112 protein-coding genes and 1 pseudogene (1 of these 113 running past the window's edge) are annotated in these 113065 nt (G+C 60.8%); 51 read left to right on the plus strand and 62 right to left on the minus strand.

The window, feature by feature from the left end:
• Positions 1-48 precede the first annotated feature (48 nt).
• A complete protein-coding gene (locus tag JN524_RS17330) occupies positions 49-513 on the plus strand; it encodes a multidrug transporter (protein ID WP_202370119.1) in 465 nt (154 codons plus the stop codon).
• A gap of 33 nt (positions 514-546) precedes the next feature.
• Positions 547-1371, plus strand: coding sequence for an SDR family oxidoreductase (locus JN524_RS17335; RefSeq protein WP_202370120.1), 825 nt, complete (start codon positions 547-549; stop codon positions 1369-1371).
• 133 nt (positions 1372-1504) lie between these two features.
• Here the strand turns inward: JN524_RS17335 and JN524_RS17340 are convergent, their stop codons facing one another.
• On the minus strand, positions 1505-2386 hold the full coding sequence (locus tag JN524_RS17340; protein WP_183785843.1) for a LysR family transcriptional regulator: 882 nt from the start codon (positions 2384-2386) through the stop codon (positions 1505-1507).
• A gap of 109 nt (positions 2387-2495) precedes the next feature.
• Here JN524_RS17340 and JN524_RS17345 point away from each other — a divergent pair, with 109 nt between their 5' ends.
• Both JN524_RS17345 and JN524_RS17350 read left to right on the plus strand, forming a co-directional pair.
• Positions 2496-3866: an MFS transporter gene (locus tag JN524_RS17345; RefSeq protein WP_202370121.1), complete on the plus strand. Its 1371-nt coding sequence runs from the start codon at positions 2496-2498 to the stop codon at positions 3864-3866.
• The gene (locus JN524_RS17350) at positions 3863-4261 is read left to right on the plus strand and encodes a DUF4440 domain-containing protein (protein ID WP_202370122.1); all 399 of its coding nucleotides are present in this window, start codon (positions 3863-3865) and stop codon (positions 4259-4261) included. Before JN524_RS17345 ends, JN524_RS17350 begins: the two co-directional genes overlap by 4 nt.
• Positions 4262-4392: 131 nt before the next feature.
• Here JN524_RS17350 and JN524_RS17355 read toward each other — a convergent pair whose 3' ends face one another.
• From JN524_RS17355 to JN524_RS17370, 4 genes are all read right to left on the minus strand, one after another.
• Entirely contained in the window at positions 4393-5259 is an 867-nt protein-coding gene (locus JN524_RS17355) for an efflux RND transporter periplasmic adaptor subunit (protein ID WP_202370123.1), read from the minus strand.
• 10 nt (positions 5260-5269) lie between these two features.
• Positions 5270-5470: a DUF1656 domain-containing protein gene (locus JN524_RS17360; RefSeq protein ID WP_003221811.1), complete on the minus strand. Its 201-nt coding sequence runs from the start codon at positions 5468-5470 to the stop codon at positions 5270-5272.
• Positions 5460-7652 (minus strand): FUSC family protein, encoded by a 2193-nt coding sequence (locus JN524_RS17365; protein ID WP_202370124.1) that lies wholly within the window; start codon positions 7650-7652, stop codon positions 5460-5462. Before JN524_RS17365 ends, JN524_RS17360 begins: the two co-directional genes overlap by 11 nt.
• Before the next feature lie 236 nt (positions 7653-7888).
• Entirely contained in the window at positions 7889-9388 is a 1500-nt protein-coding gene (locus tag JN524_RS17370) for an efflux transporter outer membrane subunit (RefSeq protein WP_202370125.1), read from the minus strand.
• Between the two features lie 282 nt (positions 9389-9670).
• Between JN524_RS17370 and JN524_RS17375 the strand changes: the two genes are divergently transcribed.
• The 4 genes from JN524_RS17375 to JN524_RS17390 all read left to right on the plus strand — a co-directional run bounded on the left by JN524_RS17375 (position 9671) and on the right by JN524_RS17390 (position 13657).
• Complete coding sequence (locus JN524_RS17375) at positions 9671-10639, plus strand: LysR family transcriptional regulator (protein ID WP_064586051.1); 969 nt, start codon at positions 9671-9673, stop codon at positions 10637-10639.
• 382 nt (positions 10640-11021) lie between these two features.
• Positions 11022-11396, plus strand: coding sequence for a DUF6124 family protein (locus JN524_RS17380; RefSeq protein ID WP_202370126.1), 375 nt, complete (start codon positions 11022-11024; stop codon positions 11394-11396).
• A 628-nt stretch (positions 11397-12024) separates the two neighbouring features.
• Positions 12025-12999: a 2-hydroxyacid dehydrogenase gene (locus tag JN524_RS17385; RefSeq protein ID WP_202370127.1), complete on the plus strand. Its 975-nt coding sequence runs from the start codon at positions 12025-12027 to the stop codon at positions 12997-12999.
• 148 nt (positions 13000-13147) lie between these two features.
• Positions 13148-13657, plus strand: a complete 510-nt coding sequence (locus JN524_RS17390; protein ID WP_202370128.1) for a DUF2165 family protein — start codon at positions 13148-13150, stop codon at positions 13655-13657.
• A 26-nt stretch (positions 13658-13683) separates the two neighbouring features.
• Here the strand turns inward: JN524_RS17390 and JN524_RS17395 are convergent, their stop codons facing one another.
• Positions 13684-14586, minus strand: coding sequence for a DMT family transporter (locus tag JN524_RS17395; protein WP_202370129.1), 903 nt, complete (start codon positions 14584-14586; stop codon positions 13684-13686).
• Between the two features lie 187 nt (positions 14587-14773).
• Between JN524_RS17395 and JN524_RS17400 the strand changes: the two genes are divergently transcribed.
• Positions 14774-15649: an AraC family transcriptional regulator gene (locus JN524_RS17400; RefSeq protein ID WP_202370130.1), complete on the plus strand. Its 876-nt coding sequence runs from the start codon at positions 14774-14776 to the stop codon at positions 15647-15649.
• 99 nt (positions 15650-15748) lie between these two features.
• Here JN524_RS17400 and JN524_RS17405 read toward each other — a convergent pair whose 3' ends face one another.
• The 6 genes from JN524_RS17405 to JN524_RS17430 all read right to left on the minus strand — a co-directional run bounded on the left by JN524_RS17405 (position 15749) and on the right by JN524_RS17430 (position 22133).
• Entirely contained in the window at positions 15749-18178 is a 2430-nt protein-coding gene (locus tag JN524_RS17405) for a TonB-dependent siderophore receptor (protein WP_202370131.1), read from the minus strand.
• Positions 18179-18376: 198 nt separating this feature from the next.
• Positions 18377-19366: a FecR domain-containing protein gene (locus JN524_RS17410; RefSeq protein ID WP_202370132.1), complete on the minus strand. Its 990-nt coding sequence runs from the start codon at positions 19364-19366 to the stop codon at positions 18377-18379.
• Positions 19363-19929: an RNA polymerase sigma factor gene (locus JN524_RS17415; RefSeq protein ID WP_003221797.1), complete on the minus strand. Its 567-nt coding sequence runs from the start codon at positions 19927-19929 to the stop codon at positions 19363-19365. Before JN524_RS17415 ends, JN524_RS17410 begins: the two co-directional genes overlap by 4 nt.
• Before the next feature lies 1 nt (position 19930).
• Positions 19931-20257: a DUF3325 domain-containing protein gene (locus JN524_RS17420; protein ID WP_202370133.1), complete on the minus strand. Its 327-nt coding sequence runs from the start codon at positions 20255-20257 to the stop codon at positions 19931-19933.
• Positions 20257-21831, minus strand: coding sequence for a PepSY-associated TM helix domain-containing protein (locus JN524_RS17425; protein ID WP_202370134.1), 1575 nt, complete (start codon positions 21829-21831; stop codon positions 20257-20259). The genes JN524_RS17420 and JN524_RS17425 overlap by 1 nt, the downstream gene beginning before the upstream one ends.
• Complete coding sequence (locus JN524_RS17430) at positions 21828-22133, minus strand: DUF3649 domain-containing protein (protein ID WP_007967542.1); 306 nt, start codon at positions 22131-22133, stop codon at positions 21828-21830. The genes JN524_RS17425 and JN524_RS17430 overlap by 4 nt, the downstream gene beginning before the upstream one ends.
• A 178-nt stretch (positions 22134-22311) precedes the next feature.
• Between JN524_RS17430 and JN524_RS17435 the strand changes: the two genes are divergently transcribed.
• The 3 genes from JN524_RS17435 to fecA all read left to right on the plus strand — a co-directional run bounded on the left by JN524_RS17435 (position 22312) and on the right by fecA (position 26236).
• A complete protein-coding gene (locus JN524_RS17435; RefSeq protein WP_202370135.1) occupies positions 22312-22800 on the plus strand; it encodes a sigma-70 family RNA polymerase sigma factor in 489 nt (162 codons plus the stop codon).
• Positions 22797-23729: a DUF4880 domain-containing protein gene (locus JN524_RS17440; protein WP_202370136.1), complete on the plus strand. Its 933-nt coding sequence runs from the start codon at positions 22797-22799 to the stop codon at positions 23727-23729. Before JN524_RS17435 ends, JN524_RS17440 begins: the two co-directional genes overlap by 4 nt.
• A 176-nt stretch (positions 23730-23905) precedes the next feature.
• On the plus strand, positions 23906-26236 hold the full coding sequence (fecA, locus tag JN524_RS17445) for a TonB-dependent Fe(3+) dicitrate receptor FecA (RefSeq protein ID WP_202370137.1): 2331 nt from the start codon (positions 23906-23908) through the stop codon (positions 26234-26236).
• Positions 26237-26518: 282 nt separating this feature from the next.
• Here the strand turns inward: fecA and JN524_RS17450 are convergent, their stop codons facing one another.
• Together JN524_RS17450 and JN524_RS17455 are read right to left on the minus strand one after the other, a co-directional pair.
• Positions 26519-26923 (minus strand): HPF/RaiA family ribosome-associated protein, encoded by a 405-nt coding sequence (locus JN524_RS17450; RefSeq protein ID WP_027610895.1) that lies wholly within the window; start codon positions 26921-26923, stop codon positions 26519-26521.
• A 200-nt stretch (positions 26924-27123) separates the two neighbouring features.
• Positions 27124-28071: a LysR substrate-binding domain-containing protein gene (locus JN524_RS17455; RefSeq protein ID WP_202370138.1), complete on the minus strand. Its 948-nt coding sequence runs from the start codon at positions 28069-28071 to the stop codon at positions 27124-27126.
• Positions 28072-28206: 135 nt separating this feature from the next.
• Between JN524_RS17455 and JN524_RS17460 the strand changes: the two genes are divergently transcribed.
• The 3 genes from JN524_RS17460 to JN524_RS17470 all read left to right on the plus strand — a co-directional run bounded on the left by JN524_RS17460 (position 28207) and on the right by JN524_RS17470 (position 31598).
• Entirely contained in the window at positions 28207-29583 is a 1377-nt protein-coding gene (locus JN524_RS17460) for an L-serine ammonia-lyase (RefSeq protein WP_202370139.1), read from the plus strand.
• An 86-nt stretch (positions 29584-29669) separates the two neighbouring features.
• On the plus strand, positions 29670-30971 hold the full coding sequence (locus JN524_RS17465; RefSeq protein ID WP_202370140.1) for a serine/threonine transporter: 1302 nt from the start codon (positions 29670-29672) through the stop codon (positions 30969-30971).
• 309 nt (positions 30972-31280) lie between these two features.
• Positions 31281-31598 carry a DUF3509 domain-containing protein gene (locus JN524_RS17470; RefSeq protein ID WP_202370141.1) on the plus strand — a complete coding sequence of 106 codons (318 nt, stop codon included), beginning with the start codon at positions 31281-31283 and terminating at the stop codon, positions 31596-31598.
• On the opposite strand, the gene JN524_RS17475 is transcribed toward JN524_RS17470, so the two are convergent.
• Positions 31595-32095, minus strand: a complete 501-nt coding sequence (locus JN524_RS17475) for a phosphate-starvation-inducible protein PsiE (RefSeq protein WP_003221775.1) — start codon at positions 32093-32095, stop codon at positions 31595-31597. The two genes, JN524_RS17470 and JN524_RS17475, sit on opposite strands and share 4 nt — an antisense overlap.
• Positions 32096-32421: 326 nt before the next feature.
• Between JN524_RS17475 and JN524_RS17480 the strand changes: the two are divergent.
• Positions 32422-32676: pseudogene (locus JN524_RS17480) on the plus strand (YebG family protein); the annotation flags it as partial.
• Positions 32677-32854: 178 nt separating this feature from the next.
• Here the strand turns inward: JN524_RS17480 and JN524_RS17485 are convergent.
• Complete coding sequence (locus JN524_RS17485) at positions 32855-33874, minus strand: Glu/Leu/Phe/Val dehydrogenase family protein (RefSeq protein ID WP_202370143.1); 1020 nt, start codon at positions 33872-33874, stop codon at positions 32855-32857.
• A 172-nt stretch (positions 33875-34046) separates the two neighbouring features.
• On the opposite strand from JN524_RS17485, the gene JN524_RS17490 reads away from it, so the two are divergent.
• Positions 34047-34850: a SirB1 family protein gene (locus tag JN524_RS17490; RefSeq protein WP_202370144.1), complete on the plus strand. Its 804-nt coding sequence runs from the start codon at positions 34047-34049 to the stop codon at positions 34848-34850.
• A gap of 185 nt (positions 34851-35035) precedes the next feature.
• Here JN524_RS17490 and JN524_RS17495 read toward each other — a convergent pair whose 3' ends face one another.
• From JN524_RS17495 to hmgA, 4 genes are all read right to left on the minus strand, one after another.
• Positions 35036-36406 (minus strand): MFS transporter, encoded by a 1371-nt coding sequence (locus JN524_RS17495; RefSeq protein ID WP_202370145.1) that lies wholly within the window; start codon positions 36404-36406, stop codon positions 35036-35038.
• Between the two features lie 157 nt (positions 36407-36563).
• A complete protein-coding gene (gene maiA / locus JN524_RS17500) occupies positions 36564-37199 on the minus strand; it encodes a maleylacetoacetate isomerase (protein WP_202370146.1) in 636 nt (211 codons plus the stop codon).
• Between the two features lie 12 nt (positions 37200-37211).
• A complete protein-coding gene (gene fahA / locus JN524_RS17505) occupies positions 37212-38516 on the minus strand; it encodes a fumarylacetoacetase (protein ID WP_202370147.1) in 1305 nt (434 codons plus the stop codon).
• Between the two features lie 3 nt (positions 38517-38519).
• Positions 38520-39824: a homogentisate 1,2-dioxygenase gene (gene hmgA / locus JN524_RS17510; protein WP_202370148.1), complete on the minus strand. Its 1305-nt coding sequence runs from the start codon at positions 39822-39824 to the stop codon at positions 38520-38522.
• Positions 39825-39989: 165 nt separating this feature from the next.
• Between hmgA and JN524_RS17515 the strand changes: the two genes are divergently transcribed.
• Complete coding sequence (locus tag JN524_RS17515; protein ID WP_202370149.1) at positions 39990-40784, plus strand: IclR family transcriptional regulator; 795 nt, start codon at positions 39990-39992, stop codon at positions 40782-40784.
• A gap of 354 nt (positions 40785-41138) precedes the next feature.
• Here the strand turns inward: JN524_RS17515 and JN524_RS17520 are convergent, their stop codons facing one another.
• The 5 genes from JN524_RS17520 to JN524_RS17540 form a co-directional block, all read right to left on the minus strand.
• Positions 41139-42056 carry an SDR family oxidoreductase gene (locus tag JN524_RS17520; protein ID WP_202370150.1) on the minus strand — a complete coding sequence of 306 codons (918 nt, stop codon included), beginning with the start codon at positions 42054-42056 and terminating at the stop codon, positions 41139-41141.
• A 201-nt stretch (positions 42057-42257) separates the two neighbouring features.
• Positions 42258-43160 (minus strand): alpha/beta fold hydrolase, encoded by a 903-nt coding sequence (locus JN524_RS17525; protein WP_202370151.1) that lies wholly within the window; start codon positions 43158-43160, stop codon positions 42258-42260.
• The gene (locus JN524_RS17530; protein ID WP_166496203.1) at positions 43160-43942 is read right to left on the minus strand and encodes a class II aldolase/adducin family protein; all 783 of its coding nucleotides are present in this window, start codon (positions 43940-43942) and stop codon (positions 43160-43162) included. The genes JN524_RS17525 and JN524_RS17530 overlap by 1 nt, the downstream gene beginning before the upstream one ends.
• Positions 43943-44073: 131 nt before the next feature.
• Positions 44074-44760 carry an LrgB family protein gene (locus JN524_RS17535; protein ID WP_027610877.1) on the minus strand — a complete coding sequence of 229 codons (687 nt, stop codon included), beginning with the start codon at positions 44758-44760 and terminating at the stop codon, positions 44074-44076.
• Positions 44750-45136, minus strand: a complete 387-nt coding sequence (locus JN524_RS17540) for a CidA/LrgA family protein (protein WP_202370152.1) — start codon at positions 45134-45136, stop codon at positions 44750-44752. Before JN524_RS17540 ends, JN524_RS17535 begins: the two co-directional genes overlap by 11 nt.
• A 94-nt stretch (positions 45137-45230) precedes the next feature.
• Between JN524_RS17540 and JN524_RS17545 the strand changes: the two genes are divergently transcribed.
• Entirely contained in the window at positions 45231-46118 is an 888-nt protein-coding gene (locus tag JN524_RS17545; RefSeq protein WP_202370153.1) for a LysR family transcriptional regulator, read from the plus strand.
• Here the strand turns inward: JN524_RS17545 and JN524_RS17550 are convergent.
• The gene (locus tag JN524_RS17550; RefSeq protein WP_202370154.1) at positions 46108-46563 is read right to left on the minus strand and encodes a flavodoxin; all 456 of its coding nucleotides are present in this window, start codon (positions 46561-46563) and stop codon (positions 46108-46110) included. The genes JN524_RS17545 and JN524_RS17550 overlap by 11 nt on opposite strands.
• Positions 46564-46715: 152 nt before the next feature.
• On the opposite strand from JN524_RS17550, the gene JN524_RS17555 reads away from it, so the two are divergent.
• Both JN524_RS17555 and JN524_RS17560 read left to right on the plus strand, forming a co-directional pair.
• Complete coding sequence (locus JN524_RS17555; RefSeq protein WP_202370155.1) at positions 46716-47192, plus strand: PAS domain-containing protein; 477 nt, start codon at positions 46716-46718, stop codon at positions 47190-47192.
• 55 nt (positions 47193-47247) lie between these two features.
• On the plus strand, positions 47248-47853 hold the full coding sequence (locus tag JN524_RS17560) for a hypothetical protein (protein WP_025109427.1): 606 nt from the start codon (positions 47248-47250) through the stop codon (positions 47851-47853).
• 3 nt (positions 47854-47856) lie between these two features.
• Here JN524_RS17560 and JN524_RS17565 read toward each other — a convergent pair whose 3' ends face one another.
• Entirely contained in the window at positions 47857-48816 is a 960-nt protein-coding gene (locus JN524_RS17565; RefSeq protein WP_202370156.1) for a MerR family transcriptional regulator, read from the minus strand.
• Positions 48817-49028: 212 nt separating this feature from the next.
• Between JN524_RS17565 and JN524_RS17570 the strand changes: the two genes are divergently transcribed.
• From JN524_RS17570 to JN524_RS17595, 6 genes are all read left to right on the plus strand, one after another.
• Positions 49029-49598, plus strand: a complete 570-nt coding sequence (locus tag JN524_RS17570; protein ID WP_096795374.1) for an antibiotic biosynthesis monooxygenase — start codon at positions 49029-49031, stop codon at positions 49596-49598.
• A 177-nt stretch (positions 49599-49775) separates the two neighbouring features.
• Positions 49776-50486: a dihydromonapterin reductase gene (folM, locus tag JN524_RS17575; RefSeq protein WP_097090402.1), complete on the plus strand. Its 711-nt coding sequence runs from the start codon at positions 49776-49778 to the stop codon at positions 50484-50486.
• A 21-nt stretch (positions 50487-50507) separates the two neighbouring features.
• Complete coding sequence (gene folE, locus JN524_RS17580) at positions 50508-51068, plus strand: GTP cyclohydrolase I FolE (RefSeq protein WP_097090401.1); 561 nt, start codon at positions 50508-50510, stop codon at positions 51066-51068.
• Positions 51069-51440, plus strand: a complete 372-nt coding sequence (gene folX / locus JN524_RS17585) for a dihydroneopterin triphosphate 2'-epimerase (protein ID WP_007968040.1) — start codon at positions 51069-51071, stop codon at positions 51438-51440.
• Between the two features lie 68 nt (positions 51441-51508).
• The gene (locus JN524_RS17590) at positions 51509-51805 is read left to right on the plus strand and encodes a DUF1244 domain-containing protein (RefSeq protein WP_003221730.1); all 297 of its coding nucleotides are present in this window, start codon (positions 51509-51511) and stop codon (positions 51803-51805) included.
• A complete protein-coding gene (locus tag JN524_RS17595; RefSeq protein ID WP_202370157.1) occupies positions 51798-52136 on the plus strand; it encodes a HopJ type III effector protein in 339 nt (112 codons plus the stop codon). Before JN524_RS17590 ends, JN524_RS17595 begins: the two co-directional genes overlap by 8 nt.
• 125 nt (positions 52137-52261) lie before the next feature.
• On the opposite strand, the gene trxB is transcribed toward JN524_RS17595, so the two are convergent.
• A complete protein-coding gene (trxB, locus tag JN524_RS17600) occupies positions 52262-53224 on the minus strand; it encodes a thioredoxin-disulfide reductase (RefSeq protein WP_202370158.1) in 963 nt (320 codons plus the stop codon).
• A 311-nt stretch (positions 53225-53535) separates the two neighbouring features.
• Between trxB and cysZ the strand changes: the two genes are divergently transcribed.
• The 3 genes from cysZ to JN524_RS17615 all read left to right on the plus strand — a co-directional run bounded on the left by cysZ (position 53536) and on the right by JN524_RS17615 (position 57324).
• Entirely contained in the window at positions 53536-54294 is a 759-nt protein-coding gene (gene cysZ, locus JN524_RS17605; RefSeq protein ID WP_202370159.1) for a sulfate transporter CysZ, read from the plus strand.
• A 153-nt stretch (positions 54295-54447) separates the two neighbouring features.
• Complete coding sequence (locus JN524_RS17610; protein WP_237403103.1) at positions 54448-56040, plus strand: family 20 glycosylhydrolase; 1593 nt, start codon at positions 54448-54450, stop codon at positions 56038-56040.
• A gap of 84 nt (positions 56041-56124) precedes the next feature.
• Entirely contained in the window at positions 56125-57324 is a 1200-nt protein-coding gene (locus JN524_RS17615; RefSeq protein WP_202370160.1) for a glycosyltransferase family 4 protein, read from the plus strand.
• A 135-nt stretch (positions 57325-57459) separates the two neighbouring features.
• Here JN524_RS17615 and JN524_RS17620 read toward each other — a convergent pair whose 3' ends face one another.
• The 3 genes from JN524_RS17620 to JN524_RS17630 all read right to left on the minus strand — a co-directional run bounded on the left by JN524_RS17620 (position 57460) and on the right by JN524_RS17630 (position 59794).
• Positions 57460-58563 (minus strand): NADH:flavin oxidoreductase, encoded by a 1104-nt coding sequence (locus tag JN524_RS17620; protein ID WP_202370161.1) that lies wholly within the window; start codon positions 58561-58563, stop codon positions 57460-57462.
• Positions 58564-58703: 140 nt separating this feature from the next.
• Positions 58704-59186, minus strand: a complete 483-nt coding sequence (locus JN524_RS17625; RefSeq protein WP_027610864.1) for a glutathione peroxidase — start codon at positions 59184-59186, stop codon at positions 58704-58706.
• 122 nt (positions 59187-59308) lie between these two features.
• The gene (locus JN524_RS17630; protein ID WP_007968032.1) at positions 59309-59794 is read right to left on the minus strand and encodes an FKBP-type peptidyl-prolyl cis-trans isomerase; all 486 of its coding nucleotides are present in this window, start codon (positions 59792-59794) and stop codon (positions 59309-59311) included.
• Between JN524_RS17630 and JN524_RS17635 the strand changes: the two genes are divergently transcribed.
• Genes JN524_RS17635 through JN524_RS17645 form a run of 3 tightly spaced genes read left to right on the plus strand, consistent with a single transcriptional unit; the run spans position 59763 to position 63155 of the window.
• Positions 59763-60089 carry a DUF3565 domain-containing protein gene (locus JN524_RS17635; protein WP_202370162.1) on the plus strand — a complete coding sequence of 109 codons (327 nt, stop codon included), beginning with the start codon at positions 59763-59765 and terminating at the stop codon, positions 60087-60089. The genes JN524_RS17630 and JN524_RS17635 overlap by 32 nt on opposite strands.
• Before the next feature lie 60 nt (positions 60090-60149).
• A complete protein-coding gene (pta, locus tag JN524_RS17640; RefSeq protein ID WP_202370163.1) occupies positions 60150-62249 on the plus strand; it encodes a phosphate acetyltransferase in 2100 nt (699 codons plus the stop codon).
• Positions 62250-63155 carry an acyltransferase gene (locus JN524_RS17645; RefSeq protein ID WP_003221717.1) on the plus strand — a complete coding sequence of 302 codons (906 nt, stop codon included), beginning with the start codon at positions 62250-62252 and terminating at the stop codon, positions 63153-63155.
• Positions 63156-63909: 754 nt separating this feature from the next.
• Here JN524_RS17645 and cysN read toward each other — a convergent pair.
• The 3 genes from cysN to JN524_RS17660 all read right to left on the minus strand — a co-directional run bounded on the left by cysN (position 63910) and on the right by JN524_RS17660 (position 67750).
• Positions 63910-65808 carry a sulfate adenylyltransferase subunit CysN gene (cysN, locus tag JN524_RS17650; protein ID WP_202370164.1) on the minus strand — a complete coding sequence of 633 codons (1899 nt, stop codon included), beginning with the start codon at positions 65806-65808 and terminating at the stop codon, positions 63910-63912.
• A gap of 9 nt (positions 65809-65817) precedes the next feature.
• A complete protein-coding gene (cysD, locus tag JN524_RS17655; protein ID WP_003221715.1) occupies positions 65818-66735 on the minus strand; it encodes a sulfate adenylyltransferase subunit CysD in 918 nt (305 codons plus the stop codon).
• A 256-nt stretch (positions 66736-66991) separates the two neighbouring features.
• Complete coding sequence (locus tag JN524_RS17660; protein WP_202370165.1) at positions 66992-67750, minus strand: Nif3-like dinuclear metal center hexameric protein; 759 nt, start codon at positions 67748-67750, stop codon at positions 66992-66994.
• A 103-nt stretch (positions 67751-67853) separates the two neighbouring features.
• Here JN524_RS17660 and algW point away from each other — a divergent pair, with 103 nt between their 5' ends.
• Entirely contained in the window at positions 67854-69008 is a 1155-nt protein-coding gene (gene algW / locus JN524_RS17665) for a Do family serine endopeptidase AlgW (protein ID WP_123587243.1), read from the plus strand.
• Positions 69009-69130: 122 nt separating this feature from the next.
• Here algW and hisC read toward each other — a convergent pair whose 3' ends face one another.
• The 10 genes from hisC to JN524_RS17715 all read right to left on the minus strand — a co-directional run bounded on the left by hisC (position 69131) and on the right by JN524_RS17715 (position 77096).
• Complete coding sequence (hisC, locus tag JN524_RS17670; protein ID WP_202370166.1) at positions 69131-70183, minus strand: histidinol-phosphate transaminase; 1053 nt, start codon at positions 70181-70183, stop codon at positions 69131-69133.
• Between the two features lie 2 nt (positions 70184-70185).
• A complete protein-coding gene (gene hisD, locus JN524_RS17675) occupies positions 70186-71523 on the minus strand; it encodes a histidinol dehydrogenase (protein ID WP_007967227.1) in 1338 nt (445 codons plus the stop codon).
• A 125-nt stretch (positions 71524-71648) separates the two neighbouring features.
• On the minus strand, positions 71649-72284 hold the full coding sequence (gene hisG / locus JN524_RS17680; RefSeq protein ID WP_007967226.1) for an ATP phosphoribosyltransferase: 636 nt from the start codon (positions 72282-72284) through the stop codon (positions 71649-71651).
• A gap of 127 nt (positions 72285-72411) precedes the next feature.
• The gene (murA, locus tag JN524_RS17685; RefSeq protein ID WP_047291321.1) at positions 72412-73677 is read right to left on the minus strand and encodes a UDP-N-acetylglucosamine 1-carboxyvinyltransferase; all 1266 of its coding nucleotides are present in this window, start codon (positions 73675-73677) and stop codon (positions 72412-72414) included.
• A gap of 22 nt (positions 73678-73699) precedes the next feature.
• The gene (locus tag JN524_RS17690) at positions 73700-73939 is read right to left on the minus strand and encodes a BolA family protein (protein ID WP_008085051.1); all 240 of its coding nucleotides are present in this window, start codon (positions 73937-73939) and stop codon (positions 73700-73702) included.
• A 116-nt stretch (positions 73940-74055) separates the two neighbouring features.
• Complete coding sequence (locus JN524_RS17695) at positions 74056-74361, minus strand: STAS domain-containing protein (protein WP_202370167.1); 306 nt, start codon at positions 74359-74361, stop codon at positions 74056-74058.
• Entirely contained in the window at positions 74358-75011 is a 654-nt protein-coding gene (locus JN524_RS17700; protein ID WP_202370168.1) for an MlaC/ttg2D family ABC transporter substrate-binding protein, read from the minus strand. Before JN524_RS17700 ends, JN524_RS17695 begins: the two co-directional genes overlap by 4 nt.
• Positions 75012-75022: 11 nt before the next feature.
• The gene (gene mlaD, locus JN524_RS17705) at positions 75023-75490 is read right to left on the minus strand and encodes an outer membrane lipid asymmetry maintenance protein MlaD (RefSeq protein ID WP_007967220.1); all 468 of its coding nucleotides are present in this window, start codon (positions 75488-75490) and stop codon (positions 75023-75025) included.
• Positions 75490-76287 (minus strand): lipid asymmetry maintenance ABC transporter permease subunit MlaE, encoded by a 798-nt coding sequence (gene mlaE, locus JN524_RS17710; protein WP_027610851.1) that lies wholly within the window; start codon positions 76285-76287, stop codon positions 75490-75492. Before mlaE ends, mlaD begins: the two co-directional genes overlap by 1 nt.
• A complete protein-coding gene (locus JN524_RS17715) occupies positions 76287-77096 on the minus strand; it encodes an ATP-binding cassette domain-containing protein (protein WP_003221703.1) in 810 nt (269 codons plus the stop codon). The genes mlaE and JN524_RS17715 overlap by 1 nt, the downstream gene beginning before the upstream one ends.
• A 275-nt stretch (positions 77097-77371) precedes the next feature.
• Here JN524_RS17715 and JN524_RS17720 point away from each other — a divergent pair, with 275 nt between their 5' ends.
• From JN524_RS17720 to JN524_RS17765, 10 genes are all read left to right on the plus strand, one after another.
• Positions 77372-78346, plus strand: a complete 975-nt coding sequence (locus tag JN524_RS17720; protein WP_027610849.1) for a KpsF/GutQ family sugar-phosphate isomerase — start codon at positions 77372-77374, stop codon at positions 78344-78346.
• Positions 78346-78870, plus strand: a complete 525-nt coding sequence (locus JN524_RS17725) for a KdsC family phosphatase (RefSeq protein WP_007967216.1) — start codon at positions 78346-78348, stop codon at positions 78868-78870. Before JN524_RS17720 ends, JN524_RS17725 begins: the two co-directional genes overlap by 1 nt.
• Before the next feature lie 8 nt (positions 78871-78878).
• Complete coding sequence (gene lptC, locus JN524_RS17730) at positions 78879-79451, plus strand: LPS export ABC transporter periplasmic protein LptC (protein ID WP_202370169.1); 573 nt, start codon at positions 78879-78881, stop codon at positions 79449-79451.
• Positions 79438-79983, plus strand: coding sequence for a lipopolysaccharide transport periplasmic protein LptA (lptA, locus tag JN524_RS17735; RefSeq protein ID WP_025109456.1), 546 nt, complete (start codon positions 79438-79440; stop codon positions 79981-79983). The genes lptC and lptA overlap by 14 nt, the downstream gene beginning before the upstream one ends.
• Positions 79983-80708, plus strand: a complete 726-nt coding sequence (gene lptB / locus JN524_RS17740; RefSeq protein ID WP_007967211.1) for an LPS export ABC transporter ATP-binding protein — start codon at positions 79983-79985, stop codon at positions 80706-80708. The genes lptA and lptB overlap by 1 nt, the downstream gene beginning before the upstream one ends.
• Before the next feature lie 277 nt (positions 80709-80985).
• A complete protein-coding gene (locus tag JN524_RS17745) occupies positions 80986-82479 on the plus strand; it encodes an RNA polymerase factor sigma-54 (RefSeq protein ID WP_202370170.1) in 1494 nt (497 codons plus the stop codon).
• Between the two features lie 73 nt (positions 82480-82552).
• Complete coding sequence (gene hpf, locus JN524_RS17750) at positions 82553-82861, plus strand: ribosome hibernation-promoting factor, HPF/YfiA family (protein ID WP_025109458.1); 309 nt, start codon at positions 82553-82555, stop codon at positions 82859-82861.
• A 12-nt stretch (positions 82862-82873) separates the two neighbouring features.
• Positions 82874-83338, plus strand: coding sequence for a PTS IIA-like nitrogen regulatory protein PtsN (ptsN, locus tag JN524_RS17755; protein ID WP_202370171.1), 465 nt, complete (start codon positions 82874-82876; stop codon positions 83336-83338).
• 2 nt (positions 83339-83340) lie between these two features.
• Positions 83341-84198, plus strand: a complete 858-nt coding sequence (gene rapZ / locus JN524_RS17760) for an RNase adapter RapZ (RefSeq protein WP_202370172.1) — start codon at positions 83341-83343, stop codon at positions 84196-84198.
• A gap of 15 nt (positions 84199-84213) precedes the next feature.
• On the plus strand, positions 84214-84489 hold the full coding sequence (locus JN524_RS17765) for an HPr family phosphocarrier protein (protein WP_003221684.1): 276 nt from the start codon (positions 84214-84216) through the stop codon (positions 84487-84489).
• Positions 84490-84582: 93 nt separating this feature from the next.
• On the opposite strand, the gene JN524_RS17770 is transcribed toward JN524_RS17765, so the two are convergent.
• The 6 genes from JN524_RS17770 to pmbA all read right to left on the minus strand — a co-directional run bounded on the left by JN524_RS17770 (position 84583) and on the right by pmbA (position 89947).
• The gene (locus JN524_RS17770; RefSeq protein WP_202370173.1) at positions 84583-85476 is read right to left on the minus strand and encodes a ZIP family metal transporter; all 894 of its coding nucleotides are present in this window, start codon (positions 85474-85476) and stop codon (positions 84583-84585) included.
• Positions 85477-85506: 30 nt separating this feature from the next.
• Positions 85507-86118 (minus strand): superoxide dismutase, encoded by a 612-nt coding sequence (locus JN524_RS17775; protein ID WP_202370174.1) that lies wholly within the window; start codon positions 86116-86118, stop codon positions 85507-85509.
• Between the two features lies 1 nt (position 86119).
• Entirely contained in the window at positions 86120-86560 is a 441-nt protein-coding gene (locus JN524_RS17780; RefSeq protein ID WP_202370175.1) for a hypothetical protein, read from the minus strand.
• A gap of 27 nt (positions 86561-86587) precedes the next feature.
• Positions 86588-87964: a class II fumarate hydratase gene (locus JN524_RS17785; RefSeq protein WP_202370176.1), complete on the minus strand. Its 1377-nt coding sequence runs from the start codon at positions 87962-87964 to the stop codon at positions 86588-86590.
• Complete coding sequence (locus tag JN524_RS17790) at positions 87945-88352, minus strand: FagA protein (protein WP_202370177.1); 408 nt, start codon at positions 88350-88352, stop codon at positions 87945-87947. The genes JN524_RS17785 and JN524_RS17790 overlap by 20 nt, the downstream gene beginning before the upstream one ends.
• Positions 88353-88600: 248 nt before the next feature.
• Positions 88601-89947, minus strand: coding sequence for a metalloprotease PmbA (gene pmbA / locus JN524_RS17795; protein WP_442964281.1), 1347 nt, complete (start codon positions 89945-89947; stop codon positions 88601-88603).
• Positions 89948-90055: 108 nt separating this feature from the next.
• Between pmbA and yjgA the strand changes: the two genes are divergently transcribed.
• Complete coding sequence (gene yjgA, locus JN524_RS17800; RefSeq protein WP_003221672.1) at positions 90056-90580, plus strand: ribosome biogenesis factor YjgA; 525 nt, start codon at positions 90056-90058, stop codon at positions 90578-90580.
• Between the two features lie 105 nt (positions 90581-90685).
• Here the strand turns inward: yjgA and tldD are convergent, their stop codons facing one another.
• The 8 genes from tldD to mreB all read right to left on the minus strand — a co-directional run bounded on the left by tldD (position 90686) and on the right by mreB (position 101946).
• Positions 90686-92128 (minus strand): metalloprotease TldD, encoded by a 1443-nt coding sequence (gene tldD / locus JN524_RS17805; RefSeq protein WP_007961588.1) that lies wholly within the window; start codon positions 92126-92128, stop codon positions 90686-90688.
• 4 nt (positions 92129-92132) lie between these two features.
• Complete coding sequence (locus tag JN524_RS17810; RefSeq protein WP_202370179.1) at positions 92133-92993, minus strand: carbon-nitrogen hydrolase family protein; 861 nt, start codon at positions 92991-92993, stop codon at positions 92133-92135.
• A 134-nt stretch (positions 92994-93127) separates the two neighbouring features.
• The gene (locus JN524_RS17815) at positions 93128-96931 is read right to left on the minus strand and encodes a YhdP family protein (RefSeq protein WP_202370180.1); all 3804 of its coding nucleotides are present in this window, start codon (positions 96929-96931) and stop codon (positions 93128-93130) included.
• Positions 96932-97006: 75 nt separating this feature from the next.
• A complete protein-coding gene (gene rng / locus JN524_RS17820) occupies positions 97007-98464 on the minus strand; it encodes a ribonuclease G (RefSeq protein WP_007961585.1) in 1458 nt (485 codons plus the stop codon).
• 58 nt (positions 98465-98522) lie between these two features.
• Positions 98523-99119 (minus strand): Maf family protein, encoded by a 597-nt coding sequence (locus JN524_RS17825; RefSeq protein WP_007961584.1) that lies wholly within the window; start codon positions 99117-99119, stop codon positions 98523-98525.
• Between the two features lie 44 nt (positions 99120-99163).
• Positions 99164-99655, minus strand: a complete 492-nt coding sequence (gene mreD, locus JN524_RS17830) for a rod shape-determining protein MreD (RefSeq protein WP_007961576.1) — start codon at positions 99653-99655, stop codon at positions 99164-99166.
• Positions 99655-100767 carry a rod shape-determining protein MreC gene (gene mreC / locus JN524_RS17835; RefSeq protein WP_202370275.1) on the minus strand — a complete coding sequence of 371 codons (1113 nt, stop codon included), beginning with the start codon at positions 100765-100767 and terminating at the stop codon, positions 99655-99657. The genes mreD and mreC overlap by 1 nt, the downstream gene beginning before the upstream one ends.
• A gap of 141 nt (positions 100768-100908) precedes the next feature.
• Positions 100909-101946 (minus strand): rod shape-determining protein MreB, encoded by a 1038-nt coding sequence (gene mreB, locus JN524_RS17840; protein WP_002555108.1) that lies wholly within the window; start codon positions 101944-101946, stop codon positions 100909-100911.
• Positions 101947-102157: 211 nt separating this feature from the next.
• Here mreB and gatC point away from each other — a divergent pair, with 211 nt between their 5' ends.
• The 6 genes from gatC (at position 102158) to JN524_RS17870 (ending at position 107455) form a co-directional block, all read left to right on the plus strand.
• Complete coding sequence (gatC, locus tag JN524_RS17845) at positions 102158-102445, plus strand: Asp-tRNA(Asn)/Glu-tRNA(Gln) amidotransferase subunit GatC (protein ID WP_003221657.1); 288 nt, start codon at positions 102158-102160, stop codon at positions 102443-102445.
• A gap of 16 nt (positions 102446-102461) precedes the next feature.
• A complete protein-coding gene (gatA, locus tag JN524_RS17850; RefSeq protein ID WP_202370181.1) occupies positions 102462-103913 on the plus strand; it encodes an Asp-tRNA(Asn)/Glu-tRNA(Gln) amidotransferase subunit GatA in 1452 nt (483 codons plus the stop codon).
• A 10-nt stretch (positions 103914-103923) separates the two neighbouring features.
• Positions 103924-105369, plus strand: coding sequence for an Asp-tRNA(Asn)/Glu-tRNA(Gln) amidotransferase subunit GatB (gatB, locus tag JN524_RS17855; protein WP_003221653.1), 1446 nt, complete (start codon positions 103924-103926; stop codon positions 105367-105369).
• Between the two features lie 229 nt (positions 105370-105598).
• Complete coding sequence (locus JN524_RS17860; RefSeq protein WP_202370182.1) at positions 105599-105973, plus strand: septal ring lytic transglycosylase RlpA family protein; 375 nt, start codon at positions 105599-105601, stop codon at positions 105971-105973.
• 46 nt (positions 105974-106019) lie between these two features.
• Positions 106020-107081, plus strand: a complete 1062-nt coding sequence (locus tag JN524_RS17865; RefSeq protein WP_202370183.1) for a calcium/sodium antiporter — start codon at positions 106020-106022, stop codon at positions 107079-107081.
• Positions 107078-107455 carry a carboxymuconolactone decarboxylase family protein gene (locus JN524_RS17870; RefSeq protein ID WP_007966091.1) on the plus strand — a complete coding sequence of 126 codons (378 nt, stop codon included), beginning with the start codon at positions 107078-107080 and terminating at the stop codon, positions 107453-107455. The genes JN524_RS17865 and JN524_RS17870 overlap by 4 nt, the downstream gene beginning before the upstream one ends.
• A gap of 85 nt (positions 107456-107540) precedes the next feature.
• On the opposite strand, the gene JN524_RS17875 is transcribed toward JN524_RS17870, so the two are convergent.
• The 4 genes from JN524_RS17875 to JN524_RS17890 all read right to left on the minus strand — a co-directional run.
• The gene (locus tag JN524_RS17875) at positions 107541-108482 is read right to left on the minus strand and encodes an AEC family transporter (protein ID WP_134785438.1); all 942 of its coding nucleotides are present in this window, start codon (positions 108480-108482) and stop codon (positions 107541-107543) included.
• 248 nt (positions 108483-108730) lie between these two features.
• Positions 108731-110284, minus strand: a complete 1554-nt coding sequence (garD, locus tag JN524_RS17880) for a galactarate dehydratase (protein WP_027610829.1) — start codon at positions 110282-110284, stop codon at positions 108731-108733.
• A gap of 11 nt (positions 110285-110295) precedes the next feature.
• On the minus strand, positions 110296-111717 hold the full coding sequence (locus tag JN524_RS17885) for an MFS transporter (RefSeq protein WP_337248663.1): 1422 nt from the start codon (positions 111715-111717) through the stop codon (positions 110296-110298).
• Positions 111718-111807: 90 nt separating this feature from the next.
• Positions 111808-113065, minus strand: partial view of an aldehyde dehydrogenase family protein gene (locus tag JN524_RS17890; protein WP_202370185.1) — the 3' portion only. Its footprint extends 188 nt past the window's final position; the window shows 1258 of its 1446 coding nt (coding positions 189-1446); its start codon lies off the right edge, out of view; the stop codon is at positions 111808-111810.

Raw genomic sequence — 113065 nt, forward strand, 5'->3', positions numbered from 1 at the left:
GCGCCCCTTCGGTAGGATGGTGCTCACGAGTTCAAGGAGCGTTCAAACATGTTCATCGGCGTGCTGCTGGTCATTACCTGGCTGATCCTGTTGCTGCGCTATCCGGCCAAGGCCGTGCCGGTGTCGGTCGCGGCCGCCGTGGGGCTGGGATTGGTCGCGGTCTGGGTGGTGTGGCTGGACAACCGCGAGCTCAAGCAACTGGCGCGTCTGGAGATGCGCATTGCCTATGCGCCTGAACAGTGCCCGGCGGATCGCCCGCTGCAACTGAAGATGAAAAACGGCAACGACGTGCCGTTGACCGAACTGCGCTGGCGCATCGCAGCCTACGCGCCGGGTGATACGGTGAATCTGGCCGACAACCAATACACCGCCCCGCGCTATCGCGGCCCCGGCGAACTGCAGGCCGGTGGCGACTGGGAAGATTGCCTGCCAATGCCACCGCTGCGCCCCGGTTATCGTCCGCAAACCCTGGAGTTTCGCGCCGAGCGCCTGCAAGGCAGCTTCTCCGACTGATCCCCTCCCCCACTTTTGCACAAGGAATGCGCCATGCCCGTTGCGTTGATTACCGGTTGCTCCAGCGGCATTGGCCGCGCCCTCGCCGATGCGTTCAAAGCCGCCGGTTACGAAGTCTGGGCCAGTGCGCGCAAGCCTGATGATGTTGCGACCCTCGCCGCTGCCGGGTTCACCGCGATCGCGCTGGACGTCAATGACAGCGTGGCGCTGGAACAACTCGCCGAGCGCATCAACCAGCAACACCGCGGCCTCGACGTGCTGATCAACAACGCCGGTTATGGCGCGATGGGGCCGCTCCTCGACGGTGGCGTGCCGGCCATGCAGCGCCAGTTCGAAACCAACGTGTTCTCGATTGTCGGGGTGACTCGTGCGCTGTTCCCGGTACTGCGCCGGGCCAAGGGGCTGGTGGTGAATATCGGCAGTGTCTCAGGGGTACTGGTCACGCCGTTCGCCGGCGCCTACTGCGCCTCGAAAGCCGCGGTGCATGCGCTGAGCGATGCGCTGCGCATGGAGCTGGCGCCGTTCGGTATCCGCGTGATGGAGGTCCAGCCTGGGGCGATTCAGTCGAGCTTCGCCAAGAATGCCGGGCATGAAGCGGAGCAACTGATCAACGAGCAATCACCGTGGTTTCCGTTGCGTGAGGGGATTCGTGCGCGGGCCAAGGCCTCGCAGGACAAGCCGACCCCGGCCAGTGAGTTTGCGGCTGAGTTGCTCAAGGCTGTGCAGCAGAGCACGCCGCCACGCTTGATCCGCATTGGTAATGGCAGCCGCGCGTTGCCGTTGCTGGCGACGTTGTTGCCCAAAGGGTTGCTGGAGTCGACGTTGATGAAGCGGTTCGGTTTGCGCGGACAACTCTGAGACCGAGGTAACCCCATCGCGGGCAAGCCACGCTCCCACAGGGTTTTGCTGCGTACATAAATATCCAGAACGACACAAAATCTGTGGGAGCGTGGCTTGCCCGCGATGAGGCCGGCACAATCAACCGAGATCTTCAGCCCCAACCCTTCATGAAATCAATAAACGCCCGCACCTTCAGCGGCAAATGCCGGGTATCCGGGTACAACGCGTAAACACCCTGTTGGGCAAAGCGGTAATCGGCGAGCAACCGCACCAATCGCCCCGCCTGCAGATCCTCCTGAATCAGCCACTGCGGCAAAATCGCCACGCCTTGCCCGGTCAGCGCAAACGCCCTGAGCGTCGCCGAGTTGTCGGCGACGATGGCGGTGGTCCCCGGTTTTGGCTGGTAGACGTGCTCGCTGCCGGCCGGGTCGGTCACGGTCATTTCCGGGACACGGCCATGGCCAAGCGTCGGCATCGATTCCAGCGTCGCCAGCGTGGCAACCGGCGCAAAGCGTTCGACCAGCTGCGGCGCGGCCACCGCATACACTTCAAACCTCGACAACTGCACCGCACGCAGATTGGAGTCGTGCATGCGTCCCAGACGAATCGCCATGTCGAAGCGTTCGGAGATCAGATCGGCGTGGGTCGAGGACGTCGACAGGTGAATGTTCAGTTGCGGCTGTTGCTGACGGAACACCTCCAGCGCCGGCACCACTTGGGCCAGGGCAAACTCCACAGTGGTGGTGATGCGCAACGTGCCCTTGAGTTGCGAGTGCTCCGAGCGCGCTTCCTCGATCGCCAGTCGCGCTTCGTCGAGAGTGCGCAGGCAACGCCGATAGAAGCGCTCGCCGGCATCGGTCAAAGCCAGTTGCCGGGTGTTGCGCGTGAGCAAGGTGACGCCCAGTTCTTCTTCCAGGCGCTTGAGATTGAAGCTCACCACCGCGCGCGTCTGGCCCAGGGTATCGGCGGCGGCCGTCAACGACCCGGCCTCGACCACGGCTTTGAAAGTGTCAAAACGGTCCAGGCTGACCATGTCCAGCGCGCTCCCTGTCAAAATTATTTTGACAAACTAGCAGGCAAACCAGCGCTTTCCTAACGCCAAAAGCGCCCTACCCTGCACGTCTCATCACAGGGAAACTGCCATGGCCTATCGCTCGAAAGTTGCGCTGGTGTATCTGTTCGGGTTCGCCCTCGACCTGCTGAACATGTTCGCCGCGAGCATTGCCTACCCGGACATCGCTCGGGAACTGCAAGCCTCGGTAACGCAACTGGCGTGGATCACCAACGCCTACATGCTCGGGCTGACGCTGATCATTCCGCTGAGCGTGTGGCTGGCGGCGCGGGTTGGCGAGCGGCGGCTGATTCTCGGCTCGTTGCTGCTGTTCGGAATCGCTTCCGGTCTGGTGGCCCAGGCCGGGTCGATTGAAAGCCTGATCGGCTGGCGTTTGCTGCAAGGGCTCGGTGGCGGCTTGTTGCTGCCGATCGGTCAGGCCCTGGCTTATCGGCAGTATCCAGCGACGCAACGCGCGCACCTTACCGGCGTAGTGCTGATGGTCGCGCTGATGGTGCCAGCCCTGTCGCCAGCGGCGGGCGGCCTGATCGTCGAGGCGTTGTCATGGCGCTGGATTTTCTACCTGAACATGCCGCTGGCGCTGCTCGCGTTAGGCTTGGGTCTGCTGTGGTTGCAAGCGGATCAACCCGGCACGGAACGCCCGACACTGGATATGCGCGGGTTGCTGTTGGCGGTGGCAGCCCTGAGTCTGTTGCTGATTGCTGTGAGCCTGGCGAGCGCCGCCGCTACCCGACACCTCGCCGCCGGGGTTCTGCTGCTCGGTGTCCTGACCCTATGGCTGTACCTGCGCGATGGCTGGCACAAACCTGACGCGGTGCTCGACCTGCAACTGCTCAAGAGTCCGTCACTGCGTTTGGCAATGCTGATCTACCTGTTCGTGCCCGGGGTGTTTACCGGCACCAACATGATTGCCGTGTTGTACCTGCACGACCTCGGTTTCGGCGCCGCGCAGACCGGTGCGCTGATGCTGTCCTGGGCGGCCGCATCGGGGGTGGCGATCATGCTCGGCAAACGCAGTTTCAACCGCATTGGCCCCAAACCGCTGCTGATCGCCGGGATGCTTTTGCAGTGCCTGGGGATTGTCCTGCTGATGCGCATCGAACAACCCGCCGCCACGCCGCTGATCATTGCCTATGCCTTGATGGGACTGGGCGGCAGCCTGTGCAGCGTCACCGCGCAGAGCCTGGCATTTGTCGGCATCGCGCCGGAAAAAATGGGCCACTCCAGCGCTCTGTGGAACATCAATCGCCAGCTCGGTTTCTGTCTCGGCGCCGCGCTGCTCAGTTCGCTGTTGGGTGCACTGGGCGGCAACGGATTCAAATACTGCTTTGTCGCGGCGGCCTTGCTCACATTGCTGCCAATGGTCGCCGTGCTGCGTTTCGACGCCTCCACAGTGCTCGCCCTGCTGAGCCCACCTCCCCTTCAGGAAAAATCCACATGACTGACTACAACGAATATTTTGATGAAGTGATCCAGGCCCACTTGGTGATCGAACGCTGGTTTGCCGTGGAGCAGGATTCAGCCGAAATGGAGCGCTTGCTGAGCCGGTTCTCGGCGGATTTTTCCATGGTCACGCCGCTGGGCCGGGCGCTGGATATCGAAGCCTTGCGCGCACTGTTTCACGCGGCGGGCGGGAAGAAGCCCGGGTTCAGGATCGAGCTCAGTGAGCTGCGCGGGATTGCGCTGCATGCGCATGGCGCAACGCTGAGTTATCGCGAGCAGCAGAGCGATGCGAGCGGGTTGCGCACGGATCGCCGGTCGACGGTGGTGTTTGAAAAGGCCGAGGCCGGGCGGGTGCTGTGGCGGCATTTGCAGGAGACGTTTTGCGCTGAATGATTGCTCAGCGCTTTTCTGAAGTAACGAGTCGCGTTCATTCGCGAGCAAGCTAGCTCCCACAAGGGATGTTTGTTGCACCCCGGCCCCCCTGTGGGAGCGAGCTTGCTCGCGAATGAACGCGACTCGGTATTTCAGTTATCCACAGCGTCCTGCTGCACCACCACCGTGCAAGTAATCCCCGCCGCCAACAACACACCCTCCGGCACTTCATCGATGTGGATGCGCACCGGCACCCGCTGCGCCAGACGCACCCAGTTGAAGGTCGGGTTCACGTCAGCGATCAGCTCGCGGCTTTCCGGGTTGTCGCGGTCGTAGATGCCGCGGGAAATGCTCTCCACGTGGCCCTTCAACACTTCGCCGCTCATCAGTTGCATGTCGGCCTTGTCGCCTACGCGCACGTGCGGCAGTTTGGTCTCTTCGAAGAAGCCGTAGACCCAGAACGAGTTCATGTCGACCACGGCCATTTTCGCTTCGCCGATGCGCGCGTAGTCGCCGCGATGCACGTTGAGGTTGGTCACGTAGCCGTCGACTGCCGCGCGCACTTCGGTGCGTTTGAGGTTGAGTTCGGCGGCTTCCAGTTGTGCTTGCGCGTGTTGATAGTCGGCCAGCGCGGCGTCGGCGATGTTGCTGGCGTCGTCGCGGTTTTCCTTGGAGATCACCAGATTGTCGAGGTCGGCGCGGCGATGCGCGTTGACCTTGCGCATCTCCCAAGTCGCCTTGCGCGACGCCACCAGCGACTGCGCCTGTTTCACCGCGAGACGGTAATGCTCGGGGTCGATCTGCATCAGCAGGTCGCCCTTCTTCACCAACTGGTTGTCGCGCACCGGTACGTCGACCACTTCCCCGGTGACGTCAGCGGCGACGTTGATGATGTCCGCCCGCACCCGGCCGTCGCGGGTCCACGGCGTGTTCATGTAGTGCTCCCACAGGGTCCGGCCGATCCACAGTGCCAGGGCCAGCACCAGCAGGGTCGCGAGCAGGCTGAAAAACTTTTTCATCAGAACGTTCTCAACGGTAGACAGTCAGCGCCATGGCGCCGAACAGACAGGTAAACAGACTCAGACGCAAAAGCGCCGGGTGCCAGAAAAAGCGGTACAGGTCGAACCCCGAGAGAAAGCGGTCCAGCGCCCAGGCCAGCGCCGCAGCGACAAAAAACATCAGGGTCATGGTCGGCATGTACACGCCGTGGAAGGCGATTTCACGAGGCATGGGCAAGTCCTTCGGGCTTGGCGACGGCATAGGCAGCGAGTGGTGATTGCGGGTCGAGCAACGAGGTGCGGATGAAGTGCAGATAGCTCTTCACCCGGCGTAACGCGGACGTGTCGAAGTGCGGCGCAAACGGCTCGTCGGTCGCGGCGACCCGACTGATCGCGTGATCGACCGCCACCAGTGCGCGCTCCAGATTGCTCGGGTTCGGTTGCAGAAACAGTCGCACCAGCGCCCGGCCCATGACGCGGATCGCCTGACGCCACGGCTGCGATTCGGCATACGCCGGATGCACCGGGAGGATCGCCTGTTCCTTGCGCAATTCGATGATCGCGTGGCCGACTTCGAGCACTACGAACATCCAGCGCAGCAGGTTCTTCTGCACGGTCGGCTGCCCGGCGGCGAGACCATAAGCCTGATGCAGCAAGTCACGAGTACGACTCTCGAAACTCGACGCCAGGCCCTTGAGTTTGCCGCTGATCGCGTACACCACCTGGCCACGCAGATCCTGCTCCAGGCGCTTCCACAACCAGCGGCTGTTGGGCGGCAGAATGATTGCGCCTGCAGCAGCGCAGACCAGCATGCCCATGACCATGGCGATGTAGTCGTTGATGAAGGTGTAAGGGTTGTAAATGGTCAGGTTGTCCGGCACCGAACCGGTGCTGAAGAAGATCAACAGACCGAGACCGACCCCGGCGTATTGCGGTCGCGAAGCGAGGAACGAGCCGAGCACGATCACTGGCGCAAGCATCACGCACAACAGCGGAAATCCGTCGATCCACGGGAAGATGAAAAACATCTCGACGAAGCCGATCACCGCTCCGAGGAAAGTCCCGCAGGCCATCTGGAACGCCATGCGTTTCGGGTTCGGCGTGGCGGCGGACAGGCCCACGGTGGCGGCAGCGATCAGGGTCATGGTCGCGCCGCTCGGCCACGCGGTGGCGACCCAATAGCTGCCCAGCACAATCAGGATGAACGAGGCGCGAATCCCCGAAGCCGCAGCGGCCCACCAGTTGGTTTGCGGGGTGAACGGCTCGTCCCAGCGCTCACGTTCGTGGCGGTGATCGGCCAGCGAGGCGTGGGTCTGTGCATAACTGTGCAAGTCATCGACGAAGCGATAGAGCAGCTCGTATGCAGTATGGAAATCCAGTTGCTCGGCTTCACTCGGACCGGTTTCCTGGAAAATGCCGCGCAAGGTTCGCACGCGCGTCGGCAGGCCTTCCTTGTACGTGGCCAATGCCGTCGCCAAACGTGCCGCGTCCGGGCTGGTCAAGGCGCGGCCACTGAAGCCGTCGAGTACTTCCGCCAGATCCTGCAGGCCCGGCCTGATCGCGGCCACCACGTGTTCTTCGTCATTCACGCGCAAGCGTTCCAGCAACTGATGCAGGGCGTTGAAGCGCGTGGTAATGCCCATGAACTCGCTGTTCAAACGGCTGAGGCGACCGTTGCGCCGACGCATGTGCGGGTCTTCGAACACGGTGACGCTGCGCAGCCCTTCCAGGCCCACCGCTTCGGCGATGAAACGCACGTTGCTCGCTTCGAACGATTCGGCTTTGCTGCGTCCGCGCAAGCCATCGGTGACGAACAACGCGAACACGCCGAAGCGCTGATACAGCGCGTTGCGCATCGCCGCGCTGGCGGTTTGCGGCAGGATCGCGGCGCTGACCACCGTCGAGCAGAGAATCCCCAGCGAGATCTCCAGCACCCGCCAGACGGCGGCCATGAACGCACCGTCCGGATGCGCCAGCGCCGGCAGGCCGACCATCGCGGCGGTGTAGCCCGCAAGGACAAAACCGTAGGCGCGGAAGTTACGGCAACGCGCCGCACCGGCCGAGCAGATGCCGACCCAAATCGCCAGCGAACCGAGAAACAATTCGGTGTTCTGCGCGAACAGCGCGATCAGCGTGACCATCATCGCCGACCCGGCCAGGGTGCCGAGGAAGCGATAGAAACTCTTGGCGAACACCTGGCCGCTCTGCGGCTGCATGACGATGAATACGGTGATCATCGCCGTACGCGGTTGCGGCAACTCCAGGCGCATCGCCAGCCACAGCGTGAGGAACGCGGCGAGCAATACCTTGAAGATATACACCCAGGTCACGCCATCGCTGCGCGCCCAGTCAAACAAACCCCGGCGCCATTCCAGGGAGTAGAGCCAGCGTAGAGGTGCGGGCAAGGGAGTCATTTGGTCTTGCTCAATGATTGAGGACTGAAGAGTCATCTGTGGCAAACATCAATTTTTGTGGTGAACACAAACTCTGTGGTGAGGGGATTTATCCCCGACGGGTTGCACAGCAACCCCAAACAAGGCAATTGAGTTCTCACAGTCAGATTGCACAGGCTCGTATTGGGTCTGCTTCGCAGCCCATCGGGGATAAATCCCCTCACCACAGGTATTAAATTGCCAAAGAGATCGTGTGTTCACCGCAAAAGGGCCGGGGTTTTCGGGGCCTGGGTTTGCTCGGCTGTGGGCACATCATTGCCAGCTCCGAGTCCGCCACCCAGCGCCGTCACCAGCTCGGCATGCGCACTCAAGCGCGCCGCCTGCACCTGCTGCTGCACTTGCTGTTGCTTGAACAACAAGGTCTGCGCATTCAGCACGTTGAGGTAATCGGTGAGGCCACGCTGGTAGGCGATCATCGCGATGTCGTAGGTCTTCTGCGCAATAGCCACCGATTCGGCGGCGAAGGCTTGCTGCTTGTCCATCGACTCGCGGCGGATCAACTGGTCGGAGATGTTCTTCAGCGCATTGACCAGCGTCTGGTTGTAATGCGCCACGGCGATGTCATACCCGGCGGAGGCTTCACCCAGCTCACTGCGCAAACGCCCACCGTCGAAGATCGGCAGCGAGATCGCCGGGCCGACGTTGTAGTTGAGTTTCTTGCCAGTCAAAAACTCCAGCGCCCCACCGCCGGTGGCCATGTAGCCGAGGCTGCCGACCAGATCGACGTTGGGATAAAACCCGGCATGCGCGACATCGATGCCGCGTGCCTGCGCCGCCACTTGCCAGCGACTGGCGACCACGTCCGGGCGCTGACCGAGCAACTCGGCGGGCAATGCCGATGGCAGTTTCAACGCAGCGCCCAGCGCCAGAGTCGGCCGCTGCAACTGCGCCCCGTCGCCCGGGCCTTTGCCCGCCAGCGCGGCGATCTGGTTACGGCTCAGGGCAATTTCTTCGTCGAGCGCATCCAGTTGCCGATGGGTCTCCGGCAACGGCGTTTCGGCCTGACTGACTTCAAAGTGCGTGCCGATGCCGCCGTCCAGACGCTTCTGCGCCAGGTCGAGAATCTGCTGTTGCTGTTTTAGCGTCGCGGCGACGATATCGCGCTGGGCGTAATGCAGCGACAGCTCGATGTAGGCGCGCACGATGTTGTTCTGCAATTCCAGTTGCGCCAGCCGCGCTTCGGCGGCGCTCATGTGCGCCAGATCCACCGCGCGTTCGCTGGCATTGCTTTCCCGGCCCCAGAGGTCGAGGGCGTAGCTGAAGCCAAGCGCGGCGTTGTTGTCCCAAGTGGTGGTGTTGGCCAGCTCGCCCGGGCCGTAGAACTGGTCGGTCGGCCAGTTGTGGCGCTTGAGCGTGGACTCGCCATTGATCTGTAACGACTCGGCCGATTCGGCGACACCGGCCAGCGCCTTGGCCTGACGCACCCGCGCCGCGGCCATGGCCATGCTCGGGCTGCCCTGCACGGCGAGGTCGATCCAGTGATTGAGTTGCGGGTCGCCGTAGGCTTGCCACCATTGTGCGGTGGGCCAGTGTGCGTCACGGGCGGCGTGGGCGATGGCGTCGTCAGTGGCCAGTGCGTCGGCTTCCAATGCCTTGCTATGCGGGGCAATTCCTTGCGTTGAGATGCAGCCGCTGAGACCCAGGGTAAAAGCCAGAACACTGAGCGGCAAAAGCGCTCTGTTGATGCGACGCGGCACAGCTGCGAATTCCTGAAAGAGGATAAGGCGGGGGCGTGTTCCCTTCTGTAGGAGCTGCCGAAGGCTGCGATCTTTGATCCTGATTCCCTTAAAACAGAATCAAAAGATCGCAGCCTTCGGCAGCTCCTACAGGGAACGGCGCAATTCTAGGTGGGCGCCTTGGTGGCGATAAGCTGGGATTCCTGTGAATCTTTGTTACCGTTAACGAGATAATCCGTTGGTCGGGGGTCTCAGCCCCTGAAACTTCGTGTCACAATTTGCCATCTCCCTTGAGAGCACCCCATGGACACATTGCAAAACATGCGCGCCTTCAGTTGTGTGGCCGAAGCCGGCAGCTTCACCGCCGCCGCCGTGCAACTCGACACCACCACGGCCAACGTCTCGCGCGCGGTCTCCAACCTGGAAGCCCACCTGCAAACCCGCCTGCTCAATCGCACGACCCGGCGCATCGCCCTGACCGAGGCCGGCAAGCGCTACCTGCTGCGCTGCGAACAGATCCTGGCCTATGTCGAAGAAGCCGAAGCCGAGGCCAGCCAGGCCCACGCGCGCCCCGCCGGCCAGCTGAAAGTGCACACCATGACCGGTATCGGCCAGCACTTCGTGATCGACGCCATCGCCCGCTACCGCAAGACCCACCCGGACGTGACCTTCGACCTGACCATGGCCAACCGCGTGCCGGACCTGCTCGACGAGGGCTACGACGTGTCCATCGTGCTCGCCAGCGAACTGCCGGACTCGGGCTTCGTCTCGCAACGCCTGGGCATCACCTACAGCATCGTCTGCGCCTCCCCGGCCTACGTGAAAGCCAACGGCTGCGCGCAAAAACCCAGCGACCTGCTGAACCACGCCTGCCTGCGCCTCGTCAGCCCGGTGATCCCCCTGGAAAAATGGGCCTTCAACGGCCCCGACGGCCAGGAAATGGTCACTATCAACAGCTCGCCGTTCCTGGTGAACTCCGCCGACGCGATGAAAGCCGCGATCATCAGCGGCATGGGCGTCGGCGTCCTGCCGGTCTACGCCGCCATCGAAGGCCTGCGCAACGGCACGCTGGTGCGGATGATGCCCAACTACCGCTCGCAGGAACTCAACCTGTACGCGATCTACCCGTCGCGGCAATACCTGGACGCGAAGATCAAGACCTGGGTCGAGTATTTGCGCGGGTCACTGCCGGAGATATTGGCGGCACATCAGGCGGAACTGGCGGCGTATGAGTTGAGTGGGAGCCTCGCCGGAGCCCGCGTCGCCAACTGATTTTCAACACACGGTGTTCACTGTAGGAGCTGCCGCAGGCTGTGATCTTTTGCTCTTGATGTTTAAAAATCAAAAGATCGCAGCCTACGGCAGCTCCTACAGAAGCGGTGATTTGAAGGGAGTTTTCCGACAGGTTTTGACGGTTGTGACTCGGAAGTGGGGTGGATAGGCTCAGGGGGTCGTTGACGAATCAACGACCGGACTTGGTCGTTCGGGTTTAGAATGGCGCACTTTTTAAGCTTGCTTAATGGCGAGCTGTGCGTGGGAGGGCCTTGGCCCTGCCGGGTTTCCATTCCCTGGTCGACCAACCTGCGTACGGTTCGCCACCCTATTGCTTGGTCGCAGTACGTGGCGAACTCCACATCCCGAATGGAGTTCCACCATGATCAAACCCACACCCAATCCGCCCCAAGCCGAAAGCACCTCCCCCTACGAATCCCTCGATTCAAAAAAGCTCCACGACGCCGCCGAGCGTGCACTCGACCATTACCTGAAACCTTCCGCCGCCGCTGTGAGATTCCATAAACCCAGCAGCATGTTCCAGGTCGCCCCCGAGATGGACAACGAAAGCCTGCTGGTTCACGCCTGCGAATCACTGGCCTCGGCAAGCATCATGACCAGCGACATTGCGGCCTATGTCGAAAGCCCGCAGCGGCAGACGATACTGGCGATCCAGCAGATCATCATGCTGGCTGAACTGGCGGTGAATCGGGTGCTGGACAACGTGGAAATCAGCCAACCTGCAGCACACAGCTAAGCCATTGCAGGAGCGGGTTTGCTCGCGCAGGCGTCAACATATCCAACACTTTTGGTGCCTGACATACCGCTTTCGCGAGCAAGCTCGCTCCCACAGTTGGAATAGGTGTGTTCAGTTGGAGATTGGTCGGCTCGTAGGCCGCCATCGCGAGCAGGCTCACTCCTACAGAAAAGCAAAGCAGTCCAGACAGACCGCATGCTCTTCACCACTCAAATGGCCGAGTGTCAGCTCGCCGAAAGCTCTTGATCTTGCCGTGCCGGCCCCATCGGCAGGCTGAGTGGAGGGGTTTATCCGGGGGTAGGCGCGCAGCGCCATGCGGCGAAGCCGCATACATCGAGAGGAGGTGCAGCGAAGCAAACCGGAGGCGATGCCCCCGGATGAACCCCGCAACGAAGGAACCCGAGCCACGGCGAGGGCCGTACGCCGGGGCCCAGCGTTTTGGTTACTTTTTGGCGTCTGAAAAAGTGACTCGCCGTAAGGGCGAAACCGCCAGCCGCAACACCCGAAGCAACGGATAAACACCCAAAACCCCAAAGAGCATGGTCGGCCCAGAGGCCGCCAAGACAAGCCAAACCCCACAAAGAAATGTTAGCGTGCTTGGTAATAAAGACAGCCGAGCCCAAGCCCAATGAAAAAAACAGTCCTGGCCTTCAGCCGCATCACCCCGCCCATGATCGAACGCCTGCAACAAGAGTTCGACGTCATCGTCCCCAACCCGAAGAACGGCGACATCAACGCCCAATTCAACGAAGCCCTGCCCCACGCCCACGGCCTCATCGGCGTCGGCCGCAAACTCGGCAAAGCCCAACTCGAAACCGCCACAAAACTCGAAGTGGTCGCCAGCGTCTCTGTCGGCTACGACAACTACGACCTCGATTACTTCAATGAACGCGGGATCATGCTCACCAACACCCCCGACGTGCTCACCGAAAGCACCGCCGACCTCGCCTTTGCCCTGATCATGAGCAGCGCCCGCCGCGTCGCCGAACTCGACGCCTGGACCAAGGCCGGCCAATGGCAGGCCAGCGTCGGCGCGCCGTTGTTCGGTTGTGACGTCCACGGCAAGACCCTGGGCATCGTCGGCATGGGCAACATCGGCGCCGCCGTCGCCAGCCGGGGCCATTTCGGCTTCAACATGCCGATCATCTACAGCGGCAACAGCCGCAAGACCGAACTGGAACAGCAACTCGGCGCACAATTTCGCAGCCTCGACCAACTGCTGGCCGAAGCCGACTTCGTCTGCCTGGTGGTGCCGCTCAGCGACAAGACCCGTCACCTGATCAGCCACCGAGAATTGGCGCTGATGAAACCGGGCGCGATCCTGGTCAACATTTCCCGCGGCCCGGTGATCGATGAGCCGGCGCTGATCGAAGCCCTGCAGAACAACCGCATCCGCGGCGCCGGTCTGGACGTCTACGAGAAAGAACCGCTGGCCGAATCGCCGCTGTTCCAGTTGAAAAATGCTGTGACATTACCGCACATCGGCTCCGCGACGAATGAAACCCGCGAAGCCATGGCCAATCGCGCAGTGGCCAACCTGCGCAGCGCCTTGCTCGGCGAGCGTCCACGGGATCTGGTGAACCCGCAGGTCTGGCGCGGTTAAACACAATCGGGCAAGTGTCAGAAGACACTTGCCCGTCAAGTTACGCACTTGCACATACTTTGCAATTCAACCCGCCACCAAAACAAAAGACCCCGCTATAAACTCTCCCGACATATCGAATTCTCGACAAATGTTATGGAGAACACACTTGAACGCTCTGACCATGGATAAAACTATCCGCTACAGCAAAGTCATACTGATGAGCTACTTCAGTTTCTTTGGCTTGCTTATGATGTTCAGCAATTTCACCGACTACGGTTCAAATTACCAATATGTCGCGCACGTGCTGAGCATGGACACGACCGAGCACAACGCCAACTTGCGCTACCGCGCCATCACCTCGCCAATACTGCACCACCGCATCTACTGGCTGATCATTACGCTGGAAGTTACTTTCAGCACATTTTGCCTATTGGGCGTGTACCAACTTTTCAAGCACATCAATGCTTCCGGTGAGGAGTTTCACGAGGCCAAGAAGTTCTCCGTCATCGGTCTGATGATTGCCATCTTCATCTACTACGTATGTTTTCAAGTTGTCGGTGTCGAATGGTTCGACATGGACACTTCACAAAACTGGAATGCCAAGGACTGGGCCCGGCATATTGTCGATTTTATCTTGCCGCTGATGATTTACATCGTAATAAAAATCGAGCGCTGAACATCAGCGCCCGAACAGTTTTGAGTTCAAGCCAACTTGCCCTGTACCGGCAATACCGCTGCCCGAGGCCGGCGAAATACCAATACGTTGCCGAACATCACCAGTACCAGCCCGACCAGCGCCGGCGTCGTCCATTGATAGCCTTCGGCAAACGCCGACACGTTCAGCGCCACCACCGGGAACAGCACGGTGCAATAGGCTGCCCGTTCCGGGCCCATGCGTCCGACCAGCGTCAGGTAGGCGGTGAAGCCAATTACCGAGCCTGGGATCACCAGATACAGCAGCGCGCCGACGTAACGTGGCGACCAGTCCATGTCGAACGGAATGCCTTTGACCAGGCACCACACCGACAACATCACCGCCCCGTAGGCCATGCCCCAGGCGTTGGTGGTCAACGGTTTCAGACCGGCCTTCTGCTGCAGGCTCGAGAGCATGTTGCCCGCCGAAAAACATAAGGTGCCACACAATGCCAGGCCAAGACCGAGCAACGTTTCAGGGCTGGCGTGATGGCCGGCCAGTTCCGGCCAGAACAGCATTCCCAGGCCAGACAGGCCGAGCGCTCCGCCCATCAGCACGTTGCGAGCGATGCGCTGACCGAAGAACACCCGGGCATTGAGCGCGTTCCACAATGTGGCCGTGGAAAACACCACCGCGACCAGCCCGCTGGGAATCCACTGGCTGGCGGTCAGAAAGCACATGAAGTTGACGCAGAACAGGCACAAACCCTGCGCCACGCAGATCAGATGCCCGCGCCGGTTCATCGGTTGCAGCCGCCGACTGAGCAGCAACAACACAAACAGCACCAGCGCGGCGAGGCCAAAGCGATAGACGATCGATACCGGAATCGCGACCACGCCCAATTGCCATTTCAGGGCAATCCAGGTGGTGCCCCAGATCAGCACAGTCAGCAGATACAGCGAAAGGTTCATGACGAGACTCCTGAGGACACGGGACACTCTGTGGCAAGCTCCCTCGCCACAGGTTTTGCGTTTAACAGCGATTCAGGGTGCGGCAGCCAGGATCGGGGCGCTTGCAGATTCTTGCGCTTTTGTCGCCCGACAGGCTGGCAGCGCGCAGGCTACGGAGTAGGATGCAAGGCGTTGGAGAGAACCGAACATGGCCGCTATCGATACCCTGCAAGTCTTTCAAGCCCTCAACCGCTCGCCGAACGCACGCCTTGTGCACAGCGCCGAGCTCGGTGACGGCTTGTCTGCGGCCCTGTGGACCAACCACCACGATGCTCAGGAATACGAAGCACCGAGCCATCACACCCTGTCCTGCTACATCGCCGGAGGCACCGGAACTTTTCGTCGCGGCCAACCGGGGCACAAGGGTGGGCCGGACAAGCTGTGCATCCTGCCGGCGGATCATGAATCCGGCTGGGTGATCAACGGCGATATCCGCCTCGCTCATCTGTATTTCAGTGCCGAGCAGTTTGCCTTGGGGTGCGTCACCTTGCTCGATCGCGAGCCGCGAGAGATGCAACTGCGTGAGCAGACCTTCCTGGAAGATCCGCAACAGGCGCGACGCTTTCGGCAGTTACTGACGCTGAATTGGGAAGAACCTGCCGAACGCTTGCTGACCAGCAGCATTGCCCATGAATTGATCAGCCATACCCTGCTCAGCCAAGTCGGCGCCCGTCAGGGTTTGCGCCTCAAGGGCGGACTGGCACCGCATCAGCGACGGCAATTGGTCGAGTTCATCGACTGTCAGTTGGCCGAGCCGATCAGCCTCGGGCAACTGGCCGGGCTGTGTGCATTGTCGGAATACCACTTTGCCCGAATGTTTCGCGTGAGCTTTGGCTTGCCGCCGCATCAGTACGTACTGGCACGGCGCTTGACCCGGGCGCGGGAGTTGTTGCGCGGGACGGCGTTGCCGCTGGGGGAGATTGCGCTGGCGTGCGGGTTTGCCAGTGCCAGTCATTTCACCAACCGGTTTCGGCAGGTATTGGGTGGGACGCCGGGGGATTATCGGCAGGCGTTTTTGCGTTAGAGCCAGATCAAAAGATCGCAGCCTTCGGCAGCTCCTACAGTTGGAATGCGTTTCCCCTGCAGGAGCTGCCGAAGGCTGCGATCTTTTGCTGTTTTCGGATCAGAACTCCAGCGTACTGGAGAGCGAAATCTGCCGTGAATCGCCCATCGACACAAAGAACCGGCTCGCCGCCGAGGTGTAGTAGGTGCGGTCGAACAGGTTCTTCACGTTGAGCTGGAACTTGACCTTCTGCCCTTCAAGCTTCGTGTCGTAAGTGGCAAACGCATCGGCCACGGTGTAGCTCGGCAGGTCGAAATCATTCACCGCATTGCCCGCGCGTTCGCCGACATACCGCGCCCCGGCACCGACCCGCAGTTGGTCGCCACCAATCACGCTGCCGAAGTCATACACCGCCGACAAAGAGCCGCTGTTCTTCGCCACGTTTTGCAGGCGATTGCCTTTGTAGTCCGGGTCTTCGGTGACCTCGGCATCGGTGTAGGCATAGGCGCCGATCAGGCTCCAGCGATCGGTCAACTGCCCAGTCAGATCCAGTTCCAGACCACGGGAACGCACTTCGCCTGCGGCGCTGTAAATGGTGGTCGGGCCTTCAGAATTGGAGACCAGCACGTTGCGCTTCTTGATGTCGAACAGTGCGATATTGCCTGTGATGCGCCCCGGCATATCCAGACGCGCACCCAGTTCCCACGACTTGGCTTCTTCCGGCGCGATGCTGCCGTCGAGCACGGTGCTGCTGCCGCTGAGCGGGGCGATGGTCGAGTTGGGTTTGAACGATTCGGTGTAGCTGCCGTAGAACGACAACTCGTCGGTGTAGCGATACACCAGACCGGCGCGTGGTACGAATTTCTGCCCGTTGCTGTCGGTGTTGGCCTTGAACGGCACGCCTTTGCCGGCGTACTGGTCGTACTCCTGGAAGCGCCCGCCGGCGACCAGAATCCACTGGTCGTTGAGGTGAATCGAGTCCTGCAGAAACACCGAATCGCTGCGCAGCAGATCGGTCTGCGCGCTGTCCGCTGGGCTGACCGTAGTGCCTTCGACTTCGCGGCCGTAGACCGGATTGACGTAGCTGAAGGTGCTCAGGCTTTTCTGGCGGATCAGGTCAGCGCGGTAGATCTTGCGGTACTCATCGTCAACGCCGAACACCAGATCATGCTGCATGCCCAGCAGGTTGACCTTGCCCTCAAGGCTGGCGGTGGTGAAACGGTCAGTGCTGATCGCGCCTTGCGTGCCGTCCATGCTGCGGGTCAGCGTGCCTTTTTTGGTGTCGATGGCGGTCACCCGCACCTGGCTGGCGTCGTAGGTTTCGCGGTTCCAGCTGTAGCCGAAGTGAGCTTTCCAGTCGTCGTTGAGTTCGTGGTCGGCCTCGAAGTGATACAGGTCGGAACGCCCCTCCATGTCGTTGAACGGCTCGTCCAGACGCTCGTTGCGCGAAATGTCCAGCGGATGGTTGGTGCGCGGATCAATCACCGTGCCCCGGTCGAACGGGGTGAGAAACTCGCGGTGCTCATAGCCGAACGACAGCTTGGTGCGCTCGCCGAACCAGGCCAGCGACGGCGCGATCAGCGTCTCGCGGTGGGTGCCGTAGTTGCGCCAGTAATCTTCGTCTTCATGGTCCAGCACCAGCCGGTAGGCCAGCCCGGATTCGCCCAGCGCACCGGTGCTATCGAAGGTGCCGCCGCTACCGTTCTTGCCGTCGCCGTAAGTCGAGCCGCGCAGGGTCAGCGCGTTGTACTGGGTCAGTTCCGGTTTTTTGCTGACTAGGTTGACCACACCGCCCGGATCCTGAATGCCGTAGAGCAACGAGGCCGGGCCCTTGAGCACTTCGACCCGATCGACCGTCGCGTTCATCCCACGGCCCTGCACGATCGGCATGCCGTCGCGCATGATCGAGCCATTGCGGTTGTCGCCGAAGCCACGGGTCATCACCGAGTCCTGGGTGCTGCCCAAGGTGTTGCCCTGGGTGATGCCGCTGACGTTGGCCAGCGCATCGTCGAGATTGCGCGGGGCCTGATCGCGAATCACCTGAGCCGGGATCACGTTGACGGTCTGCGGGATTTCCTGCAGCGAAGCCGAGGAGCGCATCACCGAACTGGTCTGCGGCGGTTGATAGGTCATCGACTCGTCGCGGGTCGAGGTGATGGTGGTGGCGCCGAGGTTGAGCGCACCTGCGGTGGGCTGCGGTTCCAGCGCCAGAGTGTGGCTGTCGGTACGGCGGAAGGTCATGCCCGAACCGCTGAGCAGGCGTTGCAGCGCTTGTTCGGCGCTCATCTGGCCGCTGACGGCCGGGGCGTTAATGCCGTACGGTGCCTCATCGGTGTAGACCACGCTCTGCCCGGTGACGCGGCTGAAGTCGCTCAGGGCCTGGGGCAGCGGTTTGGCGCTCAGGGAGAAATTGAACTGCTTCTGCGTCGGGCTGCTGACGGTTTCAGCGGCGAGCGCCACGCTCATCGGCAGCAGCGCCGATGCGCAAAAACTCAATGCCGAAACACCCAACCACTGTTTGACCGAACCCGATTTTGCCCTGGACTTCATTGCTCAATGACCTGTGTAGAACCGCAACGGATGCGAATGACTCGCAGTTTCAGTCACTACACGGATGGGGCTGCGGTTTACCTCACTACAATTTTGAAAATATTTTGAAGATCAAAAGATCGCAGCCTGCGACAGCTCCTACAGGTATACGCGATCCCCTGTAGGAGCTGCCGCAGGCTGCGATCTTTTGACGTTGATTCAGCGCAGAATAATCAGATGCCCCAGCACCTGATGCTGCTCAAACCCCATCACCCCTTGCAGGGAACTGAGCACGGCCTGCGGATCCTTGCTCGGAAAACTGCCGCTGACCTTGCGCGCAGCCAGCTCATCGTTGAGCACAACTATCCGCCCCGGGTAATAGCGCCGCAGATCCTCCACCACGTCGGCCAGTGACGCCTTGTAGTAAGTCAGCCAGCCCTGACGCCAGGCCAGGCGTGCCTCGCTGTCCACCGCATGCAGTTTGTCTGCCGAGCCGTCAGCGAAAGCCACCTGCTGACCGGCCGTAAGAACCTGCTGCGCGCCATCACGATCCGCCGTAACGCCAACGCGCCCCGACAGTACCGTGACCTGCGCACCGTGTGGTTGCAGTCGCACTTCGAACTGCGTGCCGAGCACCCGCGCCTCGCCCTTCTCCGCCGCGACCACAAACGGATCCCCCGTATGCGTGACACTGAAAAATCCGGCACCGCGACGCAATTGCACATGCCGCTCGCCATGACTGAAATCCACCGCGATGGCACTGTCGGCATCCAGCGTGACTTGCGATTGATCGGCCAGGGTCACGGTGCGGATCTCGCCCGGTGCCGAAACGTAATCGGCACCCAGATCATCGATCCAGCGCTGCGGCTGCCAACCCGTGCCAAGGCTGATCATCAGCATCAGACACGCGGCCATCGCCAGCGCGCCCGACCAGCGCAGCAGCAGTAAACGACGCGGACGATCCATCGCATTGAGGTAGCCCTGCAACGCCAACGCCTCTTCATCGGCCAAGGTACGCGCCGGACTTTCGCTCAACTCCCAGAGCACTTGCGCCTGGGCGTAGGCCTCGGCGTGGGCCGGGTCGGCGCGCAGCCATTGGCTGAAGGTCAGTTGATCGCCGGTGCTCGGGCGGTCGTGCAGCAGGCTCAGCCAGGCGAGCGCGGCCTGCTCCTGAGCAGGCGTCGGGGTGACGCGGTCGGTGACTTTCACGGTGCTTTCCCTGGCAGACGTGGCGCGGGTTCGCGCAGGCTGGCCTTGCAGGCCTCGAGGGCGCGCATCATATGTTTTTCCACGGCGCTTTGGGACAGGCCCATGGCTTTGGCGATGTCTGCGTATTTGCGGCCGTGGATGCGATTGAGCAGGAAGATCTGCCGGGTGCGTTCGGGCAAGGCACGCAACGCCGCCTCGACATGGCGCAGATCATTGCCCGCTTCGAGCGCGGCTTGCGGTTCGCTGCCGTGACTGTCCGGCGCATCCGGTTGCCAACCCTCGTTAACCCGCACCCGCGTGCCTTCGCTGCGCAAGTGATCGATGGCGATGTTGCCGGCGCAGCGCAAAAGATAGGTGCTGAGTTCTTCGACCTGCACCAGCGGCCGCCGCCAGAAACGCAGGAACAGATCCTGCACCAGATCCGCCGCCGTGGCCCGGCAGCCGACGCGCCGGTTCACCAGCGCTTCCATCTGCGAGCGCTGCGACAGGAACACCTGGAGAAAATGCGCACGCGCCCCATGTGGTTCGTCGTCGCGGGATTCCGGGGGGTGACCGATCAGCATGTCAGACCTGCGCCCAGGCAGCGACCGGACTGGCCAGCAGGCTCAACCCGGCCAGTGCGAGGGCCAGACGTGGGCGATACGGCAGCAACAGCACCAACGCCAAGGCGCTGAGCATGAGCACCGCGAACCAGTCGACCAGACCGAAACTCCAGCCGTGTGCAGCGACTGCCGCCCAAAGCGACAGCCCGAGCAACAGCCAACCAGTGAGTTTCAGACCCCGTGCGCGTCGCGCCGAGGGTTTGTTGCCGAGCAGTTCATCATGGTGCCGAGGCATCGACAGACACAGCGCGCTGAACGCGGCATAGCACAGCAACAACGCCAGCAACATCAGCTGACCTCCTGCTCAAGCGCGATCGGTCGCGGCTTTTCGCGGGATGTTTTTTTCACGCTGACGGCGCCGCCGGCACGCTGCATTTTCCATGCGGCCCAGCCGAGGAACAGACCTGCGCCCAGGCAAGTCAGATCGAAACCCGCCAGCGTCCAGTCACCTTGCGCCAGCGTTACCCCGAGATTCCACGGTGTGGTCAAATTGATCAGCGGCGCCGCGATAAACAGCACGGCAGCCAGCGCGAGCTGTTCGACCCAGGCCTTGCGCCCTTTGCGCAGCAACGCATGCACCACACTCAAAGCCCAGGCGATAAAAAACGCATTCACTTCCTGATCGGCGCGCCCGAGCAGATCTGTCGGCAACAGGCGATTGGCCAAAAAGAACACCGCCACCGCCAACACCAGCCCGGCCATGCTGGCGATGTTCAGCACTTCCACCAGACGCAATTCGAACGGCATCACGCCGCTCTTGGCGTGTTTGAGCTGGCGCTTGCCAAGCCAGATCACCAGCCCGGTGCCGATCATCGCGGTACTCGCCAGACCGCAGATGAAATACAGCCAGCGCAACGTCGCCCCGGCGAAGTGGCCCATGTGCAAACCGTAGAACGTGCCGCCGACGGCCATCGCCACGGGCTGCTCCGGGGTGCTGCCGAGGCGCTCGCCGGTGAACGTCACCGCGCGACCGAAATCGTGGACGACGCGGTCGCCACGGCGCGACAGCACCACCGAGGCATTCGCGTCCCCCGGATTGTTCACTGTCAGCCGCGCGGTGCTGCCTCCCGCCCACTGCTCGCTGGCCTTGGCCAGCAGTGGTGCCATCGGACTTAGCGGCGCCGCCCGGTTGGCTGGCTCAGGGGTCTTCGATGCCGGAAAAACTTCGTCGTAAAAGGCGCGCACGTCGCCGTTATAGGACGCCAGAATGCTCGCCGGCATGACCATCGCCATGAAAATCACCAGGCTGCTGTAGGTGATCATCAAGTGAAACGGCAGCACCAGCACGCCGACCGCGTTATGCCCGTCGAGCCATGAACGCTGGCCTTTGCGCGGGCGAAAGGTGAAGAAGTCCTTGAAGATTTTCTTGTGGGTGATGATGCCGGTGATCAGCCCGACGAACATCACCATCGCCGCCATCGTCGCCAGCCAGCGGCCCCATGGATAAGGCATTTGCAGCTGGAAATGGAAGCGGTAGAAGAACTCGCCGCCCAGGCTTTCGCGGGCCTGGACTTCACTGCCGGTCTGCGCGTCGAGTGTTCTGGATTCGAACTTGCCGCGCTCGCCCGGTGTGTTCGGCGCCTGCTGCCAGCGCACCGTCAGGCCCGGGTCACGGGCGTCGGGCAAGTCGATCAGCCAGCGCGAGGCGCCGGCGGCGTGTTGCTGCAGGTAACTTTGCGCCAGGGTCAGGCTCGCTTCGGCATTGATGGGCCGCGAGGGAATTTCCGGCTGCATCCAGTGGCTGATCTCATCCTTGAAATAGGCCAGCGTTCCGGTGAGGAAAATCGCAAACAGCAGCCAGCCGAACACCAGCCCCGTCCACGTGTGCAGCCAGGCCATCGACTGACGAAAGCCCTCTTTCATGCGTAACCCAAGCCCCGCGCGGCACCCGACACCGTCGCCAGAATCACGCTCGGCACCAGCAAACCGACCCACGCCGACCACGCCGTGCGGCAAGCGAAGCACCACAGCACCGCGACCAGATAGACCAGAAAGGAAATGGTCATACCGGTCACCACCGCTTCGGCGCGGCTCAACGGCAGCCACATCGTCAACGCGACACTGGCCAGCGCCGCGACCAGATAGCCGCCGAACACCGCCGCCAGCACCCGCGAGGTGACGGCCAGACGATAGGACATGGGAAGTGAGGCGAGTTTGCCTTTCATGTTTCGACCCTGAAACGAAAAAACGTCCGGCCGACAAGCCGAACCAACAGGCGAGCAATATTAATGATAAATATTCTCATACGCAAAAGCATCTGATTGCCGGGCACCCTCGCACGCCCCTACAATGCGAACAGTTCTTGTTCTCTAACGCATCGATCATGCGCCCGGAGTAATACCCTTGTCGTCCGCCCATCCCGTCGAATCGCTCTACCACGACCACCACAGCTGGCTCACCGGCTGGTTGCGGCGCAGGCTCGGCTGCCCGGACAGCGCGGCGGATCTGGCGCAAGACACGTTCATTCGCGTGCTCAGCGCCCGCGAACCCGCGGTGATCATCGAACCGCGCGCCTTCCTGACCACACTCGCCAAACGCGTGCTGTTCAATCATTACCGCCGTCAGGACCTGGAACGCGCCTACCTCGACACCCTGGCGCAGATGCCGGAAATGGTTGCGCCATCGGAAGAAGACAAAGCGATCATCCTGCAAACCCTGATCGAACTGGATCAGTTGCTCGATGGCTTGCCGCGTCTGGTCAAGCGCGCCTTTTTGCTGGCGCAGGTCGATGGCCTGACTTATCCGCAAATCGCCGCCGAACTGGGCATTTCGGTGGCCACGGTCAAACGTCATCTGCACAAAGCCGCCCTGCGCTGCTATTTCGCCCTATGAACCGCGTCCCGGATTTCTCTGCGCAAGTGGCCGAACAGGCCGTGCACTGGCTGATGGAAATGCAGCAAGGGTCGCTCTCCCCCCGTCAGCAACAAGCCTGGCAACAATGGCTGGACGCCCACAGCGAACATCGTCGCGCGTGGGAGCACATGCAGCGGGTCAACCAGCGCTTGCGCGGCGTGGCGTCGCCATTGGCGCATGCCGCGTTGAACGGGCCGAAGTCTTCCAACCGCCGTCAGGCACTCAAGTTGCTGCTGCTTCTAGGTGCCGGTTCCGCCGTCACCTGGGGCATGCGCGAGCACAATCCGCTGCCGACGATGCTCGCCGATTACCGCAGCCCGCTGGGTGAGCGACGCAAGGTGACGCTGGGTGCGGGCAGCCAGTTGCAGCTCAACACCGCGAGCGCAGCGGACGTGGATGGTGCGCAGCGGCTGATCCGTTTGCTGGAGGGCGAGATCCTTTTGAGCACCGCCCAAGCGTTCGAAGTACACACGGCACAAGGGCTATTGAAAACCGCTGCTGCCCGACTCAACGTACGGCAATTTGCCGATCGCACGCAGGTGGCGCTGTTCGAAGGCCAAGTCGAATTGAATGTCCACGGGCGCGCGCCGGTGTGGCTGCCCGTTGCCCGTCAGCTAAGTTTCAGCGCCACCTCGATCAGCGCCGCCCAGTCACTGGACGCCAACAGCGGCGCCTGGGCCGACGGCATGTTGATCGCCGCGCACATGCGCCTGGGCGATTTTCTTGAAGAACTCGGGCGTTACCGTCGCGGCCAGTTGCATTGCGATGCGAAGGTGGCCGACTTGCTGATCTCCGGGACTTATCCACTGGACGACAGCGAGCGGATTCTTGATCTGCTGCAAATCAGTCTGCCGGTGAAAGTTCGGCGGTTTACCCGTTATTGGGTCAGTGTCGAGGCGCGGGTTTAGCAGCAAGATCAAAAGATCGCGGCCTGCGGTAGCTCCTACATTGGCTCGGTGTACATCCTGTAGGAGCTGCCGCAGGCTGCGATCTTTTGCTTTAGAAAATAAATGAGCCGTTTTTCAGATCTGGCGTGACAGAGAAGGAAAGCCCCCTTGATTCAACCTTCTCAGGATCAACCTTCATGCACCCCACTTGCCTCACGCCGCTGGCCCGCAGCCTGCGCAACTTCGTACTGGGCGCCAGCCTGAGCTTCAGCGCTCTGCCGGCCATGGCCGCCGAAACCAAGGTTTACCATATTGCCCCGGCATCGCTGGAAAACGCCCTCAACCAGTTTGGTCGTGAAGCCGGCGTGCTGATTTCCTTTGGCTCGCAAGTCACCAGCGGTGTGCAAAGCCGTGGCCTCGAAGGCAGCTACAGCGCTGCACAAGGTCTCGATGCGCTGCTCGAAGGCACCGGCCTGCAAGCTCGCGCCGAGGGCGACAATGCCTTCAGTCTGCAACCGACCGGCGACACCGCATTGGAGCTGGACACCTCGAAAGTCGTCGGTGACTGGCTCGGTGATGCAGCGCAGGTCAACGTCTTCGAACATCCGGGTGCCCGTGATGTGATCCGTCGCGAAGACTTCGAACGTCAGGGTGCGACTCAGGCACGCGATGTGCTCAACCGCATCCCCGGGGTCAATGCTCCGGAAAACAATGGCACCGGCAGCCACGACATGGCGCTGAACTTCGGCATTCGCGGTCTCAATCCGCGCCTGGCCGCGCGCTCGACCGTACTGATGGACGGCATTCCCGTGCCCTTCGCACCGTACGGCCAGCCGCAGTTGTCGTTCGCGCCGATCAGCATGGGCAACATGGACGCCGTGGACGTGGTGCGTGGCGGTGGCGCCGTGCGTTACGGCCCGCAGAACGTCGGTGGCGTGGTCAACTTCGTCACCCGCGCCATTCCCGATGCGCCGACGGTCAAGGGTGGTTTCCAGACCGAAACCAGTCCGTCGTCGAGCCATGACGGCTTCAAGACCAGCGCCAATCTGCTGGCCGGCGGCACCAACGAAAATGGTCTGGGCGGCGCGCTGCTGTACTCCGGCACCCGTGGCGGCGACTGGCGTGAACACAGCGACAGCGAAATCGACGACCTGATCCTCAAGGGCAAATACCAGCTCGACGAGGCCAACAGCTTCAACGCCATGGCCCAGTATTACGAAGGCAAGGCCGACATGCCCGGCGGCCTCAGCGTTGCCGATTACGACGCTGACCCGTACCAGTCGACGCGCCTGAAAGACCAGTTCTGGGGCCGGCGGACGATGTTCAACTTCGGCTATCGCTATCAGGAGGATCGCCGCGAATTCACCGCCAACACCTTCTTCACCAAGACCCTGCGCAGCGGTTATCTGGATCAGGGCAACTTCCTCTCGCTGTCACCGCGCGAGTATTGGGTGCGCGGTTTCGAAACGCGTTTCGCCCAAGGCTTCGACCTCGGCCCGACCAGCCATGAAGTCGGCGTCGGTTACCGCTACATCAACGAGGCCGGCCACGAGTTGCGCTATCGCACGCCGATCAGCAGCAACCAGTACCCGACCACCGACAGCCGCAACGACCGCGACACCCGCGGTGGCACCGAAGCCAATGCGTTGTTCGTCGACGATCGCATCGACATCGGCAAATGGACCATCACTCCGGGCGTGCGCTACGAGATGATCGAGTCGCAGCAGACCAACAACCTGACCGACGTCAAATACAAGGGCGACTACAACACCGCACTGCCAGCGCTGAATGTGCTTTATCACCTGAGCGACAGCTGGAATCTTTATGCCAACACCGAAGGTTCGTTCGGCAGCGTGCAATACAGTCAGATGCCCAACCGTGTGAGCAGCGGCGAAGTGAAACCGGAGAAAGCCCGCACCTGGGAACTCGGTACCCGTTATGACAACGGCGCCCTGCGCGCAGAGATCGGCGCGTTCCTGATCAACTTCGACAACCAGTACGAAAGCAACCAGACCAACGATTCGGTGATCGCCCGGGGCGAAACCCGCCATCAAGGCATCGAGACCAGCGTCAATTACGCGCTGGATGACTTGAGCCCGGCACTCGCCGGTTTCGATGTGTACGCCACTTATGCCTATGTTGACGCGAGCATCCGCGAAGACGGGCCGAACAAGGGCAATCGCGTGCCGTTCTCGTCGAAACACAAAGGCACGATTGGCGTCGGTTATACCGAGGGCCCGTGGAAACTCAACGTCGACAGCAGCTTCCAGAGCGACCAGTTCGCCGACAATGCCAACACCTCCAGGGAAAGCGCCGACGGCAGCACCGGTAAGATCCCCGGTTACATGCTGTTCAGCAGCCGCGCCGGTTACGACTTCGGCCCGCAACTGTCGGACCTGAATGTGGCGGTGGGGGTGAAGAACATCTTCAACACCCAGTATTTCACCCGCTCGTTCGATGACAACAACAAGGGCAAGTACGTGGGTGAACCGCGCACGGTGTACGTGCAAACCTCCCTCGCGTTCTGAGATTGAAAAAACCCTCACCCTAACCCTCTCCCAAGGGAGAGGGGACTGATTGCGGGATGCTTGCGAAGTACGCCGACCTGATTCTGCTTTGCCGAATCCATAGTCGAGTCGGACTTTCAGGTCGATGTTTCACGTCAGACACCTCGGTCGGCCCCCTCTCCCGGAGGGAGAGGGCTGGGGTGAGGGGCCGCTTTCTGATGCCCTGCGCAAAAAACGCCACAAACAAAAACGGGCCTGCTTGCGCAGGCCCGTGCTCATGGGGTGGCTTGAAAAATCAGCGCATCAACTGTTGATCGCTGCCTGCTCATTCTCCAGAAACTCTTCTTCCAGCAGTGCGTCATTCGCTTTGCTGAATGGCACGATGGCGGCGCGGGGCTTGCCTCGCAGTTTGCCAAACAGGTGCTCCAGCGCGTGCTCCAGTTTTTCGGCTGCACCGTCGATCGCCTGTTCCAGCGAATCGGCTTTATGGGTGACGGAAATCGGTTGATGGCCTTTTGGCCGCGCTTCCAGTTGGCAGCGCAAGTCATGGGGACCTGGTTTGTCGCCGTTCTCGTCGCTCAGGTGGACTTCGACACGGGTCAGGTCTTCTTCATAACGTTCGAGCGTGCTCTCAATAGTTGTACGTACCCACTCCTCCAGTCGCTTACTGCTTTGAATATGGTTATCGCTGTTGACTTGGATTTGCATAGTTCATCCCTTATTTCAGCTAGCTCGCCAGAGGCCTTGAATTGGATTTCCTGACCTCCTGGTTACAACAATCGGCCCGACTGACGAACATTTCAACCCCTGAAAAAAGATAAATATTCATTCGCAAAAAAAGCCGGACAACCGAGCAAGTCACTGGTAAGGTCGGGAGTTGGGTCGCCTCGCAACCCTGCAAAATCTGCTCACAATTGCCCGTCGTTCAACGGGTGCAAGCTGCGGAAAATCCCCGCTTCCTCCACCAGCCAGTCATGCACGGCGCGCACGCCCGGATGGCTCAACGTCCCCGGCGCATACAGCAAAACGTAACGTTTGTGGTTGGGCACCGACAATCCGAACGGCACGATCAACGTCCCGCGCTCCAGCTCATCGTTGAGCAATGTGCGTCGGGCAATCGCCACGCCCATGCCGGCAATTGCCGCTTCGATGGTCAGGTGATTGCGATTGAACGTGTGCCCACGCCGAACGTCGGCACCCTCAAAACCGATCGCGTTCAGATAAAACTCCCATTCCGCATATTCATAACTGCCACGCCAGGCGGTGATGTCGTGCAACAACGGGAAATGCACCAGATCCGCCGGCCCGTGCAGCGGAGGGCGTCCGCGCAACAAATTCGGCGCACACACCGGGAAAATCTGCTCATCGAGCAAGGCTGTGGATAACAGTCCCGGATAGCTGCCGTCGTTCAGGTCAATCGCCAGATCGAAATCGCCCTCGTGCAACGGCACGCTGCTGTCCTCGGCCACCAGGCGCAACTGGATGTCCGGATAGCGCTGCTGCAGACGCGGCAAACGCGGGGTCAGCCATTTGCTGAGGAACGACGGGATCGAGCGCACCCGCAGAATCCCGCTGATCATCCCCGCATCCAGTCGACGCAATTCAGCATCGATACTGCCATAGGCCTCATTGACCGTGATGGCCAGTCGCTGGCCTTCCGCACTCAACTCGACACCCCGCGCCCGGCGATGGAACAGGCGAAAACCGAGACGCTCTTCCAACTGGCGAATCTGCTGACTGACCGCCCCCGGGGTGATATGCAGCTCTTGCGCACAACGGGTGAAGGACAGGTGCCGCGCGGCACAGGAAAACACCTGCAGCCAGACGTAGGTCTGGGCATGCAATTGACGACTCATTGTTTAGTCCTGCTAAAGGCTTTCTTAGGAAGTTTCGTTGGTCACGTAGGACCGAGGTAGGCAGTATCGCCGACATTGCGCTTGTCCTACAAAAAATGGCAGCGATTCCTACTCCATTGCTTGTAAGGGTTTAGCATGGCTATCAGTGTTTTCGATCTATTCAAAGTCGGCATCGGTCCGTCCAGTTCCCACACCGTCGGCCCGATGCGCGCCGCTGCAACCTTTGCCCAGGCGCTGATAGACCAGCGCTTGCTCAACGATGTGCGCCGCGTGGAAATCCGTTTGTACGGTTCGCTGTCGGCCACCGGCGTCGGCCACGCCACCGACCGCGCCACGGTCATGGGCCTGATGGGCGAATGGCCGGATAGCATTGATCCGGCGACCATCGACCCTCGCATCCAGCAACTGCGCGAAAGTGGCCTGTTGCTGCTGGCCGGGCAGAGAGAAATTTCCTTCAACTGGCAGCACGATCTCCTGCTGCTGGACGAAAGCCTGGCCTACCACCCCAACGCCATGTCGTTGACGGCCTTTAGCGAAAGCGCCGAGCTCTTTACCCAGACGTACTACTCGATCGGCGGCGGTTTCATCATCGAAGCCGCGGAAGCCGAGTCCGGTGTGGCGCCGGCCGGCGACGTGGTGCTGCCGTACGATTTTTCCAGCGCCGCCGAACTGCTGAACCTGTGCAGGCAGCACAACCTGCGCGTGTCGGAACTGATGATGGCCAACGAGCGGGCCTGGCGCAGCGACGCTGAAATCCGTAACGGTTTGCTGCACATCTGGTCGGTGATGCGTGAGTGTGTCGAGCAAGGCCTGCGCCACGAAGGCGTGCTGCCCGGCGGGCTGAACGTGCCGCGCCGGGCGGCGAAATTGCACCGCAGCCTGCTGGAAATCGGCAAGCCGAATGTCATCAGTTCGACGCTGTCGGCGATGGAGTGGGTCAACCTGTTCGCCCTCGCCGTCAACGAAGAGAACGCTGCCGGGGGGCGCATGGTCACCGCGCCGACCAATGGCGCGGCCGGGATCATTCCGGCGGTGCTGCACTACTACATGAAATTCAATCCGGACGCGTCTGACGATGACGTGGTCGCGTTCTTCATGGGCGCCGCCGCGGTCGGCATTTTGTGTAAGAAAAATGCCTCGATCTCCGGCGCTGAAGTCGGCTGCCAGGGCGAGGTCGGTTCGGCCTGCGCCATGGCCGCCGCGGGCCTCGCTGAAGTGCTCGGTGCGACCCCGGAGCAACTGGAAAACGCCGCCGAAATCGGCCTGGAACACAACCTAGGCCTGACCTGCGACCCGGTCGGCGGCCTGGTGCAGGTGCCGTGTATCGAACGCAACGCCATCGCCGCCGTGAAAGCGATCAACGCCACGCAAATGGCCCTGCGCGGCGACGGCAAACACTTCATTTCCCTCGACCGGGTAATCCGCACCATGCGTGATACCGGCGCCGACATGCACGACAAATACAAAGAGACTTCACGGGGCGGCCTGGCTGTGAACTGGGTGGAATGCTGACGCGCATTGCCTGACCGTCCCGGCGGGCCGCAACTTGCGGCCCGCCAACCGTGAGCCCGAGCAAAAATAATAACGAGGCAAAAACGATGACCGATGTACGTACACCTGCTGCCGAAAATCCCGCTGTAGATCGCACACGCAACACCGAAATTGCCCACAAGGGCTGGAGCAAATCCGACACCACCTGGATGCTCGGTCTGTATGGCACCGCCATCGGCGCCGGCACTTTGTTTCTGCCGATCAACGCCGGCGTCGGCGGTTTCTGGCCGTTGCTGATTCTGGCACTGCTGGCGTTCCCGATGACCTTCTTCGCCCACCGGGGACTGACTCGCTTCGTGCTGTCCGGGCGTTCCGGAGACATCACCGAAGTCGTCGAAGAACACTTCGGTATCGGTGCCGGCAAGCTGATCACCCTGCTGTATTTCTTCGCGATCTTCCCGATTCTGCTGGTGTACAGCGTCGCGCTGACCAACACCTTGAGCAGCTTTCTCGAACACCAATTGCACATCGCCCCGCCACCTCGGGCAATCCTGTCGCTGGTGCTGATCCTTGGCCTGATGGCCATCGTGCGTTGCGGGCAAAACGTGATCGTCAAAGCCATGAGCGTGCTGGTCTATCCGTTCGTCGCCGCGCTGCTGTTGCTCGGCCTCAGCCTGATCCCGAACTGGAACGGTGCGTTCTTCGCCAGTGCCAAGGAGGCGATGCCGCTGTCGACGTTCCTCAAGACGATGTGGCTGGCGATCCCGGTAATGGTGTTCTCGTTCAACCACTCGCCAATCATCTCTGCGTTCGCGGTTGACCAGAAGCAACGCTACGGCGCCGAGGCCGAACGCAAGAGCAGCGGCATCCTCGCCATGGCCCACGGGATGATGGTGGTGACGGTGATGTTCTTCTGCTTCAGCTGTGTGCTGGCGCTGTCGCCGGCCGATCTGGCCGCGGCCAAGGCGCAGAACATTTCGATCCTGTCGTACCTGGCCAACCACTTCCAGACCCCGGTCATCGCCTACGCCGCACCGCTGATCGCGCTGGTGGCGATCACCAAATCCTTTCTCGGCCACTACATCGGCGCCAGCGAAGGCTTTCAGGGCATGATCGTCAAGAGCCTGCGCGGTCGTGGCAAGGTGATGTCGGCCAGCTGGCTGAACCGCTTGACCGCACTGTTCATGATCCTCAGCTGCTGGGCCGTGGCCACCTTCAACCCGAGCATCCTCGGCATGATCGAAACCCTCGGCGGGCCGGTGATTGCCTGCCTGTTGTTCCTGATGCCGATGTACGCCATCCGCCGTGTGCCAGCCTTGCGCCAGTACTCGGGACAGGCGTCGAACGTGTTCGTGGTGCTGATCGGCCTGATTGCACTGTCGGCGATCATCTACTCGGTTCTGCCCTGAAACGGGCCACAAATGACAAAGGCGAGCCATGGGCTCGCCTTTTTTATGCCGTATCCATTGTCCAACAATTTTCCCGGCACAGCCCTTGCAATTCCTATGTAGGAGCTGCCGCAGGTTCGGGCCGCGTTCGGACGATCTTTTGATCTTCATGACCGAAGTCAAAACAGCGCAGATCAAAAGATCGCAGCCTTCGGCAGCTCCTACAAAACGCAACAACACAGGCCACGGAATCGCCGATGATCAGGTATTGCGAACCAACCCGATCACGGCCGGTCAACAACTGCACGTTCAATCAGGCGGTGACGCATCATGGACAACCCTTTTCAGATCATTACCGATGCCTTCGCGCCGGACTATCAGATCAACCTGAGCATCCAGGGGCTGGACGGCAGCATCATGCTGACCCTGTCCAACAGTGGCCGGATCGTCGCCAAACGGATGATCAGCGCCGAACAGCGCAACGATCCGGTACGGCTCAAACGGCTGGTGCAAAGCATTCAGTTCGGCATCGCCATCGAACAGGGCCACAGCGCGATGGCGATCCTTGAAGCGATGACCGGCGGCGACGGTCTGCCACCGCCACCGCAGCCAATTGACGGCCGCTCTCGACCGTCAGCCGGGATTTAGAGTTCGCCCTTCTCGATCTCGGGGTGCTCACCGGAGCCGGCGCCGAGTTTGCGTTGCGGTTTTTCGATCTTCACCGACGGAAATTGCGACGAGGCGTAACGCACCACCAGGATCGAGAACGCCAGCAGCAGAATGCCACCGCACAGGTAGATGATGCCCATGTCCGGCGGGTTGTGGTGCGAGACATTGGAGATCAGCAGGCGAGTCAGCGCAGTGATCGCCACGTAGATCAGGAAGCGCACCGGCATGTGGTTGGTCTTGAAGTAAATCCCGACCATCGCCCCCAGTTCCAGATAGATGAACAGCAACAGAATGTCATCGATCTTGATGTGGCCTTCTTCGAGCATGCCGAGAAATTCCATCACCGCCGCCCACGCGGTCACCGCACCAATGGCGAACAGCGCCAGATAGTGGAAGGTCTCGACGAACAGGTTGCCCAGGGACTCGGCCAGTTGATGCACGTTTTGCCGCAGTTTCTCGGCCCAGTTGATTTTCACGATGATGTTCCTTAGCCCGACTCGGGCGGATGATGCGCGTTGGACGTGACGGTTTTCTGCACGTCTTGAGTTTCATGCAGAAAAGAGGCCACGCCATCATGGCGAGCCGGCACCAAACCCGCGCCGTGGCGTTTGGTCGCAGCCCTGCGCAATGGTTAGAGCGAGCCTGCTCGCGAATAGCCGCACCGCGATCCCACTGACAAATCCCGAATCCGGTCTACATTGAAAAGCCACTACCCAAAGCGCAGGGATTCGCTTATCCTTTCGCTGTATATAAATACAGTAGTCGCTAAGACAACTAAATGTGAAGGCATGTGAGGTGGTGAATGGCCGTCGAAGTGGTATACCGCAGCAGCCGAGATCTGGAGCGCTTGTTCATGGATAAAGCCGAAGCTGACCGTCATGACAAAATGCTCGAACTGGCCGAGATGCTGTCCGAAGTGTTGCAGAAAGCCGTGCCGTCGCTGAACGAGCAACAGGTTGAAGAAGTCGGGATCTACATGGCGAAGAACCGCGATGTGTTCGCCAAGGCTTTCAAGAGCCAGCCTGATGCGCTGTCGGAGCTGATCAATGCACCGGCAGAAGTCGTTGAAAAAGCCGAAACGGCCGAGCCGGAAGAGGCTCCAGTGAAGCCGGTCAAAGCGGCAAAAGCTGCCAAGTAACAACGTTTGAATCGAAAAGATCGCAGCCTGCGGCAGCTCCTACAGGGAATACGCATTCCATATGTAGGAGCTGCCGCAGGCTGCGATCTTTTGCTTTTCAGCGATACAAGACTTTCTCCGCCAACTCATCCGCCACCCGCGCCGGCGAACGCTTCTCGGCCTGCGCATGGGCAAACACTTCGGTCAGTCGCGAACTGATCTTCGACAGGTGCGCGGTTATCGTCCCCAGCTCTTCGCCGCGATGCTTGAGCGAGACATAAATCAACCCGCCCGCGTTAATCACATAGTCCGGCGCATAAAGAATCCCGCGCCGCTCCAGCTGATCGGCCACGTCCAGATGCGTCAGTTGATTGTTCGCCGAACCGGCCACCGCCGAGCAGCGCAGTTGCGTCACCGTATGACTGTTGAGCACCCCGCCGAGGCCGCACGGCGCAAGGATGTCGCACGGTGTGCTGAGCAAGGCGTCGTTGGCGATCGGGTGCGCGTTGAGTTGCTCCATCGCCAGTTGCACCTTGCCGTGGTCGATGTCGCTGACCAGCAACTCTGCGCCCGCCGCGTGCAACTGCTCGGCCAATGCATAACCGACGTTGCCCAAGCCCTGAATCGCCACGCGCAAGCCTTCAAGATTGTCGCTGCCCAGCCGCGCCATGGCGGTGGCGCGAATTCCGGTGAACACGCCCATCGCCGCATGCGGTGCCGGGTCGCCGGCCGAGGTGGTGCTGGTGACATGCTGGGTCTGCTGTGCGATGCAATCCATGTCCGCCACCGAAGTGCCGCTGTCGATGGCGGTGATGTAGCGACCGTCGAGTTGTTCGATGCAACGGCCAAACGCTTCGAACAATGCCGCGCGATTTTCCACATGCACCGGGCGTACGATCACCGCCACCCCGCCGCCCTGATCGAGCCCGGCCAGGGCCGCCTTGTAGCTCATGCCCTGCGCCAGGCGTATGGCATCCTCGACTGCGGATTCGTCGTTGGGATAGGCAAGATAACGGCAACCGCCCAGAGCAGGCCCGAGGCGACTGTTATGAATGGCAATGACCGCCTTCAACCCGGTGACCGGGTCAACGCTGAGGTGCAGCGATTCCAGGCGAGTGCTTTGCATGAGAGCGAACATCGGCAGGCTCCCGAATCACTTCTGGTAGACGCCAGTATAGGCTTGCGCCCAAAAATTGCTGAAGCGCGCCGGAATAAGCGCAGGCGTCGATGGTGACTTTGCGGCATAACCTGCCCGGTACTGGACGAATGGCGCGGACGGGGCTAAAACGAGGCATTCCCCGGAGATTTCGATGAGCCCGCGCCAACGTTTTTTCGAATGCCTGCACCGTTCACCGCCCGCGCTGTTCGAAGCGGCGTTGTGGATGGCTGCCGAACACGAAAAAGGCCTCGATGTCGAAGCGCTGCAACAGGACTTCAAGGAGCTGCAGCAGCGCGTCAGCTACGGCTTGCCGATGCTGCCGGTCAGCGAATTGGCGCAGCCGTTGCTGCGGCGGATGAATGATCTGGGGTTCGCCCAGGATGATTTTTTGCCGCTACGCCCGCAGGTCGCGTTGTTGGACAAAGTGTTGCAGACCCGTCGCGGCCAGCCGCTGAGCCTGTCCTTGATTGCTCTGGAATTGGCCCGTGGTCTGGAGATTCCGCTGGTTGGGGTGAACTTCCCCGGGCATTTCCTGCTGCGGGTGCCCGGCGCTGATCACCTGCTGGATCCCTGCGGTGGTCGGCGGCTGTACCCCAATGATTGTCGCGAGTTGTTGCAGCGTCAGTACGGCGCGCACCTCAAACTCAACGCCGACCATCTGGCCACCGCCAGCCCGGAGCAGGTGCTCCAGCGCCTGTCACGCAACCTGCGACAGTTGCATCTGGCGCATGAGGATTACATTGCCGCGCTGATCGATGCCGAGCGCGTGCTGGAACTGGGCGGAGCCAGCGCCGCCGATTATCTGGCCCGCGCCAGCCTGTACCAACGCCTCGACTGCCCGAACGCCGAGCGCTTCGATCTGGAGCATGCGCTGCTGCTCAGTGACGATCCGATCCAGCGCCTGCGCCTGACTGAACGCCTCGGCCACCTGCCACCCAATTCCGTTGTGCACTAAACGCTTTTTGTAGGAGTGAGCCTGCTCGCGAAGCGTCGTGTCAGCGATGAATGCATCGAAACCTGGATCGCCTTCGCGAGCAAGCCCGCTCCCACAGGGTTCAGCGTGGCCCCATCCTTCTGCCTCACAACGATCCCTTGTGGGAGCGTGGCTTGCCCGCGAAGCAGGCGCCACCGTTGTTCCTGTCAGACTGCGTTATCGTTCTTCGCGAGCAAGCTCGCTCCCACAGGGGATTGCGGGATATCTGAGGGCGAGCGCACCTGAATGATCAGTAGCGCCGCAACAACCGCCGGAATCGCGCAGAAGAAGAAAATTTGCGCCACCGGAATGTGCATCGCCAGCAGCATGCTGCCGAACAGCGGCCCGAGGATCGAACCGAAGCGCCCGACCCCCAACGCCCAGCCGGTGCCCGTGGCCCGCACGTGGGCCGGGTAGAAATTACTGGCGAAGGCGTTCAACGTCAGTTGCCCACCGATGATACAGAAGCCGGCGGCAAACACGCAGGCCACCAGATAGCGTGGATTGTCGTGGTTCAAACCCAGCAGAATCGTGCACAGCGCCGCCCCTGCCAGCACCGCGCAGAGCAGCCGCACCTTGCGTTTCAAACGGTCGGCGAACCACGCCATGCACACCGCGCCCAAGGTACCGGCGAACAGGAACATCGAGGTCACCAGATTCGCTTCATTGAGTTTCAGACCGCTTTCCAGCAACAGCGTCGGCAGCCAGCTGATCATGAAATACAACAGAATCAGGCTGACAAAAAATGTCGCCCAGATCAGCAGGGTCGGTCGTGCATAACCGTTGCGGAACAGCTCGACCACGGTCAGCTTGCTGCCCTGCTCGCGCTCGTTCTGTTCAACGGTCGCGGCCGGCGGTTGCCAGTCCGGCAGCATTCGCGCGGTGACTTTGCGCAGGCGCACATAGGGCGGTGCATCGCGCAGCAGACGCGGCAGCGATTCTGGCAGCATCCACCACAGGAACGGGAACAGCAGCAACGGCGTGACACCACCGGCAAGGAACACCGCTTGCCAGCCAAAGCGGTCGATGAAGCCAGCGGCGACAAAACCACCCGCCGCACCGCCAAACGAAAACCCACAAGCGGCCAGCGTCACCATCAAGGTGCGCAGACGAGGCGGTGAATATTCTGACATCAAGGCCATGGCACTGGGCATCGCACCGCCCATGCCGATACCGCAGATGAAGCGCGCGATCATCAAGGTGTTCAGAGAATCGGCGAACACCATCAGCACCGTCAGGCTGGCGTAGATCAGCACGCAGGCAAGCAGGATTCGCCGCACGCCGAAGCGATCGGCCAGCGGCGTCACCGCGAGCGAGCCGAGCGTGAGGCCCAACAGGTTGGCGCTGAAAACCGGCCCGAACGCGGCTTTCTCCAGCCCCCAGTCCTGGGCCAGGGCCGGCACCACGTAACCGAGCACCTGGGCGTCATAACCGTCGGTGACCAGCAACAAGGCGAGCAGGATCAGGAGCAACCACTGATAGCGGGACACAGGACGGGCGTCGAGTGCCGCGCGGAAGCTGGCAATCTGGTTATGCATCGCAAGGTACCTGTTTTGTTTTTATGATTTTTGTGTGCGGCGCTGATCCCTTTTAGGAGTGAGCCTGCTCGCGAAAGCGGTGTGTCAGTCAACATCCTCGTATCTGACACTCCGCTATCGCGAGCAGGCTCACTCCTACATTGGGCAGTGTGGCGCTTTAAGGGGTATCGGGCTGATTGGCCGGATGCGCCTTGATGAACGCCGGATGCTCAGCCGCCAACGCCGCCACCCGCCGGATCCGCGGGTAAGCCTCCAGCGAAACACCGAAGCGCTCGGCCGCATACAACTGCGGAATCAGATAGACATCCGCCACACACGGCCACTCGCCAAAGCAGAAACCGCTGTCACCGATCAATTGCTCGACGGTCGCCAGCCCCTGACTGATCCAGTGCGCGATCCACTCCACCACCTGCGGCTCTTCATGGCCCAACTGGCGCAGGCGATTGAGCACGCTGACGTTGTGCAGCGGATGCACGTCGCAACCGATCACCGCCGCCACACCGCGCACATGAGCACGGGCGGCGAGGTCTTCGGGTAGCAATGGCAGCTGTGGATAACGCTCTTCCAGGTACTCGATGATCGCCGGGGACTGAATCAGCAACTCGCCGTCATCGGTGCGCAAGGCCGGCACCCGGCCCTGCGGATTGATCGCCAGATACGCCGGCTGGCGATGCTCGCCTCCCGACGGCGCAATCAGGTTGACCGGCAACGCGGTGTAGTCGAGCCCTTTCAGCGCCAACGCGATACGCACCCGATACGACGAGGTCGAGCGGTAATAGGTGTAGAGATCCATGATCCGCTCCTGTCAGCGCGCCGCCAGCACTTTGCCGCGGCATTCGCCGAAGCCGATCGAGGCAAAACCGTCACGGGCGCAGCGCGCACGCAGAATGATTTCGTCGCCGTCTTCGAGGAATTTGCGCACTTCGCCGGACGCCAGTTCGATCGGCTTTTTACCGCCCTCGGTGATTTCCAGCAGGCTGCCGAACTGACCGCTTTGCGGGCCGGACAAAGTCCCCGAACCGAACAGGTCGCCGGCCTGCAACTGGCAACCGTTGACGCTGTGGTGCGCGACCATTTGTGCGACGGTCCAGTACATGTAGCGAGTGTTGCTCAGGGTCAGGCGATGGGCTGGCAGATTCTGTTCGCGCATGGCTTCGGTGAGCAGCAGCACTTCCAGTTCGATGTCAAAGGCGCCGCCATCTTGATCACGTTTGTCGAACAGGTATGGCAGCGGCTGCGGATCACCTTCCGGGCGCGCAGGTTGCGCCGTGCGGAATGGCTCCAGCGCTTCGGCGGTCACCACCCAAGGCGAGACACTGGTGATGAAGCTCTTGGAGAGGAACGGGCCGAGCGGCTGGTATTCCCAAGCCTGGATGTCGCGGGCCGACCAGTCGTTGAGCAGGCAGAAACCGGCAATGTGTTCGGCGGCGTCACCGATGGCTATCGGCTCGCCCATTTCGTTGCCCTGACCGATCCAGATGCCCAGTTCCAGTTCGTAATCCAGTCGGGCGCAAGGGCCGAAGGTCGGCTCGCTGGCACCAGCCGGCAGGGTCTGACCTTTCGGGCGGCGCACGTCGGTGCCGGAGGCGCGCACCGTGGAGGCGCGACCGTGATAACCGATCGGCACGTGTTTGTAGTTTGGCAGCAGCGGGTTGTCCGGACGAAACAGTTTGCCAACGTTCTGCGCGTGCTCGATGCCCACGTAGAAGTCGGTGTAATCGCTGATGCGCGCCGGCAGGTGCATCTGGCAATCGGCAGCCAGTGGCAGCAGTTTGGCGCCCTGGGCTTCGATCGCGCAACGATGAGTGCTGCCCTCGCTGAACAATTCCAGCAAGCGGCTGCGCAAGGCTACGCGGGCTTCACGACCGAGGTCGAAGAACGCATTCAGCACGCCGCCGTGCGTGGCTTCGACCGCGCTGCGTGCCGGGCCGTCGAACAGGCCGGCTTCAAGCGCCACCTGCAGATCGAAAATATGTTCACCGATCGCCACGCCCGCGCGCGGCGCCGAGCCGCCAGTGCTGAACACGCCCAGCGGCAGGTTCTGCAGCGGGAAATCCGCGTGGCCGTTGGCCGAAGCAACCCAACTGCGGGTGATGGAAGTTTGAGTCATGGGTTATCTCCGGGTCGGGTCGAACGTGGCGGGCAGCGTGGCCCAGCAGGCGTCGTAAGTGGATTGCAGTTGCGGGCAGTCGAGGGCGAAGCGGCTTGGGCGCAGCACCTGACTGGTCTCGAACATGAAGGCCATGGTGTTGTCGATCTTCGCAGGCTTGAGTTCGGCGTTGATCGCTTTGGTGCAGGTTTCGCCATCCGGGCCGTGGGCGCTCATGCAGCTGTGCAGCGAGGCACCGCCGGGCACGAACCCTTCAGCCTTGGCGTCGTATTCGCCCTGGATCAGGCCCATGAATTCGTTCATCAGGTTGCGATGGAACCACGGTGGACGGAAGGTGTTCTCGGCGACCATCCAGCGTGGCGGGAAGATCACGAAGTCGAGGTTGGCCAGTCCGTGCACGCTGGTCGGCGAGGTCAGCACGGTGAAGATCGACGGATCCGGGTGATCGAAGCTCACCGTACCGATGGTGTTGAAACGGCGCAGATCGTATTTGTACGGCACGTTGTTGCCGTGCCAGGCGACCACGTTCAGCGGCGAATGATCGAGCTCGGTACCCCACAACTGGCCGAGGAATTTCTGCACCAGCGTGGTTGGCTGCTGCAGGTTTTCGTAAGCGGCGACCGGCGCCAGGAAGTCCCGTGGATTGGCCAGACCGTTGCTGCCGATCGGCCCCAGGTCCGGCAGACGCAACGGCGCGCCGTGGTTCTCGGCAACGTAACCGCGCGCCTGCGCATCAAGCAGTTCGACGCGGAATTTCAGACCGCGCGGCAGCACGGCGATTTCCAGCGGCGCGACTTCGAGCACACCGAGTTCGGTGGCAATGCGCAGCCGCCCCAGTTGCGGCACCAGTAGCAACTCGCCGTCGGCGTTGTAGAACACCCGCTCCATCGAGCGGTTCGCGCAATAGTTATAGATGCTGATACCGGCCGGTTTTTCCGCTGCCGAGTTGGCCACCATGCCGACCAGACCGTCGATGAAATCGGTCGGCTCGGCCGGGATATCCAGAGGATTCCAGCGCAGGCGATTGGGCGTCACTTCACCCAACGGGCCGCCGGCCAGTTGCCGCTCCAGTTTGACGAACGCCGGGTGATTGGCCGACGGCTGAATCCGGTACATCCAGGTTCGCCGCGCTTCACTGCGGGTCATGGTGAACGCAGTGCCGGAGAGCAATTCGGTATAGAGGCCGTAGGGGGCTTTTTGCGGGGAGTTCTGGCCGATGGGCAAGGCGCCGGGCAACGCTTCACTGCTGAATTCGTTGCCGAAACCGGACTGGTACGCCAGCTCCGACGCGTTTGAATCGAGGTTCATGGAGCCTCCTGAACAGGGAGTCGGCAGTGGCCCATCGCTCTGGCTCAGAGCTTTGCGCACGCCGGGGTTGTTATTATCGTAATTCGATTACGCATAACGTAATTTGCTCGCTATCCAGCGTCAAGCTATAAAGACGCCCATTCGTTTTCGGATCCCGGCCGCACCATGGAAAAAACCAGCGACAGCAACGGCAAACAGAAAGTCCGCTCCGCCGAGGTCGGCACCGACATCCTCAAGGCGTTGGCCGAGTTGTCGCCCTCCACCTCACTATCGCGTCTGGCCGAACATGTGCAGATGCCGGCGAGCAAGGTGCACCGCTATCTCCAGGCACTGATCGCCAGTGGTTTCGCCGAGCAGAATGCCGCCACCAACCACTACGGTCTCGGCCGTGAGGCGTTGCGCGTGGGCCTCGCAGCCCTGAACAGTATGGACGTGCTGAAAGTCGCCGCCCTGCCCCTGTCCGAGTTGCGCGACGAACTGAATGAAACCTGCTTTCTGGCGGTGTGGGGCAATCAGGGCGCGACCGTGGTGCACATCGAGCCGGCGGTGCGCGCGGTGACAGTGGTGACCCAATTGGGCTCGGTGTTGCCGCTGCTCAGTTCATCCACCGGGCTGGTGTTCAGTGCCTTTCTGCCACATCGGGAAACCGATGAGTTACGCGAGCAGGAAATCGCCGTCGCCGGTCATCCACTGGCTGATGAAAACGCCTACAGCGGTTTGTGCGATCAGATCCGCGAGCGCGGTCTGCATCATGTGCATGGCTTGTTGATGCCTGGGGTGGACGCGTTGTCGGCGCCGGTGTTCAACGCTGTCGGGCAGATCGCCGCGGTGCTGACCATCGTCGGCCCGACCTCACTGTTCCACGCCGATGAAAACGGCCCGGCAGCCCGGCGACTGCTGGCTGCGGCACGCGCCGTGAGTTGGCGCATGGGCTATCAGGCCGACGACCTGCGCCCTTGAAGCAACGGCCACAATCCCTTCAGTGACCCGATGGCGTGGCCGGTCCCGACTGTTACATGCCCCGTAACAGTGCATGTCCGGAATCGCTATTTTTCCTTCTGCCTCAAGTGCTTATTCTGAGCGGGCTTTCACGGCACACGTCGCAAAGCACCCAGCCCTGGCTGCTGAGCAACTCGCGCCATCGCTGACCGATTTCAGATGAGTCGATGCTTCGATTGATCGCCCCGGTGTTCACTGACGTTGATTTGTAGCTCCTTGATCCAACGTCTTACCTTGGCCGCTGCGTTTGCAGCGGCCTTTTTTATGGGCGAAGGTTTTACCGATGAGTTGCTCATTAGCCGGGCATGACACACGTCACAGCGAATACTTCTGCAGGTTCGCCATCATTTCCTTCAGCGCTTCGATGTTGTCCTGCGGATGCGCCGCGCCTTCGAAGTCGCAGATCTGCTGCCAGTGCGCCGCGACATCTTCAGGGGAGAAACCGTTGCGTGGATCGAACCCGGCGCCGAGGCTGCGTTCCCAGCGCACCTTGCCCATCCAGCCACCACCGACTTCAAACAGGCCGGAGGTTTCCTGGCACTGTTCACTGGCCAGGTACACCACCAGCGGGCTGACCAGCTCCGGTTTGAGCTGTTCGAACACTTGCGGCGGGATCAGGCCTTCGGTCATGCGCGTGCCGCCGGTAGGGGCGATGGCGTTGACTAGGATGTTGTTTTTGCGACCTTCGATGGCCAGGGTCCGGGTCAGGCCGTAGAGGCCAAGTTTGGCCATGCCGTAGTTGGACTGGCCGAAGTTGCCGTAGATGCCCGAGGTCGATGCCGTGAAGATCACCCGGCCATAGTTTTGCTCACGCAAGTGCGGCCACGCGGCGCGGGTCACTTTGTAGGCGCCTTCGACGTGGACGCGATAGACCAGATCCCAGTCGGCGTCGTCCATCTTGTGAAAAGTCTTGTCGCGCAGAATCCCGGCGTTGTTCACCACCACGTCGACACGGCCAAAGGCGTCGAGGGCGTTCTGTACCAGTTTGTCGCCGTCGGTGACCGAGTCATGGTTGGCCTCGGCGATGCCGCCGGCTTCGCGAATCTCCGCCACCACCCGGTCGGCGGCGGAGGCGTTGGCGCCTTCGCCCTGGGTCGAGCCGCCGAGGTCGTTGACCAGCACTTTGGCGCCGTGCCGGGCGAACAGCAACGCGTGCGCCCGACCCAGACCACCACCGGCACCGGCACCGGTGACGATCACGACTTTATCTTCGAAACGTACGGATTCATTCATCGCAGGAACTCCAGCAGGCCAGTATTGAGTCCGAGTGTCAGGCACAGGGCTTTGGGTCACAACGAATACGGCTGAGGCTGAATGGTGCGCGATAAGGGTGAGGGATGATGAGGGCGTCAAAAGACCAAAAGATCGCAGCCTGCGGCAGCTCCTACAGAAGATCGGTGTAGGAGCTGCCGCAGGCTGCGATCTTTTGACCTCTCAGGAGCATGCGACCTTGCGCGGCGGCAACTCCAGGCGCTCACGAAACGCCAGGTAATGCTTGAGCACCTGCACTGGCGCTTCAATTTGTGGGTAATGGCCGATGCCCGGCAACAGCACCGTATCGGCGTCGGCAATCAGCTCGCGGTAACGCTCAACCATGTGCGCACCGGAAATCGGATCGACTTCGCCATCGATCACCCGCAGCGGCACGTCATTACGCTGCATGGCCGCCACCCAGCGATCACGTTGCACCCGCCGCTCAGGGATGTAGCCGATCAGTTTGTGCAGAATGCGTGGGCCACGATGGGTCTCGATCAGGCTCCAGAAATCATCCAGTTCACTTTCACTGGGGCCGGTCTGCGGGCCGAAAATCTGTCGGAAGCTTTTCACCAGCGCATCACGGGTAAATGCACGGCCGATCATCCAGCCCAAGGGGCTGAGCAGCAGCTTTTGCATCAAGACCGGGCGATGGGTTTCCGGAAACAGGCCGCCATTGAGAAAGACACAACTGGCCACCTCGATCCGGTTTTCGTAATGCCGGGCGAGCAGTTCCTGGGCAACGCTGTCACCGTAATCGTGAGCCAGCACATGCACCGGCTGTTCGATCTGAAGATCCGCCAATAGCGCCTGCTGCAGGTCGGCCTGTTCCAGCAGGCTGTAGCGGTGATTCAACGGTTTGGCCGAATCCCCAAAACCCAGCATGTCACAGGCGATCACCCGGTAGCGCTGGGCCAGAGGCTGCCACAGGTAGTGCCAGTCCCAACTGGCCGTCGGGAAACCGTGGATCAGCAGCAGCGGCTCACCCTGCCCCGCCGTCCAGTAACGGATCGACTGGCCGCGGAAGACAAACGTCCGGCTGCGTTTGCGCCAGACACACAGAGGAATCTCGGCAAGAGGCATCAGAGTTTATATCCGGGGTCTTGTTTATCGAGTTTGCGCAGCAACGCCGGCCAGGCCAGCGCGCCACCCATGCCTTGAGCACTTTTGGTCACGCCGGCGATCATCGCTTTGGCTCCGGCGAGGATCTGCGGTTCGATGGCGATCAGTTCAGCACCACCGGTTTGCGCCATGACCTGAATATCGCAGGCGCGCTGGAAGGTGAACATCATCAGAAAAGTGTCGGCGATGGTGCCGCCACAGGTCAGCAACCCGTGGTTGTGCAGCATCAGGAAATTGTTCTCGCCAAGGTCGGCCTGCAAGCGCGCCTTCTCTTCGTGATTCAGCGCCACACCTTCGTAGCCGTGATAGGCCAGGCTCGACAACACGAACAGCGACTGCTGACTGATCGGCAACACGCCCTGCTTTTGCGCCGACACCGCGACACCGGATGCGGTGTGGGTGTGCAGCACGCAAACCACATCGTGCCGCACTTCGTGCACGGCGCTATGGATCGTGTAACCGGCGGGATTGATTTCGTAGGGACTGTCCATGAGCTTGTTGCCGGCCTGATCGACTTTGACCAGGCTGGACGCGGTGATCTCATGGAACATCAACCCGAACGGGTTGATCAGAAAATCTTCGGTGCCCGGGACCTTGGCCGAGATGTGGGTGAAGATCAGGTCATCCCAGCCATGCAACGCCACCAGTCGATAGCAGGCGGCGAGATCGACCCGGGTCTGCCATTCCGCGGCACTGACCTGGTCTTTGACATCAAGGGACGATTGGACGGGGGCTACGCTCACTGTATGCACCTCTGCGTTCTTATTGTTCTGCACGTACGAGCAGTCTAGTCAGGCGCAAAGGATCGCGGAGTTGCATTGCCAGCCAGCTTGATGACTGAGCGGGTCAGCCATGCAAACACCTTGGATCCATGTCAAAGCAACGACGCCAACAAAGGCGCGGCGAACAGATTGAGCAGCCCGGTCAGCACCATCACCAGTCCCGCCACCGAGCCCTCCTCACCGCCCACTTCATGCGCCCGGCTCACCCCTGCGCCGTGCGCGCCAACCCCGAACAACGCACCGCGCGCCAACGCACTGCGCAACGGCAACCACTTGAGCAATACGCCGCCAAGCATCGCGCCGAACACGCCAGTGAACATCACAAACACGGCGGTCAGTTCCGGCACACCACCGAGATCCTGCGCCAGCGGCATGGCGAACGGCGTGGTGATCGAACGCGGCACCAGCGACATCGTCACCGAGCTATCCAGCGCCAGCGCCTTGGCCAGGCCGAACGACGTAGCGATCGACGCCGCGCTGCCGGCGAGCATACCCAACAGCAGCGCCGACCAGTGCCGCACCAGCAGACGCCGCTGCTGCCAGATCGGTACGGCGAAGGCCACCGTCACCGGCCCGAGCACCAGCATCAGCCAATGCGTGTTGCTGGCGTATTCGGCATAGGCGGTGTGCAACGGCACGGCGAGCGCCAGCAGCAGCGCCGGCACCAGAATCAGCGGCGACAGCAAGTAACGCCCGGTGCGCCGGTAAATCCAGCGACTGAACAGGTACGCCAACAGGGTGAAGGCGAGCCAGAACATCGGCATCCATTCAAGCTTCATGGGACCGCCTCAGGCGCACGGCCAACTCTACGGTGAAGGCTGTCACCAGCATCACCATCAGGGTACTGACGCCGATCACCAGCAATATCCGCCAGCCGTCATCGCGCAACAGCGCGCCGTAGTCGAGCAGACTCATCAGCGCCGGAATAAAGAACAGCAGCATCTCGGCCATCAGCAATCCGGCACCCAGTTGCAGTGCCGCCGGCTTGACCCAGCCAAACGCGAACGCCAGCAGCAACAGGGCCATGCCGATGACTCCACCGGGAATCGGCCAGGTCAGCCACGCGGCGATCTGACAGCCGAGCAGATAGAGACCGAGCAACACGGACAGTTCGACGCAGAGACGGGAAAGATACTTGAGGGATGCAGCGTTCATGATGGGCTCCTTACAGGGGCTTATTTTACGAAGCGGCCTGTCATCCCAGAAGCGAATTGTTAGACTCGGCGCTATTCCAAAACGGAATCGAATTATGGAATTCAAACAGCTGCGCAGTTTTGTCGAAGTCATGCATCAGGGCGGCTTCACTCAGGCGGCGAAAACCCTGCACATCAGCCAGTCGGCGGTGAGCAAGCAAGTCGCGCAACTGGAGCAGAGCCTCGGCACGCCGCTGCTCGAACGACTCGGCTCGCAATTGCGCCTGACCGCCGCGGGCAGCGTGGTGCTGCAGCGCGCCGAGGGCATGTTGCGCCTGCGCAATGAATTGCTCAGCGAACTGGATGATCTGAGCCAACTGGCGCGAGGCGAATTGCGCCTCGGTCTGCCGCTGTTGGGTAGTGATGCGCTGTTCGCCGGGTTGTTCGCCGAGTATCGCCGGCGCTATCCGAACATCAGCATTCAATTGCTCGAGGGTGGCAGCCGCAATGTCGAGCAAGCGGTGCTCAGCGGCGAACTGGAGTTAGGCGGGAGCCTGCTGCCGAAAGATCCGCAGTTCGATTTCCAGCCGTTCTGCGATGAAAAACTCGATGCGCTGCTGCCGGTGGATCACCCGTTGGCAGCACGCGGCGAGATTGGTCTTGAGGAATTGGCCGACACGCCGTTCCTGCTGTATCAGCGCAGCTTTGTGCTCAATGACCGTTTACTGCAGGCCTGCCAGCAACTGGGCTTTACCCCGAAAGAAGGCGGGCGCAGTGGCCAGGCGGATTTTCTCGTGGCACTGGTGGCCGCCGGGCAAGGCGTGGTGCTGCTGCCCAGCGTGGTGGCCCGGGCTCTTGAGCGTTCGGGCGTGGTGCGCCTGACCTTGCGCGCGCCAGATTATTTGCGCTGGGACATCGCCTTCATCTGGCGCCGGGGCGCCTATCTGTCGAAAGCCGCGCAGGCCTGGCTGGCTCTGCTGCGTGAGCGCGCGATCAGCCCTTGAGCGTGGCGATCAATTGCGCCAGCCATGGCTCGGCGTCGGTTTCCGGGGTCACGCTTTCGCTGGCGTCCAGACGCAGCATCTCTTGCACCTCGCGCACACCCAGCTCGGCGAACAATTCACGCATCAGTTCGCCGCCACCGCAGAAGGTATCGCCGTAACTGGCATCGCCCAAGCCGATCACCGCACCCGGCAAACCGCGCCAGGCCATTGGCAACTGATCGCGAAGGCTGAAATACAGCGGTTGCAGGTTATCCGGCAATTCGCCCATGCCGGTGGTCGAGGTCACCGCGAGGAACGCTTCAGGGCCAAACGCCTGAATGTCCGCCAGGCTGGTGCGCGAGTTGTAGAAGGTTTCAAAACCGGCGTCTTTCAGCAGGTTCTGCGCGTGACGGGCGACTTCTTCGGCCGTGCCGTAAACCGAGCCGGAGAGGATGGCGACTTTCATCAATCTGATCCTGAAGCTGAAAAAAAGAGCGGCGATAGTAGCAGTCCTACCTAAAAGCCGCGATCAAGGCCCGATTAGCCGTGATGGCCAGTAGACAGGCCCGCTGGAACTTCTAGAATGCCAGCCAATATCGACACTGAAAGGATTCATTGATGATCAATGCCAGTCTGCTGCAAATGGTGATCAACGCGTCGAACGATGGAATCGTGGTGGCCGAAAAGGAAGGCGAGCAGGACAATATCCTGATTTACGTGAACCCGGCCTTCGAACGCCTGACCGGTTACACCAGCGAGGAAATTCTCTATCAGGACTGCCGTTTTCTGCAGTCAGGAGACCGCGATCAGGCCAGTCTGACGCTGATTCGCGACACCTTGCGCAATGGCGGGGCGTGCCGAGAAATCCTGCGCAACTACCGCAAGGATGGCACCCCGTTCTGGAACGAACTGTCGCTTTCGACGGTGAAAAATGCTGATGACGGCCAGACTTATTTCGTCGGTGTGCAGAAAGATGTCACGGTTCAGGTCAAGGCGCAGCAACGCGTAATTCAGCTCGAGGCTGAGGTCGCAGCGCTGAAAGCGGAACTGGCAGCGTTGAAAGCGACGAACGGCGTAAACAAAACTGCGAACTAAGTGTCAGTAACTACAATCACCAATGACTTTGTAACTATTTCTTTCGAGCCAGGCCATGCAACGCGACGCACTCCTGACCCAGGATGAGCTGGATTTCATCCAGACCATGCAGCACAACCCGCAGCTCAATGTGCGGGATGCGACGTCGAGCCTGTTGGTCAATGGAGGTTCGCAGATCCGTGATCTGCTCACGCGCCTGGCTGCTCATGAGCAAGTAACCATCCAGGCCAACTTCGAAAATCAGCAGATGACCTTCCCGCTGCACCTGGTGGAAGACGAATTCCACGCCTTGCACCTGCGTCTGGGCGTACCGAGCATTTATGAAGACGGGCCGATGGTTCGCCCATGGCGTCTGACCCTCGAAGAGCCGGTAGCGCTGGAAAATGCCAAGGGCCAACCGGGCATGATGTGGGTGCACGAGGTGTCGCACAAAGGCGTACTGCTGGAAATGCGCAACAAGACCAAACCGCCCAAGCATTTCGCCCTGTGGTTCAGCCCTTCAGGTTACGAGCGGATTTCCCTGCGCGGCAACTTCGAGCGCGAAACCGAGCACGGCTTCTACGCCTACGAGCTGAGCCAGACCGACGCCGATGAAACCGAACGGCTGCGCCAGTTCATCCTGCAACAACATCGCCTGACCCATCCCGCCCTGCACACCTGATATTCAGGTATCCAGCGTACCTGCGAGAAATTGCGTCATGCGCTGACGCATCGTCGCTCCTTCATTGCCCAGACAACCGATCGACGACCCGGCCAGGCTGTCCTGTGCCAGATCAGCAGTATCACCGGCCAGCATGACCTGACAATCCAGACTTAACGCCAGACGGTTCAACCGTCGCGGCAAATCGGCTGTCGGGGCGTGATTGGAAAACAGCACCAGCGCCTGCGGCTTGATCCGCTCGCACACCAGCGCCAACTCATCGAATGGTTGACCGGTGGTCAATACCCGAACCCCGGCGTCATTGCCACTGAGAAACAACGCGGCGACCAACAGCTCCAGCTCACGACACTGACCGGCCAGTGCGCTGACGACCACCTTGCGCGGTTGTGTGCCGCGCAGCGCGACAATCCGCTGCAACACCCGCGCCCGCAGGAACCCGTCGAAAAACAGCCACTCGCTGGTCTGCCCGAAGGCATCCTGGCGCTGCAGCATCTGCAGCCACAAAGGCATGAGGATGTCCTGGAACACCACCGGCAGCGAGTACGAAGAGAAAATCTGGTTGTAGACCTGATCCAGCGCGCGGTCATCGAACGCGCTGATCGCAGCCTGCACCTGTTGCTGCCACTGCGCGTAATCGGTCTGAACCAGATCATCAGGGATGATATGGGCCAGCACTTTCAGCGGCTCGGTCTTGGCGAGGATCTTGCCGACCTTGCTCACGGCCACGCCGCGATCAATCCAGTCGACGATGCTGCGCACGCGCTCGATTTCGGTCATCGAATACAACCGGTGCCCGCTTTCGGTGCGCGTCGGCTGGATCAAACCGTAGCGGCGCTCCCATGCACGCAGCGTTACCGGGTTGACGCCGGTCAGCCGCGACACCTCCCGAATAGGGAACAACTCTTCGCGCTCAAGTGCGACAGAGGCCTGCGAGGCAGGGTTAGCGTCCGTGATAACAGCCATGGTGCTGATGTGTCCGCTCGGTAAATTTGGATCCCATTCTACATCCGATGCCCTCTGTCGGTTCAACCCAATAAACAGAGACGAAAGTCTCTGAAACTGTCATCAAAATCGGGAATAATCCTTGCTTGTTGAAAAGCGCAGACCCCTACCCCGGTTTGCGCAATGCGAAACCTCCTACCCGGAGCGCCGCACTCGAAATATGGAGATACACAATGTCTACTTCCCCCGTCACGCTGATGGTTGCGCGTCGCGTCGCCGACGGCCGCTATCAGGACCTGATTGCCTGGCTGCGCGAAGGCGAACAACTGGCCACTGACTTTCCCGGTTACCTGGGTTCCGGCGTGCTCGCTCCGCCACCCGGCGACAACGAATTCCAGATCATTTTCCGCTTCGTCGACGAGCAGACCCTGCACGCCTGGGAGCACTCGGTCTCGCGTACCGCGTGGCTGGCGCGGGGCAGCGATCTGTTCGAGCATCCCAAGGAGCATCGGGTCAGCGGCATCGAAGGCTGGTTCGGCGCTGCCGGTCAACGGCCACCACGCTGGAAACAGGCCGTGGCGATCTGGCTGGCGTTCTTCCCGGTGTCGCTGCTGTTCAACTTTGTCCTCGGACCGCTGCTCGGCGAGATGAGCCTGCTGCCACGGGTATTGGTCAGTACGGCGTGCCTGACGCCCTTGATGGTGTATTTCTTTATTCCACTGTCGACGCGGTTGCTGGCCAACTGGTTGAACGCTGTGCCTGCGCGACCTTTGCCTGCAACACCCTCTACGCAGAATCGATGATCTCTGTGTGGGAGCGAGCCTGCTCGTGAATACGGACTGCCATTCAACATTGATATGTCGACTGAGACACCGCATTCGCGAGCAGGCTCGCTCCCACAGGTATTGGTAAGGCCGACGATAGGTGCATGGCTCATGTCGCTGTTATAGTTTTTGCTCCAACCGCGACGCGAGCCGTTCATGTCCATATCCTCCGCCCCGATCCTCATCACCGGTGCCGGCCAGCGTGTCGGTCTGCACTGCGCACAGCGTTTGCTTGAAGACGGCCATCGGGTCATCTTCACCTACCGCAGCGAACGTCCGGGCGTACAAGCCCTGCGTGATCTGGGCGCTGTCGCGGTGTTCGCGGACTTCTCCAGCGAAGCCGCCATCCTCGCCTTCATCGATGAACTGAAAACCCACACCGACTGCCTGCGCGCCATCGTCCACAACGCCTCCGAATGGCTGGCGGAAACCCCGGGCAGTGAAGCCGAGGCCTTCTCGCGCATGCTCAACGTGCACATGCTCGCGCCGTATCTGATCAACCTGCACTGCGCCGACCTGCTCAAAGGCTCGACCCCGGCCGACATCATCCACATCAGCGACGACGTCACGCGCAAGGGCAGCAGCAAACACATCGGTTATTGCGCCAGCAAAGCCGGGCTCGACAGCCTGACCCTGTCCTTCGCCGCACGCTATGCGCCGGCAATCAAGGTCAACGGCATCGCGCCGGCCCTGCTATTGTTCAATCCCGACGACGACGCGGCGTACCGCGCCAGGGCGCTGGCCAAATCCGCACTGGGCATCGAACCCGGCAGCGAAGTGATCTACCAGAGCCTGCGCTATCTGCTCGACAACCCCTATGTCACCGGCACAACCCTGACCGTCAACGGCGGACGGCACGTCAAATAAGCTGCTGCGCGAGGATCTCCCATGACCCGTTCCCTGCCCGAGAATTACCGCGAGATCCTCATCGGCCTCGGCGAAGACCCCGACCGCGAAGGTCTGCTCGATACCCCGGTGCGCGCGGCCAAGGCCATGCAATACCTGTGTCACGGCTATGAACAGAGTGTGGATCAGATCGTCAACGGCGCGCTGTTTGCCTCCGACAGCGACGAGATGATCATCGTCGCCGACATCGAGCTCTACTCGTTGTGCGAACATCACCTGCTGCCCTTCATCGGCAAGGCCCATGTGGCTTATATTCCGACAGGCAAGGTGCTGGGGCTGTCGAAGATCGCGCGGCTGGTGGACATGTTCGCCCGGCGCCTGCAGATTCAGGAAAACCTCACCCGGCAGATTGCCGATGCGGTGCAACAGGTCACCGATGCCGCCGGCGTCGCGGTGGTCATCGAGGCCCGGCACATGTGCATGATGATGCGCGGTGTCGAGAAACAGAATTCGACCATGAACACCTCGGTCATGCTCGGCGCCTTTCGCGACTCGAGCAACACCCGCCAGGAGTTCCTGCAATTGATTGGACGGAGCAAGTAAATGTCACAACTTCAACCGGGAATGGCGCGCATCCGGGTCAAGGATCTGCGCCTGCGCACCTTTATCGGGATCAACGAGGACGAGATCCTCAACAAGCAGGATGTGCTGATCAATCTCACGATCCTGTACGCGGCGCAGGAAGCGGTGCGCGACAACGACATCGATCACGCGCTGAACTATCGCACCATCACCAAGGCGATTATCGCCCACGTCGAGGGCAATCGTTTTGCGCTGCTCGAACGCCTGACCCAGGAACTGCTGGATCTGGTGATGACCCATGCTGCGGTGCTGTACGCCGAAGTCGAAGTCGACAAGCCGCATGCACTGCGTTTTGCCGAGTCGGTGTCGATCACCCTCGCCGCCAGCCGCTGAGCGTGTCTGGCGCATCGCGCACCAGACTTTTATCATCCGCGCCACGAATAGACTGCACAGAGCCCATCATGACCGAGCAACAACGCCTCGAACTCGAAGCCGCCGCCTTCCGCCGGCTGGTCGCCCACCTGGACAGCCGCAAGGACGTGCAGAACATCGACCTGATGAACCTTGCCGGGTTCTGCCGCAACTGCCTGTCCAAGTGGTACAAGGCTGCCGCCGATGAACAGCAGATCGAGGTCAGCCTCGACGACGCCCGTGAAGTGGTTTACGGCATGCCTTATGCCGAATGGAAAGCCCAATACCAGCAAGAAGCCAGCGCCGAACAACAGGCGGCGTTCGCCAAAGGAAAACCCAATGAGTGATCTGAACACCCTGCGCGCCAGCCTCAAAAGCGGCGAACACTTTTTCGCCGACACCCTGGCTTTCATCGCCGCCGGTTACGACTATCAGCCTCAAGCGTTCAACAACGGTGGCGTGGAAAATGCTGCCGGGCAGAACGAAGGTTCGTGCAAGACTTTGGGTCTGGCACTGCTGGAAGGCTTGAGTGATGAAGAAGCGCTGCTGGCGTTCGGTGAACATTACCGTTCGGTGGTGGCGACGCCTGAGGGCAGCGACCACGGCAATATCCGCGCGCTGATCAAGCACGGGCTGGCCGGTGTGAAGTTCGAAACACAGCCGCTGACCCGCCGCTGATTCAAGATCAAAAGATCGCAGCCTGCGGCAGCTCCTACACCGATCCCTGTAGGAGCTGCCGCAGGCTGCGATCTTTTGACTCTCATAAAAAAACCGGCCGAAGCCGGTTTTTTTGTGCCTGCGATTTAGAACGAAGCGTTCTGCAGACCGTCCAGGTAACGCTCGGTGTCCAGTGCCGCCATGCAGCCGGCGCCGGCCGAGGTGATGGCCTGACGGTAAACGTGGTCAGCCACGTCACCGGCAGCAAAGATGCCTTCAACGCTGGTGGCAGTGGCGTTGCCGTCACGACCGCCCTGCACAACCAGGTAACCGTCCTTCAGGGTCAGTTGGCCTTCGAACAGCGAAGTGTTCGGGGTGTGGCCAATGGCGATGAACACGCCATCGACTTTGATCTCGTCGAAGCTGCCGTCGTTGTTCTTCAGGCGCGCACCGGTCACGCCCATGTTGTCGCCCAGCACTTCGTCGAGGTTGGCGTTCAACTTGAGGATGATCTTGCCTTCGGCCACGCGGGCGTTGAGCTTGTCGATCAGGATCTTCTCGGCGCGGAAGGTTTCGCGACGGTGGATCAGGGTCACGGTGCTGGCGATGTTGGCCAGATACAGCGCTTCTTCAACAGCGGTGTTGCCGCCACCGACCACAGCCACTGGCTTGTTGCGGTAGAAGAAACCGTCGCAGGTCGCGCAAGCTGAAACGCCTTTGCCCATGAACGCTTCTTCCGACGGCAGGCCCAGGTAGCGAGCGCTGGCACCGGTGGCGATGATCAGGGCGTCGCAGGTGTAGGTCGCGCTGTCGCCGGTCAGGGTGTAGGGCTTGGCGGCGAAGTCCACGGCATTGATGTGATCGAAAACGATCTCGGTTTCAAAACGCTCGGCGTGCTCGCGCATCCGCTCCATCAGCACCGGACCGGTCAGGCCGTGTACGTCACCTGGCCAGTTGTCGACTTCGGTGGTGGTGGTCAGTTGACCGCCAGCCTGCATGCCGGTGATCAGCAGTGGCTTGAGGTTGGCACGGGCGGCATAGACCGCAGCGCTGTAACCGGCAGGGCCGGAACCGAGAATAATCACTCGCGAATGACGGACTTCAGACATGACCTGCTCCTGTTGACCGGGCCGAAAAACGGGCGCGGAACGCCGGACTGCCGGCGGGAATAAAAAAGGACTGTGGATAACCTTGGGGAAGGCATGAGCTCGACAGTCCTGTAAAAAGTTGGGTGCAGCGTATCGAGGGGGGCAAGATTAAGGAAATACGGTTTAACAATCCAGCTCATAGGTGGTCTCTATCCCGACACACTGACGAGATGGACGTCTTTGTTACAGTGAATGTCGATCCCGCTGCCGCGCTTTCACGTCTTGAGCAAAGTCGGTAAGGTCGGCGCGTTTTCCCTTGCTCGGAGCACCTTATGCCTGCCCCTGTTCTGTCCGGCCCGCAATACCTGCGCGAAGGACTCAAACTGGTCCTCAGCCCTGGTCTGCGCCTGTTCGTGCTGCTGCCGCTGGCGATCAACCTGGTGCTGTTCGTCGGATTGATCTATCTGGCCGGCCATCAGTTCAGCCTGTGGGTCGGTTCCCTGATGCCGTCGCTGCCCGACTGGCTGAGCTTCCTGAGCTACATCCTGTGGCCGTTGTTCGTCGTGCTGGTGGCGTTGATGGTGTTTTTCACCTTCACCATGCTGGCTAACGTCATCGCGGCGCCATTCAACGGTTTTCTCGCGGAAAAGGTTGAAGTGGTGGTACGCGGCACCGATGATTTCCCGACCTTCAGCTGGGGCGAACTGATTGCGATGATCCCGCGCACTCTCGCACGGGAAATGCGCAAACTCGGCTACTTCCTGCCCCGGGCGATCGGTCTGTTCATCCTCTCGTTCATCCCCGTGGTGAACATCGTCGCCGCCCCGCTGTGGCTGCTGTTCGGCGTGTGGATGATGGCGATCCAGTACATCGACTACCCGGCGGACAACCACAAACTGGGCTGGAACGAGATGCTCGCCTGGCTGCGGCAGAAACGCTGGCAGAGCATGAGTTTTGGCGGGATCGTCTATCTGGCGCTGCTGATTCCGGTGGTGAACATCCTGATGATGCCGGCGGCGGTGGCGGGAGCGACGTTGTTCTGGGTGCGTGAACAGGGCGAAAAGTCGCTGACGAACCCGCCAATCGCTTGAGCGACTCTGGCGCAGATGCCTCGTATCACCGTGGCCTCTGCGCTGCAACCTGTTACTTATGACAGTTGGCAGTTGCCAATTTCCAGCATCAACTACACCTTCGGCTGATCCGTCATCGAGAGTGTTCCAGTTGTCCGGTCAAGTGAAGCCTTCATGCATTTGGAGATTGCACTTATGACCAGGATTTCAGCCGCCAAACCCCGAGAACTCGTCAGCAGGCAGTATCCCTGGCTTGAAATGAGCCCTTGCGTACTGTCCGCCACCGGCCACACCGGCGTCCCCTACAACATTCTCGCGACCACACGTATCTACATCTCTCACGAGAGCCTGCGTCCGCTGGCTACCCGCCTGGCGCAGGGTTTTGCCGGAGCCGCCGAGCTGACCACTCCGCCAGCAATCGTGCTGATGTCGGGCTCACCGGAACAAGCAGGCAGCGGTGACGTGGAGCTGAGGCTTGAGGTTCCCGACACCAGCGGCGTGGTGATCCCCGTGCACGGAGAACCAGAGAAATACCGAATCGATGTCACCGCGTTCATTCGCGTTGCAGCGTCCAACCTGACGGCCATGGCGCGAGCACTCACGACGCTGCATAAAGCCGTCAGAATCTCAACCGAGCTGACGCGATGCAAAGTCATCGATGCCCCGGCTTTTGCCGAACGCTCAGTGATGATTGATATGGGACGTCGGCAATTCACCCCGGACTGGATGATCTGCCTGATTCAGGAAATGGCCTGGAACCAGCTCAACACCTTGCATTTGCACCTCACTGACAATGAGGGTGTCCGCGTCATCTTTCCTTCTTATCCTGACCTGTCGAGCAGCGATGCCTGGAGCGCCGCGGACCTCAAGCGCGTGCTCGACACGGCTGCCAGTTATTACGTCCAGTTGATTCCCGAACTGGACATGCCCGGCCACATGAACTGGATCCTGCGCAACCGACCAGAACTCCAGTTGAAACTGAGCAACGGAACGGTCGTCACCAAAGCCCTCGACTTCAGCCTTGCCGCCGCGAGGGCGTTCATGAAGACACTCTTCAGCGATTTGATGAACCTGTTCCCTGACAGTCGTTACATCCACCTCGGTGCCGATGAGTATTTTCTGAGCCCGATCACACCGGCAAATACCCCGCAACTGGCGGCCTACGCCCGTGCTGCGTCAGGCAATCCGAGCGCAACTTCGGAAGATGCCGTGCGGTATTTCGTCAACGATGTCGCAAACCTGATAAAGGGAAAAGGCAAAATCGCTCGCGTCTGGAACGATGGCGCCGTGCAAACTGTTCAACACATTACGTTGGATAAACAGGTGCAAATCGAGTGCTGGAGCATATGGGGCAGCGTTCGCGGGAATTTGAACGTGAAGGATCTGGTCGATTCCGGGTACAGCGTCATCAACGCCCATGGTGATTTTTACTTTATCGTCAACCGGAGCTGGGACAACCGCTATCACCCCCTGCACTCACCACGCGGGATCCACGATGTGTGGCGCCCCAACCGGTTCATGGACGAAGCGGGAAACAAATACACCGAGATTGCCGTAGGGCATCCGGCAATGGTCGGGGGCGGCATTCAGTTGTGGATCGAGCGACCGACCTTCAGCTCCCCCGAGGAAATGTGGACTCAGCTGGGACCCTGGCTATTGCCGCTAGGCCAGCGTACCTGGGGTTCACCGCATGCCGTCGAGCGCTTCAGAAACCTGCCGCTTCTGTCACGCGTCATGCAAACTCCACCGCCCGTACCTTGGTGGTGATGCCTGGCTGACGCCTGCACGAGCACTTCAACCGCCGTCTGGGCAGCAGTCATAAATCCATCATCCGAACGTCACAAGCACGACATGGCCTCAGCCGACACTGAGGTCATGACGACAGCTCTGCATATCACCCTGATCAGCGAAACCTTCCCACCGGAAATCAACGGGGTGGCCAATACCCTTGGTCGCTTGTGCGATGGCTTGCGCGCGCGTGGGCATCAGGTTGAACTGGTGCGACCGCGCCAGGCGGGCGATCCGCAGCGCGTCGAGGACGATGCCTTGCTGTTGTGCCGGGGCTGGCCGTTGCCGGGTTATCCCGGTCTGCAATGGGGACAGTCGTCGATGCACAAGCTGCTGCGGCGCTGGAAGCGTCATCGCCCGGACGTTTTGTACATCGCCACCGAAGGCCCGCTCGGTTTGTCGGCGTTGCGTGCGGCGCGACGTCTGGGGATCTCGGTGGTCAGCGGTTTTCACACCAATTTCCAGCAATACACCAATCAATATGGGCTGAGTTTGCTGACGCGCTTGCTCACGCATTATCTGCGTTGGTTTCACAATCGCTCGGCGATGACCCTGGTACCCAGTGTCAGTCAGCGCCTGGAACTGGAGCGTCGGCATTTCGACCGACTCGCCCTGCTCTCACGCGGCGTGGACAGCCAGCTGTTTCACCCGGCCAAGCGCCTGAACGGCTTGCGTGAGCAATGGGGCCTGAGCGAGCAGGACATCGCGGTGATTCACGTCGGCCGGCTGGCCCCGGAAAAGAACCTCGGCCTGCTCAAGCGCTGCTTCGACACCCTGTGCCGCACTTATCCACAGCGCAAACTGAAGCTGATCGTGGTCGGCGACGGACCGCAACGTGTGGCGCTGGAAAAGGACATTGCGCAAGCGATCTTCTGTGGCTCACAACGCGGCGAAGCGCTGGCGGCGCATTATGCGTCCGGCGATATCTTCCTGTTCCCGAGCATGACCGAAACCTTCGGCAACGTGGTGCTTGAAGCACTGGCGTCCGGTCTGGGGGTGGTGGCTTACGATCAGGCTGCGGCGGCGCAGCACATCCGTCACGGCTACAACGGCGTGTTGGCGATGCCGGGGGATGAGGAAGCGTTTTGCGATGCGGCGGCGTGGTTATTGGAAGAGGACGAGCGCTTGCGCTGTGTGCGTCTGAATGCGCGGCAGCATGCCAGTCGCCAGGGCTGGGCGGCGATCATCGAGCAATTTGAAAAGCATTTGCGTGGGGCGTGTGTACGGGAGCAGGTGTTGCCGAATGCGCAGACATTGCCTTAGATCTTTGCTGATTTTGAAGCCGCCATCGCTGGCAAGTCAGCTCCCACAAGGGGCTGTGATGAACACAACTTTTGTGAACACCCGCAAAACCTGTGGGAGCTGGCTTGCCAGCGATAGCGTCAGTGAGAGCGACGCTTAAACCAGCGTCATCAACGCCTCACGGCTGAACGGCAGAATGTCCTGCTCACGCCCTTCGCGGACTTTCAGGGCCCAGTCCGGATCCACCAGCAGCGCACGGCCAACCGCCACCAGATCGAACTCGTCGTTATTCAGACGCTCCAGCAGTTTCTCCAGGCTCGCCGGTTGCGCGACCTTGTCGGTGTTGACCATGAACTGCAGGAACTCGCCGTCCAGGCCGACACTGCCTACGGTGATGGTCGGTTTGCCGGTCAGCTTGCGTGTCCAGCCTGCCAGGTTCAGATCCGAACCGTCGAACTCAGGCTCCCAGAAACGCCGCGTCGAGCAGTGGAAAATGTCCACGCCGGCGTCGGACAGCGGCTTGAGAAATTCGCCCAGCGCCTGCGGGGTCTGCACCAGACGCGCGGTGTAATCCTGCTGCTTCCACTGCGAGAAACGGAAGATGATCGGGAAGCCTTCACCGACTGCCGCGCGCACCGCTTGAATCAATTCAATGGCGAAGCGCGAACGGTTGGCCAGGCTGCCGCCGTATTCGTCGGTGCGCTGGTTGCTGCCTTCCCAGAAAAACTGGTCGATCAGGTAACCGTGGGCGCCGTGGATTTCCACGCCGTCCATGCCGATGCCTTGCGCATCTTTGGCGGCCTGGGCGAACGCGGCGATCACGTCCTGAATGTCCTGTTTGCTCATGCCGTGCACCACGAGCTGGCCGTCCTTGAGTTTTTCCGTCGGACCGTAAGCCGGCACGCTGGCGTCCGGCTCGGTGCCAATGCGGCGCACACTGCCGACATGCCACAGTTGCGGAACAATCTTGCCGCCCTCGGCATGCACCGCGTCGACGACTTTTTTCCAGCCGGCCAGTGGCGCTTCACCGAAAAACTGCGGCACGTTCGGGTAACCGTTGGAAGCCTTGTGACCGACAGTGGTGCCTTCGGTGATGATCAGGCCAACACCGGCCGCAGCGCGGCGACGGTAGTACTCGATCACTTTGGAATTGGGTACGCCACCCGGGGAAAACGAGCGGGTCATCGGCGCCATCACCACGCGGGTCGGCAGTTCGAGGGCACCGAGGTGGAACGGTTTGAACAGGGCTTGCACCGGCATTGGAAGGCTCCACAGGGAATGACTTTATGACGGAGATAATATGAACAGTCAGCGCCTTTTAACAGCACTATTGATTTGAATGATTAAGGGTCAAAAGTCAGGCAAAAAAATCGCAGCTCGATGGCTGCGATTTTTGTGTTTCAGCCCAGCGCTTTTTCAATCGCGTGGACAATGGTCGGATCATCCGGCGGCGTGCGCGGCGAGAATCGCGCCAATACCCGGCCATCCTTGCCGAGCAGAAATTTCTCGAAGTTCCAGGTGATATCCCCCGGAAACTCCGCACCCTCGCCCGCCAGCAAGCGGTACAACTGATGACGATCATGGCCGTTGACTTCAAGCTTGCTCGACAACGGGAACGTCACGCCATAGTTCAGGCTGCAGAACTCCTGGATTTGCTGTTCGGTACCTGGCTCCTGACCGGCAAACTGATTGCACGGCAGGCCCAGCACACTGAAGCCCTTGCCCTTGAATTGCTGGTAGAGGTTTTCCAGCGCCGCGTACTGTGGGGTCAAGCCGCATTTGGAGGCGACGTTGACCACCAGCACGACTTGGCCTTTGAAAGGCGCCAGCGGTAGCTCCTGACCATCCAGGGCTGTCAACTTAAGGTCGTGAAAAGCACTCATGACGGACTCCAGATTCCCGTGTTCTACTCGAAACAGCCACTTGGCGAGAGCACCAAGGACAGCCGCGGACTAAAAAGGCGCCCGCAGGCGCCTCTCCAGTACTCGAAGCTTAGCGCAGAAAATCAGTGGTGATGGCCACCTTCGCCATGGACGTGGCCATGAGCGACTTCTTCCTGGCTGGCGTCACGGATAGCAACGACCTTCACTTTGAAGTTCAGGCGCTGACCGGCCAGTGGGTGGTTACCGTCAACGGTGACGTCGTCGCCGTCGAGGTCACGGATGGTCACGATCTGCATCTGGCCGTCCGGCGCCGAAGCGTGGAACTGCATGCCGACTTCCAGCTCATCAACGCCTTCGAACATGCTGCGGCTCAGGGTGCTGACCAGTTCGGCAGCGTATTCGCCGTAAGCGTCTTCCGGCTCAACGGAAACTTCCAGCTCGTCACCAACAGCCTTGCCTTCCAGAGCTTTTTCCAGGCCCGGGATGATGTTGCCTGCGCCTTGCAGGTAGACCAGCGGAGCGCCGCCGGCGGAGCTGTCGATGACCTCACCAGCGTCGTTGGTCAGGGTATAGTCGATGGAGACAGCCTTATTGGCGGCGATCAGCATGGGGCGAGACCTTTTGCAGAAGAATATAGAAAGACCAAGTTTAGCGAAGCCATCGCGCGAAAGCGAACACAACCCGGACAAACGGGATTCGACGATCACCGGTTTCCATCAGGACGAGGACGGTCACTGGGTGGCCGAGCTTTCCTGCGGTCATACTCAACACTTGCGTCACCAGCCGCCGTGGCAATCACGAGCCTGGGTTCTTGATCCGGCGCAACGTATTGAAAAAATAGGCCAACCCTTTGCCTGCGGTTGGTGCGCACAAGGCTCGGTTAGCGATAACCTTGGCGACTGAAATGCGGTAGGCGGTCACGTATAGATCGCCACCATTGCCATGCACCCTTAGAGAATCCGCATGCAAACTTTTTTTATCGCGCCCACCGATTTTGGCGTGGGTCTGACCTCCATCAGCCTCGGGCTGGTGCGTACCCTGGAGCGGGCCGGACTGAAAGTCGGCTTCTTCAAACCGATTGCCCAGCCGCATCCGGGCGATACCGGGCCTGAACGCTCCACCGAACTGGTGGCGCGCACCCACGGCCTGAAACCGCCGCAGCCACTGGGTCTGGCCCACGTCGAGCGGATGCTCGGCGACGGCCAGCTCGATGAGTTACTCGAAGAAATCATCGCCCTTTATCAGCAAGCCGCCATCGGTAAAGACGTGCTGGTGGTCGAAGGCATGGTACCGACCCGCAGCGCCAGTTACGCCGCGCGGGTCAACCTGCACCTGGCCAAGAGCCTGGATGCCGAGGTGATTCTGGTCTCGGCGCCGGAAAACGAAGTGCTCGCCGAGCTCTCCGGCCGCGTCGAATTGCAGGCGCAGCTGTTCGGCGGCCCGAAAGACCCGAAAGTCCTCGGCGTGATCCTCAACAAGGTCAAGACCGACGAGAGCATGGACGCCTTCGCCACGCGCCTCAAAGAGCATTCGCCATTACTGCGCAGCGGTGATTTCCGCCTGCTCGGCTGCATTCCGTTTCAACCCGAACTCAATGCACCGCGTACCCGCGACGTCGCCGACCTGATGGGCGCGCAGGTGCTCAACGCCGGCGATTACGAAACCCGGCGCATGACCAAAATCATCATCTGCGCACGGACCATGCGCAACACTGTGGAGCTGCTCAAGCCCGGCGTACTGGTGGTGACCCCGGGTGATCGCGACGACATCATCCTCGCGGTCAGCCTCGCGGCACTCAATGGCGTACCGCTGGCCGGGCTGTTGCTGACCAGCGACACCCTGCCCGATCCACGCATCATGGATTTGTGCCGAGGCGCGTTGCAGGCTGGCCTGCCGGTGTTGTCGGTGAGCACCGGCTCCTACGACACCGCCAACCTGCTCAATGGCCTGAACAAGGAAATCCCCATCGATGACCGCGAACGTGCGGAGATCATCACTGACTTCGTCGCCAGTCATCTCGACGCCAAATGGCTGCATCAGCGCTGTGGCACCCCGCGGGAAATGCGCCTGTCGCCAGCGGTGTTCCGCTATCAACTGATTCAACGGGCGCAGTCGGCGAACAAACGCATCGTCCTGCCCGAAGGCAGCGAGCCGCTCACCGTGCAAGCGGCGGCAATCTGCCAGGAGCGCGGCATCGCCCGTTGCGTGTTGCTGGCCAAACCCGAGGACGTCGAAGCCGTGGCCCGCGCGCAAGGTATCGAATTGCCGCCGGGGCTGGAAATTCTCGATCCGGACTTGATCCGCGAGCGCTACATCGAGCCGATGGTCGCGCTGCGCAAAAGCAAAAGCCTCAACGCGCCGATGGCCGAGCAGCAACTGGAAGACACCGTGGTGATCGGCACCATGATGCTCGCGCTGGATGAGGTCGATGGCCTGGTCTCCGGTGTGATCAACACCACCGCCAACACCATCCGCCCGGCCCTGCAACTGATCAAGACCGCACCGGGCTGCACGCTGGTGTCGTCGGTGTTCTTCATGCTGTTCCCGGAAGAAGTGCTGGTCTACGGCGACTGCGTGATGAACCCGCACCCGAGCGCCGCCGAACTGGCGGAGATCGCTCTGCAAAGCGCCGATTCGGCCGCCGCATTCGGCATCAGCCCGCGCGTGGCGATGATCAGCTACTCCAGCGGCGAATCCGCCAGCGGTGAAGAAGTCGAGAAAGTCCGCGAAGCCACCCTGCTCGCCCACGAGCAACAGCATTCGCTGCTGATCGACGGCCCGCTGCAATACGATGCCGCTGCCAACGCAGACGTCGCCCGGCAACTGGCGCCGAACAGCCAGGTGGCCGGGCGCGCCACGGTATTCGTGTTCCCCGACCTCAACACTGGCAACACCACCCACAAAGCCGTGCAGCGCAGCGCCGACTGCGTCAGCCTCGGCCCGATGCTGCAAGGCCTGCGCAAACCGGTGAACGATCTGCCGCGCGGCGCGCAGGTCGACGACATCGTCTACACCATCGCCCTGACCGCGATTCAAGCCGCCAACCGACCTATGGATGTGTAAATGCTGGACTTCCTGCCCGCCCCGATCCGCGGCGTGATCGCCGCGCTGCTGTTGGCGCTCAATACGATTCTGCTGTGCTCGTTCCTGTTCTGCGTCGCGCTGATCAAAGTGCTGCCCTTCGACCTCGCCCGCCGCGCCTCACTGTGGCTGATGAGCCACACCCACGAAGCGTGGATCAGCAACAACAAAGCCTGGATGAACCTGGTGCGCCGCACCCGCTGGCACATCAGCGGCCTGCAAGGTCTGGACTACCAACACTCGTACCTGATCACCAGCAACCACCAGAGCTGGGTCGACATTCTGGTGCTGCAATACGTGCTCAACCGCCGTATCCAGCCGCTGAAATTCTTCCTCAAGCAGGAGCTGATCTGGGTTCCGGTGATCGGTCTGGCGTGGTGGGCGCTGGGCTTCCCGTTCATGAAGCGCTACTCCAAGGCGTACCTGGAAAAACACCCGGAGAAGAAAGGCAAAGACCTGGAAACCACGCGCAAGACCTGCGCGAAATTCCGCAACAACCCGGTGGGAATTTTCAACTTCGTCGAAGGCACACGCTTCACCGAAGGCAAACATGCGCAACAGCAGTCACCGTTCAAATACCTGCTCAAACCCAAGGCTGGCGGCATCGCCTTCGTGCTGGACGCAATGGGTGAGCAACTGGAGTCGATCGTCAACGTGACCATCCACTATCCGGGCGGGCGTCCGGGTTTCTGGGATCTGCTGTGCGGCAACGTGCGCGACGTGGTGGTGCACTTTGAAGAACTGAAAATCCCGCCGGCCTTCATCGGCAAGAACTACGACCAGGACGGTGAGTATCGCCTGCAATTCCAGGGCTGGATCAATCAGCTGTGGCAGGACAAGGATGCACTGCTGGAACAGATGCACCGCGAATTCGCAGACAAACGCTAATCCCCTGTAGGAGCGAGCCTGCTCGCGATAGCGGTGGAACAGCCACTCCCAATGTTGAACGACATACCGCTATCGCGAGCAGGCTCACTCCTACAGTTGGATTGGGTGTGTTCAGTTGGAGATTGGTCGCTCGCAGGCCGCCTTCGCTGGCAAGCCAGCTCCCACAGTTGGAATGGGTGCGTTCAGTTGGGGATTGGTTGGGTGGCAGGCCGCCTTCGCTCGCAGGCCAGCTCCCACAAAATCAAGATCAAAAGATCGCAGCCTGCGGCAGCTCCTACAGAGAAGATAAGTACAACCCGCACGCGGCGCATGCCGCCCCACTCCAGGATGAGCGCAAGCTCGGCTGCCGCTCTTGATCTTGATCCACGGGCGACATCGGAAGGCTGAGTGGAGGGATTGATCCGGGGGTGGGAGCGCAGCGACCGTTTGGCGCAGCCAAACACAGCGAGAGGAGGTGCAGCGAAGCAAACCGTAGGCGCTGCGCCCGGATCAATCCCGGAGCGAAGGGACCCCGAGCCCCAGCGAGCGGGCCGCACGTAGGAGCAAGCCTTTTTGGTTACTTTTTCGGCGTCTGGAAAAAGTGACCCGCCGTAAGGGCGGAACCATAATCAGCCGTTACCGCAGCAACGGATATTCACCCAAAACCCAAGAGCATGGTCAGCCCAAAAGCCGCCACCGCCGAAAACCAAATGCCCCCCAATAAAAAACCCGCCGATGATCACTCATCCGCGGGCCTTTCATTTCCGGCTAAAGCTTAAATCGCGCCACGCTTGCGCAGCAGATCCAGCACCTGCTTGACGCTCTCTTCCAACGACAGCGACTGCGTGTCGATCACCAGATCAGCATTCAGCGGCACGTCATACGGGAACGACTCACCCGGAATATTATCGCCACCCGCAGCATACAGCCCTTGCGGATCACGCTCGGCACACACCGCCGGCGAGGCCTGCACATAAACCGTCAGCAGACGCTCCTTGCCGATCAGATCCTTGGCCTGCTCACGACCTTCCGCGCTCGGCGCAACAAACGCCGCCAGGGTCAGCAAACCGGCCTCGTTGAACTGACGCGCCACATGCGCCGCACGCCGCCAGTTCTCGGTACGACCGGCACGATCCTGCGGCAGACCTTTGTTCAGGTCGTGACGCAGATTCTGACCATCCAGCACAAACACCGCACGGCCCATGTCGAACAGCTTGCGCTCGACCGCATAGGCCAGCGTGCTCTTGCCCGCGCCCGACAGGCCGCTGAACAACACGGTGGCTGGCTGCTGGCCGAAACGCTGAGCACGCTCTTCAGTCGCAACATGAGCCAGTTTGCCGTGGTGCGAAGCAGTGCCGTGAGCCACTGGCTGAGCGACGATCATGCCGGCGCCGACGGTGCCATTGGTCAAGCGATCAATAACGATGAACGCGCCGGTGGTGCGGTTGCTGTCGTAACCGTCGAGGGCGATCGGCGCGTCGAGCGCGATCTTCACCTTGCCGATTTCGTTGAGCTGCAACGCGCTCGCCGAGCCTTCTTCGAGGGTGTTCACGTCAACCTTGTTGACGATGCTGGCGATCGAGCCCGGCACGTAACTGGTGGCGCGTTTGATGTCGTATTTCTTGCCCGGCAGCATCGGCTCTTCAGCCATCCACACCAGCATCGCTTCGAAGCTGTCAGTGACCGGCGGCACGTTGTCGGCATGCACCAGCAGGTCGCCACGGGAGATGTCGATCTCGTCTTCCATGGTCAGGGTCACCGCTTGACCAGGACCGGCCTGCTCCAGCTCACCTTCGAAGGTGACGATGGATTTGACGCGGCTGCTCTTGCCCGACGGCAGAACGACCACTTCGTCGCCCTTGTGCACGATGCCGCTGGCCAGTGTGCCGGCAAAACCGCGGAAGTTCAGGTTCGGACGGTTGACGTATTGCACCGGGAAACGCAGATCGGTGAAGTTGCGGTCGCCCGCCACTTCCACGGTCTCGAGGATTTCCATCAGCGACTGCCCTTTGTACCAAGGCGAGCGCTCGGACTTGTTCACCACGTTGTCGCCCTTGAGGGCAGACATCGGCACGAAGTGCATGCTGGTCGGCTTCATCTTCAAGCCTTCGGCGAACTTCAGGTAGTCGGCCTTGATCGACTCGAACACGCCTTCATCGAAGTCTTTCAAGTCCATCTTGTTGATGGCGACGACGATGTGCTTGATGCCCAGCAACGAGGCGATGAAGCTGTGGCGACGGGTCTGGGTCTGCACGCCGTAACGCGCGTCGACCAGGATGATCGCCAGGTCACAGGTGGAGGCACCGGTGGCCATGTTGCGGGTGTACTGCTCATGGCCGGGGGTATCGGCGATGATGAATTTGCGTTTGGCGGTGGAGAAATAGCGGTAGGCGACATCGATGGTGATGCCCTGCTCACGCTCGGCCTGCAGGCCGTCGACCAGCAATGCCAGGTCGATGTCATCACCGGTGGTGCCGACTTTCTTCGAATCGCGGGTAATCGCTTCCAGGTGATCTTCGTAGATCATCTTCGAGTCGTGCAGCAGGCGCCCGATCAGGGTGCTCTTGCCGTCATCGACGTTACCGCAGGTCAAAAAGCGCAGCAGCTCTTTACGTTCGTGCTGGCCCAGGTAGGCGAGGATGTCCTCGCTGATCAAATCAGATGCGTGCGACATGACAACCCCTTAGAAATAACCCTGACGTTTCTTGTCTTCCATCGAGCCTGCGCCATCGTGGTCGATGACCCGGCCCTGGCGCTCGGAAGTTCGCGTCAGGAGCATTTCCTGAATGATGTCCGTCAGCGTCTCGGCTTCGGACTCCACCGCGCCCGTCAACGGGTAGCAGCCAAGGGTACGGAAACGCACTTTCTTTTTGACGATGCGTGCCTTGTCCTCGTCGGACAGGTGTTCGAGGATACGGTCGTCGTCGATCATGATCAGCGTGCCGTTTTTCTCGATCACCTCACGCTCGGCGGCGAAGTACAGCGGCACAATCGGGATGCCTTCGAGGTAGATGTACTGCCAGATGTCCAGCTCGGTCCAGTTCGACAACGGGAACACCCGAATGGACTCGCCTTTGTTGACCTTGCCGTTGTAGACGTTCCACAGCTCCGGACGCTGGTTCTTCGGATCCCAGCGATGCTTGCTGTCGCGGAACGAGTAGACGCGCTCCTTGGCGCGGGACTTCTCTTCATCGCGACGGGCACCGCCGAACGCGGCGTCGAAACCATGCTTGTCGAGCGCCTGCTTGAGGCCCTCGGTCTTCATGATGTCGGTGTGCTTGGCACTGCCGTGGGTGAACGGGTTGATGTTCTGCGCCACGCCATCGGGGTTGATGTGGGTGATCAGGTCCAGGCCCAGCTCTTCGACCATCTTGTCGCGGAACTTGTACATCTCCTGGAATTTCCAGCGAGTGTCGACGTGCATCACCGGAAACGGCAGTTTGCCCGGGAAGAACGCCTTGCGTGCCAGATGCAGCATCACGGCGGAGTCTTTACCGATGGAGTACAGCATCACCGGGTTGTCGAACTCGGCGGCCACCTCGCGGATGATGTGGATGCTTTCCGCCTCCAGCTGTTTCAGATGCGTCAGTTTGTCGACCATGGCTACTCACGAAAGCTTTCTTATGAACGGCCAGCGGGCCGTGTTCGAGCGGGGAATCCTAGCACAGCGACCTCTTCTAATCAGGACGCCTACTAGATCGAAAGGGCATATCAATATGCCCACCGGTTTGCCCCCATTCTCCCCTGTAAGAGCTGCCGCAGGCTGCGATCTTTTGCCTTTGTTTTTAAGATCAAAAGATCGCAGCCTGCGGCAGCTCCTACAGGGCAGCATTTCAGATCAAATTCGCCGGGAGTCGTCAGATCGGGTTCGGGCAGTCGATGAAGGTGTGTTCGAGGGCAAAACGCTTCGCCAGATAATCACCCAACGCCTGCACGCCATAGCGCTCGGTGGCGTGGTGACCAGCGGCGATGAAGCTGATGTCGTTTTCCCTAGCGCTGTGGAAGGTCTGCTCGGAGGCTTCACCACTGAGGAACAGATCAACACCCGCCGCTACGCCCTGATCGATATAGCCCTGCCCGCCGCCAGTGCACCAGCCGACCCGACGGATCATCGCGCAGCCCTCGACCAGCAGCGGCTCGCGGCCCATGACTTCCTGAACTTTTCGCGCGAAATCACGCGCAGTCATGGGCTCGCTCAACGAGCCAACCAACCCGACAATTTTGAGGTTGTCCGGATCCAGCGGCCCTTCAACGGTGATGTCCAGCTGACGCGCCAGTTGCACGTTGTTGCCGACCTCCGGGTGCAGGTCCAATGGCAAGTGGTAGGCGAGCAGACTGATGTCGTGCTTGAGCAAAGTCTTCAAGCGCCGCTGCTTCATGCCGGTGATGCACGGGTTCTCGCCTTTCCAGAAATAGCCGTGATGCACCAGTATCAGGTCGGCCTCGGCCTCCACCGCCGCGTCGAGCAGCGCCTGACTGGCGGTGACGCCACTGACGATGCGCATCACCTGCGGGCGGCCTTCGACCTGCAGGCCGTTCGGGCAATAATCAGCGATTTTTGCACTGCCAAGGTAACGGTCGGCTTCTTCGACGAGGGTGCTGAGAGCGACGGCCATGAAAGACTCCTAAATATCCCGTTCAGAGGCGCGCGCGGCCTCGTATAATGCGCGACATTATGGGCGGTCTGCCCCCGCCTGCAACTTTTCCAGGACGTGCTTAATGCTCAAGGCGCTGCGTTTTTTTGGCTGGCCGCTGTTGGCCGGTGTGCTTATCGCTCTGTTGATTATTCAGCGTTACCCGCAGTGGGTCGGGCTGCCGAGCCTCGACGTCAACCTGCAACAGGCCCCGCAAACCACCAGCGTGCAGCAGGGGCCGGTGTCCTATGCCGACGCTGTGACCATCGCCGCACCCTCGGTGGTCAACCTTTACACCACCAAGGTCATCAACAAACCGGCGCACCCGCTGTTTGAAGACCCGCAGTTCCGGCGCTTCTTCGGTGACAACTCGCCGAAGCAGAAACGCATGGAATCGAGCCTCGGTTCCGGGGTGATCATGAGCCCGGAAGGCTACATTCTGACCAATAACCACGTGACCACCGGCGCCGACCAGATCGTGGTGGCACTCAAGGACGGTCGCGAAACCCTCGCCCGCGTCATCGGCAGCGACCCGGAAACCGACCTCGCGGTGCTGAAGATCGACCTGAAAAACCTGCCGGCGATCACCGTCGGCCGCTCCGACAGCATCCGCATCGGCGACGTCGCGCTGGCCATCGGCAACCCGTTCGGCGTCGGCCAGACCGTGACCATGGGCATCATCAGCGCCACCGGGCGTAACCAGTTGGGCCTGAACAACTACGAAGACTTCATCCAGACCGACGCGGCGATCAACCCGGGCAACTCCGGCGGCGCGCTGGTCGATGCCAACGGCAACCTCACCGGCATCAACACGGCGATCTTCTCCAAGTCCGGCGGCTCACAGGGCATCGGTTTTGCGATCCCGGTGAAACTGGCGATGGAAGTGATGAAGTCGATCATCGAGCACGGTCAGGTGATTCGTGGCTGGCTGGGTATTGAAGTACAGCCGCTGACCCAGGAACTGGCCGAGTCGTTTGGCCTGTCCGGGCGTCCGGGGATTGTCGTGGCGGGGATCTTCCGCGATGGCCCGGCACAGAAGGCCGGCCTGCAACTGGGTGACGTGATTCTGAGTATCGACGGCGAACCGGCCGGTGATGGGCGAAAGTCCATGAACCAGGTGGCGCGGATCAAACCGACCGACAAGGTCACCATTCAGGTCATGCGCAACGGCAAAGAGATCAAGCTGACTGCTGAAATCGGCCTGCGTCCACCGCCGGCGCCTGTGAAAGAAGAAGAGTAAGCCGCCAGTACAAATCAATGTGGGAGCGAGCCTGCTCGCGAAGAGGTCGTCACAGTCAACAATGATGTTGAATGACAGACCGCTTTCGCGAGCAGGCTCGCTCCCACAGGTTTAGCGGTGTTCTACAGGTCGCCGAGGCCGTCGATCAGCGCCTGATTCTGCTCCGGCGTACCAATCGAAATCCGCAGGAACTGGGCAATCCGCTCCTGCTTGAAGTGGCGAACGATCACGCCCTGCTCACGCAGTTTCGCTGCCAGCCCCGCTGCATCGTGTTGCGGGTGACGGGCGAAGATGAAGTTGGCCGCCGACGGCAGCACTTCAAAGCCCTTGGCCTGCAACTGCGCAACGACCCACTCGCGACTTTCGATGACCAAACGGCAGGTCTTGTCGAAATACTCGCGATCCTCGAACGCTGCCGCCGCACCGACAATCGCCAGACGATCAAGCGGGTAGGAGTTGAAGCTGTTCTTGATCCGCTCCAGCGCTTCGATCAGATCCGGGTGCCCCACCGCCAGACCGACGCGCAGGCCGGCCAGCGAACGGGACTTGGACAGGGTCTGGGTCACCAGCAGATTCGGATAACGATCCACCAGACTGATCGCGGTTTCGCCGCCGAAGTCGATGTAGGCCTCATCCACCACAACCACCGAATCCGGGCTGGCCTTGAGGATCTGCTCGACCGCCTCCAGCGCCAACAGGCAACCGGTCGGTGCATTCGGGTTCGGAAAGATGATCCCGCCATTCGGCTTGGCGTAGTCCGCCGGATTGATCTGGAACTGCGCATCCAGCGGCACCGCATCAAACTGAATGCCGTACAGACCGCAATATACCGGGTAAAAGCTGTAGCTGATGTCCGGGAACAGCAGCGGCTGCTCGTGTTGCAGCAGGCCGTGGAAGATGTGCGCGAGCACTTCGTCCGAACCGTTGCCGAGGAATACCTGATTGGTCTGCACGCCGTAGTAGTGGGCGACGGCGGTTTTCAGCAGATCGCTGTTCGGGTCCGGGTACAGGCGCAAGTTGTCATTGAGTTCGGTCTGCATCGCCGCCAGCGCTCTGGGCGACGGGCCATACGGATTTTCGTTGGTGTTGAGCTTGACCAGTCTGGTCAGCTTCGGCTGTTCGCCCGGCACATACGGCACCAGATCCTTGACGAACGGGCTCCAGAATTTACTCATGTTCACTCCCCCTGCCCTGGCAGAAAGTCTGCGTCTTTAATGCGGTATTCGGCGCTACGCGCGTGTGCGCTGAGAGATTCGCCACGGGCCAGCACCGAAGCGGTCTTGCCCAGCTCGGAAGCACCGGCCTCGGAGCAGAAGATGATCGACGAGCGTTTCTGGAAGTCGTACACACCCAGCGGCGAGGAGAACCGCGCGGTGCCGGAAGTCGGCAACACGTGGTTCGGACCGGCGCAGTAGTCGCCCAGCGCCTCGGAGGTGTGGCGGCCCATGAAGATCGCGCCGGCGTGGCGGATCTGCGGCAACCAGGCTTGTGGGTCGGCGACCGACAGCTCAAGGTGTTCCGGGGCGATGCGGTTGGCGACTTCGATGGCTTGCGCCATGTCGCGCACATGAATCAGTGCTCCGCGACCATTGATCGAGGTTTCGATGATGGTTGCGCGGTCCATGGTCGGCAGCAGTTTGTCGATGCTGGCGGCGACCTTGTCGAGGAACTCGGCGTCGGGGCTGACCAGAATCGCCTGGGCGTCTTCGTCGTGCTCGGCCTGGGAGAACAGATCCATGGCGATCCAGTCCGGATCGGTCTGACCGTCGCACACCACGAGGATTTCCGACGGGCCGGCGATCATGTCGATGCCGACCTGACCAAACACGTGACGCTTGGCGGTGGCGACATAGATGTTGCCCGGGCCGACGACCTTGTCCACCTGCGGCACGCTTTCAGTGCCGTAAGCCAGCGCGGCAACCGCTTGCGCACCGCCGATGGTGAACACTCGGTCAACGCCGGCAATGCACGCCGCCGCCAGCACCAGTTCATTGATTTCACCGCGCGGGGTCGGCACCACCATGACCACTTCGGTCACGCCAGCGACCTTGGCCGGAATCGCGTTCATCAACACGGACGACGGATACGACGCCTTGCCGCCAGGCACATACAGACCGGCGCGATCCAGCGGTGTGACCTTCTGGCCGAGCACGGTGCCGTCGGCTTCGGTATAGCTCCAGGAATCCTGTTTCTGTTTTTCGTGGTAGCTGCGCACCCGCGCCGCGGCTTTTTCCAGCGCTTCGCGCTGTGCCACGGTGATGCGAGTCAGGGCCAGTTCCAGACGCTCGCGTGGCAGGATCAAGTCAGCCATGGAGGCGACTTCGAGGCCGTCGAACTTCTGGGTGAACTCGACCAGCGCCGCGTCGCCGCGCTCGCGCACAGCCTTGATGATGTCCAGCACGCGCTGATTGACCGAGTCGTCAGACACACTTTCCCAGCTCAACAGATGATCCAGATGATGCGCGAAATCCGGGTCAGCAGCGTTGAGTCGGCGAATTGCAGTCGGTGCGGTCATAGCGAGAGCCTCATAGGAATGGCAAAAACTCAGGCGCCCTAACTTAGCAGTCGTTTCCGCTTGGGCACCTGAGATTCTGGCTATGAGGCGGATAGACGGGCGCGACTCAAGGTCGCGCAGGTGAATCAGCCGCGGTGTCGCGATTCCACTGCGTTGCGCAGGGTATCGATCAACGCCTGGATTCGGGCGTGTTGCATCTTCATCGAAGCCTTGTTGACCACCAGGCGCGAGCTGATCGTGGCGATCAGTTCCTGGGGTTCCAGGCCGTTGGCGCGCAGGGTGTTGCCGGTGTCGACCACGTCGATGATCTTGTCGGCCAGACCGATCAGTGGCGCCAGCTCCATCGAACCGTAGAGCTTGATGATGTCGACCTGACGGCCCTGCTCGGCGTAGTAACGCTTGGCGACGTTGACGAACTTGGTCGCCACGCGCAGACGGCCCTTGGGCTCGGCCGCGCCGATCTTGCCGGCGGTCATCAGCTTGCACTGGGCAATCTGCAGATCCAGCGGCTCGTAAAGGCCCTGACCGGTGTATTCCATCAGCACGTCTTTACCGGCGACGCCGAGGTCGGCCGCGCCATGCTCGACATAGGTCGGCACGTCGGTGGCACGCACGATCAACAGACGTACGTCATCCTGAGTGGTGGGGATGATCAGCTTGCGGCTCTTGTCCGGATTCTCGGTCGGCACAATGCCGGCTTCAGCGAGAAGCGGCAGGGTGTCGTCAAGGATGCGGCCCTTGGACAGTGCGATGGTCAACATGGGAAACGTCAGTCCTTATCAAGGTACTCATGTCCGGTCGCAATCGGCGCCGGACACACATCGAGCCGGATACCGGCTCGACTCGAAACAAATTCAGTGGACACGTCCCTGTGTCCGCATGCAGCAATCAGCCCGGAACGCGACGGATCTTGGCGCCCAGCATCTGCAGTTTTTCTTCGATGCACTCGTAACCACGGTCGATGTGGTAGATGCGATCGATCAGGGTGTCGCCTTCGGCAACCAGTGCCGAGATCACCAGGCTGGCCGAAGCACGCAGGTCGGTGGCCATCACTGGCGCGCCCTTCAGGACTTCAGTACCGGTGACGATCGCGGTGTTGCCTTCGACCTGGATCTTGGCGCCCATGCGGTGCAGTTCGTACACGTGCATGAAACGGTTTTCGAAGATCGTCTCGATCACTGCACCGGTGCCTTCGGCAATGGCGTTGAGCGAGATGAACTGCGCCTGCATGTCGGTCGGGAACGCCGGGTACGGCGCGGTACGCACGTTGACCGCTTTCGGGCGCTTGCCGTGCATGTTCAGCTCGATCCAGTCGTCACCGCTGGTGACTTCAGCGCCGGCTTCACGGAGCTTTTCCAGAACGGCTTCGAGGATGGTCGGATCGGTGTCCTTGACCTTCACACGGCCACCGGTGACCGCTGCGGCCACCAGGTAGGTGCCGGTTTCGATACGGTCAGGCATGACTTTGTAGAAGCACGAACCCAGACGCTCGACGCCATCGATGGTGATGGTGTCGGTACCGGCGCCGGAAACCTTGGCGCCCATGGCGTTGAGGAAGTTAGCCAGGTCAACCACTTCAGGCTCACGAGCAGCGTTCTGCAGCACGCTGCGGCCCTTGGCCAGGGCAGCTGCCATCATGATGTTTTCGGTACCGGTCACACTGACGGTATCGAAGAAGAAGCTTGCGCCGCGCAGGCCGCCTTCAGGCGCCTTGGCCTTGATGTAACCGCCTTCGACGTCGATCACCGCGCCCATGGCTTCGAGGCCACGAATGTGCAGGTCAACCGGACGCGAACCGATGGCGCAACCGCCAGGCAGGGCGACTTCGGCTTCACCGAAACGGGCAACCATCGGGCCCAGTACCAGGATCGAGGCACGCATGGTTTTCACCAGTTCGTACGGCGCGATCAGGGTCTTGATGGTGCGCGGGTCGATTTCGACGCTGAGTTTCTCGTCGATCACCGGCTCGATGCCCATGCGACCGAACAGCTCGATCATGGTGGTGATGTCGTGCAGGTGCGGCAGGTTGCCAACGGTCACCGGGCCATCGCACAGCAGGGTGGCAGCCAGAATCGGCAGGGCGGAGTTCTTCGCCCCGGAGATGCGGATTTCGCCATCAAGACGAACGCCACCGGTAATAATCAATTTATCCATAAGAATCTCGACGCCCTTGGGCTCAGGTGCGCTCGGCCCAGGCCGCGCTGCTGAAAAATTTCATAGTGACCGCATGGATGCTGCCATCGGTGATCCATGGGTTCAAATGGGCATAGACCTGCTGCTGACGCTTCACCGGGCTCAACGCCGCCAGTTCATCGCTAATCACGTTCAGCTGGAAATTGCAGCCTTCGCCCTCAACTTCTACCAACGTTCCGGGCAGCTTTCCTTCAAGGAAGCTCTTCACTTCTACGGCCTGCATGCTCAACCTCAATCGGCGCCCTGTGCGCACGGGTCGGACATCATACAAAAAAGCCCCGCGCCTGCGAACCCCGCATTGGCAGGACTCTGACGGGGGGCTTCTTTATCGATGCGGGTTCAGGGGTGCGCCAGCAACTCGGTCAGTTCACTGACCTGAGCGATTTCGCGCATATCTTCCGGCATCGCGCGGATGCTGACGGCCTTGCCGGCCGCCTGGGCATCGCGCATGAAGCACAGCAGCAAGGACAAGCCGACGCTGCTGGACTTCTTCACTGCCGAGCAATCGATGACCAGCGATGCCGCCTTGCTGGACTTGATCAGCGCCTGGCCTTCCTTGCGCAGGTCGGGACCTGTGCGGTAATCCAGCACTCCGCTGAGCAATAGCTCGTCGACGTCACTCATACGAACTGCCGCCTCACTCATTGCGCTGGCTTCGCAGCAGCTTTGTCGGTTTCTTCCTTGGCTTTGGCGACTTCGCCGGCCCAACCATTGATGGTCTTGTCCAGATCGTTGCCATTGCGCTGCATCGCGTCGGCGAACTGGTCACGGAACAGCTTGCCGATGTTGATGCCGTTGATGATCACATTGCGCAGTTTCCACTCGCCATTGATCTTCTCCAGCGTGTACTGCACAGGGTAGATCGCGCCGTTGTTGCCCTTGACGGTCATGCCGACGCTGGTGCGATCGCCGGACTCATCCTTGGCCGGATCAACCGTGATGCCCTGGTTGTTGTATTCGAGCAAGGCATTGCCATAGAACTGGAACAGGCCGCGCTTGAAGTTTTCCTGGAAGGTCTGCATCTGCGCCGGCGTGGCCTTGCGCGAATACTTGACCGTCATGATGCTCTTGGAAATGCCTTCGGCATCCACCACAGGTCCGACGATGGTGTTCAGCGCCGTGTAGAAGTCCTGCGGATCCTTCTTGTACTTCTCTTTATTGGCCGACAAGTCGGCCAGCATCCGGTTCGTGGTGTCCTGAATCAGGTCGTGCGCCGACTGTCCGGGCGCAGCGTTAGCCAGCATCGGCAGTGCCGCGAGCAACACCAACAGGCCACGTCGCAAGGTAGAGATCATTCAAAAGCTCCTCATTTGGCGTCTTTGCTAACGGTATTGAGCAGGAATTTACCGATCAGGTCTTCCAGTACCAGAGACGACTGGGTGTCGTGGATGGTTCCACCATCCTTCAGACGGGTGTCTTCGCCGCCCACGCTGATACCGATGTACTTCTCGCCCAACAGGCCAGCGGTCAGGATAGACGCTGTGGAGTCGGTCGGCAGGTTGTCGACCTTTTTATCCACTTGCAGGGTTACCCGACCGGTGAAGCTGTCGCGATCCAGATCGATGGCCGTGACCTTGCCGATGGTCACACCGGCCATGGTCACTTTGGCTCTGACCGTCAAACCGGCGATATTGTCGAAGTAGGCATACAGTTTATAGGTGTCGGTGGTCGAAGTCGGAGACAGGCCACTGACCCGCAGAGCAAGCAGCAACAAAGCCAGGATCCCTGCCAGCAGGAACAGGCCGACACCGATTTCCAGGGTGCGGTTTTGCATCAGAAATCTCCAAACATCAAAGCGGTCAGAATAAAGTCCAGGCCCAGTACCGCCAGCGAGGCGAATACCACGGTCTTGGTGGTGGCGCGACTGATGCCCTCGGAAGTGGGCTCACAGTCATAGCCTTGGAATACGGCGATCCAGGTCACGACGAAGGCGAAAACGACACTTTTGATGACGCCGTTGAGCACATCGCTGGTGAAGTTCACGCTGTTCTGCATGTTTGCCCAGTAGGAGCCTTCATACACGCCAAGCCAGTCGACAGCCACCCACGAACCGCCCCAGATTCCCACCACGCTGAAAATCATCGCCAGCACCGGCAGGGAAATGAAACCGGCCCACAGACGCGGGGCAATAATGTATTTGAGCGGATCGACACCGATCATTTCCAGGCTGGAAAGCTGTTCGGTGGACTTCATGTTGCCAATTTCTGCGGTCAGCGCCGAACCGGCACGCCCGGCAAACAGCAACGCCGTCACCACCGGCCCCAGTTCACGCAGCAACGTCAGGGCGACCATCTGCCCCACGGCCTGCTCCGAACCGTAGCTCGACAGAATACTGAAGCCCTGCAGCGCCAGCACCATGCCGATGAAAATCCCCGACACGACGATGATCACCAGCGACATCACGCCGACCGAATGCAGCTGCTTGACCAGCAGGCCAAATCCGCCGCTGATGCCACCACGACCGAGCAGGGCGTGAAACAGGAACAGGGTCGCGCGGCCAAACACCGCGACAGCGTCGATCGCCGCCTCGCCGAAACGGCGTACGCGTTCTATTAGTGAAATTCTGCGCATCAGCGCTTCCCCAGAAGATCTGCGCGGTAATCCGTCGCTGGAAAATGATACGGCACCGGGCCATCGGGGTTGCCGGTCATGAACTGGCGAATACGCGGCTCATCCGAATTCATCAACTCGTCCGGCGTGCCCTGCCCCAGCACCTGACCATCACCCACTACATAGATGTAGTCAGCGATGCTCGCGGTTTCGGCCAGGTCGTGGGAGACCACGATACTGGTGATTCCCAGCGCATCGTTGAGCAGACGGATCAGGCGTACCAGCACGCCCATGGCGATCGGATCCTGACCGACGAAAGGCTCGTCATACATGAGAATCTGCGGATCGAGCGCAATCGCCCGGGCCAGCGCCACCCGACGCTTCATGCCCCCGGACAGCTCGTCGGGCATCAGCTCGATCGCACCGCGCAGACCGACCGCCTGCAATTTGAGCAGGACGATGTCGCGGATCATTTCATCCGGCAATTGCGTATGAACGCGCAGGGGGAAAGCGACGTTCTCGAAGACATCGAGATCGGTGAACAGCGCGCCGCTTTGAAACAGCACGCCCATGTGCTTGCGCGCATCGAACAGATCACTGCGCGACAGCGTCGGCAGGTTCTGACCGTTGACCCAGACTTCGCCGCTGGAAGGACGCAACTGTGCACCCATCAAGCGCAACAAAGTGGTCTTGCCGCACCCGGAAGGTCCCATGATGCCGGTAACCTTGCCACGCGGGATGCGAATATCGACGTTATTGAAAATGCTGCGCGCACCGCGCTTGAAGGAGACTCCCTTCAGCTCGACCGCGTAGGCGTTATCGGCACTCATCTAAACTCCTTGCGATGCAGCCTCTCACTCGGACGCCTGGCTTTCCGCAGAAAGCACATACCTCCCGGGCAGGCCGAACTGGCGGCGAACTATATCACTGCAAAGGCCAAGCGCCCAAGGCCCATGCCCCCCTGTGTTCAGCGATATGACAGGCGCGGCCGCGCTTTTTCAGGGTTTTGGTTACGAGGAATGACAAAGCACGACGAACTTGCGTGAGGCTTTTCAACATAACCGCTATAATCGCCGCCTTTTCATCGGGCTATACGATTTCTGACATGAGCCAATCCAGCGACCTGATTCAATCGGCACAACGCACCATCCGCCTCGAAGTGGAAGCCGTACAAGGCTTGTTGCCCCATATCGACGCCGATTTCGTACGCGCTTGCGAGATGATTCTGGCCAGCAAAGGCCGTGTGGTCGTGGTCGGCATGGGCAAATCCGGGCACGTCGGCAACAAGATTGCCGCGACCCTGGCCAGCACCGGCACCCCGGCATTTTTCGTCCACCCCGCCGAAGCCAGTCATGGCGACATGGGCATGATCACCCGTGACGACGTGATTCTCGCCCTCTCCAACTCCGGCTCGACCAACGAAATCGTCACCTTGCTGCCCCTGATCAAGCGCCTGGGTATCCAGTTGATCAGCCTGACCGGCAATCCGCAGTCGCCTTTGGCCAAGGCCGCCGAAGTCAATCTCAATGTTCACGTCGAGCACGAAGCCTGCCCGCTGAACCTGGCGCCGACTTCCTCGACCACCGCAGCGCTGGTCATGGGCGATGCCCTGGCCGTGGCGCTGCTGGAAGCGCGTGGTTTCACCGCCGAAGATTTTGCTTTTTCGCACCCGGGCGGCGCTCTGGGTCGACGTCTGTTGCTGAAAGTGGAAAACGTCATGCATGCCGGGCAAGAGCTGCCGCAAGTGCAGCGCGGCACCCTGCTCAAGGACGCGCTTATGGAAATGACCCGCAAGGGTCTGGGCATGACCGCGATCGTTGAGGCCGATGGCAAGCTGGCCGGGATCTTCACCGACGGCGATTTGCGCCGCACCCTGGATCGCAGCATCGACATCCGCAGCGCCACCATCGACCAGGTCATGACCGCACACGGCAAGACCGCACGGCCGGAGATGCTCGCCGCCGAAGCCCTGAAAATCATGGAAGACCACCGAATCAACGCACTGGTGGTCGTGGACGAAGAAGATCGCCCGATCGGCGCCTTCAACCTCTCCGATCTGCTGCGTGCAGGAGTGATGTAATGACCACCGATCTGCTGCAACGCGGCAAAGCGATCAAACTGGCGGTGTTCGACGTCGACGGCGTCCTCACCGACGGGCGCCTGTACTTCCTCGAAGACGGCAGCGAATTCAAGACCTTCAACACCCTCGATGGCCAGGGCATCAAGATGCTGATGAATGCCGGTGTCGAGACCGCCATCATCAGTGGCCGCAAGACGCCGGTGGTTGAACGCCGGGCGAAGAACCTCGGCATCCCGCACCTGTTTCAGGGCCGCGAAGACAAATTGGTGGTTCTGGACGGTCTACTGGCGCAACTGGGCCTAAGCTATGAACAGGTCGCCTACCTGGGTGACGACCTGCCTGACCTGCCGGTGATCCGCCGCGTAGGCCTGGGCATGGCCGTTGCCAATGCTGCCGACTTCGTGCGCGAACACGCCCATGGCGTCACTCGGGCCCGCGGTGGCGAAGGTGCCGCCCGTGAATTCTGCGAATTGATCCTGCGCGCCCAGGGCCGCCTTGATGCGGCCAACGCCGCGTACCTGTGAGCCAAATCATGTTTAGCAAAAAATTTCGCAACTTCCTGCTGTTCGGCTGCATCGCTGCGATGTTTGCGGCGGTCGGCTACTGGAACATCAGTCCGGAACGTTTCCTCGACAAGCCTGTGGCCAAGGTCGAAGACACTGCCATCGACTGGTACGCCACCAATACGCATACCCTGCAATACCTGCCGGACGGCAAAGTGCAGTACGAAATGACGTCGGACAAGGCCGAACACCTGAAAGCGACGGATGTGACTCTGGTGACCAAACCCGATCTCAACATGTATCGCGGCACCGAGTTTCCGTGGCACGTGACCAGCGAACGCGGCGAAGTGAATCCGGACGGAACGCAGGTAGAATTGATCGACTCGGTACGCATCAAGCGCACCGATGAAAAGAAACGCGACACCCTGATCACCAGCACACGCATGACGGTGTTCCCTCAGCAGCAATATGCGCAGACCGAGCAACCCGTTAGAATCGACGGCGCTGGCGGTGTATCGACTGGCGTGGGAATGAAGGCGTATTTGAAGGACAGCAGGATACACCTGCAATCGAACGTAAGAGGACAGTATGAGGCTCGTTAAAACCCTCCCTATTTTGCTCAGTCTGGGCGCAGCACTGGGAAGCGTGAGCGCCTGGGCTCTGCCGAACGATCAGCAGCAACCTATCCGCATTCAGGCCGACGACGCCCAGCTGGACGACAAGAACGGCATCGCCACCTATAAAGGTGACGTGATCATCACCCAGGGCTCGATGATCGTTAAGGGCAATACGGTGACCATCACCCGTACTCCGACCGGCGATATCGACGTGGTGACCTCGGTGGGCAACCTTGCCTACTTCGAGCAACTGCAAACCCAGGGCGACACCAAGCCTGTACAGGGTTGGGGCGTGACGATCCAGTACCACGCCGCGCAAAACCGCGTCGTGCTGATCGACAAGGCCAAGGTTGTCGACAAGGACAACAACACCACCCAGGGCGAAAAAATCGTCTATGACACGGTGAGAAAACTGGCCAGCGCCGGTCGCGCTACCGGCAACAAAGTCACCGAGACGCGTCCGCGCATCGATATGGTGATCCAGCCGAAGAAGAAAACCGACGAGAAAACCCAGTAATGGCAACTCTGAAAGCTCAACACCTGGCCAAGGCCTATAAAAGCCGCCAGGTTGTGCGCGACGTCAGCCTGTCGATCGACAGCGGCCAGATCGTTGGCCTGCTCGGCCCGAACGGCGCCGGCAAGACCACCTGCTTCTACATGATCGTCGGTCTGGTGCAGGCCGATCAGGGTCGCGTGCTGATCGATGATCTGGACGTCAGCCATCAGCCGATGCACGGCCGTGCCAAGGCTGGTATCGGCTATCTGCCGCAAGAAGCGTCGATCTTCCGCAAACTGTCGGTGGCCGATAACATCATGGCCATCCTCGAAACCCGCACGGAACTCGACAAGGCCGGTCGTCGCAAGGAACTGGAAAGCCTGCTGCAGGAATTCCACATCAGCCACATCCGCGACAACCTCGGCATGAGCCTGTCCGGTGGTGAACGCCGCCGGGTGGAAATCGCCCGTGCCCTGGCGACCGCACCGAAATTCATCCTGCTCGACGAACCGTTCGCCGGTGTCGACCCGATCTCGGTCGGCGACATCAAGCAGATCATCCACCACCTCAAGGCCAAGGGCATCGGTGTACTGATCACCGACCACAACGTGCGTGAGACCCTGGATATCTGCGAGACCGCCTACATCGTCAACGATGGTCAACTGATCGCTGAAGGCGATGCGGCGACCATCCTTGCCAATGATCTGGTGAAGGAAGTGTACCTGGGCCACGAGTTCCGCCTCTAAAGCGCGATCGCATTCGGCCAGCCGTTCGGGTGCTGTAACGTTGAAGCTGATTTTTTATACGCTTTTATTGTTACAGCGCTCTGGGCAGACACGACGCCTCAAAGATGTTCACCGCGCTTCGACGCGCTGCGTCAACAAAGTTTTATACGCTTTTATTGTTACAGCGCTCTAGGCAAACACGACAGTTTCAGGCATATAATTTGCTTAAGTTTGGCGCTCCGGCGCCCTGTAGTGGATGGCGCATGCGCGCCGGCGAATAAGGTGTTAAGCCCCTGCCATGAAACCATCGCTAGTCTTGAGAATGGGCCAGCAGCTGACGATGACACCGCAGCTGCAACAGGCCATCCGCCTGCTCCAATTGTCGACCCTGGACCTGCAACAGGAAATCCAGGAGGCCCTGGAATCCAATCCGATGCTCGAACGCCAGGAAGAAGGCGACGACTTCGACAACTCCGATCCTTTGGCCGACAACGTCGAACAAAAACCCAACACCGACATTCAGGAACCCTCCTATCAGGAAACCGCCCCGACGGTGGACAACCTGGAGGAAGGCGAATGGAACGAGCGTATTCCCAACGAGCTGCCGGTCGACACTGCCTGGGAAGACGTCTACCAGACCAGCGCCAGCAGCCTGCCCAGCAGCGATGACGACGAGTGGGATTTCACCACCCGCACCTCTGCCGGGGAAAGCCTGCAAAGCCATTTGCTGTGGCAATTGAATCTGGCGCCGATGTCCGACACCGACCGCCTGATCGCCGTGACCCTGATCGACTGCATCAACAATCAGGGCTACCTCGACGAAACCCTCGAAGAAATTCTCGACGCCTTTGATCCGGAGCTCGACATCGAGCTGGACGAGATCGAAGCCGTTCTGCACCGCATCCAGCAATTCGAGCCAGCCGGCATCGGCGCACGCAACCTCGGCGAATGCCTGTTGCTGCAACTACGTCAGCTCCCGGCCAAGACCCCGTGGCTCAACGAAGCCAAACGTCTGGTCAGCGATTACATCGACCTGCTCGGCAGTCGCGACTACAGCCAGTTGATGCGGCGCATGAAGCTCAAGGAAGACGAGTTGCGCCAGGTCATCGAACTTGTGCAAAGCCTCAATCCGCGCCCGGGCTCACAGATCGAATCGACCGAAGCCGAGTACGTGGTGCCCGATGTCATTGTGCGCAAGGACAACGAGCGCTGGCTGGTCGAGCTCAATCAGGAGTCAGTGCCCCGCCTGCGGGTCAACGCGCAGTACGCCGGCTTCGTCCGTCGCGCCGACACCAGCGCCGACAACACCTTCATGCGCAACCAGTTGCAAGAGGCACGCTGGTTCATCAAGAGCCTGCAAAGCCGCAACGAAACCCTGATGAAAGTGGCCACCCAGATCGTCGAGCATCAACGCGGCTTCCTGGAATATGGCGACGAAGCCATGAAGCCGTTGGTCCTGCACGATATCGCCGAGGCAGTCGGCATGCACGAATCGACGATTTCCCGGGTCACCACGCAGAAATTCATGCATACCCCGCGCGGTATTTATGAACTGAAATACTTTTTCTCCAGCCACGTCAGCACCTCCGAAGGCGGTGAATGCTCGTCGACGGCGATCCGCGCGATCATCAAAAAACTGGTTGCGGCGGAAAATCAGAAAAAGCCGTTGAGTGACAGCAAGATCGCTGGTTTACTGGAGGCACAAGGCATTCAGGTGGCTCGCCGCACCGTCGCCAAGTACCGCGAATCCCTCGGGATCGCGCCTTCGAGCGAACGCAAGCGGTTGATGTAAGCCACGTTACAGCGTTCCAGTGGCAGGCTTTTCGGCCTGCCGCTTTATGCACTGGCAACGAAGGAGAAGCTGTATGCAAGTCAACATCAGTGGACACCAACTGGAAGTGACCGAACCTCTGCGCACCTACATCAACGAGAAACTCGAACGATTGGAGCGCCATTTCGACAAGATCACCAACGTGCAAGTCACGATGTGCGTCGAAAAGCTCAAGCAGAAAATCGAAGCCACCTTGCATATACCCGGCAGCGAAGTGGTCGCTAACGCAGAAGATACTGACATGTACGCTGCGATCGACTCACTGACCGACAAGCTGGATCGCCAACTCAAAAAGCATAAGGAAAAGACCCAGAGCCTCCTTCAGGGCGCGACAGGTCGTTAACACTCCCAACCCATGATCCGACTTGAAAGTATCCTGACCCCCGGCCGTTCCTTGGTGAACGTGCCGGGCGGCAGTAAAAAGAAAGCCCTCGAACAGATTGCCAACCTGATCGCCCGCGAAGTGTCGGGTCTGGAGATGCAAGATGTCTTCGAAGCGCTGGTCGCCCGTGAGAAACTCGGTTCCACCGGTTTCGGCAACGGCATCGCCATCCCCCACTGCCGCCTCAAAGGCTGTGAAGCGCCTATCAGCGCCTTGATGCATCTTGAGGCGCCCATCGATTTCGACGCAATCGACGGCGCGCCGGTTGACCTGCTGTTCGTCCTGCTGGTCCCGGAAGCCGCCACCGATGCTCACCTGGAATTACTGCGCCAGATCGCCAGCATGCTCGATCGCAAGGAAGTGCGCGAAAAACTGCGCAGCGCACCGAGCAATGAAGCCTTGTATCAGGTCGTCCTGAGCGAGCAGAACGGTCACTAATCATGCGTTTGATCATCGTCAGTGGCCGCTCCGGCTCGGGTAAAAGTACTGCGCTGAATGTTCTTGAGGACAACGGCTACTACTGCATCGACAACCTGCCGGCCGGTCTGCTGCCGGAACTCGCCGAACGCGCCCTGATTCATACCGAGCTGGCTCAGCCGTTGGTGGCTGTGTCGATCGATGCACGCAATCTGCCGAGCCACCTGTCGCGTTTCCCCGAACTGCTTGAAGAAGTCCGTGCCCGGCACATCCAGTGCGATGTGTTGTATCTGGATGCCGACGAAGAAACCCTGCTCAAGCGCTTCTCGGAAACCCGCCGGCGCCATCCGTTGAGCACTGCCGATCGCTCGCTGGCCGAGGCAATCAACGACGAGACCGCCCTGCTCGGCCCGATCGCCGATCTGGCCGACCTCAAGGTCAACACCACCAATCTGAATCTGTACCAGTTGCGTGACACCATCAAGCTGCGCCTGCTGAACCAGCCGGAGCCGGGGACGGCGTTTCTGGTCGAATCGTTCGGTTTCAAGCGCGGCATGCCAGTGGACGCGGATCTGGTGTTCGACGTGCGCTGCCTGCCCAATCCGTACTGGAAGCCTGAATTGCGCGCGCAATCCGGACTCGACGCACCGGTTGCCGAGTATCTGGCGACGCAGCCGGAGGTCGAGGAGATGTTCCAGGACATCTACGGCTACTTGAATAAATGGTTGCCGCGCTTTGCGGCGAGCAATCGCGCCTATGTCACCATTGCCATTGGCTGCACCGGCGGGCATCACCGCTCCGTTTACCTGACCGAACGCCTGGGTCAGGCCCTGCAGAAAACCCTGAAGAACGTCCAGGTTCGCCACCGCGACCTCACCTAAAGGATTCACACCGCGATGCCTGCTCTGGAAATCGAAATCATCAATAAACTGGGCCTGCATGCCCGAGCGTCGGCCAAGTTCGTCGGGGTGGCGGGCCAGTTCCCGGATTGCACGATCAGAGTGGGTCGCACGCCAGAAACCACAGTGGATGGCAAAAGCATCATGGCGATGATGATGCTCGCCGCCGGCAAGGGCACGAAGATCTATCTGAGCACCGAAGGCCATCAGGAACAGGAAGCGCTGGATGCGCTGGTGGCGTTGATCAACAACTACTTCGATGAGGGTGGTTGATCCTTAAAAGATCAAAAGATCGCAGCCTGCGGCAGCTCCTACAGTGAACGCATTCCAATGTAGGAGCTGCCGCAGGCTGCGATCTTTTGATATTCAGCCCAACGCGGTATCCATCACCATCATCAGACAGAAGCCGATCAGCAAGCCAAGACTGGCGAGCTTGTCATGACCATTGCGTCGCGACTCGGGAATCACCTCGTGCGTCACCACCAGCAACATCGCCCCCGCCGCCAGCGCCAGCCCCAACGGCAATAAAAGCTCCGCCAGACTGACCAGCCAGGCACAGAGCAGTGCAAACACCGGTTCGACCAGTCCTGACGCCGCACCGATCAAGAATGCCTTGACCCGCGACATTCCCGCCCCCGCCAGCACCAGCGCAATCACCAACCCCTCTGGCACATCCTGCAAGGCGATGCCCATCGCCAGACTGTCGGCATCTGGCATGCCGCCGCCAGCGGACACCCCCACCGCCATGCCTTCCGGGATGTTGTGAGCAATGATGGCGAAGACGAACAGCCAGATGCGCGGCGGAATCACCGGGTGCTCGGGGGTACCGACGAGCATTTCCGGTGAGGCGCCGGACAGTTTCAGATCCACCAGATACAAACCGAATGCACCAAGCATGATGCCGAAGCAGATCAACCCGCTGGCGGCCCACGGTGTCAGGCCCAGACTTTCGGCAGCAGCGATGCCCGGCACGATCAGCGAAAACGCGGTCGCCGCCAGCATCACCCCGGCGCCGAACCCCAGCAGCGTATCGCTGAGCCTCTGCGGCATGCGCCGGATCACCAGCACCGGCACCGCGCCGAGCGCCGTGCCGAGGGCGCAGATCGCGCCGCCCTGCAATGCGCGGGACAATCGCGGCTGCAGATCCAGCCACTCCAGCCCGTGCACCGCCAGCAGGCTCATGCCCGCCAGCAGTAACAGCGACCCGACCGCGTAACGAAACATGCGCCCACCGCCAATCGCCAGTGTTTCAGTGCCCATAGTCAGCCTTGGATTGTTTTTATGGATGACTTAAACCAGCGCAGCCTGATAACGCGCGGCAACTTCAGGCCAATTGATCACGTTGTAGAACGCGTTGATGTATTCCGGGCGGCGGTTCTGGTAACGCAAGTAGTAGGCGTGCTCCCAGACGTCCAGACCGAGAATCGGCGTATTGCCGTTCATCAACGGGCTGTCCTGATTGCCGCTGCTTTCCACGATCAGCTTCTTCTCGGGAGTGACGCTGAGCCAGGCCCAGCCGCTGCCGAAACGGGTCAGCGCAGCTTTGGTGAAGGCTTCCTTGAAACTGTCGAGACCGCCCAATTGCTCATCGATTGCCTTGGCCAGCACGCCATCCGGCTTGCCACCGCCGTTGGGCACCATGACTTCCCAGAACAACGAATGGTTGGCATGCCCGCCGCCCTGGTTGATCACCGCCGCACGGAGTTTTTCCGGCAACTGCTGAACGCTGGCGACCAGTTTTTCTACCGGCCATTCGGCGTACTCGGTGCCTTCGACGGCGGCATTGAGGTTATTGATGTAGGTCTGGTGGTGCTTGGTGTAGTGAATCTCCATAGTTTGCGCATCGATGTGCGGTTCCAGGGCGTCGTAGGCGTAAGGCAAGGCAGGCAAGGTAAAAGCCATTTCAATGGACTCCATGGTGATGTGAGGCTGACGCACGGCGTGCATTGCCGGTGTCCGGGTGCAGCAGACGCTGGGTGCGCGGGTATTCGCCGTGCTCGCTGATGAAATTCAGCAGTTCGACGTAGGTCTTGCTGCTCTGGCGCAACGCCGCTTCACGCAGCGCCGAGCGCAGGCGCTCGTCCTGCATGGTCTGCAACAGCCGCTGATGAATCGCGCAAAGGTACTCGGCACTCTCCTCCGGCTGATTCAGGCGCAGGTGCAAGTCCGCCAGGTTGTGATGGGAGATGACGCACGCCGCCACCGCTTCGTCGGCGTCCGCCCAGCGTTCGAACAGTACTTGCGCCAGGGCCAGGGCTTGCAGATAAGCCTCGCGGGCATCAATCAGCTCGCCCAGCATGAAGCAGCGATTGGCCCGTTCGATCGTGCGTTTCCAGTGCTCCATGGTGAGCCTCCAAAGCGGTTGCGGGGTTTACACGCCGCCGGCGGTGAGTTTCTCGGGGTTGAGCAACTCTTCCAGTTGGCTGCGCGACAGGTCGGTGTGTTCCAGCGCGACGTCGATCACCGGGCGCCCTTGTCTGTAGGCCTGCTTGGCGATTTCAGCGGCTTTCTGATAGCCGATGATCGGGTTCAGCGCGGTGACCAGGATCGGATTACGCGACAGCGCTTCCTTGAGCCGCGACTCGTTGACCTTGAAACTGGCAATCGCCTTGTCGCCGAGCAGGCGGCTGGCATTGGCCAGCAGTTCGATGCTGCTCAGCAGGTTCTGGGCGATGATCGGCAGCATCACGTTCAGTTCGAAGTTGCCCGACTGGCCGGCGATGGTGATCACCGAGTCGTTACCGATCACCTGCGCGGCGACCATCGCGGTGGCTTCCGGAATCACCGGGTTGACCTTACCCGGCATAATCGAGGAGCCCGGTTGCAGGGCTTCCAGTTCGATCTCGCCAAGGCCGGCGAGCGGACCGGAGTTCATCCAGCGCAGGTCGTTGGCGATTTTCATCAGCGACACGGCGGTGGCCTTGAGCTGACCGGAGACGGCGACGGCGGTGTCCTGCGAGCCGATCAGGGCGAACAGATCCTTGCCCGGAGTGAATTGCACATTCGTCAGTTGGCTCAATTGGCGGCTGAAACGCGCGGAGAATTCCGGATGCGCATTGATCCCGGTGCCGACCGCCGTGCCGCCCTGCGCCAGCGATTGCAGGCTCGGCAGCAAGTCCTGCAGATGACCGATGTTGGCCTTGAGCTGCTGCGCCCAGCCATTGAGCACCTGGCTCATGCGCACCGGCATCGCGTCCATCAAGTGCGTGCGGCCGGTTTTGACGTGGTGGTGCACCTGTTCGGCTTTGTTTTCGATGACCTGCACCAGATGCAACAGCGCCGGCAGCAGCTGCTCATGCAGGGCCAACGCCGCGCTGACGTGGATGGTGGTTGGAATGATGTCGTTGCTACTCTGGCCGCAGTTGACGTGATCGTTCGGGTTGACCGGCTCGCCGAGCAGCCGGCTGGCGAGGGTCGCGATCACTTCGTTGGCGTTCATGTTGGAGCTGGTGCCGGAGCCGGTCTGGAAGATATCCACCGGGAAATGCTGCATGAAATCGCCTTCGAGCAGGCCTTGCGCGGCATCGCTGATGGCTTTGCCCTGGCCGGCGCTGAGCTGGTTGAGTTCGACGTTGGCCCGGGCGGCGGCGGCTTTGGCGAGGATCAGCGCACGAATGAATTGCGTCGGCATCGGTTTGCCGCTGATCGGGAAGTTATCCACTGCACGTTGGGTCTGCGCGCCATAGAGAGCGTCCACCGGCACCTGCAGTTCGCCCATGCTGTCGCGCTCAATACGAGTCTTGGTCATCGGTAAATCCTTGGACTAATTCAATGAGAGGAATCGAGGGAAGCAACTCGCAGGTCGCCAGTTGCCAGGTGTAGCGCTGCCAGCGCTGGAGCCGGCAGTTGCACAGCGACAGGCGCTCCATTTCACGCAACGGCCGCCAGGCTTGATCGAGACACAGGCTGCGCCAGTGCCACGGCAAGGCGATATCGGTGGCCGTGTCGAGCAGCAAACGGAAGGAGGTTTCAGCGATGGTCCACGGGGAAGTCGCCGTGCAGCAGGCCAGATAACGGCCTTCGGCCAGGTAATGTTCGATCAGGCGCGGTTCGTCAGAATCCATCGCGCAACGGATCTGGCGACTCATCCAGCGCCAGCTTTCGAGGTACGGCTGCTCGTGCAAGGCAGAACTCATGATCCGGGACTCGTTCGGAGATGAGATTTATTATTAGATGATAATGAGAAGCAAAACAAGAGCGCCTGGTTACACAAACTCCATTGTGGGTGCGAGCCTGCTCGCGAAGGCGCCGTGTCAGTACCCGCTGCGGTCGGCTGCTATCGCTTTCGCGAGCAGGCTCGCTCCCACAAGGTTTTGTGTGGAGCCAAGAAAAAAGGCGCGCCACCCGATGAGGTGGCGCGCCTTTCTTGTCTGACCGCTGGGGCTTAGCTACCCGCCACAGTCATTCGCTCGATCAATACCGAACCCGTGCGAATATTGCTGCGCAATTCCAGATCATTACCGATTGCAACGATCTGTTTGAACATGTCGCGCATGTTGCCGGCGATGGTCACTTCCTGCACCGCGAACTGGATTTCGCCGTTCTCGACCCAGAAACCCGCCGCACCACGCGAATAATCGCCGGTGACCATGTTCAAGCCATGGCCCATCAACTCGGTAACCAACAAGCCACGGCCCATGCGCTTCAACAGCGCCGCCTGGTCTTCATCACCGTGAGTGACGAACAGGTTGTGCACGCCACCCGCGTTGGCGGTGCTCGGCATGCCGAGTTTGCGCCCGGAGTACGTGCCAAGGATGTACGACACCAACTCGCCCTTCTCGACGAACGGTTTGGCGTAGGTGGCCAGACCATCACCGTCGTAGGACGCACTGCCCATGGCGCGCATCAGGTGTGGACGCTCATCGATGGTCAGCCATTCCGGAAACAGCTTCTGCCCCAGCGTGCCTTCGAGGAACGACGACTTGCGATACAGGCTGCCGCCAGACACCGCCGACAGGAAGCTGCCGAACAAGCCGCCCGCCAGCTCGGCGGAAAACAGCACCGGCACTTCGCAGGTCGGCACCGGACGCGCGCCCAGACGGCTCGCCGCCCGTTGCGCGGCACGCTGGCCGATGCTCACCGGATCCGCCAGCAAACTGCCCTGACGGTTCACGTCATACCAGTAATCGCGCTGCATCTGGCCATCGGCTTCGGCGATCATCACGCAGCTCAGGCTGTGCCGGGTCGACGCGTAACCGCCGATGAAACCGTGGCTGTTGCCATACACACGGCAGCCCTGATGCGTGCTGAGGGTGGTGCCGTCGGCGTTCTTGATCCGCGCATCGGCGTCGAACGCGGCCGCTTCACAGATCAGCGCCTTCTCGATGGCCTGCTCAGGGGTGATGTCCCACTCGTGAAACAGATCGAAATCCTGCTGATCCCTGGCCATCAGCGCCGCATCAGCGAGGCCCGAAGCTTCGTCTTCAGAGGTGTGTTTGGCGATCGCCAGTGCAGCGGCAACGGTTTCACGAATCGCGTCCGGCCCGGTGGCGGAGGTGCTGGCCGAGCCTTTGCGCTGGCCGACGTACAGGGTGATGCCAAAGCCCTGGTCGCGGTTGAACTCGACCGTCTCGACCTCACGCTGGCGCACCGACGTCGACAAACCCTGCTCCAGTGACACCGCGACTTCACAGGCACTGGCGCCCTGACGCTTGGCTTCGGCGATGATCTGCTCGACCTGTTCCTGCAGTGCCGGCAATGCTTGCGGGCCGACGCTTTGAACTGCACTCATGCTCATCTCCACTCAAATTCTGCTTTCGGCTGGGGCCATCGAGCGACCGGGCCGGACAAGCGGCCCCCGACTGGTTATCATGGCGGCGTTTCTTTGCGGACTGCCACCATGGTTGATTCTTACGACGACTCCCTCGATACGGGAGAAAAAAGCAAATCTCAGGTCAAACGCGAGCTGCATGCTCTGGTTGACCTTGGCGAGCGCCTTACAACACTCAAGCCCGACTTGCAGGCAAAACTGCCATTGACCGACGCCTTGCGCCGGGCCCTGGCTGATGCGCCGAAGCACACCGCGAACATCGCGCGTAAACGGCACCTGCAGTTCATCGGCAAACTGATGCGCGATCAGGACACTGACGCGATTCTGGTCCTGCTCGATCAACTCGATGCCTCCACCCGTCAGTACAACGAGCGTTTCCACAACCTCGAACGCTGGCGTGACCGCCTGATCGCCGGTGACGATGCCGTGCTGGAGAAATTCGTCGTTGAATACCCCGACGCCGATCGCCAGCAATTGCGTTCCCTGATCCGTCAGGCTCAGCACGAGGTTGCGCAAAACAAACCTCCTGCTTCCAGCCGCAAGATCTTCAAGTACATCCGTGAGCTGGACGATACGCAACGCGGTCTGCGTTGATATCTCGCTCTTGTAGGAGCTGCCGCAGGCTGCGATCTTTTGACCTTGATTGTCAAAAGCAGATCAAAAGATCGCAGCCTGCGGCAGCTCCTACAGCTTTTTTGTTTATGCGCCCGTGCCACCCACGGTAATCGCATCGATCTTCAGCGTCGGCTGACCGACACCTACCGGCACCGACTGCCCGTCCTTGCCGCACGTGCCCACACCGCTGTCCAGCGCCAGATCGTTACCGACCATCGACACCCTGCTCATCGCCTCGGGACCGTTGCCGATCAACGTCGCGCCCTTGACCGGCGCGGTGATCTTGCCGTCCTCGATCAGGTACGCCTCGCTGGTGGAGAACACGAACTTGCCGCTGGTGATGTCGACCTGACCGCCGCCAAGGTTGGCGCAGTAGATGCCCTTCTTCACCGAAGCGATGATTTCCGCCGGATCGCTCTCGCCACCGAGCATGTAGGTGTTGGTCATGCGCGGCATCGGCAGATGCGCGTAGGACTCGCGACGACCGTTGCCGGTACGGGCCACGCCCATCAGGCGTGCGTTGAGCTTGTCCTGCATGTAACCCTTGAGCACGCCGTTTTCGATCAGCGTGGTGCACTCGGTCGGTGTGCCTTCGTCGTCGACGCTCAGCGAACCGCGACGGCCGCTCAACGTGCCGTCATCGACAATGGTGCAGAGCTTGGAAGCGACCATTTCGCCCATGCGCCCGCTGTAGGCCGAACTGCCCTTGCGGTTGAAATCGCCTTCCAGACCATGACCGACCGCTTCGTGCAGCAGCACACCGGACCAGCCCGAACCGAGAACGACAGGCAAGGTGCCGGCCGGTGCCGGAATCGCTTCCAGATTCACCAGTGCCTGACGCAGCGCTTCCCGGGCGTAGCCCATGGCGCGGTCTTCGGCGAGGAAATAACGGTAGTCGGTACGCCCGCCGCCGCCATGTCCGCCACGCTCGCGACGGCCATTCTGCTCGACGATCACGCTGACGTTGAAACGCACCAGCGGGCGCACGTCTGCAGCCAGGCCACCGTCGGTGGAGGCCACCAGAATCCGTTCCCAGACCCCGGCCATGCTCACGCTGACCTGCTGAATCCGTGGATCGAGGGCGCGGGTAGCGACGTCGATGCGCTTGAGCAACTCGACTTTCTCGGCGCGGCTCAGCACTTCCAGCGGATTGTCCGGCGCATACAACTGCGCGACATCCTGGGTGCTGAACGCCTGCACCGTGCCGTTCTGCCCGGCGCGGGAAATCGAGCGCGCGGCACGGGCCGCAGCCCCGAGGGCTTCGAGGGTGATCGCGTTGCTGTAGGCAAAACCGGTTTTCTCGCCGGACTGGGCACGCACGCCAACACCCTGGTCGAGGTTGAAGCTGCCTTCCTTGACGATCCCGTCTTCCAGCGACCACGACTCGGAGATCTGGCCCTGGAAATACAGATCGGCAGCATCGATGCCCGGGCCCGCCAGGTCACCGAGCACGCCTTGCAGGCTCTCGATGGTCACGCCGCCGGGCGCCAACAGGTGATCACTGACTGAGGACAACAACTCGCTCATAGGTTTACGCCTTAAATTCATGTTCTGAAGCAGGCCGCTGGGCGCCCTGCGAGAAAAACCGCCGATGACTCGTCACCGGCATTCGCGCCCTGATAGACGCTTGTTCATCACTGTCGCGTGCGGCCAACAATACCGCCTCGCCTTGATCCTGATGCGCCAGCACACGGCCCCACGGATCGATGATCGCCGCATGACCGAAGGTCTCACGCGGTCCCGGGTGGGTTCCGCCCTGCGCTGCCGCCAATACATAACACTGCGTCTCGATGGCACGGGCGCGAATCAGCACGTCCCAATGCGCCGCACCGGTCACTGCGGTGAAGGCCGACGGCGCGGTGATCAACTCGGCACCGGCGGCGCGCAGCTCACTGTACAGCTCCGGAAAGCGCAGGTCGTAACACACGGTCAGGCCAACTCGGCCGACCGGCGTGTCCGCTACCACCACGCCACTGCCATAAGCATAGTCATCGGATTCGCGATACCGCCCGCGATTGTCCGCCACATCGACATCGAACAGGTGCAATTTGTCATACCGCGCTACGGTTTCGCCCTGATCGTTGACCAGCAGCGAACAGGCGTGGGACTTGGCGTCCGGCTGCCCGAGCGGAGGCAACGGCAACGTGCCGGCCACTATCCATAACTTGAGGTCGCGGGCGGTCTGTTTCAACCATGGCAGGATCGGCCCTTCGCCGAGCGCTTCGGCACGGCCGATGTCGGCGATGTCGCGACGGCCCATGGCGGCGAAGTTTTCCGGCAGCACCGCCAGCTGCGCGCCGCCAGCCGCAGCCTGTTCGAGCAGGCGTCGAGCCTGCGCCAGATTGGCCAGCACATCACTCTGGCTGACCATTTGAATCACCGCAAAAGACATGGCCGCTCCTCAGAATCTGCACATAACCGTGTAGGAGCTGCCGCAGGCTGCGATCTTTTGATTTTGCTTTTAAAAACCAGATCAAAAGATCGCAGCCTGCGGCAGCTCCTACATAGGGGATAGCCTCATGCTACTCAAAAAGGCTTGTCGAAGGTGATTTTCGGCTCTTTCCACGGACCTTTGACGGTGTACTTGACGCTGGCGAAGCGTGCCACGCGGTCGCCGATCAGCTTGTCGATCAGGAACAATGCCCCGCCGACCGCCGGTGCGCCGACGATCAACGCAGCAATTGGCAGATTGTTGGTTACCGGCAAGGTCACCAGCAATTTTGCATCGACCTGATCGCCGACCAGATCCAGCGTACCGTCCAGCTCAAGGTTGCTCGAAGGACCGGTCAGACGAATCGGCTCGCGGGTGACATACACGCCGTTATTTGCCACCAACAGGCCCTTGACCCGATCGTAGCTCAAGCCTTTGCCAAACAAGTCGGAGAAGTCCAGACGCAGGCGACGGCCGATGGAGTTGAAGTTGAGCAGGCCAAACACCCGCAACGCCTGCGCGCCGCCCTCCACTTCTACGAACTGACCTTTATTGAGCGAAGCGTCCAGCGTGCCGGAGAAGCGCTTGGTCGCCAGCCATGCCGGCGAACCGGGCCAGCGGCCATCGACGTCCATGTGAAACTCTTCACTGGTCACGCTCGGCGCAAAGCCCCAGCCCTTGAGCACATCGGCAAGGTTCTTGCCGCTGATCCGGCCCTTGAACCAGCTGTTGGTCGAACCCGGCGCCCCTTCCCAGCCGCCATTACCCTGCAACAGGATGCCCTTGAGGCCCATGTCCAGATTGTTCAGGGCGATGCCTTTGGCCGTCGGGCGAACTTTCAGCGACCAGCCGCCCACCAGATCCTGGCCCAGAAACAACTGATTGATGGTGATATCCAGCGCGGGAATTTTCGTCGGGTCGACCGAAACCAGCGGATCGGGCGAATTCTCGTCAGCCTGCACCGTCGGATCCGGTGCCGGCAGGCGTACGTATTGCAGATTGACCGCGATCGGCGCGCCCTTGGCATCGGGCAGGCTGGCCGAGCCCTTGGCCTGCTGGCTGTCGAGCGCCAGATTCCACGCCCATGGCTTGCGATTGACCTGTACCGCAGCCTGATCCAGCGTGGTGCCGAAGGCTGTGAGCTTGCCCACCTTGAAGTCGGCACTGTTGAGTAATTGTTTGGCACTGCCGCCCGGATCGTTGCCGGCGTACTTATTGACCAGATCCTGCCACGGCGCGACGTCCAGCTCCGACAGCACACCGCGAATGCGCAAGCCCTTGGCCTCCGGCAGAACCGCGTCGCCCGTACCGAGGAACAATTCGCCTCGGCCATCAGCGATATTGCTCGGCGGCGCGGCGAAGGTGAAGCTCGCCAGTTGATCGTAGTTGACCCAGTAACGCCGCTCCGCACCTTGCAACGTCATGCGGAACACCGTGTCACGACCCTGCTCGGCCGACATGCCAAACGGTGCCGGCAGATCCACTGCCACACCTTTCATGCTGGAGCTGACAGTGAGCTGACTGTCAGTGCCATCGAGGTTGACCTGCAACTGATAGGGAATGGTCCCGGACACCGGCAACGGCTGAGTCACGCCCAGCCAGTCAGTAAGTTTCTTGACCTCGACCTGCCCGGAAGCCGCGACCCGAGTCTTGAGCTTGTTCGGGCTGCCATCAGCGAAAATCTGTGCGGTCACGGGCTTGTCGAAAGCCCTGGCGGCGATGTTCTGCCCGCTCAGTCCCTTGGCGCTGTCAAAACGGAAATCGCCCTTGAGCTGGCTCAGTTCCAGCTTCGGCTCAGCCAGTTTCAGGCGCGCATTGGCGGTCTTGAAATCGACGAGGATCTTCGGCAGATCGCCCTTTTCCAGCGGAATGTCGAGTTTGACCTTGCCCTGCAAATCGCCCTCGCCTTCCCAGCCGGCAAAGGTTTCGCCAGTGCCGATCGGCGCGGTCTGCAGAATCTTCAAGCCATCGCCCAGCCCGCCGACAAATCCGCCGTCGAGCAACAGATGGGTGGGCTGCCCGGCCGGCACATGGGGAATGTTGACGAAAACGTCGCTGACCTGGGTGTCTAGCAACTGGCCCTTGTCGGCCACGATGCGCACCCCGCTGTCCTCGATGAACACGTCGCCGCTGACCTTGCTCACGTGTGGCCAGCCCGGCTGGAACGCCAGCTCGGCGTCATGCACCTTGAAGAACAGGCTGATGCTGCGATCCACGTCCTTGGCGTTTTTGCTCAGCGACCCCTGGTACTGGAAGAAGCCCTGGTCCACGGCGCCCTTGAGGATCGCTGTACGCAGCCACTCGTCGAGGGCCGGGCTCAACACTTCGGGCAGGTATTTGGCGGTGTAGCGACCATCGCCATCGACCAGCCCGACGCGCAGGTCCATGTAGTCTTCCTGGCTATGGTCGAAGTGCAAGCGGATCAGGAAGTCGCCGGCAATCTTGCCCTCTTCGCCCAGCACTTTCAGGTACGGCGCGATCAGGGTGAAACCTTCTTTATCGAGCTTCCAGGTCAGTCGGGCATTGGCCTGGATGTATTGCCATGGCTTGGCGAAGATCGGGTCGAGGTGCAGGACGAAATCCTTGCTGTCCAGGCGCAACTCGCCACCGTCGAGGTTGCCGCTGAGGCTGCCACTGACGTTTCGCGCAGCCGGGGCACCGTGATAGGCATCGAAACCGACATTATCGAGGTTGGCCGCAAAGCCGAATTTCGATCCGTCGGTGGCATTGGGACGAAAATCCAGCAGCACGTTGCGCAGTCCACCCGTCACCTTCAGGTGGTCGACCACCGTGGCGACGTTCTCTGGCAACGGTCCCAGCGCATTGAGCAGCGGCGTGATCGGTGTCAGATCGAGGCGGTCGGCCTGCAAATGCCACAGCTCATCGGCCTTATCGGTGGCCACCGTCTGCTTGAGTTGCACATGGGATTCCCAGCGGGTCTCGCCAAAGTTCATCGCCAGCGAATCGAGAGTGACAATCGCGCCCTCGTCATCCCGCAGGTAATAGCCGTTGAGTGCCAGATTGCTGATCTTGATCGGCTTGCGCTCGGCATAAGCGCCGCTCACCTGTGGTGCGTTCAAACGGATGGCGGCGCTTTGCAGAGCGCCGTCGTTCCAGTTCACCCACAGCTCGCCGCCAGCCTTGATCTCGGAGAAATTCCACTGTTGAGTCAAACGCTCCGGCAGCCACTTTGACCAGTCGCTTTGCGGCAGACTGACATAGCCCTCCACCGAACTGTCCGGCAATTGAGAGGGGCGAATCCGCGTACGCAGGCTCATCGCCACCGGTTGCCCGTCGGGCAAGGTCAGACGAGCATCGAGACGCTGACGGCTGCTACCGGTTTTCAGATTGAGGCCGACATAAGTAAAGGTCATCGGCGCCTGATCCAGCGGCTGCACGGTCACCTGACTGTCGAGCACCGACAGTTGCTGAACCATCTGCGAGCGTTGGAACAATTGTTCGGGATCAAGCGGCTGGTCGCTCTGCACCGGCAGACCTTCCAGCGCCCAGGTGCCGTCCTGCGCTTCCTTGACGCTGATCTTCAGGCCGTTCAATTCCAGATGGGCGATGCGGACTTCGCGCGCCAGCAGACTGGCCCAGAGGTCAGGCACCACGCGCACCCGATCCAGACGCAGGGCATTGGCGCCGTCACCGACCATCACATCATGGGCCAGCAGAATCGGGGCGAAGCCGCTCCAGTTGCCTTCCAGCTCGCCGATCTGCAACGGCATGCCGAGCGCAGCCGTGGCCCTGTCTTCGATATCGGTGCGGTATTCCGCCACCAGTGGCGTCAGTTCCCGACCGAGGCTGACGTACAACGCCATCAACACCAGAACCAACGCGCACAGGCCCAGCCCCCAGCGGGTCAGTGCGGCCAAAATGCGTGTCAGACGCTCCATGTCAGTTGGCTCCCATGGCAAAAAAACTACTGAAAGCTGAGGCCAGCCGTTGTGGATTAAATGTGCTGCAGGGGTTCAGAGCAGCACCACGTCATATTGTTCCTGGGAATACATGGTTTCGACCTGAAAGCGTATGGTGCGGCCGATAAACCCTTCAAGCTCGGCGACGTTACCGGATTCTTCATCGAGCAAACGGTCCACCACTTTCTGGTTCGCCAGCACCCGGTAACCTTCGGCCTGATAGGCCCGGGCTTCGCGCAGAATCTCGCGGAAAATCTCGTAACAGATGGTTTCCGGGGTCTTCAACTTGCCCCGGCCCTGGCAACTGCTGCACGGCTCGCACAGCACTTGTTCAAGGCTTTCACGGGTGCGCTTGCGGGTCATCTGCACCAGGCCCAACTCGGTGATGCCAATGATGTTGGTCTTGGCGTGATCACGTTCGAGCTGTTTTTCCAGGGTGCGCAGCACCTGGCGCTGATGCTCTTCATCTTCCATGTCGATGAAGTCGATGATGATGATCCCGCCCAGATTGCGCAGGCGCATCTGCCGGGCAATTGCGGTGGCGGCTTCGAGGTTGGTCTTGAAGATGGTTTCTTCAAGGTTGCGATGGCCTACAAACGCGCCGGTGTTGACGTCGATGGTGGTCATGGCTTCCGCCGGATCGACCACCAGATAGCCGCCGGACTTGAGCGGCACCTTGCGCTCGAGGGCTTTCTGGATTTCGTCTTCGACGCCATACAGGTCGAAAATCGGCCGTTCGCCCGGATAGTGTTCCAGACGATCGGCAATCTCCGGCATCAGTTCGGCGACGAACTGCGTGGTTTTCTGGAAAGTTTCCCGGGAATCGATGCGGATTTTCTCGATCTTCGGGCTGACCAGATCGCGCAACGTGCGCAGGGCCAGACCGAGGTCTTCGTAGATCACACTCGGCGCGCCGATGGTCTGGATCTGCGCATTGATCTGATCCCACAGGCGGCGCAGGTAGCGGATGTCCATGAGGATCTCATCGGCCCCGGCACCTTCGGCGGCGGTACGCAGGATGAAGCCACCGGCCTCTTTGATCCCTTCTTTGGCCACACAATCGCTGACCACCTGCTTGAGGCGCTCGCGCTCGGCTTCGTCTTCGATTTTCAGGGAAATGCCGACGTGAGCGGTGCGCGGCATGTACACCAGATAACGCGACGGAATCGACAACTGCGTGGTCAGGCGCGCGCCCTTGGAACCGATCGGGTCCTTGGTGACCTGCACCACCAGGCTCTGCCCCTCGTGCACCAGCGCGCTGATGCTCTCCACCGCCGGGCCTTCGCGAAGGGAGATTTCCGAGGCGTGGATGAATGCCGCACGATCCAGACCGATATCGACGAATGCCGCCTGCATGCCCGGCAGCACCCGGACAATCTTGCCCTTATAGATGTTGCCGACGATCCCGCGTTTCTGCGTGCGCTCAACGTGGACTTCTTGCAACACACCGTTTTCGACCACCGCCACGCGCGATTCCATCGGCGTGATGTTGATCAGAATCTCTTCACTCATGGCAGGGTCTCGTTCAGGCATGTTCACGATAATGGCCGCATCTTGATTCGTACGACGCTTATTGCGCGTTCAGGTTTTGCCAACAGGGTATGCCGAAATGGCCCAACAGTTCTGCGGTTTCGCAAACCGGCAGCCCGACGACGGCCGAATAGCTGCCATTGAGCCCGGCGACAAACACCGCACCGAGGCCCTGAATGCCATAACCGCCGGCCTTGTCCCGGGGTTCGCCACTGGCCCAGTAGGCCGCAGCCTCTTCGCGGCTGATCGGGCGGAACCGCACCAGACTGCGCACCACGCGCGACTCACAGCGCTCGCCTTCGAGCACGGCGATGGCGGTCAGCACTTCATGCTCCTTGCCGGACAACATCATCAGCATGGCGCATGCATCGGCTTCGTCCACCGGTTTGCCAAGAATTTTGCCGTCGAGCACCACCGCGGTGTCCGCGCCCAGAACGCAAAATGCCGCGTCGGACACCCGCGTGCGTCGACCGGCCTCGGCCTTGCCACGCGCAAGGCGTTCGACATAGGCCGAGGGCGATTCTTCAGGGAGCGGGGTTTCATCGATGTCCGCACTGATGGCGGAGAACGGCACGCCGATCTGCGTGAGCAACTCACGCCGACGCGGCGAACCAGAGGCGAGGTAAAGCGGCTTCATCAAGACATCTCCCTTGTCGAGGTGCGGGCACATGCCTGACCGAATCAGTTGATTTTGTAGCGCCGGCGCAATCCACGCAAAGCGAAGCTGACCCAAGGCCAGAGCAAGGCACTGACCAGTGCCGGCAGTACCAGCGCCAGGGTTGGCTGACGGTTGCCGGTCAAGGCGCTGAGCCACAATTGAACCAGTTGAGCGAGGCCGAAGATCACCAGAATCACCAGGCATTGCTGCCACATCGGGAACATCCGCAGACGCTGCTGCAAGGACAGCACGAGGAAGGTGATCAACGTCAGGATCAAGGCGTTCTGACCGAGCAGATCGCCCTGCAGCACATCTTCGGCCAGCCCCAGGCAGAACGCGGTGACCATGCCGACCGTATGCGGCATGTACAACGCCCAGAAAGTCAGCAGCAACGCCAGCCAGAGGGGACGCAGGATTTCCATGAACATCGGCAGCGGTGAAACACTCAGCAGGATGCCGACGACAAACGTCAGCCAGACAATCCAGCCGTTACGCGAAGCAGTAGCCCCGACCATTATTCTTGTCTCCCGGTGTTGGCTGGCGTGGCGGCAGGTGGTTTCGCCGCCGGTCGCGCAGCCGGCTGGGATGCTGGCGGTTTAGCCGCCGCAGGCTTGGTCGCAGCAGGTTTGCTCGCTGCAGGTTTGGCCGGCGTGGTGCTGGCCGCAGCGGCCGGTGCGGCTGGCGCTGCAGCGGCAGCCGGCGTGTTGACAACTTTCGGCACTGTGGCCGGGAGCATCGGGCCACCCCCCTGCGCATCGAGATTTTCCTGGGCCTGCGCCGCATCGTTGGCGCGCTCTTCGGCGGTGCGGTTGTCACTGAACACCAGCAGCAGATAACGGCTGCGGTTCAACGCAGCGGTTGGCACCGCGCGGACAATCGCGAACGGCTGGCCGGAGTCGTGGATGACTTCCTTGACCGTCGCCACCGGATAACCGGCCGGGAAGCGCTGACCGAGGCCGGAGCTGACCAGCAGATCGCCTTCCTTGATGTCGGCGGTATCGGCAACATGCCGCAGTTCCAGGCGTTCCGGGTTGCCGGTGCCGCTGGCAATCGCCCGCAGACCGTTACGGTTCACCTGCACAGGAATGCTGTGAGTGGTGTCGGTCAGCAGCAGCACCCGGGAGGTGTACGGCATCAACTCGACCACCTGGCCCATCAGACCGCGTGCATCGAGCACCGGCTGACCGAGCACCACGCCATCGCGCTCACCTTTATTGATGATGATGCGATGGGTGAAGGGATTGGGGTCCATACCGATCAACTCGGCCACTTCGACCTTTTCGTTAACCAGTGCGGAGGAATTGAGCAACTCGCGCAGCCGCACGTTCTGCTCGGTGAGGGCGGCAAGCTTCTGCATGCGCCCCTGCAACAGCAGGTTTTCGGTCTTGAGTTTTTCGTTTTCGGCGACCAGCTCGGTGCGGCTGCCGAACTGGCTGGCGATACCTTCCCACAGCCGTCCGGGCAGGTCGGTGATCCAGTAGGCGTCCATCAACACCAGCGACGCTTGTTTGCGCGCGGGTTTGAGCAGGTCGAAGCGGGCATCGACCACCATCAGCGCGACCGACAGCACGGCCAGCACCAACAGGCGCACACCCAACGAAGGGCCTTTGGCGAAAAGCGGTTTAATAAGCCGCTCCTCCCAGGCAAATGTTCTGTTTATTCATACGGCATCAAACCGGCCTGGATGAAGACTGACAGAAGATAAACGCCAACAGGCAGCACTGCAAAGTGCTGCCTGTGCGCTCACCCACGTATTGCAAACCGGCGCTTATTCGCTGGAGAGCAGGTCCATGGTGTGCTTGTCCATCATTTCCAATGCACGGCCACCGCCGCGAGCAACGCAGGTCAGCGGATCTTCGGCAACGATCACCGGCAGACCGGTTTCCTGGGCCAGCAACTTGTCGAGGTCACGCAGCAGCGCGCCACCACCGGTCAGCACCAGGCCACGCTCGGCAATGTCGGAAGCCAGTTCCGGCGGCGATTGCTCCAGCGCGCTTTTCACCGCCTGAACGATGGTGGCCAGGGACTCTTGCAGAGCTTCCAGCACTTCATTGGAGTTCAGGGTGAATGCACGAGGAACGCCTTCGGCCAGGTTGCGACCGCGAACGTCGACTTCGCGAACTTCGCCGCCCGGGTAGGCCGTACCGATTTCCTGCTTGATGCGCTCGGCAGTCGATTCACCGATCAGGCTGCCGTAGTTGCGGCGCACGTAGGTGATGATTGCTTCGTCGAAGCGGTCGCCACCCACGCGGACGGATTCGGCATAGACCACACCGTTCAGGGAGATCAGCGCGATTTCAGTGGTACCACCACCGATATCGACGACCATCGAACCGCGTGCTTCTTCAACCGGCAGGCCGGCACCGATCGCAGCAGCCATCGGCTCTTCGATCAGGAACACTTCACGGGCACCGGCACCGAGGGCCGATTCACGGATGGCACGACGCTCAACCTGGGTGGATTTGCATGGAACGCAGATCAGCACACGAGGGCTGGGCTGCAGAAAGCTGTTTTCGTGAACCTTGTTGATAAAGTATTGCAGCATCTTTTCGCAGACGCTGAAGTCGGCGATCACGCCGTCCTTCATCGGACGAATGGCAGCAATGTTGCCCGGCGTACGGCCGAGCATGCGCTTGGCTTCGGTGCCGACAGCAACGACACTTTTCTGGTTACCGTGTGTCCGAATGGCCACAACCGATGGCTCATTCAGGACGATACCGCGCTCGCGCACGTAAATAAGGGTGTTGGCAGTGCCCAGGTCAATGGAAAGATCGCTGGAAAACATGCCACGCAGTTTCTTGAACATGGGAAAGGGACCCTAGGCAACGCGTGGGTAAAAAAGTGCGGCAAACTCTAACAACGACAGGGATTTTGGGCAAGGCGCCAATATGTTAAATTGGCCGCTTTTCTGTGCACCAAGCCCCACAATCGCGGCCTTATGACCGTAGAAGTGCGGTAGTGTTCCGACAATCTAACACACGGACGCCGTCCGTTCTGTTTTCCACTGGAGAATCCCGATGGCGCTAGAACGCTCCGACGTGGAAAAAATCGCACATCTGGCCTGCCTTGGCCTGAATGATGCCGATCTTCCGCACATTACTTCCGCCCTCAACAGCATTCTCGGGCTGGTCGACGAAATGCAGGCCGTCGACACCGACGGTATCGAGCCTTTGGCCCACCCGCTGGAAGCCAGTCAGCGCCTGCGCGCCGACGTCGTGACCGAGACCAATCACCGCGAGGCCTATCAGTCCATCGCACCAGCGGTCGAAAACGGCCTGTATCTGGTTCCGAAAGTCATCGACTAAAGGGAAAGAGCCTGCAATGCATCAAATGACTCTGGCCGAGATCGCCCGCGGTCTCGCCGATAAAAAGTTTTCCTCCGAAGAGCTGACCAAAGTCCTGCTGGCGCGTATTACCCAGCTCGATCCGCAGCTCAACAGTTTCATCAGCCTCACCGAAGAGCTGGCACTCGAGCAGGCGAAAGCCGCCGACACGCGCCGGGCCAACGGTGAGAGCGGCGCCCTGCTCGGTGCGCCGATCGCCCACAAGGACCTGTTCTGCACCCAGGGCATCCGCACCAGCTGCGGCTCGAAGATGCTCGACAACTTCAAAGCGCCGTACGACGCCACCGTGGTCGCGAAACTGGCCGCTGCCGGCGCCGTGACCCTGGGCAAGACCAACATGGACGAATTCGCCATGGGTTCTGCCAACGAGTCGAGCTGGTACGGCGCGGTGAAAAACCCGTGGAACCTGGAACACGTGCCGGGCGGTTCGTCCGGTGGTTCGGCGGCGGCGGTTGCCGCTCGTCTGTTGCCGGCGGCCACGGCCACCGACACCGGCGGTTCGATCCGTCAGCCCGCTGCATTCACCAACCTGACTGGCCTGAAACCGACGTACGGTCGTGTTTCGCGCTGGGGCATGATCGCTTACGCCTCCAGCCTCGATCAGGGGGGCCCGTTGGCGCGTACGGCCGAAGACTGCGCGATTTTGTTGCAAGGTATGGCCGGGTTCGACCAGAACGACTCCACCAGCATCGATGAGCCGGTTCCGGATTACTCCGCCAGCCTCAACACTTCGCTGCAGGGCCTGCGCATCGGCGTGCCGAAGGAATACTTCAGCGCCGGTCTCGACCCGCGCATCGCCGAACTGATCCAGAACAGCATCAAAGAGCTGCAGAAGCTCGGTGCCGTGATCAAGGAAATCAGCCTGCCGAACATGCAGCACGCGATTCCTGCGTACTACGTGATCGCCCCGGCCGAAGCGTCCTCGAACCTGTCGCGTTTCGACGGCGTGCGCTTCGGCCATCGCTGCGAAAACCCGGAAAACCTGATCGACCTGTACAAGCGCTCCCGTGGCGAAGGTTTCGGGCCTGAAGTGCAGCGCCGGATCATGGTCGGTGCCTACGCGCTGTCCGCCGGTTACTACGACGCCTACTACCTGAAAGCGCAGAAGATCCGTCGCCTGGTGAAAAACGACTTCATGGCGGCCTTTAATGAAGTCGACATCATCCTCGGCCCGACCACGCCGAACCCGGCCTGGAAGCTCGGCGCGAAGAACAGCGATCCGGTCGCTGCCTATCTGGAAGACGTCTACACCATCACCGCCAACCTCGCAGGCCTGCCGGGTCTGTCGATGCCGGCCGGTTTTGTCGACGGTCTGCCGGTGGGCGTGCAGTTGCTTGCGCCGTATTTCCAGGAAGGCCGTTTGCTCAACGTTGCGCACCAGTATCAGTTGAACACTGACTGGCACACCCGCACCCCAACCGGCTTCTGAGGAGACACACATGCAATGGGAAGTCGTGATCGGGCTGGAGATTCACACTCAGCTCACTACCCGGTCGAAAATCTTTTCCGGTAGTTCCACCCAGTTCGGCTCCGAGCCGAACACCCAGGCCAGCCTGATCGACCTGGGCATGCCCGGCGTATTGCCGGTGCTGAACCAGGAAGCGGTGCGCATGGCGGTGATGTTCGGTCTGGCGATTGACGCCGAGATCGGTCAGCACAACGTGTTCGCCCGTAAAAACTACTTCTACCCGGACCTGCCGAAGGGCTACCAGATCAGCCAGATGGAATTGCCGATCGTCGGCAAGGGCCACCTGGACATCGCGCTGGAAGACGGCACCGTCAAACGTGTCGGCATCACCCGCGCGCACCTGGAAGAAGACGCCGGCAAGAGCCTGCACGAAGAATTCAACGGTGCCACCGGCATCGACCTGAACCGTGCCGGCACGCCGCTGCTGGAAATCGTTTCCGAGCCGGACATGCGCAGCGCCAAGGAAGCCGTGGCGTACGTCAAGGCGATCCACGCGTTGGTACGTTATCTGGGCATCTGTGACGGCAACATGGCCGAAGGCTCGCTGCGTTGCGACTGCAACGTCTCGGTACGTCCGAAAGGCCAGGTCGAGTTCGGCACCCGCTGCGAGATCAAGAACGTCAACTCGTTCCGCTTCATCGAGAAGGCGATCAACTCCGAGATCCAGCGGCAGATCGAGCTGATCGAAGACGGCGGCAAAGTGATCCAGCAGACCCGTCTGTACGATCCGAACAAGGACGAGACCCGTCCGATGCGCTCCAAAGAGGAAGCCAACGACTACCGTTACTTCCCCGATCCGGACCTGCTGCCGGTGGTCATCGAAGAGTCGTTCCTCGGCGAGGTGCGCGCCACCCTGCCGGAACTGCCACCGCAAAAACGCGAGCGCTTCCAGAGCCAGTTCGGTCTGTCGGCCTACGACGCCAACGTGCTGGCCACCAGCCGTGAGCAAGCGGACTACTTCGAGAAGGTCGCAGCCATCGGCGGCGACGCCAAACTGGCGGCGAACTGGGTGATGGTCGAGTTGGGCAGCCTGCTCAACAAGCAAGGCCTGGACATCGACGAGTCGCCGGTTTCCGCTGAACTGTTGGGCGGCATGCTGCAGCGCATCAAGGACAACACCATCTCCGGCAAGATCGCCAAAGTGGTGTTCGAAGCGATGGCCAACGGCGAAGGCACGGCGGACGAGATCATCGACAAGCGCGGCCTCAAGCAAGTGACCGACACCGGCGCGATCTCGGCGGTTCTGGACGAAATGCTCGCGGCCAACGCCGAGCAGGTCGAACAATACCGTGCGGCAGACGAAGCCAAACGCGGCAAGATGTTCGGCTTCTTCGTCGGCCAGGCCATGAAGGCTTCGAAAGGCAAGGCCAACCCGCAGCAAGTGAACGAACTGCTGAAAAGCAAGCTCGAAGGCTGATGCAAATGGGGCCAGACCTGAAGCCTGGCTCCATCCCCTGTGGGAACAATCCATGGCTGAAGGGGTTTTGTGGTGAGGGGATTTATCCCCGATGGGCTGCGAAGCGGCCCCAATTCTTCTGTATCTGGAATTTGGGGGCGCTGCGCGCCCCTTCGGGGATAAATCCCCTCGCCACAGACGCTGATCTCCACATTGGGTTGTTTCCACATTTGTTTTGTGGAGCTTTCGAATGAAACGCCTGCTCGGCGCCTGCGCCCTGCTCTCCTTGCTCGCCGGTTGCGCCAGCAACGACATCATCGACCCGCACGGTTACGACCAGACCGGTGTCGCCTCTTATTACGGTGCCAGGCACCACGGTAAACGCACCGCCAGTGGCGAGCCGTTCAACCAGCATTCCCTGACCGCCGCCCACCGCCAATTGCCATTCGGCACACGGGTGAAGGTCACCAACCTGAAAAACGACAAATCCTGCGTTGTGCGCATCAATGATCGCGGCCCGCACACCCGCGGCCGCTTGATCGATGTCTCGCGTGAAGCGGCCGAACGCCTCGGCATGCTCGGCAGCGGCACGGCGCGGGTGCGCATACAGGCCCTCGACGACTGATGGAGCGCTGACCATTTTTGCTCTAGCCGATTTACCGCTGATCAATGTGATCGAACTGCTCAGCGGCCTGGTCCTGCTGATCCTCGGTGCCGAACTGATGGTGCGCGCCGCGGTGCGTCTGGCCGCGCGCCTGCATGTGCGCCCGCTGATCATCGGCCTGACCATCGTCGCCCTCGGCAGCAGCGCCCCGCAGATGGCGGTCAGCCTGCAAGCGACGCTGGCGCACAACCCCGACATCGCCGTCGGCAGCGTGATCGGCAGCAGCATCTTCAACATCCTCGTGACCCTCGGCCTGTCGGCGCTGATCATTCCGCTGCGGGTCTCGCGGCAACTGGTGCGCCTGGATATTCCGCTGATGATCGGCGCCAGCCTGCTGGTGTTCGTCCTCGCCTGGAACGAACAGATCGGCCGCTTCGACGGTGTACTGCTACTCGCGGCACTGGCGTTGTATCTGGGCCTGCTGCTGCGCCAGTCGCGGCACTCGGCGCGCCCGCATTCGGAATTGCCGCAAGCCCCGCAGGCACCGTGGTTCAGCAGTCTGCTGATGATCGTTGTCGGCCTGGCGCTGTTGGTGTTCGCCGGGCATTTGCTGCTCGGCGCAGCGGTGGCGGTGGCGACCGATCTGGGCTTCTCCGAACGGGTGATCGGACTGACCGTGGTCGCGGTCGGCACCTCGCTGCCGGAACTCGCCACCTCGCTGATCGCCGCATTGCGCGGCCAGCGTGACATTGCCGTGGGCAACGTGATCGGGGCCAACCTGTTCAACTTGCTCGGGGTGCTCGGGGTCACTGCGTTGATTGCGCCGACGCCGTTGTCGGTCTCGCCCAACGCGCTGGATTTCGACTTGCCGGTGATGCTCGGCGTCGCCGCGCTGTGCCTGCCAGTGTTCTATTCCGGCTATCGCGTGACCCGCGCCGAAGGTTTGTTGCTGCTCGGTTTGTACGCGGCATACGGGCTGCACGTGGTGTCGTTCACCACCGGCATGCCGCTGGCCGGCAAACTGGAAAAGCTGATGCTGTTCTACGTGCTGCCGACGCTGCTGGCGTTTCTGTTGTTCACGTCCGTACGCGCCTGGCGCCGCCAACACCACAAGAGGGATGTGCCATGACCGATTCGCAGAAAACCGGGGTTGAAATCCGCCGTCAGGTAATGGGCGATGCGTTCGTTGATCGCGCGCTGGGCAACGCCACCGAATTCACTCAGCCGTTGCAGGATTTCGTCAATGAACACGCCTGGGGCGGCGTGTGGAATCGCGAAGGTCTGCCACTGAAAACCCGCAGCCTGATCACCCTTGCTGCGCTGACCGCGTTGAAGTGCCCACAGGAGTTGAAAGGCCACGTGCGTGGTGCGCTGAACAATGGCTGCACGGTCGAGGAGATTCGCGAGGCGCTGCTGCATTGCGCGGTGTACGCCGGCGTGCCCGCAGCGATTGATGCGTTTCGCGCGGCGCAGGAAGTGATCGACAGTTATCAGAAAAACTAAAAGATCGCAGCCTTCGGCAGCTCCTACAGGAGAACGCATTCCAATGTAGGAGCTGCCGCAGGCTGCGATCTTTTGATCTTGCCCTTCAGATCCACCCACCCCACTGCAACAGAAAGATCCCGATATTGGTGGTCACCGCCGCCATCAGCGTGGTCAGCACAATGATCGCCGCTGCCAGCTCATGATTGCCCTGCGCCGCCCGGGCCATGACGAAACTGGCCGCCGCCGTCGGGCTGCCGAAGTACAGAAACAGAATCCCCAGCTCCGCCCCGCGAAAGCCCCACAGCCACGCGCCAAGTGTCGCCAGCACCGGCAGGCCGATCATCTTCACCAGACTCGAACTGAGCGCCATGCTGCCGCTCTTGCGCAGCGCCGCCAGTGACAGCGTGCCACCAATGCAGATCAGCGCCAGCGGCAAAGTGGTTTGCGCCAGATACTGGCCGGAGGTTTCCAGCCAGCCCGGCAGGCTGATCTGAAAATACGCGAACGGCGCGGCGGCAATCACGCTGATGATCAGCGGGTTGCTGAACACGCTTTTGCAGATGCTCCACGGATCGGACTTGATCACCGGGCTGTACACCGCGAGCACGATGGTCGACAGGGTGTTGTAGAACAGGATCACCAGCGCCGCGAGAATCGCCCCGAGGGAAATCCCGTAGTCGCCGTACATGCTCGCCGCCAGCGCCAGACCGATCACCCCGTTGTTGCCGCGAAACGCACCCTGGGTGTAGATGCCGCGATCTTCACGCGGACACTTGATGATCGCCCAGCCCCAGGCCAGGGCAAAACTCACCAGCGTCGCGATCGCAAAATAGATCAGCAGCGCCGGTTGCAGTGCGGCATGCAGGTCCGCATGCAGAATCCCGAGAAACAGCAGCGCCGGCATGCTGACGTTGAACACCAGCGCCGAGGCGGTGTGGATGAAGTTGTCGTTGATCCAGTCGATGCGCTTGAGCAACACCCCGAGGAACAGCATGGCGAACACCGGCGCGGTGATGTTCAAGGTTTCGAGGAAGATTGCCAGCATGCCGGGGGGAGCCTTTGGGTGAGCGTCGTCAGGGCTTAATGATAAGCCAAAAGCTTGAAAAGCCCCTCACCCTAACCCTCTCCCGGAGGGAGAGGGGACTGACTGAGGTGTGGTGCGTCATACATCGACCCGAGAGACCGAGTCGATTATGGATTCGGCAGATCCCTTTCAGGTCGGTGTATTACTAGAATATTCCCGGATCGGCCCCCTCTCCCTCCGGGAGAGGGTAGCTTTTGCCTTACAAACCATCAGGTAATCGGCGCCGGATTGAACAGGGTGATGTCGTTATGCAGCTTGTGCTTCTCCGCCCAGGTCTGCTGCTTGCCGCTCGCCACATCCAAGTAGTAGTGGAACAACTCCCAGCCCAATTCCTCGATGGTCGCGCGCCCGGTGGCGATCCGTCCGGCATCGATGTCGATCAGGTCCGGCCAGCGCTGCGCCAGCTCGGTGCGGGTCGAGACCTTCACCACCGGCGCCATCGCCAAACCATACGGCGTACCCCGCCCGGTGGTGAACACATGCAGGTTCATCCCCGCTGCCAACTGCAAGGTGCCGCAGACAAAATCACTCGCCGGGGTCGCGCAGAAAATCAAACCCTTCTGCTTGAAACGCTCGCCCGGGCCGAGCACGCCATTGATCGCGCTGCTGCCGGATTTGACGATCGAGCCCAGCGACTTCTCGACAATGTTCGACAACCCGCCCTTCTTGTTGCCCGGCGTGGTGTTGGCGCTGCGATCCGCTTCGCCCTTGGCCAGATAGCGGTCGTACCAGTCCATCTCGCGCACCAGTTCCTGCGCCACGGTCTTGGTTTCGGCACGGGAAGTCAGCAGATAAATCGCATCGCGCACTTCGGTGACTTCGGAAAACATCACCGTCGCCCCGGCGCGCAGCAGCAAGTCCGAGGCATAACCCAGCGCCGGGTTGGCGGTGATGCCGGAGAACGCATCGCTGCCGCCGCACTGCATGCCGAGGATCAGCTCGGAGGCCGGCACGGTTTCGCGGCGGCGCTGGTCGAGCTTCTTCAAACGGACTTCGGCCAGCGCCATGATCTGCTCGATCATCTCGGTAAAACCGTGGCTGGAATCCTGAAGGCGATACAACCACGGCTCGCTGAGATCCACCGAGGCATCGTCCTCGTGCATCACCTGCCCGGCCTGCAATTTCTCGCAGCCGAGGCTGATCACCAACGCTTCGCCACCGAGGTTCGGGTTGCGCGCCAGATTGCGCACGGTGCGGATCGGGATGTAGGCGTCGGTGGCGGTGATCGCCACGCCGCAGCCGTAACTGTGGGTCAGCGCCACCACATCATCGACGTGCGGATATTTCGGCAGCAACTCGTCCTTGATGCGTTTCACCGCGTGATCGAGCACGCCAGTGACGCACTGCACCGTGGTGGTGATCCCGAGAATATTGCGCGTGCCGACGGTGCCGTCGGCGTTGCGATAACCCTCGAACGTGAAGCCTTCCAGCGGGGCCTGCGCGGCCGGTACTTCGGTGGACAGCGGCAAGCTGTCCAGCGGCGGCGCGGTCGGCATGCGCAGTTGATCTTCCTTGACCCAACTGCCACGCGGGATCGGCTGCAACGCGTAGCCGATGGTCTGGCCGTAGCGAATCACCTGGCCGCCCTCGGGAATATCCTCGAGGGTGACCTTGTGGCTCTGCGGCACAAAATCCACGGTCACCAGACCGTCCGGGAACTCGGTGCCGGCCGGTACGCCCTGGTCGTTGACCACAATCACTACGTTGTCCCGCTCGTGCAGGCGGATGTAGCGCGGCGAGTCGGAATGTTCAATCAACTGCATGACGCCGCTCCTCAGGAATGCGCTTGAGACAATTTGCCGGTGATTTCAGAACCACCGTTGGTTGGCGGCTCTTTGAGCACCACCCGTTTGATCGGGCCGACGATCACCAGGTAGCTGAACACCGCGACCAGTGCGTTGGCACCGACGAATACCAGCGCCCACTTGAACGAACCGGTGGAGCTGATGATGTAGCCAATCACGATCGGCGTGGTAATCGAAGCGATGTTGCCGAAGGTGTTGAACAGGCCACCGCTCAGACCGGCAATCTGTTTCGGCGAGGTGTCGGACACTACCGCCCAACCCAGCGCGCCCACGCCTTTGCCAAAGAATGCCAGGGCCATGAAGCCGACCACCATCCATTCAACATCGACATAGTTGCAAGCGACAATGCTGCTCGACACCAGCAGACCGGCGATGATCGGTGCCTTGCGGGCGAAGGTCAGCGAATGGCCCTTGCGCAACAGGTAATCGGAAATCACCCCGCCAAGCACGCCCCCGATGAAGCCGCAGATCGCTGGTAACGAGGCAATGAAACCGGCCTTGAGAATGGTCATGCCGCGCTCCTGCACCAGGTACACCGGGAACCAGGTCAGGAAGAAATAGGTGATGCCGTTGATGCAGTACTGGCCCAGATATACACCGAGCATCATGCGGTTGGTCAGCAACTGGCGGATGTAATCCCACTTCGGCCCGTCGGCTTTTTTGCCTTGCTTGACGTCCATGTCGACCATGCCGCCGTTGTCGGCGATGAACTGCACTTCGGCTTCGTTGGCCAGCGGATGTTGACGCGGGCTGTGGATAACCTTGAGCCAGATCCCCGAGAACACGATGCCGAACACGCCCATGACGATGAATACGTGTTCCCAGCCGAAGGTGTAGACGATCCAGCCCATCAGCGGTGCGAACAGCACGGTGGCGAAGTATTGCGCCGAGTTGAAGATCGCCGAGGCAGTACCGCGCTCCGCAGTCGGGAACCAGGCCGCGACAATGCGCGCGTTGCCGGGGAACGATGGCGCCTCGGCCAGCCCCACCAGAAAGCGCAGCATGAACAGCGCAACGATCGCCGTGGACATGCCGAACTCACCGACGAAGCCTTGCAGTACGGTGAACAGCGACCAGGTGAAAATGCTCAGGGCGTAGACTTTTTTCGAGCCGAAGCGATCGAGCAACCAGCCACCGGGAATCTGCCCGGCGACGTAGGCCCAACCGAAAGCGGAGAAGATATAACCGAGGGTGACCGCGTCGATGCCGAGGTCTTTTTGCAGGCTTGAACCGGCGATCGCGATGGTCGCGCGGTCGGCGTAGTTGATCGTGGTCACCAGAAACAGCATGAGCAGGATCAAATAGCGGACGTGAGTCGGCTTGGACGATTGCATGTAGATGTACTCCCACTGATTATTTTTATGCGCGGGTGAATCTGTTGTGCTGCGTATTCCCTGTAGGAGCTGCCGAAGGCTGCGATCTTTTGATCTTCAAAAGCAAAGATCGCAGCCTTCGGCAGCTCCTACAGGGGTATTGCTGTATCAGGAGCCGATGTAGCTGGTTTTCACCACGGTGTAGAACTCTTGTGCATAGCGGCCTTGCTCACGTGAGCCATAGGATGAACCCTTACGGCCACCGAACGGAACGTGGTAATCGACACCGGCGGTCGGCAGGTTGACCATCACCATCCCGGCCTGCGAATGGCGCTTGAAGTGGTTGGCGTACTTCAGCGACGTGGTGGCAATACCGGCCGACAGACCGAACTCGGTGTCGTTGGCCATCGCCAGCGCCGCCTCGTAATCGGCCACGCGAACGACGTTGGCCACCGGGCCGAAAATCTCTTCACGACTGATGCGCATCGACGCTTCGCTGTCGGCAAACAGCGTTGGCGCGAGGAAGTAGCCTTCGGTGTCGCAGGTCACCAGACCACCGCCGCTGACCAGACGCGCACCCTCGCTCTGGCCGATGTCGATGTACTTCATGTCCTGTTCAAGCTGCGCCTGGGAAACCACCGGACCAATATCGGTGCCGGATTTCAACGCGTGGCCAACCTTGATCGACTGCATGCGCTCGGCCATGGCTTCGACGAATTTGTCGTGAATCCCGGCGGTGACGATCAGGCGGCTCGACGCCGTGCAACGCTGGCCGGTGGAATAGAACGCGCTCTGCACCGACAGCTCGACCGCTTGTTTGAGGTCGGCGTCGTCGAGAATGATCTGCGGGTTCTTGCCGCCCATTTCCAGCTGCACCTTGGCTTGGCGCGATACGCAACTAACAGCGATCTGCCGACCCACGCCGACCGAACCGGTGAAGCTGATGCCATCGACTTTCGGGCTGTTGACCAGCGCTTCGCCGACCACTCGACCGCTGCCCATTACCAGGTTGAACACGCCGGCCGGGAAGCCTGCACGGGAGATGATTTCCGCCAGCGCCCAGGCACAACCCGGTACCAGATCCGCCGGTTTCAGCACCACGCAGTTGCCGTAGGCCAACGCCGGAGCAATCTTCCATGCCGGGATCGCAATCGGGAAGTTCCACGGAGTGATCAGACCGACCACGCCGAGGGCTTCGCGGGTCACTTCGACGTTGACGCCCGGGCGCACCGACGGCACGTAGTCGCCGGACAGCCGCAGGCATTCACCGGCGAAAAATTTGAAAATATTGCCGGCGCGGGTCACTTCGCCGATGGCTTCGGGCAGGGTCTTGCCCTCTTCCCGGGCCAGCAGGGTGCCGAGTTCTTCGCGACGTGCGAGGATTTCCGTGCCGACTTTATCCAGCGCATCGTGACGGGCCTGAATG

Origin of the sequence: Pseudomonas sp. MWU318 (assembly GCF_016756945.1) — a bacterium.
GTDB classification, from domain to species: Bacteria; Pseudomonadota; Gammaproteobacteria; order Pseudomonadales; family Pseudomonadaceae; genus Aquipseudomonas; species Aquipseudomonas putida_A.

Bases quoted from the DNA above. Each gene is read 5' to 3' on its own strand.
- JN524_RS17470 (WP_202370141.1), top strand. From the start codon at position 31,281: ATGGACAACCCTTTTCAGATCATTACCGATGCCTTCGCGCCGGACTAT.
- JN524_RS17375 (WP_064586051.1), top strand. From the start codon at position 9,671: ATGGACACATTGCAAAACATGCGCGCCTTCAGTTGTGTGGCCGAAGCC.
- JN524_RS17425 (WP_202370134.1), bottom strand. From the start codon at position 21,831: ATGAAAGAGGGCTTTCGTCAGTCGATGGCCTGGCTGCACACGTGGACG.
- hpf (WP_025109458.1), top strand. From the start codon at position 82,553: ATGCAAGTCAACATCAGTGGACACCAACTGGAAGTGACCGAACCTCTG.
- hisD (WP_007967227.1), bottom strand. From the start codon at position 71,523: ATGACCGCACCGACTGCAATTCGCCGACTCAACGCTGCTGACCCGGAT.
- JN524_RS17350 (WP_202370122.1), top strand. From the start codon at position 3,863: ATGACTGACTACAACGAATATTTTGATGAAGTGATCCAGGCCCACTTG.
- JN524_RS17490 (WP_202370144.1), top strand. From the start codon at position 34,047: ATGAGCCCGCGCCAACGTTTTTTCGAATGCCTGCACCGTTCACCGCCC.
- JN524_RS17775 (WP_202370174.1), bottom strand. From the start codon at position 86,118: ATGGCTTTTACCTTGCCTGCCTTGCCTTACGCCTACGACGCCCTGGAA.
- JN524_RS17465 (WP_202370140.1), top strand. From the start codon at position 29,670: ATGACCGATGTACGTACACCTGCTGCCGAAAATCCCGCTGTAGATCGC.
- JN524_RS17345 (WP_202370121.1), top strand. From the start codon at position 2,496: ATGGCCTATCGCTCGAAAGTTGCGCTGGTGTATCTGTTCGGGTTCGCC.
- JN524_RS17545 (WP_202370153.1), top strand. From the start codon at position 45,231: ATGGAATTCAAACAGCTGCGCAGTTTTGTCGAAGTCATGCATCAGGGC.
- JN524_RS17525 (WP_202370151.1), bottom strand. From the start codon at position 43,160: ATGCCTCTTGCCGAGATTCCTCTGTGTGTCTGGCGCAAACGCAGCCGG.
- mreD (WP_007961576.1), bottom strand. From the start codon at position 99,655: ATGGTCGGGGCTACTGCTTCGCGTAACGGCTGGATTGTCTGGCTGACG.
- JN524_RS17720 (WP_027610849.1), top strand. From the start codon at position 77,372: ATGAGCCAATCCAGCGACCTGATTCAATCGGCACAACGCACCATCCGC.
- JN524_RS17485 (WP_202370143.1), bottom strand. From the start codon at position 33,874: ATGTTCGCTCTCATGCAAAGCACTCGCCTGGAATCGCTGCACCTCAGC.
- JN524_RS17875 (WP_134785438.1), bottom strand. From the start codon at position 108,482: ATGCTGGCAATCTTCCTCGAAACCTTGAACATCACCGCGCCGGTGTTC.
- mlaD (WP_007967220.1), bottom strand. From the start codon at position 75,490: ATGCAAAACCGCACCCTGGAAATCGGTGTCGGCCTGTTCCTGCTGGCA.
- JN524_RS17765 (WP_003221684.1), top strand. From the start codon at position 84,214: ATGCCTGCTCTGGAAATCGAAATCATCAATAAACTGGGCCTGCATGCC.
- ptsN (WP_202370171.1), top strand. From the start codon at position 82,874: ATGATCCGACTTGAAAGTATCCTGACCCCCGGCCGTTCCTTGGTGAAC.
- JN524_RS17715 (WP_003221703.1), bottom strand. From the start codon at position 77,096: ATGAGTGCCGATAACGCCTACGCGGTCGAGCTGAAGGGAGTCTCCTTC.
- JN524_RS17660 (WP_202370165.1), bottom strand. From the start codon at position 67,750: ATGGCCGTCGCTCTCAGCACCCTCGTCGAAGAAGCCGACCGTTACCTT.
- hisC (WP_202370166.1), bottom strand. From the start codon at position 70,183: ATGAGTAAATTCTGGAGCCCGTTCGTCAAGGATCTGGTGCCGTATGTG.
- JN524_RS17460 (WP_202370139.1), top strand. From the start codon at position 28,207: ATGGCTATCAGTGTTTTCGATCTATTCAAAGTCGGCATCGGTCCGTCC.
- JN524_RS17535 (WP_027610877.1), bottom strand. From the start codon at position 44,760: ATGAAGCTTGAATGGATGCCGATGTTCTGGCTCGCCTTCACCCTGTTG.
- cysD (WP_003221715.1), bottom strand. From the start codon at position 66,735: ATGGTCGACAAACTGACGCATCTGAAACAGCTGGAGGCGGAAAGCATC.
- JN524_RS17620 (WP_202370161.1), bottom strand. From the start codon at position 58,563: ATGCCGGTGCAAGCCCTGTTCAAACCGTTCCACCTCGGTGCCCTCGAA.
- JN524_RS17450 (WP_027610895.1), bottom strand. From the start codon at position 26,923: ATGCAAATCCAAGTCAACAGCGATAACCATATTCAAAGCAGTAAGCGA.
- fecA (WP_202370137.1), top strand. From the start codon at position 23,906: ATGCACCCCACTTGCCTCACGCCGCTGGCCCGCAGCCTGCGCAACTTC.
- JN524_RS17870 (WP_007966091.1), top strand. From the start codon at position 107,078: ATGACCGATTCGCAGAAAACCGGGGTTGAAATCCGCCGTCAGGTAATG.
- JN524_RS17515 (WP_202370149.1), top strand. From the start codon at position 39,990: ATGGAAAAAACCAGCGACAGCAACGGCAAACAGAAAGTCCGCTCCGCC.
- JN524_RS17860 (WP_202370182.1), top strand. From the start codon at position 105,599: ATGAAACGCCTGCTCGGCGCCTGCGCCCTGCTCTCCTTGCTCGCCGGT.
- trxB (WP_202370158.1), bottom strand. From the start codon at position 53,224: ATGTCTGAAGTCCGTCATTCGCGAGTGATTATTCTCGGTTCCGGCCCT.
- algW (WP_123587243.1), top strand. From the start codon at position 67,854: ATGCTCAAGGCGCTGCGTTTTTTTGGCTGGCCGCTGTTGGCCGGTGTG.
- JN524_RS17455 (WP_202370138.1), bottom strand. From the start codon at position 28,071: ATGAGTCGTCAATTGCATGCCCAGACCTACGTCTGGCTGCAGGTGTTT.
- JN524_RS17615 (WP_202370160.1), top strand. From the start codon at position 56,125: ATGGCCTCAGCCGACACTGAGGTCATGACGACAGCTCTGCATATCACC.
- folX (WP_007968040.1), top strand. From the start codon at position 51,069: ATGTCACAACTTCAACCGGGAATGGCGCGCATCCGGGTCAAGGATCTG.
- gatC (WP_003221657.1), top strand. From the start codon at position 102,158: ATGGCGCTAGAACGCTCCGACGTGGAAAAAATCGCACATCTGGCCTGC.
- JN524_RS17810 (WP_202370179.1), bottom strand. From the start codon at position 92,993: ATGTCTTTTGCGGTGATTCAAATGGTCAGCCAGAGTGATGTGCTGGCC.
- yjgA (WP_003221672.1), top strand. From the start codon at position 90,056: ATGGTTGATTCTTACGACGACTCCCTCGATACGGGAGAAAAAAGCAAA.
- lptA (WP_025109456.1), top strand. From the start codon at position 79,438: ATGAGGCTCGTTAAAACCCTCCCTATTTTGCTCAGTCTGGGCGCAGCA.
- JN524_RS17395 (WP_202370129.1), bottom strand. From the start codon at position 14,586: ATGAACCTTTCGCTGTATCTGCTGACTGTGCTGATCTGGGGCACCACC.
- JN524_RS17780 (WP_202370175.1), bottom strand. From the start codon at position 86,560: ATGGAGCACTGGAAACGCACGATCGAACGGGCCAATCGCTGCTTCATG.
- JN524_RS17630 (WP_007968032.1), bottom strand. From the start codon at position 59,794: ATGCTGATCGCCGCCAATAAGGCTGTCTCCATCGACTATACCCTGACC.
- JN524_RS17430 (WP_007967542.1), bottom strand. From the start codon at position 22,133: ATGAAAGGCAAACTCGCCTCACTTCCCATGTCCTATCGTCTGGCCGTC.
- JN524_RS17335 (WP_202370120.1), top strand. From the start codon at position 547: ATGCCCGTTGCGTTGATTACCGGTTGCTCCAGCGGCATTGGCCGCGCC.
- gatB (WP_003221653.1), top strand. From the start codon at position 103,924: ATGCAATGGGAAGTCGTGATCGGGCTGGAGATTCACACTCAGCTCACT.
- JN524_RS17440 (WP_202370136.1), top strand. From the start codon at position 22,797: ATGAACCGCGTCCCGGATTTCTCTGCGCAAGTGGCCGAACAGGCCGTG.
- JN524_RS17560 (WP_025109427.1), top strand. From the start codon at position 47,248: ATGCAACGCGACGCACTCCTGACCCAGGATGAGCTGGATTTCATCCAG.
- JN524_RS17330 (WP_202370119.1), top strand. From the start codon at position 49: ATGTTCATCGGCGTGCTGCTGGTCATTACCTGGCTGATCCTGTTGCTG.
- JN524_RS17340 (WP_183785843.1), bottom strand. From the start codon at position 2,386: ATGGTCAGCCTGGACCGTTTTGACACTTTCAAAGCCGTGGTCGAGGCC.
- JN524_RS17570 (WP_096795374.1), top strand. From the start codon at position 49,029: ATGTCTACTTCCCCCGTCACGCTGATGGTTGCGCGTCGCGTCGCCGAC.
- JN524_RS17405 (WP_202370131.1), bottom strand. From the start codon at position 18,178: ATGAAGTCCAGGGCAAAATCGGGTTCGGTCAAACAGTGGTTGGGTGTT.
- lptC (WP_202370169.1), top strand. From the start codon at position 78,879: ATGTTTAGCAAAAAATTTCGCAACTTCCTGCTGTTCGGCTGCATCGCT.
- mlaE (WP_027610851.1), bottom strand. From the start codon at position 76,287: ATGCGCAGAATTTCACTAATAGAACGCGTACGCCGTTTCGGCGAGGCG.
- JN524_RS17365 (WP_202370124.1), bottom strand. From the start codon at position 7,652: ATGACTCCCTTGCCCGCACCTCTACGCTGGCTCTACTCCCTGGAATGG.
- mreB (WP_002555108.1), bottom strand. From the start codon at position 101,946: ATGTTCAAGAAACTGCGTGGCATGTTTTCCAGCGATCTTTCCATTGAC.
- gatA (WP_202370181.1), top strand. From the start codon at position 102,462: ATGCATCAAATGACTCTGGCCGAGATCGCCCGCGGTCTCGCCGATAAA.
- folE (WP_097090401.1), top strand. From the start codon at position 50,508: ATGACCCGTTCCCTGCCCGAGAATTACCGCGAGATCCTCATCGGCCTC.
- JN524_RS17725 (WP_007967216.1), top strand. From the start codon at position 78,346: ATGACCACCGATCTGCTGCAACGCGGCAAAGCGATCAAACTGGCGGTG.
- JN524_RS17415 (WP_003221797.1), bottom strand. From the start codon at position 19,929: ATGCTGATCGGTCACCCCCCGGAATCCCGCGACGACGAACCACATGGG.
- murA (WP_047291321.1), bottom strand. From the start codon at position 73,677: ATGGATAAATTGATTATTACCGGTGGCGTTCGTCTTGATGGCGAAATC.
- JN524_RS17610 (WP_237403103.1), top strand. From the start codon at position 54,448: ATGCATTTGGAGATTGCACTTATGACCAGGATTTCAGCCGCCAAACCC.
- pta (WP_202370163.1), top strand. From the start codon at position 60,150: ATGCAAACTTTTTTTATCGCGCCCACCGATTTTGGCGTGGGTCTGACC.
- JN524_RS17645 (WP_003221717.1), top strand. From the start codon at position 62,250: ATGCTGGACTTCCTGCCCGCCCCGATCCGCGGCGTGATCGCCGCGCTG.
- folM (WP_097090402.1), top strand. From the start codon at position 49,776: ATGTCCATATCCTCCGCCCCGATCCTCATCACCGGTGCCGGCCAGCGT.
- JN524_RS17635 (WP_202370162.1), top strand. From the start codon at position 59,763: ATGGAGACAGCCTTATTGGCGGCGATCAGCATGGGGCGAGACCTTTTG.
- hisG (WP_007967226.1), bottom strand. From the start codon at position 72,284: ATGTTGACCATCGCACTGTCCAAGGGCCGCATCCTTGACGACACCCTG.
- JN524_RS17815 (WP_202370180.1), bottom strand. From the start codon at position 96,931: ATGGAGCGTCTGACACGCATTTTGGCCGCACTGACCCGCTGGGGGCTG.
- JN524_RS17495 (WP_202370145.1), bottom strand. From the start codon at position 36,406: ATGCATAACCAGATTGCCAGCTTCCGCGCGGCACTCGACGCCCGTCCT.
- JN524_RS17550 (WP_202370154.1), bottom strand. From the start codon at position 46,563: ATGAAAGTCGCCATCCTCTCCGGCTCGGTTTACGGCACGGCCGAAGAA.
- JN524_RS17695 (WP_202370167.1), bottom strand. From the start codon at position 74,361: ATGAGTGAGGCGGCAGTTCGTATGAGTGACGTCGACGAGCTATTGCTC.
- rng (WP_007961585.1), bottom strand. From the start codon at position 98,464: ATGAGTGAAGAGATTCTGATCAACATCACGCCGATGGAATCGCGCGTG.
- hmgA (WP_202370148.1), bottom strand. From the start codon at position 39,824: ATGAACCTCGATTCAAACGCGTCGGAGCTGGCGTACCAGTCCGGTTTC.
- JN524_RS17400 (WP_202370130.1), top strand. From the start codon at position 14,774: ATGGCCGCTATCGATACCCTGCAAGTCTTTCAAGCCCTCAACCGCTCG.
- JN524_RS17625 (WP_027610864.1), bottom strand. From the start codon at position 59,186: ATGAGTGCTTTTCACGACCTTAAGTTGACAGCCCTGGATGGTCAGGAG.
- cysZ (WP_202370159.1), top strand. From the start codon at position 53,536: ATGCCTGCCCCTGTTCTGTCCGGCCCGCAATACCTGCGCGAAGGACTC.
- JN524_RS17745 (WP_202370170.1), top strand. From the start codon at position 80,986: ATGAAACCATCGCTAGTCTTGAGAATGGGCCAGCAGCTGACGATGACA.
- rapZ (WP_202370172.1), top strand. From the start codon at position 83,341: ATGCGTTTGATCATCGTCAGTGGCCGCTCCGGCTCGGGTAAAAGTACT.
- pmbA (WP_442964281.1), bottom strand. From the start codon at position 89,947: ATGAGTGCAGTTCAAAGCGTCGGCCCGCAAGCATTGCCGGCACTGCAG.
- JN524_RS17790 (WP_202370177.1), bottom strand. From the start codon at position 88,352: ATGAGTTCTGCCTTGCACGAGCAGCCGTACCTCGAAAGCTGGCGCTGG.
- garD (WP_027610829.1), bottom strand. From the start codon at position 110,284: ATGCAGTTGATTGAACATTCCGACTCGCCGCGCTACATCCGCCTGCAC.
- JN524_RS17380 (WP_202370126.1), top strand. From the start codon at position 11,022: ATGATCAAACCCACACCCAATCCGCCCCAAGCCGAAAGCACCTCCCCC.
- JN524_RS17690 (WP_008085051.1), bottom strand. From the start codon at position 73,939: ATGCAGGCCGTAGAAGTGAAGAGCTTCCTTGAAGGAAAGCTGCCCGGA.
- JN524_RS17770 (WP_202370173.1), bottom strand. From the start codon at position 85,476: ATGGGCACTGAAACACTGGCGATTGGCGGTGGGCGCATGTTTCGTTAC.
- JN524_RS17700 (WP_202370168.1), bottom strand. From the start codon at position 75,011: ATGATCTCTACCTTGCGACGTGGCCTGTTGGTGTTGCTCGCGGCACTG.
- JN524_RS17355 (WP_202370123.1), bottom strand. From the start codon at position 5,259: ATGAAAAAGTTTTTCAGCCTGCTCGCGACCCTGCTGGTGCTGGCCCTG.
- tldD (WP_007961588.1), bottom strand. From the start codon at position 92,128: ATGAGCGAGTTGTTGTCCTCAGTCAGTGATCACCTGTTGGCGCCCGGC.
- JN524_RS17565 (WP_202370156.1), bottom strand. From the start codon at position 48,816: ATGGCTGTTATCACGGACGCTAACCCTGCCTCGCAGGCCTCTGTCGCA.
- JN524_RS17360 (WP_003221811.1), bottom strand. From the start codon at position 5,470: ATGCCTCGTGAAATCGCCTTCCACGGCGTGTACATGCCGACCATGACC.
- fahA (WP_202370147.1), bottom strand. From the start codon at position 38,516: ATGACTCAAACTTCCATCACCCGCAGTTGGGTTGCTTCGGCCAACGGC.
- JN524_RS17590 (WP_003221730.1), top strand. From the start codon at position 51,509: ATGACCGAGCAACAACGCCTCGAACTCGAAGCCGCCGCCTTCCGCCGG.
- JN524_RS17420 (WP_202370133.1), bottom strand. From the start codon at position 20,257: ATGTTGCTGGCGTTGTTGCTGTGCTATGCCGCGTTCAGCGCGCTGTGT.
- cysN (WP_202370164.1), bottom strand. From the start codon at position 65,808: ATGTCGCACGCATCTGATTTGATCAGCGAGGACATCCTCGCCTACCTG.
- maiA (WP_202370146.1), bottom strand. From the start codon at position 37,199: ATGGATCTCTACACCTATTACCGCTCGACCTCGTCGTATCGGGTGCGT.
- JN524_RS17555 (WP_202370155.1), top strand. From the start codon at position 46,716: ATGATCAATGCCAGTCTGCTGCAAATGGTGATCAACGCGTCGAACGAT.
- JN524_RS17785 (WP_202370176.1), bottom strand. From the start codon at position 87,964: ATGACCAAGACTCGTATTGAGCGCGACAGCATGGGCGAACTGCAGGTG.
- JN524_RS17595 (WP_202370157.1), top strand. From the start codon at position 51,798: ATGAGTGATCTGAACACCCTGCGCGCCAGCCTCAAAAGCGGCGAACAC.
- JN524_RS17385 (WP_202370127.1), top strand. From the start codon at position 12,025: ATGAAAAAAACAGTCCTGGCCTTCAGCCGCATCACCCCGCCCATGATC.
- JN524_RS17520 (WP_202370150.1), bottom strand. From the start codon at position 42,056: ATGAATGAATCCGTACGTTTCGAAGATAAAGTCGTGATCGTCACCGGT.
- JN524_RS17540 (WP_202370152.1), bottom strand. From the start codon at position 45,136: ATGAACGCTGCATCCCTCAAGTATCTTTCCCGTCTCTGCGTCGAACTG.
- lptB (WP_007967211.1), top strand. From the start codon at position 79,983: ATGGCAACTCTGAAAGCTCAACACCTGGCCAAGGCCTATAAAAGCCGC.
- JN524_RS17825 (WP_007961584.1), bottom strand. From the start codon at position 99,119: ATGAAGCCGCTTTACCTCGCCTCTGGTTCGCCGCGTCGGCGTGAGTTG.